Annotated in this window: 113 protein-coding genes, 1 tRNA gene, 2 pseudogenes and 1 riboswitch (2 of these 117 cut by a window edge); of the genes and pseudogenes, 68 read left to right on the forward strand and 48 right to left on the reverse strand. The window is 64.9% G+C overall.

Translation table 11 applies throughout. From position 1 onward, the window contains the following. From K410_RS0102635 to purH, 3 genes are all read left to right on the forward strand, one after another. Positions 1 to 166: the end of an RsmB/NOP family class I SAM-dependent RNA methyltransferase gene (locus K410_RS0102635; RefSeq protein ID WP_028133399.1), read on the forward strand. 1,181 nt of this gene lie to the left of the window's left edge; the window shows 166 of its 1,347 coding nt (coding positions 1,182-1,347); its start codon lies beyond the left edge, outside the window; it ends in the stop codon at positions 164 to 166. A 157-nt stretch (positions 167 to 323) separates the two neighbouring features. Further along, entirely contained in the window at positions 324 to 2,042 is a 1,719-nt protein-coding gene (locus tag K410_RS0102640) for a heparinase II/III family protein (protein ID WP_028133400.1), read from the forward strand. A gap of 57 nt (positions 2,043 to 2,099) precedes the next feature. After that, positions 2,100 to 2,181: riboswitch (ZMP/ZTP riboswitch) on the forward strand. A gap of 25 nt (positions 2,182 to 2,206) precedes the next feature. After that, entirely contained in the window at positions 2,207 to 3,799 is a 1,593-nt protein-coding gene (purH, locus tag K410_RS0102645; protein ID WP_028133401.1) for a bifunctional phosphoribosylaminoimidazolecarboxamide formyltransferase/IMP cyclohydrolase, read from the forward strand. Between the two features lie 142 nt (positions 3,800 to 3,941). Here the strand turns inward: purH and K410_RS0102650 are convergent, their stop codons facing one another. Next, complete coding sequence (locus K410_RS0102650) at positions 3,942 to 5,327, reverse strand: MFS transporter (protein WP_028133402.1); 1,386 nt, start codon at positions 5,325 to 5,327, stop codon at positions 3,942 to 3,944. Positions 5,328 to 5,430: 103 nt separating this feature from the next. Here K410_RS0102650 and ggt point away from each other — a divergent pair, with 103 nt between their 5' ends. Beyond that, positions 5,431 to 7,179: a gamma-glutamyltransferase gene (gene ggt / locus K410_RS0102655; RefSeq protein ID WP_196235982.1), complete on the forward strand. Its 1,749-nt coding sequence runs from the start codon at positions 5,431 to 5,433 to the stop codon at positions 7,177 to 7,179. Positions 7,180 to 7,188: 9 nt separating this feature from the next. Here ggt and K410_RS0102660 read toward each other — a convergent pair whose 3' ends face one another. Further along, complete coding sequence (locus K410_RS0102660; protein ID WP_028133404.1) at positions 7,189 to 7,854, reverse strand: glutathione S-transferase family protein; 666 nt, start codon at positions 7,852 to 7,854, stop codon at positions 7,189 to 7,191. Positions 7,855 to 8,020: 166 nt separating this feature from the next. On the opposite strand from K410_RS0102660, the gene K410_RS0102665 reads away from it, so the two are divergent. The 4 genes from K410_RS0102665 (at position 8,021) to panE (ending at position 11,790) form a co-directional block, all read left to right on the forward strand. Beyond that, positions 8,021 to 8,617, forward strand: a complete 597-nt coding sequence (locus tag K410_RS0102665) for a DUF2239 family protein (protein WP_028133405.1) — start codon at positions 8,021 to 8,023, stop codon at positions 8,615 to 8,617. A gap of 89 nt (positions 8,618 to 8,706) precedes the next feature. After that, positions 8,707 to 10,056: an MATE family efflux transporter gene (locus tag K410_RS0102670; RefSeq protein WP_028133406.1), complete on the forward strand. Its 1,350-nt coding sequence runs from the start codon at positions 8,707 to 8,709 to the stop codon at positions 10,054 to 10,056. Positions 10,057 to 10,146: 90 nt separating this feature from the next. Beyond that, entirely contained in the window at positions 10,147 to 10,761 is a 615-nt protein-coding gene (locus K410_RS0102675) for a 2-hydroxychromene-2-carboxylate isomerase (protein ID WP_028133407.1), read from the forward strand. Positions 10,762 to 10,866: 105 nt separating this feature from the next. Next, on the forward strand, positions 10,867 to 11,790 hold the full coding sequence (gene panE, locus K410_RS0102680; protein WP_028133408.1) for a 2-dehydropantoate 2-reductase: 924 nt from the start codon (positions 10,867 to 10,869) through the stop codon (positions 11,788 to 11,790). A gap of 78 nt (positions 11,791 to 11,868) precedes the next feature. On the opposite strand, the gene K410_RS0102685 is transcribed toward panE, so the two are convergent. The 4 genes from K410_RS0102685 to K410_RS0102700 all read right to left on the reverse strand — a co-directional run bounded on the left by K410_RS0102685 (position 11,869) and on the right by K410_RS0102700 (position 15,442). Continuing rightward, entirely contained in the window at positions 11,869 to 12,462 is a 594-nt protein-coding gene (locus K410_RS0102685; RefSeq protein WP_028133409.1) for a c-type cytochrome, read from the reverse strand. A 184-nt stretch (positions 12,463 to 12,646) separates the two neighbouring features. Further along, positions 12,647 to 13,927 carry a PQQ-dependent sugar dehydrogenase gene (locus tag K410_RS0102690; protein ID WP_028133410.1) on the reverse strand — a complete coding sequence of 427 codons (1,281 nt, stop codon included), beginning with the start codon at positions 13,925 to 13,927 and terminating at the stop codon, positions 12,647 to 12,649. A 377-nt stretch (positions 13,928 to 14,304) separates the two neighbouring features. Then, the gene (locus tag K410_RS0102695) at positions 14,305 to 15,291 is read right to left on the reverse strand and encodes an NAD-dependent epimerase/dehydratase family protein (RefSeq protein WP_028133411.1); all 987 of its coding nucleotides are present in this window, start codon (positions 15,289 to 15,291) and stop codon (positions 14,305 to 14,307) included. Positions 15,292 to 15,367: 76 nt separating this feature from the next. After that, positions 15,368 to 15,442, reverse strand: a tRNA-Gly gene (locus K410_RS0102700). 275 nt (positions 15,443 to 15,717) lie between these two features. Here K410_RS0102700 and trxA point away from each other — a divergent pair. Then, positions 15,718 to 16,641: a thioredoxin gene (trxA, locus tag K410_RS0102705; protein WP_028133412.1), complete on the forward strand. Its 924-nt coding sequence runs from the start codon at positions 15,718 to 15,720 to the stop codon at positions 16,639 to 16,641. A gap of 121 nt (positions 16,642 to 16,762) precedes the next feature. Then, positions 16,763 to 17,440 carry an LON peptidase substrate-binding domain-containing protein gene (locus K410_RS0102710; protein ID WP_028133413.1) on the forward strand — a complete coding sequence of 226 codons (678 nt, stop codon included), beginning with the start codon at positions 16,763 to 16,765 and terminating at the stop codon, positions 17,438 to 17,440. Positions 17,441 to 17,472: 32 nt separating this feature from the next. Here K410_RS0102710 and K410_RS0102715 read toward each other — a convergent pair whose 3' ends face one another. The 3 genes from K410_RS0102715 to K410_RS0102725 form a co-directional block, all read right to left on the reverse strand. After that, positions 17,473 to 19,974 (reverse strand): bifunctional diguanylate cyclase/phosphodiesterase, encoded by a 2,502-nt coding sequence (locus K410_RS0102715; protein WP_028133414.1) that lies wholly within the window; start codon positions 19,972 to 19,974, stop codon positions 17,473 to 17,475. Between the two features lie 182 nt (positions 19,975 to 20,156). Next, positions 20,157 to 20,750, reverse strand: a complete 594-nt coding sequence (locus tag K410_RS0102720) for a cytochrome b/b6 domain-containing protein (protein ID WP_028133415.1) — start codon at positions 20,748 to 20,750, stop codon at positions 20,157 to 20,159. A gap of 96 nt (positions 20,751 to 20,846) precedes the next feature. Continuing rightward, the gene (locus tag K410_RS0102725) at positions 20,847 to 21,125 is read right to left on the reverse strand and encodes a PepSY domain-containing protein (protein ID WP_028133416.1); all 279 of its coding nucleotides are present in this window, start codon (positions 21,123 to 21,125) and stop codon (positions 20,847 to 20,849) included. Positions 21,126 to 21,524: 399 nt separating this feature from the next. Here K410_RS0102725 and K410_RS0102735 point away from each other — a divergent pair, with 399 nt between their 5' ends. Next, the gene (locus K410_RS0102735) at positions 21,525 to 21,722 is read left to right on the forward strand and encodes a Trm112 family protein (protein WP_028133418.1); all 198 of its coding nucleotides are present in this window, start codon (positions 21,525 to 21,527) and stop codon (positions 21,720 to 21,722) included. 68 nt (positions 21,723 to 21,790) lie between these two features. On the opposite strand, the gene K410_RS0102740 is transcribed toward K410_RS0102735, so the two are convergent. Next, entirely contained in the window at positions 21,791 to 23,011 is a 1,221-nt protein-coding gene (locus tag K410_RS0102740) for a ubiquinone biosynthesis hydroxylase (protein ID WP_028133419.1), read from the reverse strand. A gap of 145 nt (positions 23,012 to 23,156) precedes the next feature. On the opposite strand from K410_RS0102740, the gene tesB reads away from it, so the two are divergent. Then, the gene (gene tesB, locus K410_RS0102745; protein ID WP_028133420.1) at positions 23,157 to 24,020 is read left to right on the forward strand and encodes an acyl-CoA thioesterase II; all 864 of its coding nucleotides are present in this window, start codon (positions 23,157 to 23,159) and stop codon (positions 24,018 to 24,020) included. A 39-nt stretch (positions 24,021 to 24,059) separates the two neighbouring features. On the opposite strand, the gene K410_RS0102750 is transcribed toward tesB, so the two are convergent. Further along, a complete protein-coding gene (locus tag K410_RS0102750) occupies positions 24,060 to 24,950 on the reverse strand; it encodes a DUF4339 domain-containing protein (protein ID WP_028133421.1) in 891 nt (296 codons plus the stop codon). Between the two features lie 250 nt (positions 24,951 to 25,200). Here K410_RS0102750 and K410_RS0102755 point away from each other — a divergent pair, with 250 nt between their 5' ends. The 8 genes from K410_RS0102755 to xth all read left to right on the forward strand — a co-directional run bounded on the left by K410_RS0102755 (position 25,201) and on the right by xth (position 35,120). After that, positions 25,201 to 25,539 carry a P-II family nitrogen regulator gene (locus tag K410_RS0102755; protein WP_027535359.1) on the forward strand — a complete coding sequence of 113 codons (339 nt, stop codon included), beginning with the start codon at positions 25,201 to 25,203 and terminating at the stop codon, positions 25,537 to 25,539. A 134-nt stretch (positions 25,540 to 25,673) separates the two neighbouring features. Continuing rightward, complete coding sequence (locus K410_RS0102760; protein WP_028133422.1) at positions 25,674 to 26,975, forward strand: ammonium transporter; 1,302 nt, start codon at positions 25,674 to 25,676, stop codon at positions 26,973 to 26,975. 309 nt (positions 26,976 to 27,284) lie between these two features. Beyond that, positions 27,285 to 27,623, forward strand: coding sequence for a P-II family nitrogen regulator (locus tag K410_RS0102765; protein ID WP_008142813.1), 339 nt, complete (start codon positions 27,285 to 27,287; stop codon positions 27,621 to 27,623). A 37-nt stretch (positions 27,624 to 27,660) separates the two neighbouring features. Then, positions 27,661 to 29,109 carry an ammonium transporter gene (locus K410_RS0102770; protein WP_028133423.1) on the forward strand — a complete coding sequence of 483 codons (1,449 nt, stop codon included), beginning with the start codon at positions 27,661 to 27,663 and terminating at the stop codon, positions 29,107 to 29,109. Positions 29,110 to 29,570: 461 nt separating this feature from the next. Continuing rightward, positions 29,571 to 30,782: an aminotransferase class I/II-fold pyridoxal phosphate-dependent enzyme gene (locus tag K410_RS0102775; protein WP_028133424.1), complete on the forward strand. Its 1,212-nt coding sequence runs from the start codon at positions 29,571 to 29,573 to the stop codon at positions 30,780 to 30,782. An 8-nt stretch (positions 30,783 to 30,790) separates the two neighbouring features. After that, complete coding sequence (locus tag K410_RS0102780; RefSeq protein ID WP_028133425.1) at positions 30,791 to 33,262, forward strand: DNA translocase FtsK; 2,472 nt, start codon at positions 30,791 to 30,793, stop codon at positions 33,260 to 33,262. Between the two features lie 150 nt (positions 33,263 to 33,412). Further along, on the forward strand, positions 33,413 to 34,174 hold the full coding sequence (locus K410_RS0102785) for an outer membrane lipoprotein carrier protein LolA (protein WP_028133426.1): 762 nt from the start codon (positions 33,413 to 33,415) through the stop codon (positions 34,172 to 34,174). Between the two features lie 130 nt (positions 34,175 to 34,304). Further along, positions 34,305 to 35,120, forward strand: a complete 816-nt coding sequence (xth, locus tag K410_RS0102790; RefSeq protein ID WP_028133427.1) for an exodeoxyribonuclease III — start codon at positions 34,305 to 34,307, stop codon at positions 35,118 to 35,120. 13 nt (positions 35,121 to 35,133) lie between these two features. Here xth and K410_RS0102795 read toward each other — a convergent pair whose 3' ends face one another. Both K410_RS0102795 and K410_RS0102800 read right to left on the reverse strand, forming a co-directional pair. After that, complete coding sequence (locus tag K410_RS0102795; protein WP_028133428.1) at positions 35,134 to 35,577, reverse strand: cyclic nucleotide-binding domain-containing protein; 444 nt, start codon at positions 35,575 to 35,577, stop codon at positions 35,134 to 35,136. A gap of 58 nt (positions 35,578 to 35,635) precedes the next feature. Further along, the gene (locus K410_RS0102800; protein WP_007598630.1) at positions 35,636 to 36,322 is read right to left on the reverse strand and encodes a response regulator transcription factor; all 687 of its coding nucleotides are present in this window, start codon (positions 36,320 to 36,322) and stop codon (positions 35,636 to 35,638) included. Between the two features lie 203 nt (positions 36,323 to 36,525). Between K410_RS0102800 and K410_RS0102805 the strand changes: the two genes are divergently transcribed. Further along, entirely contained in the window at positions 36,526 to 37,095 is a 570-nt protein-coding gene (locus K410_RS0102805; RefSeq protein WP_028133429.1) for a L,D-transpeptidase family protein, read from the forward strand. A gap of 5 nt (positions 37,096 to 37,100) precedes the next feature. Then, a complete protein-coding gene (locus K410_RS0102810) occupies positions 37,101 to 37,886 on the forward strand; it encodes a 2-keto-4-pentenoate hydratase (RefSeq protein ID WP_028133430.1) in 786 nt (261 codons plus the stop codon). Between the two features lie 139 nt (positions 37,887 to 38,025). On the opposite strand, the gene K410_RS0102815 is transcribed toward K410_RS0102810, so the two are convergent. Continuing rightward, positions 38,026 to 38,715 (reverse strand): YggS family pyridoxal phosphate-dependent enzyme, encoded by a 690-nt coding sequence (locus tag K410_RS0102815; protein WP_028133431.1) that lies wholly within the window; start codon positions 38,713 to 38,715, stop codon positions 38,026 to 38,028. Positions 38,716 to 38,823: 108 nt separating this feature from the next. Between K410_RS0102815 and K410_RS0102820 the strand changes: the two genes are divergently transcribed. Next, on the forward strand, positions 38,824 to 40,527 hold the full coding sequence (locus K410_RS0102820) for a diguanylate cyclase domain-containing protein (protein WP_028133432.1): 1,704 nt from the start codon (positions 38,824 to 38,826) through the stop codon (positions 40,525 to 40,527). Positions 40,528 to 40,537: 10 nt separating this feature from the next. On the opposite strand, the gene K410_RS0102825 is transcribed toward K410_RS0102820, so the two are convergent. Then, positions 40,538 to 41,584, reverse strand: a complete 1,047-nt coding sequence (locus K410_RS0102825; RefSeq protein WP_028133433.1) for a GGDEF domain-containing protein — start codon at positions 41,582 to 41,584, stop codon at positions 40,538 to 40,540. A 191-nt stretch (positions 41,585 to 41,775) separates the two neighbouring features. Here K410_RS0102825 and leuS point away from each other — a divergent pair, with 191 nt between their 5' ends. From leuS to holA, 3 genes are all read left to right on the forward strand, one after another. Beyond that, on the forward strand, positions 41,776 to 44,412 hold the full coding sequence (leuS, locus tag K410_RS0102830) for a leucine--tRNA ligase (protein ID WP_028133434.1): 2,637 nt from the start codon (positions 41,776 to 41,778) through the stop codon (positions 44,410 to 44,412). Continuing rightward, positions 44,399 to 44,950, forward strand: a complete 552-nt coding sequence (lptE, locus tag K410_RS0102835) for an LPS assembly lipoprotein LptE (RefSeq protein WP_028133435.1) — start codon at positions 44,399 to 44,401, stop codon at positions 44,948 to 44,950. Before leuS ends, lptE begins: the two co-directional genes overlap by 14 nt. Before the next feature lie 106 nt (positions 44,951 to 45,056). After that, complete coding sequence (gene holA / locus K410_RS0102840; protein ID WP_028133436.1) at positions 45,057 to 46,085, forward strand: DNA polymerase III subunit delta; 1,029 nt, start codon at positions 45,057 to 45,059, stop codon at positions 46,083 to 46,085. Positions 46,086 to 46,219: 134 nt separating this feature from the next. On the opposite strand, the gene K410_RS0102845 is transcribed toward holA, so the two are convergent. The 7 genes from K410_RS0102845 to hemJ all read right to left on the reverse strand — a co-directional run bounded on the left by K410_RS0102845 (position 46,220) and on the right by hemJ (position 55,164). Beyond that, entirely contained in the window at positions 46,220 to 47,107 is an 888-nt protein-coding gene (locus K410_RS0102845; RefSeq protein WP_028133437.1) for a ParB/RepB/Spo0J family partition protein, read from the reverse strand. A 148-nt stretch (positions 47,108 to 47,255) separates the two neighbouring features. Then, the gene (locus K410_RS0102850; protein ID WP_028133438.1) at positions 47,256 to 48,122 is read right to left on the reverse strand and encodes a ParA family protein; all 867 of its coding nucleotides are present in this window, start codon (positions 48,120 to 48,122) and stop codon (positions 47,256 to 47,258) included. Positions 48,123 to 48,152: 30 nt separating this feature from the next. Continuing rightward, entirely contained in the window at positions 48,153 to 48,926 is a 774-nt protein-coding gene (rsmG, locus tag K410_RS0102855; protein WP_028133439.1) for a 16S rRNA (guanine(527)-N(7))-methyltransferase RsmG, read from the reverse strand. A gap of 22 nt (positions 48,927 to 48,948) precedes the next feature. Next, positions 48,949 to 50,829, reverse strand: a complete 1,881-nt coding sequence (mnmG, locus tag K410_RS0102860) for a tRNA uridine-5-carboxymethylaminomethyl(34) synthesis enzyme MnmG (protein WP_028133440.1) — start codon at positions 50,827 to 50,829, stop codon at positions 48,949 to 48,951. 706 nt (positions 50,830 to 51,535) lie between these two features. Continuing rightward, positions 51,536 to 52,894, reverse strand: a complete 1,359-nt coding sequence (mnmE, locus tag K410_RS0102865) for a tRNA uridine-5-carboxymethylaminomethyl(34) synthesis GTPase MnmE (RefSeq protein ID WP_028133441.1) — start codon at positions 52,892 to 52,894, stop codon at positions 51,536 to 51,538. A 320-nt stretch (positions 52,895 to 53,214) separates the two neighbouring features. Next, complete coding sequence (gene rho / locus K410_RS0102870; RefSeq protein WP_028133442.1) at positions 53,215 to 54,480, reverse strand: transcription termination factor Rho; 1,266 nt, start codon at positions 54,478 to 54,480, stop codon at positions 53,215 to 53,217. Positions 54,481 to 54,729: 249 nt separating this feature from the next. Next, positions 54,730 to 55,164, reverse strand: coding sequence for a protoporphyrinogen oxidase HemJ (gene hemJ, locus K410_RS0102875; protein ID WP_028133443.1), 435 nt, complete (start codon positions 55,162 to 55,164; stop codon positions 54,730 to 54,732). A 458-nt stretch (positions 55,165 to 55,622) separates the two neighbouring features. Here hemJ and K410_RS0102880 point away from each other — a divergent pair, with 458 nt between their 5' ends. From K410_RS0102880 to dnaQ, 4 genes are read left to right on the forward strand one after another with little or no spacing between them, the layout of a single operon-like run. Next, entirely contained in the window at positions 55,623 to 56,462 is an 840-nt protein-coding gene (locus K410_RS0102880; protein ID WP_028133444.1) for a pyruvate, water dikinase regulatory protein, read from the forward strand. Positions 56,463 to 56,470: 8 nt separating this feature from the next. Further along, a complete protein-coding gene (locus tag K410_RS0102885) occupies positions 56,471 to 57,079 on the forward strand; it encodes a Maf family nucleotide pyrophosphatase (protein ID WP_028133445.1) in 609 nt (202 codons plus the stop codon). A 23-nt stretch (positions 57,080 to 57,102) separates the two neighbouring features. Then, on the forward strand, positions 57,103 to 57,702 hold the full coding sequence (coaE, locus tag K410_RS0102890; protein WP_028133446.1) for a dephospho-CoA kinase: 600 nt from the start codon (positions 57,103 to 57,105) through the stop codon (positions 57,700 to 57,702). Between the two features lie 55 nt (positions 57,703 to 57,757). Continuing rightward, positions 57,758 to 58,471 (forward strand): DNA polymerase III subunit epsilon, encoded by a 714-nt coding sequence (gene dnaQ, locus K410_RS0102895; RefSeq protein WP_028133447.1) that lies wholly within the window; start codon positions 57,758 to 57,760, stop codon positions 58,469 to 58,471. Between the two features lie 9 nt (positions 58,472 to 58,480). Here the strand turns inward: dnaQ and secB are convergent, their stop codons facing one another. Then, positions 58,481 to 58,972 carry a protein-export chaperone SecB gene (gene secB, locus K410_RS0102900; protein WP_028133448.1) on the reverse strand — a complete coding sequence of 164 codons (492 nt, stop codon included), beginning with the start codon at positions 58,970 to 58,972 and terminating at the stop codon, positions 58,481 to 58,483. Between the two features lie 414 nt (positions 58,973 to 59,386). On the opposite strand from secB, the gene K410_RS0102905 reads away from it, so the two are divergent. From K410_RS0102905 to K410_RS0102915, 3 genes are read left to right on the forward strand one after another with little or no spacing between them, the layout of a single operon-like run. Continuing rightward, positions 59,387 to 60,094: a Tim44/TimA family putative adaptor protein gene (locus K410_RS0102905; RefSeq protein ID WP_028133449.1), complete on the forward strand. Its 708-nt coding sequence runs from the start codon at positions 59,387 to 59,389 to the stop codon at positions 60,092 to 60,094. Further along, entirely contained in the window at positions 60,072 to 61,643 is a 1,572-nt protein-coding gene (gene mltA, locus K410_RS0102910) for a murein transglycosylase A (protein WP_028133450.1), read from the forward strand. Before K410_RS0102905 ends, mltA begins: the two co-directional genes overlap by 23 nt. Beyond that, positions 61,640 to 62,230, forward strand: a complete 591-nt coding sequence (locus K410_RS0102915; protein WP_028133451.1) for a Smr/MutS family protein — start codon at positions 61,640 to 61,642, stop codon at positions 62,228 to 62,230. The genes mltA and K410_RS0102915 overlap by 4 nt, the downstream gene beginning before the upstream one ends. A 202-nt stretch (positions 62,231 to 62,432) precedes the next feature. Here the strand turns inward: K410_RS0102915 and K410_RS0102920 are convergent, their stop codons facing one another. From K410_RS0102920 to hslV, 5 genes are all read right to left on the reverse strand, one after another. After that, positions 62,433 to 63,557, reverse strand: a complete 1,125-nt coding sequence (locus K410_RS0102920) for a hypothetical protein (protein ID WP_028133452.1) — start codon at positions 63,555 to 63,557, stop codon at positions 62,433 to 62,435. Positions 63,558 to 63,585: 28 nt separating this feature from the next. Next, a complete protein-coding gene (hslU, locus tag K410_RS0102925) occupies positions 63,586 to 64,890 on the reverse strand; it encodes an ATP-dependent protease ATPase subunit HslU (RefSeq protein WP_028133453.1) in 1,305 nt (434 codons plus the stop codon). 52 nt (positions 64,891 to 64,942) lie between these two features. Next, positions 64,943 to 65,560 (reverse strand): DUF2585 domain-containing protein, encoded by a 618-nt coding sequence (locus K410_RS0102930; RefSeq protein WP_028133454.1) that lies wholly within the window; start codon positions 65,558 to 65,560, stop codon positions 64,943 to 64,945. Beyond that, on the reverse strand, positions 65,557 to 66,039 hold the full coding sequence (locus K410_RS0102935; protein ID WP_028133455.1) for a GNAT family N-acetyltransferase: 483 nt from the start codon (positions 66,037 to 66,039) through the stop codon (positions 65,557 to 65,559). Before K410_RS0102935 ends, K410_RS0102930 begins: the two co-directional genes overlap by 4 nt. Before the next feature lie 93 nt (positions 66,040 to 66,132). Continuing rightward, a complete protein-coding gene (gene hslV, locus K410_RS0102940) occupies positions 66,133 to 66,693 on the reverse strand; it encodes an ATP-dependent protease subunit HslV (protein WP_028133456.1) in 561 nt (186 codons plus the stop codon). Between the two features lie 250 nt (positions 66,694 to 66,943). Between hslV and hisB the strand changes: the two genes are divergently transcribed. From hisB to K410_RS0102980, 8 genes are all read left to right on the forward strand, one after another. After that, positions 66,944 to 67,537 carry an imidazoleglycerol-phosphate dehydratase HisB gene (hisB, locus tag K410_RS0102945; RefSeq protein ID WP_028133457.1) on the forward strand — a complete coding sequence of 198 codons (594 nt, stop codon included), beginning with the start codon at positions 66,944 to 66,946 and terminating at the stop codon, positions 67,535 to 67,537. 63 nt (positions 67,538 to 67,600) lie between these two features. Beyond that, entirely contained in the window at positions 67,601 to 68,131 is a 531-nt protein-coding gene (locus K410_RS0102950) for a DUF2628 domain-containing protein (protein ID WP_028133458.1), read from the forward strand. Continuing rightward, entirely contained in the window at positions 68,128 to 68,778 is a 651-nt protein-coding gene (hisH, locus tag K410_RS0102955) for an imidazole glycerol phosphate synthase subunit HisH (protein ID WP_028133459.1), read from the forward strand. The genes K410_RS0102950 and hisH overlap by 4 nt, the downstream gene beginning before the upstream one ends. Further along, positions 68,766 to 69,512, forward strand: a complete 747-nt coding sequence (gene hisA, locus K410_RS0102960; protein ID WP_196235983.1) for a 1-(5-phosphoribosyl)-5-[(5-phosphoribosylamino)methylideneamino]imidazole-4-carboxamide isomerase — start codon at positions 68,766 to 68,768, stop codon at positions 69,510 to 69,512. Before hisH ends, hisA begins: the two co-directional genes overlap by 13 nt. 3 nt (positions 69,513 to 69,515) lie before the next feature. Then, a complete protein-coding gene (hisF, locus tag K410_RS0102965) occupies positions 69,516 to 70,289 on the forward strand; it encodes an imidazole glycerol phosphate synthase subunit HisF (protein WP_028133461.1) in 774 nt (257 codons plus the stop codon). Positions 70,290 to 70,366: 77 nt separating this feature from the next. Next, the gene (locus K410_RS0102970) at positions 70,367 to 70,690 is read left to right on the forward strand and encodes a phosphoribosyl-ATP diphosphatase (RefSeq protein ID WP_028133462.1); all 324 of its coding nucleotides are present in this window, start codon (positions 70,367 to 70,369) and stop codon (positions 70,688 to 70,690) included. Positions 70,691 to 70,714: 24 nt separating this feature from the next. Then, entirely contained in the window at positions 70,715 to 71,671 is a 957-nt protein-coding gene (gene coaA / locus K410_RS0102975; RefSeq protein WP_028133463.1) for a type I pantothenate kinase, read from the forward strand. Between the two features lie 101 nt (positions 71,672 to 71,772). After that, positions 71,773 to 72,012 (forward strand): hypothetical protein, encoded by a 240-nt coding sequence (locus tag K410_RS0102980; RefSeq protein WP_028133464.1) that lies wholly within the window; start codon positions 71,773 to 71,775, stop codon positions 72,010 to 72,012. A gap of 4 nt (positions 72,013 to 72,016) precedes the next feature. Here the strand turns inward: K410_RS0102980 and K410_RS0102985 are convergent, their stop codons facing one another. The 5 genes and pseudogenes from K410_RS0102985 to K410_RS0103005 all read right to left on the reverse strand — a co-directional run. Further along, positions 72,017 to 73,075, reverse strand: a complete 1,059-nt coding sequence (locus tag K410_RS0102985) for an AI-2E family transporter (protein ID WP_028133465.1) — start codon at positions 73,073 to 73,075, stop codon at positions 72,017 to 72,019. 112 nt (positions 73,076 to 73,187) lie between these two features. Then, positions 73,188 to 73,817, reverse strand: coding sequence for a histidine phosphatase family protein (locus K410_RS0102990; RefSeq protein ID WP_028133466.1), 630 nt, complete (start codon positions 73,815 to 73,817; stop codon positions 73,188 to 73,190). Between the two features lie 108 nt (positions 73,818 to 73,925). Next, positions 73,926 to 76,151: a PAS domain-containing hybrid sensor histidine kinase/response regulator gene (locus K410_RS0102995; RefSeq protein ID WP_028133467.1), complete on the reverse strand. Its 2,226-nt coding sequence runs from the start codon at positions 76,149 to 76,151 to the stop codon at positions 73,926 to 73,928. 115 nt (positions 76,152 to 76,266) lie between these two features. After that, the gene (locus tag K410_RS0103000) at positions 76,267 to 76,734 is read right to left on the reverse strand and encodes a hypothetical protein (RefSeq protein ID WP_028133468.1); all 468 of its coding nucleotides are present in this window, start codon (positions 76,732 to 76,734) and stop codon (positions 76,267 to 76,269) included. A gap of 109 nt (positions 76,735 to 76,843) precedes the next feature. Continuing rightward, positions 76,844 to 77,743: pseudogene (locus K410_RS0103005) on the reverse strand (YifB family Mg chelatase-like AAA ATPase); the annotation flags it as partial. 61 nt (positions 77,744 to 77,804) lie between these two features. Here K410_RS0103005 and K410_RS0103010 point away from each other — a divergent pair. The 3 genes from K410_RS0103010 to K410_RS0103020 are packed head-to-tail and all read left to right on the forward strand — an operon-like array spanning position 77,805 to position 81,410. Then, a complete protein-coding gene (locus K410_RS0103010; protein ID WP_049819907.1) occupies positions 77,805 to 79,499 on the forward strand; it encodes a recombinase family protein in 1,695 nt (564 codons plus the stop codon). A gap of 50 nt (positions 79,500 to 79,549) precedes the next feature. Next, the gene (locus K410_RS0103015; RefSeq protein ID WP_210164230.1) at positions 79,550 to 80,584 is read left to right on the forward strand and encodes an abortive infection family protein; all 1,035 of its coding nucleotides are present in this window, start codon (positions 79,550 to 79,552) and stop codon (positions 80,582 to 80,584) included. Between the two features lie 13 nt (positions 80,585 to 80,597). Continuing rightward, a complete protein-coding gene (locus K410_RS0103020; protein WP_028133471.1) occupies positions 80,598 to 81,410 on the forward strand; it encodes a hypothetical protein in 813 nt (270 codons plus the stop codon). Positions 81,411 to 81,579: 169 nt separating this feature from the next. Here K410_RS0103020 and K410_RS38280 read toward each other — a convergent pair whose 3' ends face one another. The 4 genes from K410_RS38280 to K410_RS0103035 all read right to left on the reverse strand — a co-directional run bounded on the left by K410_RS38280 (position 81,580) and on the right by K410_RS0103035 (position 83,657). Further along, complete coding sequence (locus K410_RS38280) at positions 81,580 to 82,386, reverse strand: agmatine deiminase family protein (protein ID WP_080672114.1); 807 nt, start codon at positions 82,384 to 82,386, stop codon at positions 81,580 to 81,582. Positions 82,387 to 82,490: 104 nt separating this feature from the next. Beyond that, positions 82,491 to 82,733 carry a hypothetical protein gene (locus K410_RS0103025; RefSeq protein WP_028133472.1) on the reverse strand — a complete coding sequence of 81 codons (243 nt, stop codon included), beginning with the start codon at positions 82,731 to 82,733 and terminating at the stop codon, positions 82,491 to 82,493. Continuing rightward, on the reverse strand, positions 82,730 to 83,299 hold the full coding sequence (locus tag K410_RS37945; protein WP_063831405.1) for a colicin E3/pyocin S6 family cytotoxin: 570 nt from the start codon (positions 83,297 to 83,299) through the stop codon (positions 82,730 to 82,732). Before K410_RS37945 ends, K410_RS0103025 begins: the two co-directional genes overlap by 4 nt. Before the next feature lie 67 nt (positions 83,300 to 83,366). After that, on the reverse strand, positions 83,367 to 83,657 hold the full coding sequence (locus K410_RS0103035) for a hypothetical protein (protein WP_155253208.1): 291 nt from the start codon (positions 83,655 to 83,657) through the stop codon (positions 83,367 to 83,369). A gap of 139 nt (positions 83,658 to 83,796) precedes the next feature. Between K410_RS0103035 and K410_RS0103040 the strand changes: the two genes are divergently transcribed. Both K410_RS0103040 and K410_RS0103045 read left to right on the forward strand, forming a co-directional pair. Continuing rightward, positions 83,797 to 83,997, forward strand: coding sequence for a hypothetical protein (locus K410_RS0103040; protein WP_028133475.1), 201 nt, complete (start codon positions 83,797 to 83,799; stop codon positions 83,995 to 83,997). Positions 83,998 to 84,013: 16 nt separating this feature from the next. Next, positions 84,014 to 84,418, forward strand: coding sequence for a hypothetical protein (locus K410_RS0103045; protein ID WP_028133476.1), 405 nt, complete (start codon positions 84,014 to 84,016; stop codon positions 84,416 to 84,418). A 344-nt stretch (positions 84,419 to 84,762) separates the two neighbouring features. Here the strand turns inward: K410_RS0103045 and K410_RS0103050 are convergent. Then, positions 84,763 to 85,419: pseudogene (locus K410_RS0103050) on the reverse strand (GGDEF domain-containing protein); the annotation flags it as partial. Positions 85,420 to 85,422: 3 nt separating this feature from the next. Beyond that, positions 85,423 to 85,569 (reverse strand): hypothetical protein, encoded by a 147-nt coding sequence (locus K410_RS40225; protein ID WP_167527485.1) that lies wholly within the window; start codon positions 85,567 to 85,569, stop codon positions 85,423 to 85,425. A gap of 243 nt (positions 85,570 to 85,812) precedes the next feature. Between K410_RS40225 and K410_RS0103060 the strand changes: the two genes are divergently transcribed. Then, positions 85,813 to 86,241, forward strand: coding sequence for a hypothetical protein (locus K410_RS0103060; protein ID WP_028133478.1), 429 nt, complete (start codon positions 85,813 to 85,815; stop codon positions 86,239 to 86,241). 18 nt (positions 86,242 to 86,259) lie between these two features. Here K410_RS0103060 and K410_RS0103065 read toward each other — a convergent pair whose 3' ends face one another. After that, a complete protein-coding gene (locus tag K410_RS0103065) occupies positions 86,260 to 87,132 on the reverse strand; it encodes a ferritin-like domain-containing protein (protein WP_028133479.1) in 873 nt (290 codons plus the stop codon). A 215-nt stretch (positions 87,133 to 87,347) separates the two neighbouring features. On the opposite strand from K410_RS0103065, the gene K410_RS0103070 reads away from it, so the two are divergent. From K410_RS0103070 to K410_RS0103115, 10 genes are all read left to right on the forward strand, one after another. Continuing rightward, on the forward strand, positions 87,348 to 89,627 hold the full coding sequence (locus tag K410_RS0103070) for a NosR/NirI family protein (RefSeq protein WP_028133480.1): 2,280 nt from the start codon (positions 87,348 to 87,350) through the stop codon (positions 89,625 to 89,627). A gap of 22 nt (positions 89,628 to 89,649) precedes the next feature. Further along, complete coding sequence (nosZ, locus tag K410_RS0103075; protein ID WP_028133481.1) at positions 89,650 to 91,596, forward strand: TAT-dependent nitrous-oxide reductase; 1,947 nt, start codon at positions 89,650 to 89,652, stop codon at positions 91,594 to 91,596. Positions 91,597 to 91,638: 42 nt separating this feature from the next. Continuing rightward, positions 91,639 to 92,979, forward strand: a complete 1,341-nt coding sequence (locus K410_RS0103080; protein WP_049819908.1) for a nitrous oxide reductase family maturation protein NosD — start codon at positions 91,639 to 91,641, stop codon at positions 92,977 to 92,979. After that, positions 92,976 to 93,896, forward strand: coding sequence for an ABC transporter ATP-binding protein (locus K410_RS0103085; protein ID WP_028133483.1), 921 nt, complete (start codon positions 92,976 to 92,978; stop codon positions 93,894 to 93,896). Before K410_RS0103080 ends, K410_RS0103085 begins: the two co-directional genes overlap by 4 nt. Continuing rightward, on the forward strand, positions 93,893 to 94,720 hold the full coding sequence (locus K410_RS0103090; RefSeq protein ID WP_028133484.1) for an ABC transporter permease: 828 nt from the start codon (positions 93,893 to 93,895) through the stop codon (positions 94,718 to 94,720). The genes K410_RS0103085 and K410_RS0103090 overlap by 4 nt, the downstream gene beginning before the upstream one ends. Then, positions 94,717 to 95,274, forward strand: coding sequence for a nitrous oxide reductase accessory protein NosL (locus K410_RS0103095; RefSeq protein WP_028133485.1), 558 nt, complete (start codon positions 94,717 to 94,719; stop codon positions 95,272 to 95,274). The genes K410_RS0103090 and K410_RS0103095 overlap by 4 nt, the downstream gene beginning before the upstream one ends. A gap of 9 nt (positions 95,275 to 95,283) precedes the next feature. Beyond that, the gene (locus K410_RS0103100; RefSeq protein ID WP_028133486.1) at positions 95,284 to 96,279 is read left to right on the forward strand and encodes an FAD:protein FMN transferase; all 996 of its coding nucleotides are present in this window, start codon (positions 95,284 to 95,286) and stop codon (positions 96,277 to 96,279) included. Positions 96,280 to 96,310: 31 nt separating this feature from the next. Beyond that, the gene (locus K410_RS0103105) at positions 96,311 to 96,700 is read left to right on the forward strand and encodes a c-type cytochrome (RefSeq protein WP_028133487.1); all 390 of its coding nucleotides are present in this window, start codon (positions 96,311 to 96,313) and stop codon (positions 96,698 to 96,700) included. Between the two features lie 38 nt (positions 96,701 to 96,738). Then, a complete protein-coding gene (locus K410_RS0103110) occupies positions 96,739 to 96,966 on the forward strand; it encodes a hexameric tyrosine-coordinated heme protein (protein WP_028133488.1) in 228 nt (75 codons plus the stop codon). Positions 96,967 to 97,069: 103 nt separating this feature from the next. Beyond that, positions 97,070 to 97,402, forward strand: a complete 333-nt coding sequence (locus K410_RS0103115) for a cupin domain-containing protein (RefSeq protein WP_028133489.1) — start codon at positions 97,070 to 97,072, stop codon at positions 97,400 to 97,402. A gap of 33 nt (positions 97,403 to 97,435) precedes the next feature. On the opposite strand, the gene ccoG is transcribed toward K410_RS0103115, so the two are convergent. Genes ccoG through K410_RS0103135 form a run of 4 tightly spaced genes read right to left on the reverse strand, consistent with a single transcriptional unit; the run spans position 97,436 to position 101,037 of the window. Next, complete coding sequence (ccoG, locus tag K410_RS0103120; RefSeq protein WP_028133490.1) at positions 97,436 to 98,860, reverse strand: cytochrome c oxidase accessory protein CcoG; 1,425 nt, start codon at positions 98,858 to 98,860, stop codon at positions 97,436 to 97,438. Positions 98,861 to 98,868: 8 nt separating this feature from the next. After that, positions 98,869 to 99,183 (reverse strand): metal-sulfur cluster assembly factor, encoded by a 315-nt coding sequence (locus K410_RS0103125; protein WP_028133491.1) that lies wholly within the window; start codon positions 99,181 to 99,183, stop codon positions 98,869 to 98,871. Continuing rightward, complete coding sequence (locus K410_RS0103130; protein ID WP_028133492.1) at positions 99,180 to 99,689, reverse strand: DUF2249 domain-containing protein; 510 nt, start codon at positions 99,687 to 99,689, stop codon at positions 99,180 to 99,182. The genes K410_RS0103125 and K410_RS0103130 overlap by 4 nt, the downstream gene beginning before the upstream one ends. A gap of 10 nt (positions 99,690 to 99,699) precedes the next feature. Continuing rightward, positions 99,700 to 101,037: a hypothetical protein gene (locus K410_RS0103135; RefSeq protein WP_028133493.1), complete on the reverse strand. Its 1,338-nt coding sequence runs from the start codon at positions 101,035 to 101,037 to the stop codon at positions 99,700 to 99,702. Positions 101,038 to 101,397: 360 nt separating this feature from the next. Between K410_RS0103135 and K410_RS0103140 the strand changes: the two genes are divergently transcribed. The 8 genes from K410_RS0103140 to K410_RS0103180 all read left to right on the forward strand — a co-directional run bounded on the left by K410_RS0103140 (position 101,398) and on the right by K410_RS0103180 (position 107,365). Then, positions 101,398 to 101,661: a hypothetical protein gene (locus tag K410_RS0103140; protein WP_028133494.1), complete on the forward strand. Its 264-nt coding sequence runs from the start codon at positions 101,398 to 101,400 to the stop codon at positions 101,659 to 101,661. A 260-nt stretch (positions 101,662 to 101,921) separates the two neighbouring features. Next, positions 101,922 to 102,077, forward strand: coding sequence for a hypothetical protein (locus K410_RS40940; protein WP_244625943.1), 156 nt, complete (start codon positions 101,922 to 101,924; stop codon positions 102,075 to 102,077). A 145-nt stretch (positions 102,078 to 102,222) separates the two neighbouring features. Then, on the forward strand, positions 102,223 to 102,918 hold the full coding sequence (locus K410_RS0103155; protein ID WP_049819910.1) for a c-type cytochrome: 696 nt from the start codon (positions 102,223 to 102,225) through the stop codon (positions 102,916 to 102,918). Between the two features lie 10 nt (positions 102,919 to 102,928). Then, on the forward strand, positions 102,929 to 104,191 hold the full coding sequence (locus K410_RS0103160; RefSeq protein ID WP_028133497.1) for a c-type cytochrome: 1,263 nt from the start codon (positions 102,929 to 102,931) through the stop codon (positions 104,189 to 104,191). 10 nt (positions 104,192 to 104,201) lie between these two features. Then, positions 104,202 to 104,381 (forward strand): hypothetical protein, encoded by a 180-nt coding sequence (locus K410_RS0103165; protein ID WP_028133498.1) that lies wholly within the window; start codon positions 104,202 to 104,204, stop codon positions 104,379 to 104,381. After that, on the forward strand, positions 104,378 to 104,941 hold the full coding sequence (locus K410_RS0103170) for a cupredoxin domain-containing protein (protein ID WP_028137480.1): 564 nt from the start codon (positions 104,378 to 104,380) through the stop codon (positions 104,939 to 104,941). Before K410_RS0103165 ends, K410_RS0103170 begins: the two co-directional genes overlap by 4 nt. Continuing rightward, positions 104,928 to 106,550 (forward strand): b(o/a)3-type cytochrome-c oxidase subunit 1, encoded by a 1,623-nt coding sequence (locus K410_RS0103175; protein WP_028133499.1) that lies wholly within the window; start codon positions 104,928 to 104,930, stop codon positions 106,548 to 106,550. The genes K410_RS0103170 and K410_RS0103175 overlap by 14 nt, the downstream gene beginning before the upstream one ends. Then, positions 106,550 to 107,365 carry a c-type cytochrome gene (locus tag K410_RS0103180; RefSeq protein WP_028133500.1) on the forward strand — a complete coding sequence of 272 codons (816 nt, stop codon included), beginning with the start codon at positions 106,550 to 106,552 and terminating at the stop codon, positions 107,363 to 107,365. The genes K410_RS0103175 and K410_RS0103180 overlap by 1 nt, the downstream gene beginning before the upstream one ends. On the opposite strand, the gene K410_RS37950 is transcribed toward K410_RS0103180, so the two are convergent. Both K410_RS37950 and ligD read right to left on the reverse strand, forming a co-directional pair. Further along, complete coding sequence (locus tag K410_RS37950) at positions 107,256 to 108,023, reverse strand: hypothetical protein (protein ID WP_245269317.1); 768 nt, start codon at positions 108,021 to 108,023, stop codon at positions 107,256 to 107,258. The genes K410_RS0103180 and K410_RS37950 overlap by 110 nt on opposite strands. 105 nt (positions 108,024 to 108,128) lie before the next feature. After that, positions 108,129 to 109,049 (reverse strand): non-homologous end-joining DNA ligase, encoded by a 921-nt coding sequence (gene ligD / locus K410_RS0103190; protein ID WP_028133502.1) that lies wholly within the window; start codon positions 109,047 to 109,049, stop codon positions 108,129 to 108,131. Between the two features lie 116 nt (positions 109,050 to 109,165). On the opposite strand from ligD, the gene K410_RS0103195 reads away from it, so the two are divergent. Continuing rightward, a complete protein-coding gene (locus K410_RS0103195) occupies positions 109,166 to 109,351 on the forward strand; it encodes a DUF3606 domain-containing protein (RefSeq protein ID WP_028133503.1) in 186 nt (61 codons plus the stop codon). On the opposite strand, the gene K410_RS40945 is transcribed toward K410_RS0103195, so the two are convergent. Further along, a complete protein-coding gene (locus K410_RS40945) occupies positions 109,348 to 109,560 on the reverse strand; it encodes a hypothetical protein (protein WP_028133504.1) in 213 nt (70 codons plus the stop codon). The two genes, K410_RS0103195 and K410_RS40945, sit on opposite strands and share 4 nt — an antisense overlap. 203 nt (positions 109,561 to 109,763) lie before the next feature. Between K410_RS40945 and K410_RS41250 the strand changes: the two genes are divergently transcribed. Beyond that, the gene (locus tag K410_RS41250; protein WP_259172569.1) at positions 109,764 to 109,895 is read left to right on the forward strand and encodes a hypothetical protein; all 132 of its coding nucleotides are present in this window, start codon (positions 109,764 to 109,766) and stop codon (positions 109,893 to 109,895) included. Between the two features lie 24 nt (positions 109,896 to 109,919). Here the strand turns inward: K410_RS41250 and K410_RS0103210 are convergent, their stop codons facing one another. Further along, complete coding sequence (locus K410_RS0103210) at positions 109,920 to 110,849, reverse strand: 3'-5' exonuclease (protein ID WP_049819911.1); 930 nt, start codon at positions 110,847 to 110,849, stop codon at positions 109,920 to 109,922. Between the two features lie 188 nt (positions 110,850 to 111,037). Here K410_RS0103210 and ku point away from each other — a divergent pair, with 188 nt between their 5' ends. Further along, positions 111,038 to 111,407, forward strand: the 5' end (the start) of a protein-coding gene (gene ku / locus K410_RS0103215) for a non-homologous end joining protein Ku (RefSeq protein WP_028133507.1). Its footprint extends 557 nt past the window's final position; 370 of the gene's 927 nt are visible here — the first part of the coding sequence; its start codon is at positions 111,038 to 111,040; its stop codon lies off the right edge, out of view.

Consider the following 111,407-nt stretch of genomic DNA (forward strand, 5'->3'; position numbering starts at 1 on the left):
GCCGGCGCTTCGCCGCGTTCCGATCGCGGCCGCGGAGGTCGCGGGCCTCGACGAAATCCTCAACCCGGAAGGCGATCTGCGCACCCTGCCCTGCCATCTGCCGCATGCCGATCCCAAGCTCGGCGGGCTCGACGGATTTTTCGCGGCCCGGCTGGTTAAATCCTGATTTTGCACTGGATTTTGCGACCACGGCGCTGATTCGCGCCGTTCAAGGTGGTGTCAGACGGCCGATTTTGGGATTAATAGGGATTCGTCGCTAATTCTCTCCCCCTTCAAGGCACGGCGTGTCGGTCGCTCAACGCAGACATATCTCGACGCTGGTCATGAACCGCTTCGCGCGGAACATGCTTGCGCGCGCGAGCGGCGGTTCGGTTGCGCTGTCGCGGGTCTGGCCCAGCCGCACCGACCGGCTGATCATCGCGCCGCACGATCTGCGCACCGCGGATGCGACCCGCGCCGCCGAGATCTATGCCGGCCGCTTCGTCTTCGCCGGCAAGATCGTCAATTGCCACGGCCGCTCGATCTTCGATCTCGAGCCACCGTCGGAGGACTGGGAGGTTGCGCTGCTCGGCTTCGGCTGGCTGCGCCATTTGCGCGCCGCCGACACCGCGCTGACACGGGCGAATGCGCGCGCTCTGATCGAGGACTGGATCGCCAACCCCGCCAACAAGCGCCGCCCGGTCGCGCGCCGCGCCGACGTGCTGGCGAGGCGCGTGATCTCGCTGCTGTCGCAGGCGCCGCTGGTGCTGAGCGAGACCGATAACAAATTCTACCGCCGTTACTTGCGCGCCCTCGCCCGCGAGATCCGGTTCCTGCGCTACACTATGGTCGACATTCCGGACGGAGTGCCGAAGCTCCAGGTGCTGATCGCGCTGTGTTATGCGGCGCTGTGCCTTGCCAACCAGACGCGTCACATCCGCAACGCATCGAAGAAGCTGTCGGACGAGTTGCAGCGGCAGATCCTGCCCGATGGCGGACACATCTCCCGCAACCCGGGCGCGCTGATCGAGCTCCTGATCGACCTCTTGCCCTTGCGGCAGACCTTTGCCGCGCGCAACATCGCGCCGCCGCCGGCGCTGCTCAACGCGATCGACCGCATGATGCCAATGCTGCGCTTCTTCCGGCACGGCGACGGCAATTTCGCGCTGTTCAACGGCATGAGCGCGACATCTTCGGACCTGCTGGCCACGCTGCTCGCCTATGACGACACCCACGGGGCGCCGATGGCCAACATGCCGCATACCGGCTTTCAGCGCCTCGATGCCGGCCAGACCACTGTGATCATCGACACCGGCCCGCCGCCGCCGGCCAGCGTCAGTCACGACGCCCATGCCGGCTGCCTGTCGTTCGAGCTGTCCTCCGGCATCAGCCGCATCGTCACCAATTGCGGCATGCCGACCACGGGGCGCGACAATTGGCGACCGTTCGCACGCGGCACCGCGGCCCATTCCACCCTGACCTACCACGACACCTCGTCCTGTCAGTTCGTCGAGATGTCGGCGATGAAGCGGCTGCTGCACGGCTCACCCGTCACCAGCGGACCCGTCGAGGTCGAGAGCTATCGCGAGATCGTGCAGAACGGCACGCTGCTGACGACGTCGCATGACGGTTACCTCGCCAAATTCGGCGCGATCCACCGCCGTGTGCTGATGATCGCCAATGACGGCGCGCGCATTGATGGCGAGGACACGCTGTCGCCGCCGCAGGGCGGACGCTTCAAGGGCGCGGATGCCGATTTCGCGCTGCGCTTCCATCTGCATCCGGCGGTGAAGGCCAGCCGGCTGTCGGACGCCCGCGGCGTCATGCTGGTGCTGCCGAACCGCGACGTCTGGACCTTCGAGGCGCTCGACGACAAGGTCGATCTCGAGGATAGCGTGTTCCTGGCCGGCAACGACGGCCCCCGCCGCACCGCCCAGATCGTGATCCGGCAGGATGCCCGGCAGGCGCCCTCGATCCGCTGGAGCTTTGTGCGTTCCACCGCCTCGCCGGCGGTGACCAACGCCCGGAGAAATGCGCGGCGAGAGCCGGAACTACCGCTGTAAACGTGCGATTCCGTCAGATCCGGTCGTTGTGAAAACGGCCGAAAACTGCTATCGAGCCCTCGCTCGCGCGACTGGCGACCTTGGATGGAGCACCATCGGGAAGCGCGGGCCGTAGCCGCCGCGCGCCTGGGCATAGACACTCCTTAAGACAGAGGATCTTGCTCATGACTGACCATCCCCGCCGCGTCACCCGCGCCCTTCTCTCCGTCTCCGATAAGACCGGCCTGATCGAGTTCGCCAAGGCGCTGGCCGCGCATGATGTCGAGCTGGTCTCGACCGGCGGCACCGCGAAAGCGATCGCCGCGGCCGGTCTCAAGGTGAAGGACGTCTCCGACCTGACTGGCTTCCCCGAGATGATGGACGGCCGCGTCAAGACGCTGCATCCGAAGGTGCATGGCGGCCTGCTCGCGATCCGCGACAACAAGGAGCATGCGGAGGCGATGAAGGCCCACGGCATCGCGCCGATCGACCTGCTCGTCGTCAACCTCTATCCGTTCGAAGCGACTGTCGACAAAGGTGCGGGCTTCGAGGATTGCATCGAGAACATCGACATCGGCGGCCCCGCCATGATCCGCGCCGCCGCTAAGAACCATGACGACGTCACCGTCGTGGTCGAGGCTCAGGACTATCAGGCCGTACTCGACGAGCTCGCCGCCAACAACGGCGCGACCACGCTGAAGCTGCGCCGGCGGCTTGCGGCAAAGGCCTATGCACGCACCGCGGCCTATGACGCCGCGATCTCGAACTGGTTCAACCGGCAGCTCGAGATCGACGCACCCGACTTCCGCGCCTTCGGCGGCAGGTTGATCCAGTCGTTGCGCTATGGCGAGAACCCGCACCAGACCGCGGCGTTCTATGCGACGCCGGACAAGCGCCCGGGCGTCTCGACCGCGCGGCAGCTCCAGGGCAAGGAGCTCTCCTACAACAACATCAACGACACCGATGCGGCCTATGAATGCATCGGCGAGTTCGACGCCAAGCGCACCGCGGCCTGCGTCATCGTCAAGCACGCCAACCCCTGCGGCGTCGCCGAAGGATCGAACCTCGTCGAGGCTTATCGCAGGGCGCTGGCCTGCGATTCCACGTCCGCGTTCGGCGGCATCATCGCGATGAACCGTCCGCTCGACGCCGACACCGCGCGCGAGATCACCAAGATCTTCACCGAGGTCATCATCGCGCCGGATGCGACCGAGGAAGCGATCGCCATCATCGGCGGCAAGAAGAACCTGCGCCTGCTGCTCGCCGGCAGCCTGCCCGACCCCCGTGCGCAGGGCCTCACCGCCAAGACGGTGGCCGGCGGCCTCCTCGTGCAGAGCCGCGACAATGCCGTGGTCGATGACATGACCTTCAAGGTCGTGACCAAGCGGGCACCTACCGAGGCCGAGATGCGCGACCTCAAGTTCGCGTTCCGCGTCGCCAAGCACGTCAAGTCCAACACCATCATCTACGCGAGGGACCTCGCCACCGTCGGCATCGGCGCGGGGCAGATGAGCCGGGTGGATTCAGCCCGTATCGCCGCGCGCAAAGCGCAGGATGCCGCAGCTGAGCTGAAGCTCGCCGAGCCGCTCACCAAGGGCTCGGTGGTGGCGTCGGATGCGTTCTTCCCGTTCGCCGACGGCATGCTCGCCTGCATCGAGGCTGGCGCCACCGCCGTGGTGCAGCCCGGCGGCTCGATGCGCGACGACGAGGTGATCAAGGCCGCGGACGAGCACGGCATTGCCATGGTGTTCACAGGCACGCGGCACTTCAGGCATTGAGCCGCTAGCAAGAACGTCGACGATCCCATCAGGGCCGTCATTGCGAACGTAGCGAAGCAATCCAGAATCTTTCCGCAGATGCAGTCTGGATTGCTTCGTCGCTTCGCTCCTCGCAATGACGAAAGTAGAGCGCGTCGTGCGACTAATCCCGCACCCGCATCAACAATCCCAGACCTGCGACGAAGAACACCACCAGCACGGCCATGCCGGCCTTCTGGCTCGCGGTCACCGCCGTGATCATGCCGATCAGGAGCGGTCCGATGAAGGACGTCACCTTCCCGGTCAGTGCGAACAGGCCAAAATACTGCGCGATGCGGTCTTTCGGTGCGAGGTGGATCAGCAGCGTGCGGGAGGCGGCCTGGAGCGGACCGCCGGCCGCGCCGATCAGGCAGCCCAGCACGAGATAGGCGCGCTCGGCCGCGCTCGAGAACAAACCCGCGCCCGCTTGCGGCGGCGCGACCTTGACGAACAACACGCTGTCCTTGTCGACCAGCAGGATCGCCGCCACGGACAGCAAGAGAAGCAGCAGGCTGCCGGCAATGACGCGCTTCGGCCCCAGACGATCATCCAGCTTGCCGCCGAACCATGCGCCGAATGCCCCGGCGATCGCGAGCATGATGCCGAACGTGCCGATCTGGATCGTGTGCCAGCCGAAAGTGCCCGCGGCATAGATGCCGCCGAAGGCGAACAGCGACACCAGACCGTCGGTGTAGATCATATTAGCGAGCAGGAACGCCGCGAGCGATTTCTGCCTCGGCAGATGCTTGATCGATTGCCTGAGCTCCGACAGGCCCTCGCGCAGTGCCTCGTGCAGCGGACGCTTGGCCGGATAGTCCGGCGTGAACAGGAACATCGGCGTCACGAAGATGATGAACCACAGCCCGGTCAGCGGCCCGGCGGCGCGATCGCCCTGATGCGTCACGGGATCGAGCCCGAACAATGGCGTGAGGCCGAGCAACGTGCGGCCGGTCTCGGGATTGGCGACGAGCAGGCCGAGTACGATGATCAGGCTGACGATGCCGCCGACATAGCCGGTCGCCCAGCCGGTGCCGGAGAGCCGGCCGATCCGCTCCGGCGGCACCAGGGTCGGCATCATCGCATTGTTGAAGACGGTGGCGAACTCGGCACCGACGCTGGCGAGCGCAACCGCGGTGAGCAGCAACGGAATGACGGCGACATCGCCGGGCCTGCCGATCCACAGCGTGCACGATGCCAGCACCAGCACCGTGCCGAATCCGGCGATCCATGGTTTCCTGCGGCCCGCAGCGTCGGCGATGGCTCCCAGCACCGGCGACAATAGCGCGATTACAAGGCCCGCCGAAGCCATCGCAAACGCCCATAGCGATTGGCCGGTGGCGGGATTCGGCGCAACGCTGGTGGCGAAATACGGTGCGAACACGAAGGTCGTGATCAACGTGAAATAGGGCTGCGCGGCCCAATCGAAGAAGATCCAGCTGACGACGGCGGCGCGTGGCGGATAAGTCCGCGGCGCATCGGCCATGCGCGCATCCGGGGCGATCGTCGTCATCACGCAGGCCTCATCACGAACAGTTTTGCCTCTCTTGAGCCAAACCGTATAGCATTGCGGCGAGGCGTGTGAACTGGTCCGAAGTCCCGGCGGAAGTTTGATAATGTCGTCACATTCGACACGGCGAACGTTTTTCGCCGTCATAGCCGCTCTGGCGTTCGGTCTCGCCGCCGCGACTGCCCAGGATGCGCGACAGACCTATGTTCCAGCCGCGCCCGGCACGGTGCGCGCCATTGCCGCCGAACACGGCATGGTGGTCGCGCAGGAGAAGATATCCGCGCAAGTCGGCGCCGAGATCCTGCGGCGCGGCGGCAATGCGGTCGATGCAGCCGTCGCGACCGGCTTTGCGATGGCCGTGACCTATCCGCGCGCCGGCAATATCGGCGGCGGCGGCTTCATGGTGATCCATTCCGCCGACCGCAACGAAGACATCACGATCGACTACCGCGAGACGGCACCGGCTGCGACCAATCCGCAGATCTTCCTCGGCGCCGACGGCAAGCCCGATCCGGCGAAGTCACGGGATTCCGCCCTTGGCGTCGGCGTGCCCGGCACGGTCGCGGGACTCAATCTGGCACTCGAGAAATACGGCTCGGGCCGGTTCACGCTAGCGCAATTGCTCGAGCCTGCGATCGCGCTCGCCCGCGATGGTTTCGTCGTCAGCGACGACATCGCCGATACGCTGCCGGGCTGGCACCGGCGGCTGGCACGCTGGCCTTCGACCGCAAAAATCTTCTCGCGGGCCGACGGCACGCCGCTTCGCGAGGGCGACAGGTTGATGCAGGGCGACCTTGCCGAAACGCTGTCGGCCGTCGCGGCACAGGGACCGCGCGGCTTCTATGAGGGACCGGTCGCGGAAAAGCTCGCCAAAGCCGTGGCTGATGCCGGCGGCATCATGACGCCGGCCGATTTGAAAGCCTATCAGGCCGTGATCCGCGCGCCGGTGCGCGGCACCTATCGCGGCTACGACATCGTGTCGATGCCGCTGCCTTCGTCCGGAGGCATCGTCTTGGTGGAGACGCTCAACATCCTCGAGGGCTTTCAGCTTGGCGATTTGAAGCAGGGATCGCCGGCATCCCTGCATCTCCTGGTCGAGGCCATGAAGCGGGCCTATGCGGACCGCGCGCGCTATCTCGGCGATCCCGCCTTCGTCAACGCACCGATCGAGACGCTCACCGCGAAGGACTACGCCGCCAAGCTGCGTTCCGGCATCACGGCCGATCGCGCCACGCCGTCGAAAGAGCTCGCCTCTGCGGCCCCCTCGCCGCGTGAGGGCAGCAACACCACGCATTTCTCCGTGGTGGATTCCCGCGGCAACGCGGTCAGCAACACCTACACGCTGAACTTCAGCTACGGCGTCGGCCTCGTTGCCGACGGCACCGGCGTGCTGCTCAACAACGAGCTCGACGATTTCACCGCCGCGGTCGGCGCTTCCAATGCCTACGGCCTCGTCGGCTTCGAGGCCAATCTGCCCGGACCTGGCAAACGTCCGCTCTCGTCGATGTCGCCGACCATCGTGCTCAGGAACGGCAAGCCGGTGCTGGTGACGGGCTCGCCCGGCGGCAGCCGCATCATTTCCAGCGTGCTGCAGGTGATCGTGAACGTCCTGGACTACAAGATGGATGTCGCGGCCGCCGTCGCAGCGCCTCGGCTGCATCATCAATGGTTGCCCGACGAAGTGCGGATCGAGCGCGGGTTTGCCGAGGATGTGCTGCTCGAACTGAAGGCGAGAGGCCACGCGATCGTCGAGCCGATGGGACAGACGTCGGCCAATTCGATTCTGGTGTCGCCGAACGGACCGCTCGGCGCACCGGATCCCCGCACACGGGGCGCAGAAGCGGCCGGCCAGTAACCGCTTCGCTTACCGCCCCACCTCGTACGGCCCGCCCTTCTCCAGCGCACGCGCATAGGCCGGGCGCGCGTGGATGCGCTCGAGGAATGCCATTGCCTTGGGATGGCCCTGCTCGAGCCCGCCGCGCGCTTGCGCCGCTTCGAGCGGAAAGCTCATCTGGATGTCGGCTGCGGTGAATTCGTTGCCGGCAAACCATTCGCTCTTCGCAAGCTCACCTTCCCAATAGTCCATGTGCTGCTTGAGCTGCGGATTGACCAGCGTGGTCAGCGCCTGGTTCGAGACCTTGCGCACCAGCGGACGAAGCAGCGCCGGCGCGCGCTTCGGCATCAGCGTGAACAGCAGCTTCAGCAGCAGCGGCTGCATCGCCGATCCCTCGGCATAATGCAGCCAATAGGTGAAGCGCAGCCGCTCCGGTGTATCAGGCGGCGGAATCAGCCGGCCATTGCCGTAGGTCGCGAGGATATATTCGATGATCGCACCCGACTCGGCGATGGTGTTGCCGTTGTCGGTGACGACGGGCGACTTGCCGAGCGGGTGGATGGCGCGCAGCTCCTTCGGCGCACGCATGTCGGGCTGGCGCTGGTAGCGCACGATCTCGTAAGGGACGCTTAGCTCCTCGAGCAACCACAGCACGCGCTGCGAGCGGGAATTGTTGAGGTGGTGAACAATCAGCATCGTGAGGTCCCCAGGGCTAGGCGTGGTAGCTAGGCGCAGTCGTGCGGCGGCGCCGTTGGTGCCAGCCCAGGGGCGCAATGTCGAGCCGAGGGTGCGAATATTTTCACCCGGGTATATTGACGTTGATAATTTACCCGGGTATTAAATGAGACCCGACGTCATCAATATGGCAATAATTTCAATGCATCGGACTTTCACCGCGTTCCAGGGGCCGCGTCGCCTGGTGTCCGGACCCGCAGGCGAAGTCGCGCTTGTGGTCAAGCGGGTGGCGCCGCGGCCGGACGAGGCCATCATCATCTTCGAGGATGCCACGGGCCGATCGATCGACTTCGATCTGCGCGGCGGCGATCGCGAGGTGCTGGCACGGCTGGCCAAGCTCGTCCCGCCGCCGGTCGAGGAGAGCGCGCCGCCGAGCGAGCCACGCGGGCGCGGCCGGCCCAAGCTCGGCGTCGTCGCACGCGAGGTGACGCTGTTGCCGCGGCACTGGGAGTGGCTCGGCGCGCAGCCGGGCGGCGCCTCGGTCGCGCTGCGCAAGCTCGTCGACGAGGCGAGGCGCGCGAGCGGCGACAAGGACCGCGAGCGGCAGGCGCGCGATGCGGCCTATCACTTCATGTCGACCATGGCCGGCAATCTGCCGCGGTTCGAGGAAGCTTCGCGCGCGCTGTTCGCAGACGACCGGCGGCGCTTCACCGCAACTATCGCCGACTGGCCGCCCGACATCCGCGACCACATCGTCAAGCTCGCCTACAGCGACCGCGCGTAAACCGCGCGGCGCTCTTCACAACCTCCATCGACGGCCGAGCCGCGCATTGCGCGGCAACGGTTTCGCACGCCCTGACGAAAGGCCGATCCATGTCCGCCCCAAAACCGCTCTGGACGACATTCCTCCGCTTCCTCGCGCCCTTGATGCTGAGCAACGCGCTGCAATCGCTGTTCGGCACCGTCAGCAACGTCTATCTCGGCCAGATGATCGGCGTCGACGCGCTGGCGGCAGTCTCGGTGTTCTTCCCCGTGATGTTCTTCCTGTTCGCCTTCGTCATGGGACTGAGCACCGGCGCCACGGTGTTGATCGGCCAAGCCTTTGGCGCAGGCGCGCACGGACGGATCAAGGTCATCGCGGGCTCGACACTCGCAGTCGGCCTGCTGCTGTCGATCTCGATCGCACTGATTGGCGGGCTCTTCAGCCGTGAACTGATGATGGCGCTCGCCACGCCGCCGGACATTCTCGATCAGGCCAGCGCCTATGCGAGGATCATGCTGCTGACCATGCCGCTCGGCTTCGTCTTCCTGCTGATGACGGCGATGATGCGCGGCGTCGGCGATGCGCTGACGCCGCTGCTGGCGCTGGCGTTGTCGACTGCGGTCGGCCTGATTCTAACGCCATTGCTGATCCGCGGCACGTCGGGATTGCCAGCGGCTGGAATCACCAGTCCGGCGTGGGCATCGGCGATCGCCAACGCGGTGACGCTGATCGCGCTCTCCGTCCATCTGCTGCGGAGGAAGCACGCGCTCGCACCGGACGCCGTCATGATGTGTCATCTTCGGTTCAACGGCGCCGTGCTGCGAAACGTTCTCGGCATCGGTCTGCCAAGCGCCATCGGCATGGTGGCCATGGCCATCGCCGAGCTGGTGCTGCTTGGTCTCGTCAACAGCTTCGGCTCGAACGCCACGGCCGCGTACGGCGCCGTCAACCAGGTGATGGGCTACACGCAGTTCACGGCGATGTCGATTTCGATCGCGGTTTCGATCCTCGGCGCGCAGGCGATTGGCGGCGGTGACAGGGCGGGCCTCGACGGCATCGTGCGCACCGGCGTTGCGTTCAACCTCGTGCTGACCGGCGGGCTGGTGGCCCTGATCTATCTCGCACCGCGCGCCGTGCTTGGCATCTTCATCACCGACGGCGTCGTGCTCGATCTGGCGAAAGAACTGCTTTACATCGCCTTGTGGAGCTCGGTGCCGTTCGGCCTGGCGACCGTGTTTTCGGGCGCAATGCGTGCCGGCGGCGTGGCGTTCACGCCGATGTTGCTGTCGATCTTCGCGATCGTCGTGATCGAGCTGCCGGCCGCGATCATCCTGAGCCGCACGATCGGCATCGACGGCGTATGGGCCGCCTATCCGATCGTGTTCTGCGCCATGTTCGTTTTGCAGATGGGCTATTACCTCCTGGTGTGGCGCAAGCGGGCGATCCGCCGCCTGATCTGATCGTCAGAGTATTATGACCATCATTAAACGGTGGACCTGTGGCGTGCGCTGCGCCACAATGTGCGAAAGCCGCCCTGAGGGAGAAGAAAGTTGACCCGTATTGCCCCGCAGTTCCTGTTCGATTTCGGCAGCCCGAACGCCTATCTCAGCCATCTCGCGATCCCCGCGATCGAGCAGCGCATCGGCGTCAGGTTCGAATACGTCCCGATCCTGCTCGGCGGCATCTTCAAGTCGACCAACAACAGGTCGCCGGCCGAGACGCTCGCCGGCATCAAGAACAAGCGTGAATTCCAGCAGGTCGAGACCGAGCGCTTCATCAGGCGCTTCAAGGTCCAGCCCTATGTCTGGAATCCGCACTTTCCCGTCAACACGCTGAACCTCATGCGCATGGCGATCGCGGCGCAAGCGGAAGGCGTGTTCGAGGCCTATGTCGAGGCCGCCTTCCATCACATGTGGCGCGAGCCGAAGAAGATGGACGATCCTGAAGTCGCGGCGAAGGCGCTGGCCTCCTCCGGCCTCGATGCCCAGAAGCTGTTCACCCGCGCGCAGGAACCCGAGGTGAAGGCCAAGCTGATCAAGAACACCGAGGAGGCGGTCGTGCGCGGCGCGTTCGGCTCGCCGACCTTCTTCGTCGGGAACGAGATGTTCTTTGGCAAGGAGCAGCTCCGCGAGGTCGAGGAGATGGTGCTGGAACGGGGCGAATAGGGAATGGCGAATAGCGAGTCGTGAAATTGTGACTCGTGATTTGCGGCCTCTCACCCTATTCGCTATTCCCTACTCGCCATTCGCCTCGTTCAACGGAGCTCTCGCATGCGTATCCTGGTGGTCGGCGCCGGCGCCATCGGCGGCTATTTTGGTGGCAGGCTGTTGCAGGCCGGCCGCGACGTCACCTTCCTGGTCCGGCCGCGCCGGGCCGGCGAGCTCGCCAGCGCCGGACTCGTCATCAAGAGCCCGAATGGCGACGTGACCGTGAAGAATCCGCCGACCGTGCAGGCCGACGCGCTCAAGGACAAGTTCGACGTCGTGCTGCTCAGCTGCAAGGCGTTCGATCTCGACGATGCCATCAAGTCGTTCGCAGCCGCCGTCGGGCCGAACACCTCGATCATCCCGATGCTGAACGGCATGAAGCATCTCGACATCCTCGATGCCAAGTTCGGCAAGGAGCGCGTGCTCGGCGGCCTCTGCGCCATCGCCGCGACCTTGAACGAGCAGCGTGAGGTGGTGCAGCTCCAGCCGATGCAGGCGCTCAGCTACGGCGAGCGCGACGGCAAGCTGTCCGATCGCGTCAAGGCGATCGACGAAGCCTTCAAGAGCGGCATCACCGGCGCCGCCGCCAGCCAGAACATCATGCAGGACATGTGGGAGAAGTGGGTATTCCTCGCTTCGCTGGCGGCATCCACCAGCCTGATGCGGACCTCCGTCGGCAACATCCTCGCAGCGCCCGGCGGCCGGGATTTCCTGCTCGGCATGCTGGATGAGACCAGCGCGATCGCCACCGCGTCGGGCTATCCGCCGGGCGGGCCGTTCTTCGAGCGGGTGAAGGGCAACCTCACCACCGAGGGCTCGCCGATGACGGCCTCGATGTTCCGCGACATCAAGGCCGGCCTGCCGGTCGAGGCCGATCACGTCATCGGCGACCTCATCGCGCGCGCCGACGCCGCCAAGGTGCCGGTGCCCAAGCTCCGCATCGCCTACACGCATTTGAAGGCGTATGAGAAGCAGCGGCTGGGATAACTGCAGCTACACACTCGGTGTCGTCCCGGGTTCGCGCTTTGCGCGCCCCGGCATGACGAGCCGCGTTTGCATCCCGCGCTACTTCAAATGCGCGAGATAGTGCGAGACGGCGGTGATCTCCTCGTCGCTCATGCGATAGGCGACATCGACCATCGCAGCGACGCCGTTGCCGATGCGCTGGCCGGCCTTGTAGTCGTGCAGCGCCTTGATCAGATATTCCTCGCGCTGGCCCGCGAGCCGCGCCACGGCCTTGGTGCCGGCATAGCTGTCCGTGTGGCACGAGGCGCAGCGGCGGCCCGCGGCAACCTGCGCGCCCTTTTGCGACAGCTCCGGATCCTTGTCCTCCGGGCCCTTCGGCGGCGCCAATTGCGAGAAATAGGCGCCGAAACTCCGGATGTCTTCGTTGGTGATCTCCTCCGCGATCGGTTTCATCTGCTCGTTCTTGCGCGCGCCGGCGCGGAAGAACACCAGCTGCCACTGGATGAACTGATCGGGCTGCGCGGCGAGCGAGGGGACGTTCTCGGTCTGCGAAATGCCGTTCTCGCCGTGACAGCCGGCGCAGGCGGAGGCCTTTTCCTTGATCGCGGAATTATCGGCAGCACCCGCCGGCACGGCTCCGAGCGCCAGGAGCGCGATCGCGCTGATTGCGTGCGAGATGAATGGCCGGCGCATGAGGGAATTCCGATCTGATCAAGTGCGTCGCTTCCGGGGCGTGCGGAGCGCCCTGGGTCCATAACCACGGCTCGGGGCCATGGGTTCCGGACTTGCGCTGGCGCGTAGTCCGGAACGACGGCATGAGCTTGAAGCAAACGAGGCTGCGGCCCTTCCGGCACCGCAGCCTCGTGTCGTATGCGCGCTACTTCTTGCTGTAGCTGATGCGATAGATCGCGCCGGCCCAGTCGTCGGCGACGAGGATCGAGCCGTCCTTGGCGAGGATGATGTCGTTGGGTCGGCCGAGATAGCCCTGGTCGCCCTCGAGCCAACCGGAGGCGAAGATCTCCCGCTTCGGGTTCTTGCCATCGGGCCCGACGATCACGCGCACGATTCGCGCGCCCTGGTACTTGTGCCGATTCCAGGAGCCGTGCTCGGCGATCAGGATGTTGTTCTTGTACTCGGCGGGGAATTGGTCGCCGGTATAGAACTTCATGCCGAGCGGGGCGACATGGGCGCCGAGATTCAGCACGGGCGGCGTGAACTCGGAGCACTTGTGGCCCATCGCGAACTTGTCGTCCGGCAGATTGCCCTGGTGGCAATAGGGATAGCCGAAATGCTCGCCGATCCGGTTGATCATGTTCAGCTTGTCCGAGGGCAGGTCATCGCTGATCCAGTCGCGGGCATTCTCGGTGAACCAGAGCTTGCCGGTGCGCGGATCGACGTCGCCGCCGACCGAGTTGCGCACGCCGAGCGCCCAGATTTCGGCGTTACCGGTCTTGGGATCGACGCGCCGGATCTGCGAGACGCTGGTCGGCGGGATGCCGATGTTGAAGGGCGGCCCGAACGGCAGGAAGAACCAGCCTTCCTTGTCGACCGCGATGTACTTCCAGCCGTGCGCGGCATAGGACGGCATGTCGTCATAGACGACCTTGCCGTCGCCGGGATTGTCGAGCTTGTTCTCGATGTCGTCGTAGCGGATCAGCTTGTCGACAGCGATGACGTAGAGCGCGCCGTCCTTGACGGCGAGCCCGGTCGGCATGTTCAGCCCCTTGAGGATGGTCTTGACCTCCTTCTTCCCGCCATTGTCCTTGATGGCATAGACGTTGCCGAGGCCGAACGAGCCGACGAACAGGGTGCCCTTGTTACCCCAGGCCATCTGCCGCGCCGCCAGCACGCCCGAGGCGTAGACCTCGATCTTGAAGCCCTGCGGCAGCTTGATCTTCTTGACGATGTTGGCGAGCTCGGCGTCGGAGGCGCCGGTCGGCGGCCCCGAGGGCGGCGCGAGGCCCTTCTGCGCCTCGGTCTCATCGCCCAGGAACCAGTCATCCGGCGGACGGGTCCAGAACTCCTTGGTGCCGGATTCGTATTTCTTCAGCGCCCGGTTCTTGTCCTGCTGCTGCGCATAGCCGGCGCTGGTCCCCGCAAGAAGAGCAGCCGCTGCAAGCGCCAAAACGAATTGAAAGACGGATCGGTGGAAACTCATCGCGTCACTCCCCTAAGGCAGCCGTCAGGGCTGCGCATTTATTTTCTTTTGCTAGTCGAGAGGCGAAGTTTTGGGTCGGTCGGAACGACAGACGCAAAAAGGTTAGCACATCTGCGAGCGCTGAGAAGCGCGGCGCATTCACCGCGGTTGCGCCGCGCAAAAATTGAGACGGAATGTCAACGAGGCCAAGCGCGAGGTGGGGGCGCTGTCGCTGCGATGCGGAATCAAGACGGCGCGCGCCTCGTTCGCGGCCCAGGCGAGGGGCGCTACAAAAAATGCGAAAACAACCCCATGCACAGTAGAACGGCGCAAGTCGCGCCGCTCAGGGGAGACCCGGCAGGCACTTGACTCATCGAGCAAAACATCGATCGCGGCGCTCAACCGGCGACGGGATACGGTCCATCGTCGAACGCCGTGTCGTGATAGCCCTTGGCCCCGATCTCGCGCGCCAGCGCACTGCGAAAATCGCGGCCCGCGCGCAGGCTGCGCAGCACATGCGCGAAGTCGAATTCGGGCCGCCAGCCCAGCTCGCGCCGCGCGCGTTCGTTGACATAGACGCGGTCGATCTCGGGAAACAGGCTCCAGCCGCGCGCCGCATAGAGCTCGGCGCAATCCGGATAGAGCTCGCGCACGACACCCGCGGCATCGCGCGCCAGCGCCGCGAGATGAGGCTGCTCGAACGGGCTGGTCGCCGAAATGATGTAGCGGGTGAAACCGACGTTGGGCGCACGCTCGACGGCGAGCAGATGGGCGCTGACCGCGTCGACGATGTCCAGCCGGCGATAGAGCAGCTCGTTGGCCTGCGCGTTGTCCAGTGCGTAAGCCGACCGCATTGCGGGATCGTCGTCGTCCTCCGGAAAGAAGCGCGAGGTCCGCAACACCACGACCGGCAGGGCGCGCTCGCGGAAGAACAGCTCGCAGAGCGTCTCCGCCATCAGCTTGGTGGTGCCGTAGATATTTTTCGGAACGGACGGCAGGTCCTCGTTGACCCACACCGCCGCCTGTCCCGCCGCCGGCCGAAGCTGCGAGCCGAACGCGCTGGTGGTGCTGGTGAAGACGAAACTCTTCACGCCGGCCGCCGCGGCCGCCTCGAGCAGATTGAGCGTGCCCGATACGTTGGTGTCGACAAAGTCCTGCTTGCTGTGGGTCGCCACATGCGGCTTGTGCAGCGTCGCCGTATGGATCACCGCCGCGACGCCGTCCATCTGGCGCCGCACGAATCCGGGATCGACGATCGATCCGACCGCGTCAGTGAAGGGCGAAGGCTTCAGATCGATCCCGCGCACGGGCGACCCGCGCCCACGCAGGGTGCGGATAACGGCTTCACCGAGATGGCCGGCACTGCCGGTAACCAGGATCGTCATTGCAAACCCAAGGCAGTCGCCGGCGGCGTGGCGAACCACGTTTCCGTCCGGATCAGCTGGATGCTTTGGAGAAAATTGGAGCGGGCGAAGGGGCTCGAACCCTCGACCCCGACCTTGGCAAGGTCGTGCTCTACCACTGAGCTACACCCGCATCCTGTGTCGGTCGCGTGACGCGCCGGCAACGGCTGTCGTATGCCAAAAGCGGGAGGGGAATGCAACAGCTACCGGCGGCCTAGATGCGCAATCCGGGGGCCAATATCGACCCCTGATGCGGCCAAACAGCCCGAAAACGCTCCGGAACCGCCGAATCGGCCGCGATGGATTGAAATTCGGCCCATTCGGCCCAATCTAGGAGCCGACAGCGCAGCAGAGGAAGCGGCGGCGTGCTAAAGAGCCGCCATTCCGGACATCAGACAAGGGGATCCCGTGACGATCATCGACCAGGGTAACGGAGCCGCAAACCCGGCCGCCGCCGATCTGATCAAGGACACCACCACCCAGACCTTCGTGAAGGACGTCATCGAGGAATCGAAGCGCCAGCCGGTGCTGATCGATTTCTGGGCGGAATGGTGCGGCCCCTGCAAGCAGCTCACCCCCGTGCTGGAAAAGGCGGTCAGGGCGGCCAAGGGCAAGGTCAAGCTGGTCAAGATGAACATCGACCAGCACCCGGCGATCCCCGGCCAGATGGGCATCCAGTCGATCCCGGCCGTGATCGCCTTCGTCAACGGCCAGCCGGCCGACGGCTTCATGGGCGCGGTGCCCGAGAGCCAGCTCAATGCCTTCATCGAAAAGCTGACCAAGGGCGTCGTCGCGCCGGGCGAGGTCAACGTCGCCGAGATCGTGCAGGAGGCCGAGGCGGTGCTCGCCGAGGGCGACGCCGCCGCGGCAGCGCAGATCTATGCCGAAGCGCTCCAGCATGATTCGACCAATATCGCGGCGCTGGCCGGCCTTGCGAAGTGCTACGCCGTCTCCGGCGCGATGGAGCAGGCCAAGCAGACGCTGGCCATGGTGCCGGAATCCAAGCGCAACGACCCCGCGGTGAAGGCCGTGCAGACCACAATCGATCTCGCCGAGCAGGCGCAGTCGCTCGGACCGGTCGCGGAGCTGGAACAGAAAGTCGCCGCAAACCCGCTGGATCATCAGGCCCGATTCGACCTGGCGACCGCGCTCAACGCGAAAGGCGACCGCGCTGCTGCCACCGCGCAGCTGCTCGAGATCGTCAAGCGTGACCGCAAATGGAACGATGACGGCGCCCGCAAGCAGCTGGTGCAGTTCTTCGAGGCGTGGGGCGGCACGGATGATGCAACCGTCGAGGGGCGCAAGCGCTTGTCGACGATCCTGTTTTCGTGATCCTGTTTTCGTAAGGCCCTGTTTTGAGCATGTTCTGTTCGGAGAACCGCTGCACACTTCGCGCCGACGGGGTCCTCCGGATCCGGATGATGCGCTAGCAAGGGCGAGGGGGACCGGGCAGATGCCGATCAATATCGAATATCGCGGCCCCGCCGACCTCCCGGAGATCATTCCGGTGTTTCCGCTGCCGGGCGCGCTGCTGCTGCCGCGCGGCCAGATGCCGCTCAACATCTTCGAGCCGCGCTACCTTGCGATGGTCGACGATTCCTTCCGCGACGGCCATCGCCTGATCGGCATGATCCAGCCCGACGTCGCGCACTCGCCGAAGGATTCCGACAAGCCGACGCTGTTCCGGGTCGGCTGCGTCGGCCGCATCACCCAGCTCGCCGAATCCGGCGACGGCCGCTACATCCTCGAGCTCACCGGCGTCTCGCGCTTCAAGGTGATCGAGGAACTCGACGTGCTCACCGCCTACCGGCAGTGCAAGGTGGACTTCTTCGCCTTCGCCAACGACTTCACCGCGCGCATGGGCGAGGACGAGGTCGACCGCGAGGCGCTGCTGGCCGTGCTGGCGGATTTCCTGAAAGCCAACAATCTCAAGGTCGACTGGGAGGGCGTGGAAAGCGCGCCCAACGAGGCGCTCGTCAACGCGCTGGCGATGATGTCGCCCTATGGCCCCGCCGAGAAGCAGGCCATGCTGGAGGCGCCCGACCTGAAGACCCGCGCCGAGATCCTGATCGCCGTCACCGAGATGGATCTCGCCAAGAAGCGTACCAGCGGCGATCCGCCGCTGCAGTGAGGGGACGGCGTTCAGCCTGACCGCATCGCGCTTCAGGCTGCGTGGATGGCCGCTTCCGCCTTGCGCTGCGCCGGTGGCGCGATCCTGGAGGCCTGCAGCGGCCGGCTGAAATAATAGCCCTGCGCCTCGATGCAGCCCTCCTCGCGCAGGATGGCCAGCTGCTCGGCGGTTTCGACGCCCTCGGCTGTGGATGTCTTGCCGAGGCTGGTGGCGAACCGGACCACTGCGCGCGCGATCCGATGAGACTCTTCCGTCGCACTGGCGATCTCGCTGACGAAGCTGCGATCGATCTTGACCTTGTCGAACGGGAACTTCTGCAGGAAGCTCAGCGACGAATAGCCGGTGCCGAAATCGTCGAGGGCAATCCGCACGCCGAGCTTGCGCAATTGGCCGAGCGCGGCGAATACAGCCCCGCTGTCGTGCATGATGACGGTCTCGGTGACCTCGAGCTCGAGCCTGTTCGAGGCGATTCCCGAATTTGCCAATGCACCGACAATCGAGGCGACGAGATCCTTGCCTCTGAATTGCGCGGGAGACAAGTTTATCGCGATCTTCAGATCGGAGGGCCACCTGGCTGCTTCGGCGCAGGCGGTCCTCAGGACCCATTCACCGATGGGCAGGATCAGGCCGGTTTCCTCCGCGAGCGGAATGAACTCGCCCGGCAAGACCAGACCACGCTCGGGGTGATGCCACCGCAACAACGCCTCATAGCCGCAGATTCGTCCGCTCTCCACACTCACGAACGGCTGGTACTGAAGCTCGAATTCGCCCCGCGCCAGCGCCTTGCGCAGATCCTTTTCCAGGTTGCGGCGGACGTGCATGCGCTGATCGAGCTCCGGCTCGAAGAAACGGAATGCGCCGCGTCCGCCGCCCTTCGCCGCGTAGAGGGCGAGATCGGCGCTCTTGAGGATCGTGTCTGAATCGGTCCCGTCGCGAGGCGCGACGGCGATTCCGATGCTGGTGCCCACGATGACCTGGTGATCGCCGAGATCAAACGGTTCGCAGAGCGCGCCTTTGATCGCCTCGGCCAAGGCCGCCGCGTCCATCGCCGGGCTTGTCACGTAGTCGACGACGGCGAATTCGTCGCCGCCCAGTCGAGCGATGAACGTCGTCTCCCTGCCGCAATCCTGCAAGCGGGCCGCCACTGAACGCAGCAACGAGTCGCCTGCCGGATGTCCGAGCGTGTCGTTGATCTCCTTGAATCGATCGAGGTCGAGCATCAGGACCGCCAAATGGAGGTTTCCGTCACGCGTGTCGGCCAGAGCACGTTCCAAGCGCGCTCTGAGCAGGACGCGGTTCGGCAGCTCCGTCAGCGCGTCGTGTTGTGCCATATAGGTGATCTTGGCTTCTGACCGGCGCTGCTCCGTGACGTCGAGATGCGTGGCCACCCAGCCGCCGCCGGCCATCGGCTGCCGCGTCACGCAGATCAGCCGGCCGTCGGCGAACGCGTCGATCCGGCTCGAAACCGCATGGACCGGCAATGCATCGAGCTTGGCGATCTGCCGTTCGGCGGCCAAATCGCTGACATCGCCGTCGAGTATGCCGTTCATGATGCGATGCCGGATGATGTCGCGGTGCGCGGTTCCCGCGCGCAACAGCTCCGGCGGCAGCCGGTACAGTCTGGCGTAGCGCTCGTTGCATATGACGAGCCGCTTCTCGGCATCGAACATGCAAAGGCCCTCGACCATGTGGTTGATGGCCGTGTCGAGCCTCAGCGTCTGCTCCTGCAATTCCCGCTGGGAATCTTCGAGCTGCTGACGGGCGACCGAAAGCTGGCTGATGATCTCCTCGAACCTGGCGGTTCTGCTTGCCAGGCGACGATCGGCCAGCACGCCGATCAAGCTCGTGCCCAGCACGGACAGTGCGACACCGGCGATCGCAAGCGCGAGAACGGCCGGAGACAGCGACAGGGTGCTCGTCGCGCGCGTGGGATCCGGCGTGATATGCACCGCACCCATCGCCGTGAAGTGATGCGACATGATGGCAAGCGTCAGCAGGACTGCCGCCGCGAGCGTGCCCTGGTAGTTCCGATACTTGATCGCGACAGCCAGGGCGGCATAGCCGAAGCACATGCCGAGAACGATCGAGACGAGCACGAGATCAAGCGACCACGCGACGCGGCCGGGCACTTCAAGCGCCCACATTCCGAGATAGTGCATGCTGGCAATGCCGCCGCCGATGATGATGCCGCCTGTCCCCGGGCGCCACCGGCCGGAATCGCCGGCCGCGACGCCGAAGCCGACCGACGTCAGAAACATTGCGGTGGCCAGCGAAAGCGACGTCAGCACGATGCCGTAGCCGGTCGCAACGCCCGGCTCGTAAGCGAGCATGGCGACGAAATGCGTTGCCCAGATGCCGTAGCCGATGGCGGCGCCGGCAATCGCGATCCAGATCAGGCGCGTTCTTGCGCGCGCCGCGATCGCACGATGGAAGATACTGACCGCGACGATGCTGGCGACGAAGCAGACCAAACCGGCGAGCACGACGAGCCGAACATCATGTTCGACGGTAAGGCAAGACAAGACACGAAACATCCAAGCCGCTCCATCGGCAACATTGCCGAGATAGAAACGGGCCAATCGCGTTGATTTTGTGCCGTGACTGATTGGATGCTTATCGACGCATTAAGCTCATCGGCGCAATTTGAACTTTGCCGACCACCGGCGCGCGACGGCGCCGCGCCGGAAAGCGCAACGGAACGAGCGGAGGCGAATCTCTAGGGACGATTGCGAATATGCTTGCGGCCGGTGAGCATCGCGCGGGTCAGATTCTCGCGCTGGAGAATCCCCATCAGCAGCACGCCCACCACATGCAGCACGACCAGGACGATGACCGCGTCCGACGAATAATGGTGGGTGTCCTCGACCCACCAGACACCGAAGAACGTGACGGTGACCGACATCGCGCCGGTGATCGCCGAAACAGCCAGCGAGACCAGCAGCGCCACGAGCATCACCGTGCCGGCCGGATTGAGCCCGATATAGCGGCCGGTGATGCCGCGGCGCAGATTCCAGAGATAGCTTGGCGCGGCCCGGAGCCTGGCCCTGATCATGCGGAAACGCGAATAGCGGCTTCCCCAGAAGCCCCAGACGAGCCGGAAGGCGAGGAGCCCAAGCACCGCATAGCCGACGAAGCGGTGAAGCCGATCATAGACGGTCGGCGTGAACCACGCGGCCAGAACGCAGGCCGCGAGGCTCCAGTGCCAAAGGCGCAGCGGCAGGTCCCAGACCAAAACCGTCCGCGAAGCGGTTCGATCCGCAGGGGCCCTCTCGGACGCCCCGCGCGCTTGCGGGATCGCTTCCTCAATCAAGCGAAGACCATCCTCGAGCCCTGCCTTGCGCAGATCAATCCGCGCGGCCTCCTTCACCGCCAGCTTGACGATTCGCCCGGCCGTTTACTTGGCGGTTTACTTGGCGATCGTGTGCTTCAGGCTGAGGTCTTCGGGGCTGTAGAACAGCTCGTAGAGCTTGCCTTCCTTGACGCCGTAGACCTCGTAGCACGAGCCTTCGATCTTGGATCGCCGCACCTCGTAACCCAGAGCCTTGGCCTTGGCTTCGGCTTCGCTGGCCGGCTTCCACGACGCCTTGTCGAGCTTTGTGCAGTTCTTGAAACCGTCGGCCATGGCCGCCGAGCCCATGCCCATCCCGATCGTCAGTGCGATGGCAACAACACGAATGACCTTCACGAACATCTTCTCCTCTGCCGTACGCGCTATGCGAGCCGCGTCGAAGGAAGCAAAGGGGAAGATGAAGTCAATCGGGATGCGCACCGATCGTCTTAGATAAGTTCTAATCGGTCGCCTTAGATCGATTCTAATCTGAGCGCGAACGCGCACGCTGGTCAGGCGCAGCGCGGATTCGATGCGCCGCTCGTCGCCGGCGACAGCGAGCGCGACGACGAAGCTTATGCCGACCCGCTGGTAAGGGCCACGGGGTGTCGCGCGGCAGCTTCTATTAGCATTTCGCAGACCTCGGTGCGTTCCAGGCCCTGCTCGACGAGGTTCTTCACGATGGTCACGGCTTGAGCCGCGCGATGGGCGGGCGCGAAATTCTGTGCTAGAGGCAGCCGATCGCCGGAGACCCCAATGAACGCGCCCACCGAACGTCCCGAAGCCAGCGTCGACCCCAAATTGCTGGAGATTCTCGTCTGCCCGCTGACCAAAGGCCCGCTGGAGTTCGATGCTGCGAGGCAGGAGCTGATCTCGCGAAGCGCCAAGCTCGCCTATCCGATCCGCGACGGCATCCCGATCATGCTGCCGGAAGAGGCGCGCAAGATCGATTGAATGTGAGCGAATAGGGAGTAGCGAATAGCGAAGGGACCTACTCGCCAATCGCTACACGCGATTCGCCGCTACAACGCCTCGCCCTTCAACAATCTTGGCACCTCGCCCGTGAGTCCGGCGGCCTGGCGGATGAACAGGTTCTTCAGCGGCGGGGCGCGGTCGACGAGGCCGAGGCCGATGTCGCGGACCGTGCGCAGCAGCGTCGACTGGTTCGAGAACAGGAAGTTCAGCGAGTTGGTGGCAACGCCCATCGCCATGGTGTCGAAGCGGCGCCAGCGCTGGTAGCGCTCGAGCACGTCGGCCGCGCCGATATCCATGCCGAGCCGCGCGGCATCGACGACGACCTCGGCCAGCGCCGCGACGTCCTTCAGCCCCATGTTGAGACCCTGGCCCGCAATGGGGTGGATGACATGGGCGGCGTCGCCGACCAGCGCGAGGCGGGTGGCGATGAAGGAGCGCGCGACGAAATAGGACAGCGGGAACGCGCGCGGCTTGTCGAGCACCTTCACCTCGCCGAGATGCAGGCCGAAGCGCTGCTCGAGCTCGGCGTGAAATTCCTCCTCGCCGAGCGCCACGATGCGCGCGGCCTCGGCCCGGCGCTCGGTCCACACCAGCGAGGAGCGTTTTCCAGACAGCGGCAGGATCGCGAAGGGACCGGCAGGCAGAAAATGTTCTTCGGCGCGGCCCTCGTGGTCGCGCTCGTGGCCGACGGTGACGACGATGCCGGACTGATCGTACTCCCAGCCATGGGTTGGAATGCCGGCGCGCTCGCGCAACCTCGACCGCGCGCCGTCGGCGGCGACCAGCAGGCTGGCCGCAATCACGCTGCCGTCGCCGAGCGTCACGTCGATGCCTTCGGGACGCGCGTCGTAGGAGGCGACGGTCGTGGCACGAAGATCGATGCCCTCGGCTTCCGCACGCGCCGTCAGCGCGTCGATCAGGCGGCGGTTCTCGACCATATGCGCAAAAGGCTCGCCCGGCGCGACGTCGCCGGCGAAGTTGAGGAACACCGGACGGGTGGCGTCCTCCAGCTTGGAATCGGTGACGACCATGTCGAGGATCGGCTGCGCCTCGCTTTTGACCGCGTCCCAGGCGCCGATCGCCTCGAACAGGCGGCGGCAGGCGGCCACGATCGCGGTGGCGCGGGGGTCGCGGCTCGGCCGGGTGCCGAGCGCGGGATCGGCGACGATGACGGGAATCTCGGGCCCGAGCCCCTGGCGCAACGCCAGGGCCAGCGCGAGCCCGGCAAACGCGCCGCCACCAATGACAATGCTACCCTGTACCGACATACCAAGCTTCCCGGCCAAATCTCGGCCTTGCTAGCAGACTTGAGCTGGGCGAAACAGTGCGGTGAAACGAGGGCGGAACGGCCCCCATCGTATCATTCCGGGGCGCGACGAAGTCGCGGAATGACGACTTCAGAGAGCTGTGTCCATGTCCAAAAGCCTGATCGACCTGATTTCGATCCTCGACCTCGAGCAGCTCGAGGTGAACCTGTTCCGCGGCAACAGCCCGAAGACCAGCTGGCAGCGCGTGTTCGGCGGTCAGGTGATCGGGCAGGCGATGGTCGCGGCCTGCCGCACCGTCGAGGGCCGCCTGCCGCATTCGCTGCATTGCTATTTCATTCTGCCGGGCGATCCGCAGATTCCGATCATCTACCAGGTCGAACGCCTGCGCGACGGCAAGAGCTACTCGACCCGCCGCGTCACCGCGATCCAGCACGGCAACGCGATCTTCTCGATCATGGTGTCGTTCCATGCCGAGGAGGAAAGCGCCTTCGATCACCAGGACAAGATGCCTGACGTGCCGCCGCCGGAGAAACTCACGGCGGAGGAGGTGGCGAAGCAGCCGATGTTCAAGGAAATGCCGGAGTTCATCCGCCGCTACTACGAATCCGATCGTCCGATCGAGCTGCGCCCGGTCGAGCTTGGCCGCTATTTCGGCCAGAAGATCGACGACGGCCGCATCCATGTCTGGATCAAGACTGCGGCGACGCTGCCGGACGATCCGGCGCTGCACATGTGTGCGCTCGCCTACGCCTCGGACTTCTCGCTGCTGGATGCGATCATGGCGCGCTATGGCCGCACGCTGTTCGACAAGCGCATGATGCCGGCGAGCCTCGACCACGCCATGTGGTTTCACCGCCCGTTCCGCGCCGACGAATGGCTGCTCTACGCGCAGGATTCGCCGAGCGCGCGCGGCGGCCGTGGCTTGACGCGCGGATCCATCTTCAAGCCCGACGGCACGCTGGTCGCTTCCGTCGCGCAGGAAGGCTCGGTACGCGAGCGCAAGGGATGACACCTCGAACGCGAGGTCTCGCGTTCGAGGCTTTCCGGATCAGGCTGCGACGGAGCCGCGCGGCGCGAGCACGGTCTGCGAGGCAAACCAGTTCATGATCCAGCGATAGACCCACGGGATCGGGATGATCAGGCTGCACAGGATCGCAGCGACGATGCCGCGCCAGAGGATGTCGAGACCAGAGCCAGTGAACACGATCTCGCGCCGCGTGCCTTCGATGCTGCGGCAGAACCAGCGCATCTGCGCTGCGGCGACCCAGGCCCAGCCGATAATGGTGATGATCGAAATCGCGAACAGCAGATTCCAGCCGATATAGGCCCAGACCGAGCCGGTGAAGCTCAAGCCCAGCGGCTGCCCGTTGGAGGCGAGGTTCGCGATCATCCATTTGATCAGCAGCCAGTAGAGCACGATCTGCACGACGAACAGCAGGTTGCTCAGGATCTCGCTGCCGACGAAGCCGAGCGCGATCGCCAGACCGATGAAGCCGAAGAACCAGGGCACCAGCGTCATCGCGCTGCCGGTGAAGCTGAGATTGGGTCGTCCCGGGACCTTGAAGCAGGGCACGATCCAGTTCGTGTACCAGACGAACAGCCACGGCACCGGGATGATGAAGCACGAGCCGATCACCAGCACGAGCGTGCGCCAGGTGAACTCGAGGATGCCGAAATCGACGGCCAGCGATCCACCGCTTCCGCCGCCGGCATAGCCACCGGCACCCATCATCGGCGGGCCGCCCGCCGGCATCATCGGCGGCGCGCCGCCGCCTCCGACCAGACCGGGAATTTCGGCGGCCTTCTGCCAGCCGGCCATGCCCTCGGTCCACACCAGCGTGTCCGGGCGCACCACCCCCTGGGCGACGAGATCGCGGAATTGCCCTTCCGGAAAGGGCCCCTGCTGCTTGCCCTCGGATGCGTAGAACCAACTCGCCATGAAGCGTCCCCTCAAAGTACTTACTTATGTGCCGCCTGGCAGGCCCGGGTTCACCGCATCCATGCCAAAAATGCATTGTGAAGGATGAACACTTGCCCTGTACAGAGGCGGCCATTCACATGACCGCCCCTGGCCAAACGTTTTTCCGCTTCAATCTGCAAGTTTTTTGTGCCATTTGCCCGGAAAGATGCCAGATTGACGCAGCGCCGGGGACATACGGCGCGCCGCACCCCGGGGAATAGGCCTGACCATGAAACTCGTCGTCGCGATCATCAAACCCTTCAAGCTCGACGAGGTCCGCCAGGCCCTGACGGCGATCGGCGTCCACGGCATGACCGTGACCGAGGTCAAGGGCTATGGCCGCCAGAAGGGCCACACCGAGATTTATCGCGGCGCCGAATATGTCGTGAACTTCCTGCCCAAGCTGCGCATCGAGATCGCGGTCGCCTCCGACATCGCCGACAAGGCCGTGGGTGTGATCACCGCCTCCGCGCGCACCGGGCAGATCGGCGACGGCAAGATCTTCGTCACGCCGATCGATCACGCGCTGCGCATCCGCACCGGCGAAACCGACAGCGACGCGCTCTAGGATCTTTTGTCTTGAGGCGTCTTCTTCGCGCGAACCGGGAGCCACGTCGCGCGAAGCCGCTCTGATATTCTTCTTCGATCGCACCGGGCAACGACGCCAGATGTGCGACGCCAATTGATGCCGGGGGGAACGATATGGCGGGATTGTTGCGCCGCGCAGCCGCAATGGCTGCGCCGATCGGAATTGTGCTGCTCATGGCCGCGCCGGCACAGGCCGCGGCAAGCGAGATCAGCGCCGCCGACACCGCCTGGATGACCGTCGCTACCGCGCTGGTGCTGATGATGACGATCCCGGGCCTCGCGCTGTTCTATGCCGGCATGGTGCGCAAGAAGAACGTGCTCGCCACCATGGCGCAGAGCCTCGCCGCGGTCGCGCTGATCTCCATTCTCTGGGTCGCGTTCGGCTATTCGCTGTGCTTCGTCGGCGATGGCCCGTGGATCGGCACGCTCGACCGCTGGTTTCTCGCCGGCATGACCATGGACAGCGTCAATCCGGCGGCGAAGACCATCCCGGAAGCGCTGTTCATGCTGTACCAGATGACCTTTGCCATCATCACGGTGGCGCTGGTCGCGGGCTCGGTCGCCGACCGGATGCGGTTCTCCGCCTATCTGCTGTTCTCCGTCGCCTGGTTCATCTTCGTCTACATTCCGCTGGCGCATTGGGTGTGGGGCGGCGGCTTCCTCAGCAGCATGGGCGTGCTCGACTTTGCCGGCGGTCTCGTGGTGCACTTGTCGGCCGGCACCGGCGGCCTCGTTGCGGCGAAGGTGATGGGACGCCGCCACGGCTATGGCAGCGAAAATCTCTCGCCGTTCGATCTTTCGCTTGCGGTGATGGGCACCGGCCTGTTGTGGGTCGGCTGGTTCGGCTTCAACGGCGGCTCGGCGGGCGCGGCCAATTCACGCGCGGTGATGGCGATCATCGCAACGCACCTCGCCGCCTGCGCCGGCGCGTTGACCTGGGGCGCGATCGAATGGTCGACGCGGCGCAAGCCCTCCGTGCTCGGCATGATCTCCGGCGCGGTGGCCGGGCTCGGCACCATCACACCGGCCTCCGGATTCGTGGCGCCCTGGCACGGCATCGTCATCGGCGTCATTGCCGGCGCGATCTGCTATTGGGCCTGCACCTGGCTGAAGCACCGCTTCAACTATGACGATTCCCTCGACGTATTCGGCGTCCACGGCATCGGCGGCCTGACCGGAACCCTGCTCGCCGGCGTGTTCGCAACCAGCGCCATCGGCGGCACCGCCGGCCTGTTCGAGGGCCATCCGCAGCAGCTTCTGATCCAGTTCTATGGGATCGCCGTCACCTTCGTCTGGTCGGCAGGCGTGAGTTTCATCCTGCTCAAGCTGGTCAGCCTGTTCGTGCCTCTACGCGTATCCCGTGAGCAGGAACTCGAGGGGCTGGATATTTCGCAGCACGGCGAAGCCCTGCAATAGGCGCCGACGCTACAAAATTACCTTTCTGCTGCCCGACACATGAGCAACATTGTGTCGGCAGCCTGTCGTGCTCGCGTTTTAAGCAGGCGTGACCACGTTTTGGGCGCGACGGAATAGCGCACCGCACTGCAATACCCGTCAAACGCGAAAAGCCCCGTTTTCATAGTCCGTTAGGCAACATGCCCGATCTGGCACGGCATTTGATTCTAAGGGTCCCGGCTGTGCCCGCGTAGTGAACTTCTCCCTCGTGGCGAACCAGTCGAGAACGCCCGGCCATGTCCGGACCGGGCCCAAGCGGGGATAGGACCCATGAAAATTGTTATGGCGATCATTAAGCCATTCAAGCTGGAAGAAGTCCGTGACGCCCTGACCGCCATCGGCGTTCATGGTCTCACGGTGACGGAAGTCAAGGGATATGGCCGCCAGAAGGGCCATACGGAAATCTATCGCGGCGCCGAATATGCCGTGAGCTTCCTGCCCAAGATCAAGATCGAGGTCGCGGTCGCCTCCGACCAGGTCGACAAGACCATCGACGCTATCACGTCCGCGGCGAAAACCGGACAGATCGGCGACGGCAAGATCTTCGTCATCAACCTCGACCACGCGGTGCGCATCCGCACCGGCGAGGCCGATGCCGCGGCCCTCTGATTTCGCGCTCAACCTTATCCAAGCAGGAGTGAATATTATGACGTTCAAGCGTCCCTATGGCGCGGGATTGGCGGCTCTCGCAGTCGGCCTGTTCGCTGCGACCGCAGCCTACGCCGAGCCAACAATCAACAAGGGAGACAACGCCTGGATGATGACATCGACAGTGCTGGTGCTGTTGATGACGATCCCCGGCCTCGCCCTGTTCTACGGCGGTCTCGTCCGTTCCAAGAACATGCTCTCCGTCCTGATGCAGGTGTTCTACACCGTCTGCGTCGTCACCGTGATCTGGGCCGTGTACGGCTACAGCCTGACCTTCACCGGCGGCTCGGACTTCATCGGCGGCTTCTCCAAGGCGTTCATGATGGGCGTCACCACCGATACCAAGGCCGCGACCTTCTCGGTCGACGCCAACATCTCGGAGCTCATCTATGTGTGCTTCCAGATGACCTTCGCGGCGATCACGCCCGCCCTCATCGTCGGCGCGTTTGCCGAGCGCATGAAGTTCGCGGCGATCGCGCTGTTCGTCCCGCTCTGGGTCACGCTGGTGTATTTCCCGATCGCGCACATGGTCTGGTATTGGCAGGGTCCGGATCTGATCCAGGACGCGGCCAAGGCGCTCGCTGCGGCCACTGACGCGGCGGCCAAGACCGCGGCGCAGGCCAAGCTCGACGAGCTCAACGCCGACGCCGGCTGGATCTTCAAGATGGGCGCGATCGACTTCGCGGGCGGCACCGTGGTGCACATCAACGCCGGCATCGCAGGCCTCGTCGGCGCTCTCCTGATCGGCAAGCGCGTCGGTTACGGCAAGGAGCTGATGGCCCCGCACTCGCTGACCATGTCGATGATCGGTGCCTCGCTGCTCTGGGTCGGCTGGTTCGGCTTCAACGCCGGCTCCAACCTGGAAGCCAGCGGCGGCGCTGCCCTCGCCATGACCAACTCCTTCGTCGCCACCGCGGCCGCCGCGCTGTCGTGGATGTTCGCGGAGTGGATCATCAAGGGTCACCCCTCGGTGCTCGGCGTCATCTCCGGTGCCGTCGCGGGCCTCGTCGCCGTCACCCCTGCCGCCGGCTTCTCCGGTGTCATGGGCGCGATCGTCCTCGGCCTCGTCGTCGGCGTGGTCTGCCTGTTCTTCTGCACCGTCGTGAAGAACACGCTCGGCTATGACGACAGCCTCGACGTGTTCGGCGTGCACTGCATCGGCGGCATCGTCGGCGCCATCGGCACCGGCATTCTCGTCAACCCCGCCCTCGGCGGCGCCGGCATTGTCGACTACACCGCGATCCCGCCCAAGGTCGCCGATTACGACTTCGCCGTGCAGATGCTGGCCCAGATCAAGGCCGTCGTCACCACGCTGGTGTGGTCGGGCGTCGGCTCGGCGATCCTCTACAAGGTCGTCGACGTGATCGTCGGTCTGCGCACCAATGTCGAAAGCGAGCGTGAAGGTCTCGACATCACCGAGCACACCGAGCGCGCCTACAACATGTAACTCCTCCCGGGCGCGGCTCCTTCGGGGATCGCGCCCAGACCTACGGTTCGGGCACATACCCGGCAATGCCCTGACCGTTGAGGGGCTCCAGCGCAAGCTGGAGCCCCTTTCTTTTGGAAAGAAGCGTTGCCATCCCGGCGGGGATGAAGACGTTCGAGAAGCTGCCGGGGCGCAGAGGCCGCGAAGCTTGCTAGGCTCGTCATGCCCGGGCTTGTCCCGGGCATCCACGTTCTTGAGTGCCGCCCGGAAGGCGTGGATGGCCGGGACAAGCCCGGCCATGACGCGGCCCCCGAACAGCCCTGCCATCCCGTTGTTATCCGGCCTCAATATTCCTGCTCTGGACGGAGGCGGCGGCCGATGGTTAATCGCGTCTTAACCTCGCCCTATCTATGGTGAACTGAACCGCTTCCCGCCGGCGCCGTGGTGCGCGACCGGCCGTTCCAAGAGTACTGGCGCCCAGAATGGTCATGACCGCTTCATCCCGCGCGCCGCAGGCCGGTGGAAGCCCCAACGAACGCTCGCCCTTCGTCCGGCTGAACGAGCTGCTGGCGCCGCATCAGCCCGGCAAGCCCTTGATTTCCCTCGCGGTCGGCGAACCGCAGCACCCCGTGCCGGATTTCGTCGGTCCGGTGCTGGCCAAGCATATCGCCGATTTCGGCCGCTACCCGATGAACCAGGGCACCGAGCCGTTCCGCCAGGCCGCAAGCACCTGGCTGTCGGCGCGCTTCAAGCTGCCGCGGCCGCTCGACCCCAAAGCCGAGATTCTCGTCCTCAATGGCAGCCGCGAGGGACTATTCCTCGCCGCGATCGCAGCGGCGCGCTATGTCGGCCCGCGCCCCGGCAAGCCCGCCATCCTGATGCCGAACCCGTTCTACCCGGTCTATGGCGCCGGCGCCCTGGCTGCAGCCTGCGAGCCGGTCTATCTGCCGACCACGATCGACAACGGCTTCCTGCCCGATCTCGACGCCATCGACGAGGCGACCCTGGCACGCACCGTGGCATTCTATCTGGCCTCGCCGGCCAATCCGCAGGGCTCGGTCGCCTCGCGCGAGTACTTCACGCGGTTGAAGCGCCTTGCCGACCGCTACGGCTTCATGATCCTCAGCGACGAGTGCTACTCGGAGATCTATACCCGCGAAGCACCGGGCAGCGCGCTCGAATCTGCCGGCCCCGATTTCACCCGCGTGGCCGCGTTCCAGTCGTTGTCGAAGCGCTCGAACCTGCCGGGCCTGCGCGTCGGCTTCGCCGCCGGCGACAAGACTTTCATCGGCATGTTCCTGGAGCTGCGCAACATCGCCGCGCCGCAGGTGCCGGTGCCGCTCCAGCATGTCGCGACGTTCGCCTACGGCGACGAAGCACATGTCGAGGAGAACCGCAGGCTCTACCGGATCAAGTTCGACCTCGCCGACCAGATCATCGGCAACCGTTACGGCTATCGCCGCCCCGATGCCGGCTTCTGCGTCTGGCTCAATACGTCCGCGATCGGCGACGACGTGGCCGTGACGCTCAAGCTTTTCCGGGAAGCCGGCGTGCGCGTGGTGCCCGGCAGCTTCCTGGCGCGGCAGCAGCCTGACGGATTCAATCCCGGCGCAGGCTACATTCGCCTCGCACTGGTGCAGGACAGCGAGACCACGGCGCAGGCGCTGCATCGCCTGGTCGAGACTCTGGGTTAGGCGGGCCCATGAGCATGTCGGCAATCGAACGCGTCATTCCACTGGTCGGCCATCTGCCGCCATCGATCCGCGAGGGTCTGGCGCGGCGCATGCGCGAGCTCACCGGCCTCGGTCTGATCGGGCTGGCTGGCCTCGCCTCGGCCGCGCTGATGACCTGGTCGGTGCAGGATCCCAGCCTCAGCCACGCCACCTCGCGGCCGATCCGCAACATCCTCGGCTATGCCGGCGCGATCGGCGCCGATCTTGCGATGCAGATTCTCGGGCTCGGCGCCATCATGCTGGTGCTGACCGTCGCGGTCTGGGGCTGGCGCATGATGACGCATCGCCCGTTCGACCGCGAAGCGCTGCGGCTCGGCTCCTGGGTTCTCTGCGCGGTGCTCGCGGCGGGCTTCGTCAGCTGCTGGCCGCATGGCGGCGCATGGCCGCTGCCGACCGGCCTCGGCGGCGTGGTCGGCGACGCCCTGGTGCGCGCGCCCGCCGTCATCTTCGGGCCTGCCGGCATGATCTACCGCATCGTGCTCGGCACGATCCTGTTCGCCGCGATGGCCGCGACCTTCCTGATCGCCTGCGGTCTTGGCGCCCGTGAGCACGACGCGGAGCACAGCGAGATCGAGGACGACGACAAGCCGCTCGACGAACACGAGGAGGGCGATCGCGGCTCGGTATCGCTGGGCTGGCTGTTCCATGCGCTGATGAGCACCAAGGCGCGGCTGATCTGGCTGTGTGGTGCCGCCTACCGCTCGCTGGTCTCGAGCGCACCGAAGACCAAGGCCGTGGCGTTCAGCCGCCAGGAGCCGAATCTCGGCGGCGGCCGTGCCGCGCCCCCGATCTCGCCGCAATCCGAGGACGAGGACGACGAGGATCAGCACGAGGACGAGGAAGAAGAGGAGGAGGAGCCGGTCGCGCGCGCGCCGCGCAAGAAGGCTGCGCCGAAGGCTCCTGCCAGGAAATCCTCCGACAAGTTCGACCTTCCCTCCGTCTCCATGCTGGCCGCGCCGAAGGCAGGCGATCGCCAGCCGCTCAGCAAGGCCGAGCTGGAGACCAATTCGCGCTCGCTCGAAGGCGTGCTGCAGGATTTCGGTGTGCGCGGTGAGATCGTCAAAGCCAATCCGGGCCCCGTCGTCACGCTGTACGAGCTGGAGCCCGCGCCCGGCATCAAATCGTCGCGCGTGATCGGGCTTGCCGACGACATCGCGCGCTCGATGAGCGCGCTGTCGGCGCGCGTCGCCGTCGTGCCGGGCCGCAACGCCATCGGCATCGAATTGCCGAACGCGCATCGCGAGAAGGTCTATTTGCGCGAACTGCTGGTCGCGAAGGAGGCCGCCGATACGGTTGCCAAGCTGCCGCTCTGCCTCGGCAAGACCATCGGCGGCGATCCCGTCATCATCGACCTCGCGCGCACGCCGCACATGCTGATCGCCGGCACCACCGGCTCGGGCAAGTCGGTCGCCATCAACACCATGATCCTCAGCCTGGTCTACCGGCTGCGCCCGGACCAGTGCCGGCTGATCATGGTCGATCCGAAGATGCTCGAGCTCTCCGTCTATGACGGCATTCCCCATCTGCTCACGCCCGTCGTGACCGACCCGAAGAAGGCGGTGGTCGCGCTGAAATGGGCCGTGCGCGAGATGGAAGAGCGCTACAAGAACATGGCCAAGCTCGGTGTGCGCAACATCGACGGCTACAACACGCGCCTGCTCGAGCTGAAGGCCAAGGGCGAGGAGCCGACGCGCACGGTGCATACCGGCTTCGACAAGGAGACCGGCAAGGCGATCTACGAGGAAGAGAAGCTCTCGCTCGACCCGCTGCCCTACATCGTGATCATCGTCGACGAAATGGCGGACCTGATGATGGTCGCCGGCAAGGACATCGAAGGCGCGGTGCAGCGCCTGGCGCAGATGGCGCGCGCGGCCGGCCTGCACGTGATCCTGGCGACGCAGCGTCCGTCGGTCGACGTTATCACCGGCACCATCAAGGCGAACTTCCCGACCCGCATCGCCTTCCAGGTGACGTCCAAGATCGACAGCCGCACGATCCTGGGCGAGATGGGCGCCGAGCAGCTGCTCGGCCAGGGCGACATGCTCTACATGGCCGGCGGCGGCCGCATCAGCCGCGTGCACGGCCCCTTTGCCTCCGACGAGGAAGTCGAGAAGGTGGTGCGCCACCTCAAGACGCAGGGGCAACCGGAATATCTCGAGGCCGTCACCGCCGAAGAGCCGAGCGAGGACGAAGACGGCGGTGCCGTGTTCGACGCCAGCGGCATGGGCGCGGACGGCGGCGGCGATCTGTTCCAGCAGGCCGTTGCGATCGTCAAGCGCGACCGCAAGGCCTCGACCAGCTATATCCAGCGCCGCCTGCAGATCGGCTACAACCGCGCCGCATCGCTGATGGAGCGCATGGAACTCGAAGGCATCGTCGGACCCGCCAACCACGCCGGCAAGCGCGAGATTCTGGTCGAGGAAGAAGACAGCCATATGTGAGGCAGCGGCCTCGAAACATCATTTCACGCAAAATCGATATCTGTTTTTGCCTGAAATCACGCTAAAAGGCGCCTAGCCATACAGGACGACGCGTTGATCAGACATCCGGACATTCGATTCGCTGCCAATATCGCCGCGCGAAGTGCGCGCGTGGCCGGCGTCCTGCTCGTCGCTGCCGCGATGATGACCGCGACCTCGCTTGCGCAGTCCGTACCGGTGCCGAAGCCCGCGCCGAAGGGCCGTGACGGTGCGGGGTCCGGAGGCGGTGGTCCCGCTGTCACCGGCGCGACGCAGACGCCACCCGTTCCGGTGATTCCGGATCCGCGCCGCAACGTGCCGAGCAGCATCTTCCAGACCTTCGATGCCAACCAGAAGGCGCAGGCGGCCAAGGTCAGCGCTTATCTGTCGTCGCTGCAGACGCTGGTCGGAAACTTCGTCCAGGTCGGCCCCGACGGCAGCAAGACGCAGGGCGATTTCTACATTCAGAAGCCGGGCAAGGTGCGCTTCGAATATGACGCGCCGAGCCCGATCGACATCGTCGCCGACGGATCGTCCCTGGTGGTGCGCGATCGCAAGCTCGCGACGCAGGATGTCTATCCGCTGTCGCAGACGCCGCTGCGCTTCCTGTTGTCCGACCGCATCGACCTGATGAAGGACACCAACGTCGTCAACGTCTCCGCCGACGACGTCTTCGTCAGCGTCACCATCGAGGAAAAGCAGGCGCTGGTCGGCACCAGTCGCTTGCTGCTGATGTTCGGCGCCAAGGACGGCCAGCTCAAGCAGTGGACCGTCACCGACCCGCAGGGCTACGACACCACGATCGCGGTCTACAACCTGGATTCGAGCAAGAAGCTCGATCCCAGCATGTTCAAGATCGATTTCACCAATTACAGCACGCCGTCGCCGGGCTGAGACATTGATGGCCGCTCGGATGACCGTCATGCCCGGGCTTGTCCCGGGCATCCACGTTTGGGCAGACAAAAAGGCGTGGATGGCCGGGTCAAGCCCGGCCATGACGAATGGAGTTTGTTAGACCGTTCCCATGCGTCTTTCCCTGACAACCTGGAACATCAATTCGGTGCGGCTGCGCATCGATCTGGTCGCGAAGTTTCTCAAGAGCGCGCGGCCGGACGTGCTGTGCCTGCAGGAGACCAAGTGCATCGACGATGCCTTTCCGCTGAAGCGCTTCAAGCGGCTCGGCTACGAGCACGTCGCACTGAACGGGCAGAAGGGCTATCACGGCGTCGCCATCGTCTCGAAGATCCCGTTCGACTCGAAGGACATCCGCACCTTCTGCGACAAGGTGGATTCGCGCCATATCTCGGTGTCGTTCGGCGAGAAGGCCAATATCGCCAAGCCGCTGGTGCTGCATAATTTCTACGTGCCCGCTGGCGGCGACATCCCCGATCCCGCGCTGAACGAGAAGTTCGACCACAAGCTCCGCTTCCTCGACGAGATGAAGGCGTGCGAGCCGCTGCATCCGCGCGGGGAGGATCGCCACATCCTGGTCGGCGATCTCAACGTCGCCCCACACGAGAACGACGTGTGGTCGCACAAGCAGCTCTTGAAGGTGGTCTCGCATACGCCGGTCGAAACCGAGAAGCTCAAGGCCGCGCTCGAAGCCGGCGAATGGGTCGACGTCGCGCGCGACCGCATTCCGATGTCGGAGAAAGTCTATACCTGGTGGAGCTACCGCTCGCCCGACTGGACCGTCGGCGACCGCGGCCGCAGGCTCGACCACATCTGGGTCTCGCGCGCGTTGAAGGACGCGGTCAGCGATTTCAAGATCCTGCGCGATGCGCGGAGCTGGGAGCGGCCATCGGACCACGTGCCCGTGACGGTGACACTGGAGGTGTGAGCCGCGGCCGGGCTCAGCTCGTCAGCTTCGCGCCCGCCATGAGGATATCGCTCGCAATCTGGCTGGAGCGCACCGCGAACTCGTCGCGCAGGCGCACGGCGGCGGCGGGGTCGCTTTCGAGCACGCGCTGGAACAGGCTGCGGGCGACACGGATGACGGAGGAATGCTCCAGCGCGATCGCGCTCGACGGCCGCTTCATCGGCACCACCAGCGCGAGCTCGCCGATCAGCGCGCCGGGACCGGCGATCATCTCGGCGCCGGCGCCGTCCTCGACCCGGAAGGCGCCGCGCTGGACCACGAAGCCGGCATCGGCGTCATCGCCGAGATTGAACAGGGTGTCGCCGCGGACGAAGTCGCGCTGCTCGGAGCCGATCGCCAGCATGCGCAACGAGGCGTCTCCCAACAGGCGCAGTGTCGGGACCCGCTCGAGAAGCGCTACGTCGTCGTCGATCGACATTCAGATCCGAGGCTCAAGGGCATGCGATCTCAAACGATTCGCACGCCCTTCGAGCGTATCACGGCACCAGCTTGTAGCCACCGGCTTCCGTTACCAGGATTTCCGGGTTGGCGGCATCCTTCTCGATCTTCTGGCGCAGGCGGTAGATGTGGGTCTCCAGCGTGTGAGTGGTGACGCCGGAATTATAGCCCCAGACCTCCTGGAGCAGGGTCTCGCGCGAGACCGGCATCTGGCCGGCCCGGTAGAGGAAGCGGAGGATGGCGGTTTCCTTCTCCGTCAGCCGCACCTTGCGCGCATTGGCCGCGGTGAGCATTTTCGAGCCGGGACGGAAGGAATAGGGGCCGACCGAGAACACCGCGTCCTCGCTGGCCTCGTGCTGGCGCAGCTGGGCGCGGATGCGGGCCAGCAGGACAGCGAAGCGGAAGGGCTTGGCCACATAATCGTTGGCGCCGGATTCCAGCCCCAAAATCGTATCGGAATCGGTGTCGTGCCCGGTCAGCATGATGATCGGGGCCTTGAAGCCGCCCTTGCGCAGGGAGCGGACCACCTCACGGCCGTCGGTGTCGGGCAGGCCGACATCCATCAGAACGAGATCGGGGGCATTGGCCTTCGCGGCGCTCGCGCCCTTGGCGCCGGTATCGACGGCGGAGGCTTCGAATTCTTCGTGTAGCGATAATTGCTCCACCAACGTATCGCGCAGATCGGTATCGTCATCCACGATCAGGATCTTGCGGGCATTGGCCATAGGGGGTCATCCTTTTGGGGTCCGGCTCGGCGCGCATCCATGCCGCACCCAGCCGTGAGGGGAAGTTTAGGGGTCGCTGTTGTTATTGTTGTTCGTGTTGAAGTAGTGGGCTGTCACCGATTCACAAGCCAGAACCACTCTAACCCAGAATAGCAGGGCGTTTTGATGAATGTCCTGTAATGAATTCGACATTGCACGTTCACATGAAAAACAGAGCTGCTTCAGTCGGTTACACCATGAATCGAAGTGCCGGACCGCTTCGAACGATCCGCGTTAAGCCTGCTGCCGGCAATCCCAGGCGAGGCTGGCTGACGGCGGGATCGCTGACCATCCCGGTTGCGCTGGGGCGGGGCGGCATCCTCGCCAACAAGCGCGAGGGCGACGGCGGCACCCCCAGAGGCAGCTTCCGCCCCCGGCGATTGTGGTGGCGGGGCGACCGCCACAGCCGCCCGCAGAGCTTCCTGCCGGCCCGGATCATCACCGGCGAGGACGCCTGGTGCGAGGATCCCCGAGACCGCCATTACAACCAGGGGATCCGGCTGAGCGAGGGGCAGGGCGGCGACCGGCTCAAGCGCGCCGACCATCTCTATGACTTCATCGTCGAGATCGACCACAACACGCGGCCACGGATCGCCGGCCGTGGCAGCGCGGTATTCCTGCACTTGGCCCGCGACAATTTCGGTCCGACCGCGGGCTGCGTCTCGATGACGAAATCGGCGATGCTGCAATTGCTGCGGCGCCTGGGCCCGCGAACGAGAATCATCATCGGGTGAGACAGATGCTCGACAAGGATCAGATCGCGGCGGCTTCGCGCATGCTCGTTCAGCATTGGCGCGACGGCACCAAGCTTGACGCGCTGGAAGCGGATCTGCGGCCGCAGAGCCGCACTGAGGGCTACGCCATCCAGGCTGCGCTCGAAACCCTGTCGCCTGGAAAGCTGTTCGGCTGGAAGATCGCAGCCACCAGCATATCAGGACAGAAGCACATCAATGTCACGGGACCGCTGGCCGGCCGCATCATGAGCGACACGGTCATCGCCGACGGCGGGACCGCGTCGATGAAGGGCAACGAGATGCGCGTCGGCGAGCCTGAATTCGCCTTCCGGATGGGACGCGATCTGCCCCCGCGCGCAGCGTCGTATACGATCGACGAGGTGCTGGCGGCCGTCGACAGCTTCCATCCCGCGATCGAGATTCCGGACTCGCGCTTTGCCGATTTCGTCCGGGCCGGCGAGGCGCAGCTGATCGCCGACAATGCCTGCGCGCATTTGTTCGTGCTCGGAGCGGCGACCGCTGCGAATTGGCGTGCGATGGATCTCGTCGAGGAGCGGCCAACGATCACGCTGCGCGGCGAGCGCTATGTCGGCCACGGCAGGAACGTGCTCGGCGACCCCCGCGCCGCACTCGCCTGGCTTGCCAATGAGCTCTCCGGGCTCGGCATCACCTTGCGGGCAGGGCAGGTGGTGACAACAGGCACCTGCCATCCGCCGCTGCCGATCGCGGCCGGTGATCATCTTGCCGTGGACTTCGGGGTGCTGGGCAAGGTGTCGGTGGGATTCGTGTAGTCAGCTCCGCCGTCATTGCGAGGAGCCCTTGCGACGAAGCAATCCAGACTACCTCCGCGGAAAGATCCTGGATTGTTTCGCAACGCTCGCAATGACAAACTCAAGGACTCGGCTGGGGCACGGCCCCCGCCAACGACTCTCACCGATGCCCGAAGATCGCGCTCCCGACACGCACATGGGTGGCACCGAGCATGATCGCGGTCGCGAAATCGGCGCTCATGCCCATCGAGAGATTCGTCAATCCGTTGCGGGCGGCGATCTTGGCGGTCAGCGCGAAATGCGCCGCCGGCGGTTCGTCGACCGGCGGGATGCACATCAACCCGGAGATCGTCAGCCCATAGGTGTCGCGGCAGCTGGCGAGGAAGGCGTCGGCCTCGCCCGGCGCGACGCCGGCCTTCTGCGGCTCTTCGCCGGTATTGATCTGGACGAAGAGCTGCGGGTGCTTGTTCTGGGATTCGATTTCCTTGGCTAACGCTTGGCAAATGCTCGGACGGTCCACCGAGTGGATGGCATCGAACAACGCGACCGCCTCTTTCGCCTTGTTGGATTGCAGCGGTCCGATCAGATGCAACGCGATGCCGGGGTAAACAGACGTTAATGCGGGCCACTTGCCTTTGGCCTCCTGCACCCGATTCTCGCCGAATACGCGCTGTCCGGCCTCGATGACCGGGACAATGGCCTCCGCGGCGAAAGTCTTGGACACCGCAATCAGCGTCACGGAGGCGCGATCGCGCCGCGCATCCTTGCAGGCGCGGACGATTTCGGCTTCGACCGCGGCGAGCGCGTTTGGTGAAGGGCCGGTTACCGGCGCGGCGTTGGCTTCTGTCATGACGTCGATTGGCTATGGTTCTAACCGAGGTAAGTCCAATTTTACCGAGTTCAAGAAAGAGTTTTTGAACCCTTCGCTTTACCTTGCCCTGCGGGGTGGGTAACGAAGATGACAAGCATTAGTCTCAACCGCAAGCGAGCGAAACTCAAGCAGGTTCTCGGAATCCGGGCGCGGCTCGCGCTGCTCGCGGTGATCCTGGTGGCGCCCTTGATGTTCGAGCGGATTCGCTCGCTCGAAGACACCCGCGCGCGGCAGATCGCACAGGCCACGGTTGAATTCACCACCATCGCAAGACACAGCGCCGACGCGCAACGCGAGGTGATCTCTTCGGTCGAGACCATCCTGAAAGCTGAAGCTTTCATCCGCGCCTCCGCCGGCGGCGTCAGCAAGAGCTGCGACGTGCTGCGCGCGAGCCTGCCGTCGAACCTGCCCTGGATCCGCACGCTCTTGATCGCGGGCCAGGACGGACGCATCCAATGCGCCACCAACAACACCTATGTCGGCCTCGACCTCAGCGACCGGCCCTATTTTCAGCAGGCCCAGCAGAGCGGCCGCTTCGTGCTGAGCGATTTCATCCTGTCGCGGCCGGTCCAGACGCCGACCGTCATGGCAGTCTACCCGGTGTCCGTGTTCAGCGGTGTCGCCGACGCCGTCGTGCTCGCCACGGTCAACCTCGACTGGATGTCGAAGGTGATGAACAACCTCGGCAGCCGCGCCGGCATCACCGCCGTGCTGGTCGACAGCGCAGGCACCGTGCTGGCCGCGCCGGCGGATCAGCACAGCGTGATCGGCCGTCCCCTCGACAGCATGCCGCTGATGGCGGCCATCGCCGACCGCGCGCTGCGGTCGGACCAGGACGAGGGCTCACTGTCCTTCCTCGCCGCCGACGGCTCGCGCCGCGCGGTCAGTTACATCCGCATCGCCGGCACCAACGCCCGCCTGATCGCCAGCATCGACGAAGACAAGGTTTCCGCCGCGGTCAGCCGCGACATCCGCACCGCCTATCTCCAGCTCGCTTTCGTCGTCGTCTTCGTCCTGCTCGGCGCGCTGATCGCTGCCGAAAAGCTCGTCATCAAGCCCATCGAGATGCTGGTCGACATGGCCAAGCGCCTCGGCGAGGGCGATCTGTCGGCCCGCGCGGCGCGCAATCGCCTGCCGGCCGAGTTCGTGCCGCTGGCCCGCGCCTTCAACGCGATGGCCGCGCAACTGAGCCAGCGCGAACGCGAGCTGATCGCGAGCAACGACCGGCTGACGGTGATGGCCTCGATCGACATGCTGTCCGGCCTCGCCAACCGCCGCGGCTTCCAGAGCCGGCTCGACTTCGAATGGATGCGCGCGCAGCAATATGGCAGCGACCTCGCGCTGCTGATGATCGACGTCGATCATTTCAAGCTGTTCAACGACACCTATGGTCATCTCGAAGGCGATTCCTGCCTGACCAGGCTCGGCGAATCGCTGTCCGGCATCGCCGCCGACACGATGGGCTTCGCGGCACGCTATGGCGGCGAGGAATTCTGCCTGTTGCTGCCGAACACCGATGTAACTCGCGCCGTGGCGATCGGCGAGCAGGTGCGCGCGACGGTGCTGAAGCTGTGCCTGCCGCACATCACCTCGGCCCATATGATCGTCACCGTCTCGATCGGCGTTGCCGCGACAAAGCCGAACGAAAGCTTGCGTCCCGGCGACCTGATCGAAGCCGCCGACGCCGCGCTCTATGCCGCCAAGCACCGCGGCCGCAACAATGTCGTCGAGCACGGCATCCAGGCCATCGAGAGCGGCACGCCTGACATGATGATGGCGGCCAGCGCCTAGCGGGCTGTTCCTACTGGCCCGCGCCCGTGCGATCGAGCTCGGCTTCCGTCACCACGCGGTTGCGGCCGCTGCCCTTGGCGAGATAGAGCGCGCGGTCGCAGCGCTCGATGAGATCGGTGATTGCTTCGCCGGGCCGGTACTGCGCCACGCCGATCGACACGCTGATATTGGGCAGGGTCTCGCCGGTCGAGCGGCGCGTGATCGTGCATTCGGCGAGCGCGCGCCTGATGCGCTCGGCGATCTCGGCGCAATCGGCGAGATCGGCGGCCGGCAGCACCGCGATCAGCTCCTCGCCGCCGTAGCGGGCCGGCAGATCCTGCGGGCGAACCTTCTCGCGCAACACCTTCGCCATCAGGCGCAGCACCTGGTCGCCGACGCCGTGGCCGAAATTGTCGTTGAAAGACTTGAAATGGTCGATGTCGAGCATCAGCACGCTGAGCGGCTCGCCCCAATCCGCAGTCGCCTGCGCCTTGCGCAGGAATTCGTCGAGCGCCCGCCGATTCGCGAGGCCCGTCAGCGTGTCAGTCCGCGCGCGCTGCTCGGACCTCGTGAGCGAATCCCTGATTTGGTCGAGCTCGCGGGTCTTCTCGGCAAAGCCGGCCTCAAGCTGGGTCGCCTTCGTGGCGGCCCGGGCCAGCTCGTTCATGAGCTGGGCGACCAGCGCCTTCGGATCGACGCCGGCCTTGCCCTGGTCCGCCACCTCGCTGATGACCCGCATCTGCGAATGGTTGTCAGCAATTGCGGTCGACAGGAATTCCCTCGCCGTACCCATGAGCCCATGCAGCCGCTCGGAGGTGTCGACGGCGATGGCGCTCACCTGGGGTGCGACATAGGTCTCGAACAGGTCCTGATTGGTTCGGGCGTCGAACGGACGATTGTGGTCGATCAAAAGATCGATCGCGTTGCGCAGATCGTCGTGGCTGCCCGCGAAATATTGGTACCAGACCGCAAAATTAGCCGGCGTCGGCGCGATCCGCTGTTCGGCCATGCTGCGCATCGCCCGTCCGGCGATGGAGGCGGCATAGTCGTAATCGGGATCGTCGAAGCTTGAATCCATCGCTGTCATGCGGTCCTGTCAGGCCGCAAATTGGCATCGAGCCCTTAATCGCGCCCCAACATCGGCCCTCGTACTTATGCGGAGGAGCGGACAAAGTTCCAGATCGCGGCAACCCATTGACCCCCCGAGGTCTTCTATGGCCTAGTCCGCCGTCTTGAGACGGCCGGACCCACAAAAACCCCAACGATTCCATGACCTCCGAACGCTACAACGCCCGCGACGCCGAACCGCGCTGGCAACGCCTCTGGGACGAGCAGGCGATCTTCGTCTCCAAGAACGATGATTCGCGGCCGAAATATTATGTGCTCGAGATGTTCCCCTATCCGTCCGGGCGCATCCATATCGGCCATGTCCGGAATTACACGCTCGGCGACGTGCTGGCCCGCTTCATGCGCGCCAAGGGGTTCAACGTGCTGCACCCGATGGGTTGGGACGCGTTCGGGCTGCCGGCCGAGAATGCCGCGATCGAACGCAAGGTCGCGCCCAAGGCCTGGACCTACGACAACATCGCCGCGATGAAGAAGCAGCTCCGCTCGATCGGGCTGTCGCTGGACTGGAGCCGCGAATTCGCGACCTGTGACCCCAGCTATTACAAGCACCAGCAGAAGATGTTTCTGGACATGCTCGCCGCCGGCCTCGCCGAGCGCGAGAAGCGCAAGCTGAACTGGGATCCGGTCGACATGACCGTGCTCGCCAACGAGCAGGTCATCGATGGCCGCGGCTGGCGCTCAGGTGCGATCGTCGAGCAGCGCGAGATGAGCCAGTGGGTCTTCAAGATCACGAAGTACTCGCAGGAATTGCTGTCGGCACTGGATGGGCTGGACCGCTGGCCCGACAAGGTGCGCCTGATGCAGCGCAACTGGATCGGCCGCTCCGAGGGTCTCTTGATCCGTTTCGCGCTGGACGCAGCGACGACGCCCGCCGGCGAGACCGAGCTGAAGATCTTCACCACGCGCCCCGACACGCTGTTCGGCGCAAAATTCATGGCGATCTCGGCGGATCATCCGCTGGCGCAGGCGGCGGCTGCGAAAAACCCTGAACTCGCGGAGTTCATCTCCGACATCAAGAAAATCGGCACTGCACAGTCGATCATCGACACTGCGGAGAAGCAGGGTTTCGACACCGGCATCCGCGCGGTGCATCCGTTCGACCCGAGCTGGAAGCTGCCGGTCTATGTCGCCAATTTCGTGCTGATGGAATACGGCACCGGCGCCATCTTCGGCTGCCCGGCGCACGACCAGCGCGACCTCGATTTCGTCAACAAGTACAGTCTCGGCAACACGCCCGTGGTGTGTCCGGAGGGCCAGGACCCGAAATCGTTCGTCATCACCGACACCGCCTATGACGGCGACGGTCGCATGATCAATTCGCGCTTCCTCGACGGCATGACGATCGATGCAGCGAAGGAGGAGGTCGCAAAGCGGTTGGAGGGCGAGCTGCGCGGCAACGCGCCGGTCGGTGAGCGGCAGGTCAATTTCCGCCTGCGCGACTGGGGCATTTCGCGCCAGCGTTATTGGGGCTGCCCGATCCCCGTCATCCACTGTCCCAAGTGCGACGTGGTGCCGGTTCCGGATGCCGATCTGCCGGTGGTGCTGCCGGAGGATGTGAGCTTCGACAAGCCGGGCAACGCGCTCGATCACCATCCGACCTGGAAGCACGTCACCTGCCCCAAATGCGGCGGCAAAGCCCAGCGCGAAACCGACACCATGGACACCTTCGTGGATTCGTCCTGGTATTTTGCGCGCTTCACCGATCCCTGGAACGAGAACGCGCCGACCACGCCTGCGGTCGCCAACCGGATGCTGCCGGTCGACCAGTATATCGGCGGCGTCGAGCACGCCATCCTGCATCTGCTCTACAGCCGCTTCTTCACCCGTGCCATGAAGGCGACCGGGCACATCGCGCTGGAGGAGCCGTTCGCCGGCATGTTCACGCAAGGCATGGTGGTGCACGAGACCTACCAGAAGGCCGACGGCACCTATGTGCAGCCGGCCGAGGTGAAGGTCGAGGTTGGCGGCAATGGGCGCCGCGCGACCCTGCTCAGCACGGGCGAGGACATCACGATCGGCCCGATCGAGAAGATGTCGAAGTCGAAGAAGAACACGGTCGACCCCGACGATATCATCGAGACCTACGGCGCCGACGTCGCCCGCTGGTTCATGTTGTCGGACTCCCCGCCCGACCGTGACGTGATCTGGAGCGACGAGCGCGTCCAGGGCGCCTCGCGCTTCGTGCAGCGGCTGTGGCGGCTGGTGAACGATTCCGTCGCGCCCGGCAAAGGCGCGCCGGCGGCCCGGCCGGCGAGCTTCGGCCCGGATGCCACCCTCTTGCGCAAGGCCGCCCATGGCGCGCTGGACAAGGTCACCACCGGGATCGAGCGGCTGCACTTCAACGTCTGCCTCGCCCATATCCGCGAATTCGCCAATACCTTCTCGGAGATCCTGCAGCGCCCCGGGCAGCCGTCCGCTGACCTCGCTCCCGACCTGGCTTGGGCGATCCGGGAAGCCGGCCAGATCCTGGTCCAGCTGTTCTCCCCGATGATGCCGCACCTCGCCGAGGAGTGCTGGCAGGTTCTGGGCCAGAAGGGGCTGGTTTCCGAGGCCGATTGGCCCCAAATCGAACGCGATTTGCTGGTTGAGGACAGCGTGACCCTGGTGGTCCAGGTCAATGGCAAGAAGCGGGGTGAGGTCACAGTTGCAACAGCGGCCCAGAATCCGGAAATCGAGGCTGCCGTTTTGGCCCTCGATGCGGTAAAGCTGGCCCTGGACGGCAAGCCCGTCCGCAAGGTGATCATCGTCCCCAAGAGGATCGTAAATGTTGTCGGCTAGGATCCGCATCGCAGCCCGCTTGCTGGCGGTCGCCGCCCTGGCCGCGTTGACGGCCGGCTGCTTCCAGCCGATGTATGCCGAACGAAACGACGGCACCCCCGGCCTGCGCGAAAAGCTGATGGGCATCGAGCTGCCGCCGATCATCAAGCCCAATGCCTCCCGCGAGGCCCGCGTCGGCGTCGAGATCCGCAACGCGCTCGCCTTCAAGCTCTACGGCTCGGCGACGGGCATGCCGCCGACCCACCGGCTGGACATCCGCTTCACCACCAGCCGCTCCTCGCTGATCGTCAGCACTATGACGGGATTGCCGACCAGCGAAAATCTCGGCATCGACGCCCAGTACAATCTGGTCGACGTCGTAACCGGCAAGTCCGTCGTGTCCGGCTCGACCTTCTCGCGCGTGTCCTATGATATGCCGGGGTCCTATCAGCGCTTCTCCCGCACCCGCGCCGTGCGCGATGCGGAGGACCGTGCCGCCAACGAGATTGCCGAGAACATCACGACCCGGCTCGCCTCGTTCTTTACCGCGGGCACGTAATACCCTTGCGTCATTCCGGGGCACGCGAAGCGTGAACCCGGAATCTCGATCCCAAACCTTGGATTCCGGATTCGCGCTGTGCGCGCCCGGAATGACGATCTGGACCATGGTCGCGCTGCGCGGAAAAGAGATCGACAGCTTCCTGGCCCGCCCCGATGCGGGCCGTCCGATCATTCTGCTCTACGGTCCCGACGCCGGCCTCGTGCGCGAGCGCGCCGATGCGTTGATCGCATCGGCGGTCGATGATCCCAACGATCCGTTCTCGCTGGTCAGGCTCGACGGCGACGAGCTTTCCGCCGAACCCTCGCGCCTCGTCGACGAGGCGATGACGGTGCCGCTATTCGGGGGCCGCCGCGCCATTCGCGTTCGCGCCGGTTCGCGCAGCTTTGCCGGCGGCATCGACACCCTGGCCGAGATGAACGTGAAGGATTGCCGCATCGTGATCGAGGCCGGCGAGCTCCGCCCGGAATCGCCGCTGCGCAAGGCCTGCGAGCGCGCCAAGACGGCTGTGGCGATCGGCTGCTATCCCGACACCGAGCGCGACCTCGCCAAGTTGATGGACGACGAGCTGCGCATCGCGAATCTGCGTATCGCGCAGGACGCCCGCGCGGCGCTGATGTCGTTCCTGGGCGGAGACCGCCAGGCCTCGCGCAACGAGCTGCGCAAGCTCACCCTCTATGCCCACGGCAAGGGCGAGGTCACGCTGGACGACGTGATGGCCGTGGTGGCCGACGCCTCCGAGCTGAAGCTCGACCCGATCGTCGACGGCGCTTTTGCCGGGCGGCCCGACATCGTCGAGACCGAGTTCGCAAAAGCCATGATCGCGGGCACCTATCCCGGCATGATCATCTCCGCCGCGCAGCGCCAAGCCGCGTGGCTGCACAAATCCGCGCTTGCCATCGCCGACGGACAGCCTGCCTCCGCCGTGCTCGATGGCGGCTTTCCGCGCCTGCATTTCTCACGAAAGCCCGCGGTCGAGACGGCGCTGCGCAATTTCAGCGTGACGAAGCTCGCCGCCGTGATCGAGCAGCTCGCGACCGCGGCGCTCGACATCCGCAAGCAATCGACGCTCGCCGCCGCCATCGCCCAGCGCACGCTGATGGCGATCGCCGCGAACGCGAAGCGGCGGGGCTGAGCCGAACTCTCTCCACGCCCTTGCGAGCGCAGCGAAGCAAGTGGACAATCCGTCATCCTTCGAGGGCCGCTGAAGAAGCGGCCACCTCAGGGTGACGGGAGAGAAATCAGTGCCCGCGCCACGACACAGCGGAGTTACAGCGCACCCTTGGCCAGTCGCTTCATCACCTCGTCGAGCTGATCGAGGTTGCGATAGTTGATCTGGACCGAGCCGCCGGGGTCGCGGTGGTTGACGGTGACCTTGAGGCCGAGCGCATCGCTGACGCGTTTCTCCAGGTCGATCGTGTCGGGGTCCTTCTCCTTCCCCCCGGTCGCGCGCGCCTTTTGCGGCTTGCGCTCCGGCACGCCCTCTTCATGCGCCAGCGCCTCGGCCTGGCGGACGTTGAGGCCCTCCTCGACGATGCGCTTGGCGGCGGCGAGCGGATCGGGAACGCCGATCAACGCACGGGCATGACCGGCGGTCAGCTCACCGGTCGCGATGAAAGCCTGCACCTCGGCCGGCAGCTTGGTCAGCCGCATCATGTTGGCGACGTGGCTGCGGCTCTTGCCGACGACCTTCGCGATCTCCTCCTGGCTGCGTTTGAACTCGTTGGCGAGCGCGTGATAGCCCTGCGCCTCCTCCATCGGGTTGAGGTCCTCGCGCTGCACGTTCTCGACGATCGCGAACTCCAGCGCATCGCTGTCGCTGATGTCGACCGGGACGATCGGCACCTCGTGCAGGCCGGCCATCTGCGAAGCGCGCCAGCGCCGTTCGCCGGCGATGATCTCGTAGCGGTCCTGTGCGCCCTTCACCGGGCGCACCACGATCGGCTGGATCACGCCATGCTGCTTGATGGACTCGCTGAGCTCCTTCAGCTCGGCGTCCGCAAAGGTGCGGCGCGGATTGCGCGGATTGGCCTTGATGAATTCGATCGGCACCTTGCGTTGCGCGCGCGGACGGTCGACATGCTGAGCCTCGCCGCCGACGTCACCGATCAGACTTGCAAGTCCCCGGCCCAGTCGCGAACGCGCTTCATCGGCCATCGCCAGCTCCCTTGGATTCACGGTGCAGCACTCCAGAACTGAATTTCGAATCGTAGGGTGGGTCAGCGAAGCGTAACCCACCTCCTCTGTTTCCACGGAGATAGACCGTGGTGGGTTACGCCTTCGGCTAACCCACCCTACGGCATCCTCAATGCGTCGTGCGCAGCTCGCGCTCGCGCTGGATCACCTCGGTGGCGAGCCGCAAATAGGCTTCGCTGCCGACGCATTTGAGATCGTAGACCAGCACCGGCTTGCCGTAGGACGGCGCTTCCGAGATGCGCACGTTGCGCGGGATCATCGTCTTGTAGACCTTCTCGCCCATGAACTGACGGACGTCGGCGACGACCTGGTTCGAGAGGTTGTTGCGCGAGTCGAACATGGTCAGGACGATACCGTGGATCGACAGGTTCGGATTCAGCGTAGATCGCACCTGCTCGACCGTCTGCAGCAATTGCGACAGACCTTCGAGCGCGAAGAACTCGCATTGCAGCGGCACCAGGATCGCGTCGGAGGCAGCCATCGCGTTCACCGTGAGCAGGTTCAGCGAAGGCGGGCAGTCGATCAGCACATAGGTGTAGTCGGCATCCGGCGAGACGTTGTTGTTGAGCGCGCCGATGGCGTCGCGCAGCTTGAAGGCACGGCCGGGCGTGGTCCCAAGCTCGAGCTCGAGACCGGAGAGATCCATGGTCGAGGGCGCGATGTGCAGCCGCGGCACCGCGGTCGAGACCACGGCTTCGCGCAGGGCGGCTTCGCCGACCAGGACATCATAGGTCGAGCAGGAGCGGTTGCGGCGGTCGATGCCGAGGCCGGTCGAGGCGTTGCCCTGGGGATCGAGATCGACGATCAGGACGCGCTCGCCGATCGCCGCGAGCGCCGTGCCCAGGTTAATCGCTGTGGTTGTTTTTCCCACGCCGCCCTTCTGATTCGCCAGCGCCAGGATGCGCGGATGGCCATGTGGCACCTCCGCGGTGGGCTCTTGCGTCTTGTCCTGTTGCGGCTCGTCAATCACGGTCATCGAAATTTCCCCACTCAACCCCTGAGCGCCTCAGCTGCGCCGTTCGGCGGCATTGAGCTCCACGATCCAGCCGTCGCCCGTGCGGCTCTGGTGCAGCTGAGGCTCAATATTCCAATATTTAGCGGCTTCGGTCAATTCAGCCTCTACATCTTGGCCCTTGAGAAACAGCGCCTTCGCGCCTTGGCGCATCAGCGGCTCCGCAAAGCCGATGAGTTGGTGTAGCGGAGCCAGCGCACGCGCGGTCACGCAATCGACGGGGCCGGTGATTCTATCCACATTATCCCCGATCTCAGCGAGATGTACGACTCCCGGCGATGTGGTGATGCGAATCGCTTCGCGCAGGAATGCCGCCTTCTTGGCGATCCGCTCCACGAGATGGACGCGGGCGCCCGGGATCCCGGCCATGGCGCAGGCCAGCACGACACCGGGAAAGCCGCCGCCGCTGCCGAGGTCAGCCCAGCGTTTTGCCGTGGGCGCGAGGTCGATGAGCTGGAGCGAGTCGGCGATGTGCCGGGTCCAAAGATGCGGCAAGGTCGAAGGCGCGACCAGATTGGTCTTGGCCTGCCACTCCCGCAGCAGCGCGATGTAGCGATCGAGCCGCGCTTCCGTTTCATGTGAAACGGGCGCGAGCTTTAATGCCGCGCGCTTGTCAGCGGCGATGATGGAATCCAGCGCCTCGTCGTTGGCGCCGGCCTTGTCGATTTTCGGTTTGGCTGGCGCGGGGTCCGATCGGCGGCCCGCGCCCTCACCCGTAGCGGGTCGTCGTGATAGCGGTCTGTCCCCGCCCGGTCCGCGCTGTTTCACGTGAAACGCCTATGCGATTGGCTTATGCAATGGCTCTGGAGCTCTTCCGTGCCTCACGGCGGAGATAGGCCGCGAGGATGCCGAGCGCCGCCGGTGTCATGCCGTCGATCCGGCCCGCCTGGCCGACGGTGAACGGCCGCGCCTTCTCCAACTTGGCCCGCACCTCGTTGGAAAGACCTGGGACGAGACTGTAATCGACTTCTGACAGCACCATCCCCTCGTCGCGCCGGAAGGCCTCGACGTCGGCGCTCTGGCGCTCGAGATAGACATCGTATTTGGCATCGATCTCGAGGTGGGTCGCGATCACTGGATCGATCTCCCCAAGCTCCGGCCAGATCGCCCGAACCTGGCTCCAGCCGATCTCCGGATAGGCCATCAACTCGAAGGCCGACCGGCGCTGGCCGTCCCGGTTCAGCGGCAATCCCTGCTTGATCGCCTCGTTTGGGGTGATCGTCAGCGACTTCGAGAGCGCCCGGGCCGCATTCAGGGCGTCCATCTTGGCGCGGTGGTGCAGGGTCCGGGCGCTTCCGACACATCCGAGCGCAATGCCCTTCTCGGTCAGGCGCTGATCCGCATTGTCAGCCCGCAGCGTGAGCCGGTACTCGGCCCGCGAGGTGAACATGCGATACGGCTCGCTGATCCCGCGGGTGACGAGGTCGTCGATCATCACACCGAGGTAGCCGTCGGCCCGGTCGAACACCGTCAGGGCCGCCCCGCTCGCAGCAAGTGCCGCGTTCAGGCCGGCGACGATGCCCTGCCCGGCGGCCTCTTCATATCCGGTGGTGCCGTTGATCTGCCCGGCCAGGAACAGACCACGCAGACGCTTGGTCTGCAGGGTCGGATCGAGCTCGCGGGGGTCGATGTGGTCGTACTCGATGGCATAGCCCGGACGCACCATCTTGACCCGCTCCAGGCCAGGGATGCTGGCGAGGATCGCGAGCTGGACTTCCTCGGGAAGCGAGGTCGAGATGCCGTTGGGATAGACCGTGCTGTCGTCGAGCCCTTCCGGCTCCAGGAAGATCTGGTGGCCGTCGCGGTCGCCGAAGCGGACGATCTTGTCCTCGATCGACGGGCAATAGCGCGGTCCGGAGCTCTTGATCTGGCCGGAGTACATCGGCGAGCGATGGACATTGGCCCTGATTACCTCATGGGTCGCAGCCGTGGTCCGGGTGATCCCGCACTGGATCTGCGGGGTCGTGATCCGCTCGGTCATGACCGAGAATGGCTCCGGTGGCTCGTCTCCGGGCTGCATCTCGACCGCGGCCCAGTCGATCGTAGTGCCGTCCAGACGCGGCGGCGTGCCGGTCTTGAGCCGCCCCAGGGTGAAGCCGGCACGCTCGAACGAGACGGAAAGACCCATGGCCGGGGCCTCGCCGACGCGGCCGGCCGGCCAATTCTGCTCGCCGAGGTGGATGAGACCGCGCAGGAACGTGCCGGTGGTGACCACCACGGCCCCTGCCCGAAGCTCGCGGCCATCGGCCAAACGCAGACCGGTGACCCGACCCTCGGCCACGATCAGCTCATCGGCCTCGCCTTCGATGACGGACAGTCCCTCTGTCCCACGGATCGCGGCCTGCATCGCCGCGGCATAGAGCTTCCGGTCGGCCTGGGCCCGGGGGCCACGGACAGCCGGACCTTTGCGGCGATTGAGCACGCGAAACTGGATGCCGCCGGCGTCGCCGACGCGGCCCATCAAACCGTCGAGCGCATCGATTTCGCGCACCAGATGGCCCTTGCCGAGGCCTCCGATGGCGGGATTGCAGGACATGGCGCCGACGGTCGAGAAGCGATGCGTGACCAAGGCGGTTGTTGCTCCCATCCGGGCGGACGCTGCCGCGGCTTCACAGCCGGCATGGCCGCCGCCAATCACGATGACGTCGAAGCTCTCTCGCTCTGTTCGCATGGGCGGACTTCTAGCTCAGAGGCGGGAAAGCCGGAAGCGGAAACTGAGAGGGCGTGTTTCACGTGAAACGAACGCGCAAAGCGAATTTCGCGAAAACAACCCCATGCACAGTAGAATGACATTGTTCTGGCTCAATTTTTTGGCTGCGAGAACGGCGGATCTGACCACGTTTCACGTGAAACATGCTGGGCGGCGGTCGCGAGTTGGAACAGCCGCCCCTTGGCGGGGGTCAGCCCGTCGTGACTTCACCCCTACTGCCGTGATGCGGCGCCGGCTCGTCCCCGTCGGCAGAGGTCGAGCAAGCCGGTCATTCGATGGGAAACCGATCACCTCTTCATGAAACGCCTCAGGATTCTCCGCCGTTGTCCCGGACAAGCAGCAACGCGCGCACTGCTGCGCAGGGCCGGGATCCTGAAGCTGCGCGCTCCCGTTGCGACATCCTGGGCCCGGCTCGGCAGCGACCGTCGAACGGACGCTGCGCTGCGGCCGGGGCACGTGGGAGCATACCGTTCATTTCTGTGACCTGAGCCAATGTGCGGAGGAATCCGGGGCAACTTTAGGCGCGTCGGTCGGCGCCGCAGCCGACGCCATTCGTCTGCAGAGGGTTCTTGGAACTGGCTGTTTCACGTGAAACACGCGGTTCCACCGTTTCACGTGAAACACCAAGAAATGGAAGAAGGGCTAGTTCTACAATGAAGAACTAGATCTACTTTCCGATACAAAACTTCTGGAAGATCGCCCCGAGGACATCCTCAACGTCGACCCGGCCCAGCAGCCGGCCGAGAGCAAAAGCGGCGGCTCGCAATTCTTCGGCGGCCAGCTCCTCGCCTTCTTCGACAAGCTCAAGGCTCCGGCGCAAACTGTCCGAGGCGCGGCTCAACAGCTCGCGCTGGCGTGCCCGGGTCACAATGCCGCTCTCGCTGGCTCCGAAGAACTCGGCCGCGAATTTGACGAGCGCTTGAATCAGTTCCGGGATGCCGACTCCATCACGCGCCGAGATCGCAAACTCGCCTCGCGCCGCGGCGCTCCCGGTCCCGCCCAGATCGATCTTGTTGCGCACGATCCAGACCGGGCCGCCGGACGGATCGGCATCCTTCCCGGAATTCCGAAGCGGCCGCATCGTCTCGGAATCGACCGCTTGCCCGGACTCGACCAGCCACAACACCAGGTCGGCACCCTCGGCCCGCGCCCGCGCCCGGCGCACACCCTCCTGCTCGACCGGATCGTCGGTCTCGCGGATGCCGGCGGTGTCGATGATCGTGACCGGATAACCGTCGATGTCGAGCTGGACCTCGATCACGTCGCGCGTCGTGCCGGCATGCGGCGAGACGATCGCGACCTCGCGGCGTGCCAGCTGGTTCATCAGCGTCGACTTGCCGACATTCGGCTCGCCCGCGATCGCCACCACCAGCCCGTCACGCAAGCGCTCAGAATGTCCCCGTGCCGCAAGGACATTTGCAATTTCACCATGCAGCGCCTTGATCGCCGCGACGGCCGGCGCCATCAATTCGGCGGGCACATCGCCTTCGTCAGAGAAATCGATGCCGGCTTCGATCAGCGCCGACGCCTCGATGATCCGCTCGCGCCAGTCGCGCGCGCGGTCGCCGAGCAGCCCCTGCAACTGCCGCAGCGCCTGGCGCCGCTGTCGGTCGGTGTCGGCGTGAATGAGATCGTCGAGACCCTCGGCTTCCGTGAGGTCGAGCTTGCCATTCTCGAAGGCCCGCCGCGTGAACTCACCTGGCTCGGCCGCGCGCGTATTCTGAATAACAGAAATAGAGGACAGGAGCGTCGCCAGCACCGCGCGGCCGCCGTGGACGTGGAATTCTGCGACGTCCTCGCCGGTCGCGCTGGCCGGCCCTGGAAACCAGAGCACGACCGCCTGGTCGATTGGCTGGCCCGCCCCGTCGCGGAGCAACCGGCGGCTGGCGAGCCGCGGCGCCGGCAGCTTGCCGGCAAGCAGCGTCAGAACCTGGCCGGCCTGAGATCCCGACACGCGCACCACGGCGATCGCGCTTGGTGCCCGACCGGACGACAATGCAAAGATGGTCTGGTCCCGCGGATGCATGGCCTATTTGTCCGGCTGCCGATCAAAACGCAAATGCCCGCTCCGGCGACAAGTCAGCACGATTGCTGCGCTATTTGCTGCAGCAATCCGCATATTGCATCGCAACATAGTAACCGACTTTTGCTGCAATATTCGCGTCGGCTGATCCAGAGGGGCAGCGAGTTTCTACCAATTCAGCATAGAAATCAGCTCGTTACGCGAAATGGCAGCCCCGGCCCAGCATCGCCTTCCATGCTGCACCTTTCCCGCAACAAGGCTGCACAATAAAAAGGGCGCTTGGAGGCGCCCTTTGAACTCAAGCAGCCTATATTGCACTGCACTCAGGTATTCATGGAGTCGAAGAACTCCGAATTGCTCTTGGTCGAGCGCAGCTTGTCGAGCAGGAAGTCGATCGCGTCCATCGTGCCCATCGGGTTGAGGATGCGGCGGAGCACGTACATCTTCTTGAGCACCTGCGGATCGGTGATGAGCTCCTCCTTGCGGGTGCCGGAGCGCGAGATGTCGATCGCCGGGAAGGTGCGCTTGTCCGACACCTTGCGGTCCAGGATCAGTTCCGAGTTGCCGGTGCCCTTGAACTCTTCGAAGATGACCTCGTCCATGCGGCTGCCCGTATCGACCAGGGCGGTCGCGATGATGGTCAGCGAGCCGCCCTCCTCGATGTTGCGGGCGGCACCGAAGAACCGCTTCGGGCGCTGCAGCGCATTGGCGTCGACACCGCCGGTCAGCACCTTGCCGGAGGACGGCACCACGGTGTTATAGGCGCGGCCGAGGCGCGTGATCGAATCGAGCAGGATCACGACGTCGCGGCCGTGCTCGACCAGGCGCTTGGCTTTCTCGATCACCATCTCGGCGACCTGGACGTGGCGCACCGCCGGCTCATCGAAGGTCGACGACACCACCTCGCCCTTCACCGAGCGCTGCATGTCCGTGACTTCTTCCGGACGCTCGTCGATCAACAGCACGATCAGGTAGCATTCGGGATGATTGTGCGTGATCGAATGCGCGATGTTCTGCATCAGCACGGTCTTACCCGTGCGCGGCGGCGCCACGATCAGAGCGCGCTGGCCCTTGCCGATGGGAGCGACGATGTCGATCACCCGTGCAGAAAGGTCTTTCCGCGTCGGATCGTCGATTTCCATGCGGAAGCGCTGATTCGGAAACAGCGGTGTGAGGTTGTCGAAATTGACCTTGTGCTTGGCCTTTTCCGGATCCTCGAAATTGAGCGTGTTGACCTTCAGCAGCGCGAAATAGCGCTCGCCCTCTTTCGGGCTGCGGATATGGCCTTCGATGGTGTCGCCGGTGCGCAGGCCGAAGCGGCGGATCTGCGACGGCGAAACGTAGATGTCGTCCGGGCCCGGCAGGTAATTCGCATCGGGCGAGCGAAGAAAACCGAAGCCGTCGGAGAGAACCTCGACGACGCCCTCGCCGACGATGTCGGTTTCGGCGAGCGCAAGCTGCTTGAGGATGGCGAACAGCAGCTCCTGCTTGCGCATCGTGCTGGCGTTCTCGACCCCATGCTCTTCCGCGAACGAGACGAGCTCGGCCGGCGTCTTCGACTTGAGGTCCTGAAGTTTAATTTCCCGCATTGGGGTGGTCCTGTGGGGTAACCTTGGAAGGGGGGTGCGAGGAGGCTCTGAAATGCGGACGTGAGAAGGTAAGGTCCGCAGGTCTGGCAAGGTTAAGTGCCGGTGAGGCTTCAAACCTGATGCGGTGTCCGGCCTCTGGAAAGCTCAGACACAACCACATCCGCCTGCGTTGGGTGGGATGTCGCCAATATAGAAAATCGCTTCCTGCTCCGCAAGCCGAAGCGCTGGGCTTATCGTCGCGCGCCTTGCCTAGAACGGCTTCACGATCACCATGATGACGATGAAAATCATCAGGACGGTCGGCACCTCATTGATAATGCGATAGAATTTCTGGGTGCGCGGGCGCCGGTCGGCGGCGAAATCCTTCAGCCAGCGGGAAAAAAAGCCGTGGACCGCAGACATCGCCAGCACCAGTGCAAGTTTTACGTGCAGCCAGCCGAACGAGAACCAATGGCCGGACCAGGCGAGATAGAGCCCGGCGAGCCAGGTGACCATCATGGCAGGGTTGATGATGGCCTTGAGCAGCCGGCGTTCCATCACCTTGAACGTTTCCGACTGCTTCGAGCCGACCTCGGCTTCGGAATGATAGACGAACAGCCGCGGCAGATAGAGCATGCCGGCCATCCAGGCGATGACGGCGATCACGTGCAGCGCCTTGATCCAGAGATAGACGTCTTCGAACATTTTCGCGGGTCCGGCTTTCTGCCCAGTGCAGGGAACTGGGGATAGTAAGAACTCGTTAAGGTCTCACCGTGCACACATATCTGTCCGTAGCGCCTTCCTCAAATCTAGAATCTTAGATTCTTAAGGTTTGAGTCTATGTGACCGTGGATTGGACTCATGCAATTCCATCCGCGGGTTCACGCGCGCTTGTTCACATCCATCCACATATCCCGGCCGGGTCTGCCGACTTCCGATAAGTCAGCCGGCTGCAAAGACTTGCGCGATTCTGTCGGCAGCTTATCAAGGCATTTGTCCGCGCAATCCCGAATCCGATCCGACCGGGCGGCAGACTTGTTCTCAGGGGCAGCGGTGTGAACAAAATTGGCACTTGTCCCGCCCCCGGTGTCGCGCAACCCTTTCCGAGGGGTTAAGCTCCACAGAAATCCACAATCCGCCCCGCCCTCATACAAAGAGTTTTTGTGCCGACCTCGAACAATTATTTCCATCTGCACCTCGTCTCCGACTCCACCGGTGAGACGCTGATCACGGTGGCGCGCGCGGTTGCGGCCCAATACGCCAACGTCACGCCGGTCGAGCATGTCTATCCGCTGGTACGCAGCCAGAAGCAGCTCGATCGCGTGCTCGACGAGATCGAGGAAGCCCCGGGAATCGTGCTGTTCACGCTGCTCGAGAAGGATCTGGTCGCCAGACTTGAGGACAAGTGCAAGCAGATCAACGTTCCGAGCCTGTCGATCATCGGCCCGGTGATGCAGCTGTTCGAAGCCTATCTCGGGGCTGCGACCACGGGCCGCGTCGGCGCCCAGCACGTCCTCAACGCGGAATATTTCAAGCGCATCGACGCGCTGAACTACACCATGATCCACGACGACGGCCAGCATGTCGATGGTCTCAACGACGCCGACGTCGTCCTGGTCGGCGTCTCCCGCACCTCGAAGACGCCGACGTCGATCTATCTCGCCAATCGCGGCATCCGCACCGCCAACGTGCCGCTGGTTCCGGGCATTCCGGTGCCCTCGCAATTGGAGACGCTGACGCGGCCGCTGGTCGTCAGCCTGCACGCGACGCCGGAACGCCTCATCCAGATCCGTCAGAATCGCCTGCTCTCGATGGGCGCGGAGTCCGGCAGCGATACCTACACCGACAAGCAATCGGTCACCGAAGAGGTCGCATTTGCGCGCAAGCTCAGCGCCAAGCACGATTGGCCGCTGCTGGACGTCACGCGCCGCTCAATTGAGGAAACCGCGGCGGCGATCATGAAGCTTTACAGCGATCGCCAACGCAACCGGCCGACCGAATAGTTGTCGCGATGGGTCTGTGGCTCGGCACATCTCCGTTGATCCTGGCCTCGCAGAGCAGCGCGCGAAAAATGCTGCTGGCCAATGCCGGGCTGGAGTTCACGGCTGTTACCGCCGATATCGACGAACGCGGCATTCAGGCCGCCTCAGCGCTTTCAAGTCCGCGCGAGGTCGCCCTGCTGCTCGCGCGCGAAAAGGCCATGGCGGTCTCTGCCCGTCATCCCGGGAGCTACGTGATCGGCGCCGATCAGACCCTGGCGCTTGGCAGCCGCCTCTTCAACAAGCCGTCCGGCCGCGACCAGGCCTTGGCGCAATTGCGCGATCTCGCCGGCAACAGCCATGAGCTGAATTCGGCGGTGGCCGTGGCACATGACGGCAAGATTGTCTTCGAAGATGTCTCGATCGCCCGCATGACCATGCGCGGGATGACCGATGCGGAGCTGTCGGCCTATCTGGATGCGGCGGGCGAGGCCGTCACGACCAGCGTCGGGGCCTATCAACTCGAGGGGCTGGGCGTCCATCTGTTCGAGCGCATCGAGGGCGATCATTTCACCATTCTCGGTCTGCCGCTGCTGCCGCTGCTTGCGTTCCTGCGGCGTGAGCGGCTAGTTGCGGTGTGACTGACGGAGATGGCTGCGCGCTGATGCGGATCCTGGGACTGACCGGCTCGATCGGGATGGGAAAATCCACCACCGCGAAACTGTTCGCGGAGGCCGGTGTGCCCGTCTACGACGCCGATGCCGCGGTGCATCAGCTCTATGAGGGCGAAGCAGCTCCGGCGATCGAGGCTGCCTTTCCAGGTACCACCGTGAACGGCAAGGTGGACCGGCCGAAGCTGTCGGCGCGCGTCGTGCATGATCCCGCCGCGATCAAGCAGCTCGAGCAGATCGTGCATCCGATGCTCGGCGCCTCCCGGCAAAAATTCTTTGCCGAGGCCGAGGCGGCCAAGGCGCCCGTCGTGGTGCTCGACATCCCGCTGCTGTTTGAGACCGGCGGCGAGAAGCGGGTCGACGCCGTGGTCGTGGTGTCGACCTCGCCGGAACTCCAGCGCGAGCGGGTGCTGGCGCGGGGCACGATGGACGAAGCCAAGCTGGATGCCATCATCGCCAAGCAGATGCCCGATGCCGAGAAGCGCAAGCGCGCGGATTTCGTGGTGGATACCTCACACGGACTCGAGCCGGTGCGGGCGCAAATCGCGCACATCCTGGCCGAGGTCGTTAAGATGCCGCAGCGGCGAATCTGATTCGCCGCCTGACACGGCTCTCACGACCCCGATCTCAAGACCCTGATCTCAAGACATGCGCGAAATCGTCCTCGACACCGAAACCACCGGCCTCGATCCGCTTCGCGGCGATCGTCTGGTCGAAATCGGCTGCGTCGAGATCCTGAACCGCATGCCGACGGGACAGACCTATCACGTTTATATCAATCCTGAGCGGGACATGCCGGCGGAAGCCTTCGCGGTGCACGGGCTGTCGGCCGAATTCCTGTCGACCAAGCCGCTGTTCCACGAGGTCGTCGATGCGTTTCTGGAGTTCATCGGCGACGACCCGCTGGTGATCCACAACGCCTCGTTCGATATCAGCTTCATCAATGCCGAGCTCGACCGGATCAAGCGCGCGGCGATCCCGCGGGAGCGGCTGGTCGATACGCTGCTGCTGGCGCGGCGCAAGCATCCGGGCGTGTCGAACCGGCTCGATGATCTCTGCTCACGCTATGCAATCGACAATTCACACCGCACCAAGCACGGCGCGCTGCTGGACGCCGAGCTGCTGGCCGAGGTCTATGTCGACCTGGTCGGAGCCCGGCAGTCGCAGCTCCTTCTGGCCTCGGAGAGGGAAGAGATTCGCATCAATGCCGCAGGCGATACGCCACGGCGGCAGCGCCTGGTGCCGCTCGCGCCGCGGGTTTCGGATGCCGAAAGAGAGGCCCATCGGGCCTTCATCGCAACGATGGGCGAAAAGGCGATCTGGAACGAGTATCTCGCCGCTCCAGTCGCCCCGGCCGGTTAGGGCTGCCGGTCAGGCTTGGCCGGTCTGGCCACCGCCCTGGGCGGCCATTTGCCGCTCCATGTTCTGGCGATAGAGACCGACGAAGTCGACCGGATCCAGCATCAGGGGCGGGAACCCGCCGTCGCGCACCGCGGTCGCGATGATCTCGCGGGCGAACGGGAACAGCAGGCGCGGGCACTCGATCATGACCAGCGGATGCAGATTCTCCTTCGGCACGTTGGCGATGCGGAACACGCCGGCATAGGCGAGCTCGAACGAGAACATGATCTTGCCCGCGGTGTCGGCCTTGCCCTCGACCGACAGCGTCACCTCGAACTCCTGCTCGCTGAGATTGTTGGCGCTGACATTGATCTGGATGTTGATCTGGGGCGGCTGGCTCTGCTGCTGGAGCGAGCCCGGCGCGTTCGGATTTTCGAACGACAGGTCCTTAGTATATTGCGCCAGCACGTTGAGCTGGGGAGCCTGGGCCGCCTCGGGAGGGGTGCCGTTACCGTTGGTCATGAGAGTCTCTCCTTACCCGATTTGGGCTGAATTTCGCGGCGGTTGGCTAACATAGGGCCGCCTCGTTCCACAAGGACGAACGGCCCCGGGGGCGGGGAATAGGTCCGCGCGGCCAAGTGCGGCGGTCGCTCTGCCTTTTCGGTAAAATTGCGCCTTAAACGATTGAAGATACGCGATTTCCGGGCAGGATCGGGTTTCCCCTTAAGCATAAAACGCGCTACACTTGGTGCTGTGCCAAAAGGCGCCATTGGCCGGGCAAGATTTCGTGCCTACATCCCACAGACCTGATGTGGACCTAAATTGGCGATGTAGACTTGCCGTTCCCGTAGGGAACGGTCTACTGGCCGGATTGATTTTCCCGGCGACGACACCAAAAGCGAAGACCCAGAGCAAAGACCAGAAAGCGAATCCGACGTGGACATCTACACCATCATCTTCCTGGCGCTGGCGGTCTTCATCTTTCTGCGGCTGCGCAGCGTGCTCGGACAGCGAACCGGCAACGAACGGCCGCCGTTCGACCGGACCGCCGCCCGCAATGCGCTGGGAGGCGCCCAGGACAACAATGTCGTGACCATGCCGGGCAAGGTGATCGACCAGGCCCCGTTGGCGCCCTCGGCCGACCCGACCCCGCCCGCCGACCGCTGGAAGGGCCTGGCCGAACCCGGCACCGCGCTGGCGCAGGGCCTCGACGCCATCGTCGAGAAGGATTCCACGTTCGACCCGCGTCATTTCATCTCGGGCGCCCGCGGCGCCTATGAGATGATCGTGCTGGCCTTTGCCAATGGCGACCGCCGCGCGCTGCGCGACCTGCTGTCGTCGGAGGTCTACGAAAGCTTCGACGCCGCGATCAAGGAGCGCGAGAAGAACGAGCAGAAGACCGAGACCCGCTTCGTCTCGATCGACAAGGCCGAGCTCGTTGGCGCCGAGCAGCGCGACCGTACCTCCCAGCTCACGATCCGTTTCGTGTCGCAGATGATCTCGGCCACCCGCGACAAGGCCGGCAACATCGTCGACGGCAGCGCCGACACGGTCGCCGACATCACCGACATCTGGACTTTCGCCCGCGACGTCACCTCTCGCGATCCGAACTGGAAGCTGGTTGGCACCGGAAGCGCGAATTAAGACCTTCCTGAAGACCAGCGCGACCGCGCTTTGCGCAGGCGCGGTCGCGCTGTCATCGTTTTCGCTCGGCGCCGAGGCGGCGCGACGCCATTATCGCAACCATCACCATCATCATCGTCACCATCATCATCCGCCGCAATTGCCTGCTGCCCCATTGCGGGCCTTGCCCTACCCGCAGCTCCCCCTGCCATTCGAAATTTCCGGCGCGCAATATCTGCCGCTCGCCTGGGCGGACGTGAAGGGCTGGGACGACGACAATCACCTCGCCGCGTACAAGACATTCCGTGCCAGCTGCCGCTCGATCAACGCGCAGAACGGCGCAGCCGAGGTCAAGAACGGCGAGGCCAAGGCCTTGGCCGGGTCTCTGAACGAGCCGTGCCGGGTGGCCAAAACGCTCGACCTTACTGACGAGGCCAAAGCGAAGTCCTTCTTCGAGGAGAATTTCACTCCGCTGCGCATCTCGCGCCTCGGCGAGCCTGCCGGGTTCGTCACCGGCTATTACGAGCCCGTGCTCGAGGGGTCGCGCACCCAGACCGAAATCTACAACGTTCCGGTCTACCGTCGCCCATCGAATCTGTTCGTGCGCGGCTACAAGCAGGATTCGCTCAGCCTGCCCAACAAGGGCCCGGTCTATCGCAAGATCGGCCGCCGCAAGCTGGTGCCCTATTACGACCGCGGCGAGATCGAGGACGGCAAGATCGCCGGCCGCGGGCTGGAGATTGCCTGGCTGAAGGACCCGACCGATCTGTTGTTCGCCCAGATCCAGGGCTCGGCGCGGATCAAGTTCGACGACGGCAGCTCGGTCCGGCTGAACTACGACGCCTATAACGGCTATCCCTACACCGCCGTCGGACGCATCCTGATCGAGCGCGGCATCATTCCGAAGGAAGAGATGTCGATGCAGAAGATCAGGGAATGGATGGCGCAGAATCCTGACGGCGCCAAGGAGCTGCGTCGCGCCAACCGCGCCTACATCTTCTTCCGCGAGGTCAACCTGTCCGACAAGGACGAGGCGGTGGGCGCGCAGGGCATTCCGTTGACCGCCGGCCGCTCGATTGCGGTCGACAAGTCGCTGCACGTCTACGGCACCCCGTTCTTCATCGAGGGTGAGCTGCCGATTGACTCCGAACGCGCCAAGACGCCGTTCCGTCGGCTGATGATCGCGCAGGATACCGGCTCGGCCATCATCGGCCCCGCGCGCGCCGATCTGTTCTTCGGCGCGGGCCAGGAGGCCGGCCGGGTCTCCGGCCGGCTGCGCCATCCCATGCAATTCGTGATGCTGGTACCCAAGAGCCTCGATCCTGCCCCGCGCGCCGCGAAGCTGCCGGTGCCGGATCCGCGGCCCTCGGAGAAGATCGCAAAGCAGTTTCCGCAAACCGATCCGGGCAAGGCCGCAGCCAAGCCGGCCGCTGTCGCCGGCGCAATCGACAGCAAGAACGAAACAATTGCCATCGCAGGTCCGGTTCCGCTGCCGGTGCCGCGCCCCGCGATCGAGCCTGCCTCGGAGCCGCAGCGGCCGGTGAAGAAACGTCCCCCTCGGCAGCAATGAAGCGATCGTCCCGTCCGCCCGTGCTGGAGCCTCGCCCCTCGCCGCGCCGCCGCGCGCTGAGCGAGGAGGAGCGCGCGCTGTGGGACACCGTCGCCAAACAGGTCAAGCCGCTGCGGAAGCTTCGCGCGGCGAAAGCGCAGGCCGCGCCGCGCACCGAGCCGTTGCCCGCAGCATCCGTCTCGCGGACTGCGTCATCGCCACGGCCGGTGGCCGCTGCACCCGCGCCGCGTGCCGCCAAACCGGCCGTCCCGCCCCTGGCGCCGCTCGGCAAGCGCGAGCGGACAAAACTGTCGCGCGGCCGCAGCGAGATCGAGGCGCGGCTCGATCTGCACGGCATGACGCAGACGCGCGCCCATCGCGCACTGACCGGATTTCTGCACCGCGCCCATCACGACGGCCTGACCTTCGTGCTCGTCATCACCGGCAAGGGCCGCTCCGGCGGCGAAAGCGGCGTGTTGCGCCGCCAGGTGCCGGAATGGTTGAGCCTGCCGGAATTCCGCGCCTTCGTCGTCGGCTTCGAGACCGCGCATATCGGCCACGGCGGCGAGGGCGCGCTGTATGTGCGGATCAGGCGGGCGAGGGGGTAGTAGCCCCGATGCGTGCGGCTTCTCTTGCCTCTCCCGCTTGCGGGAGAGGCCGACGCGTCTGGGCGATGCGAAGCATCGTCCCGCGCGGCGGGTGAGGGCTCTCTCCTCTTGGGGAATCCCTGTGCGGGAGACAGCCCTCTCCCCAACCCTCTCCCGCAAGCGGAAGAGGGGGCGCACCGCCGCTGCGGCTGCAAGCGAAGCTTCAAAACGGCCGGATGATGCCGACGCGCGGGATCAGTGTGATGATCAGGCCGAAGATGTTGGTGTTGCGATCCTCCGCCGGGATCAGCGGAGTCTCCCGCGCCGCCGGCAGCATCTTCACGGCATGCAGGATCAGGAACATGCAGACCGCCCAGTTCGAGATCCAGCGCGAATAGTCGAACACCATGGCGAACATCACGAGGTAGGCGAAGCTGATGCCGATCAGCGCCGCGATGATGAGGCGGCGGTGCATCTCGCTGGCGAGTGCGCCGATCAGGTTTGCGAAGAAACGCCACAACGGCGCGTGCAGCCAGATCAGAGCTGCGAACACCGGCACGCCGAGGATGTTGTGCGGCAGGCGGCCCCAGGTGTCCAAGACCTCCTTCGCCAGCGGCTGGTACCAGATATAGGCGAACTGCAGGAGGTCGGTTCGCGACGGATCGGCCATGCGCGTCTTCAAATAGGCGACGAAATCCGCTTCGGGGATCGGCATCGTTCCCCAAAACTGCGCCGCGAAGAACAGCGCGGAGACGACGGCGAGGGCGACGCTGCCGAAAGCAATGTTGGTGCGATTGCAGCCATGGGTCAGGTAGTGCCTGACCACGACGATGGTGATGATCGTCGGCACATACATCAGGAGATGAATGTGATGGATCAGCACGAGGACGATCGATAACAGCGCGGCCGTGGCGACGAACAGCAGCGAGCGCGCCGGCATCAGCATCAGCACGAGCGCCAGCGCACAGCCGTAGATGTCGAAATGGCCGAGCGTCTGCATGAAGTTCTTCAGGAAGAACGGCGAGCCCGCCATGAAGACGAACAGCGGCAACGTCTTCGCGGTGAAGCCGAAGGTTTTCTGAAAGATCCTCGAGAACAGCCCGAGCGTCACGAGCCATGTCACGCCGCCGAGCGCGAACACCAGCCAGACCGGCACCTTGGCCGTCACCAGCGCGACGATCGCCCCGATCAGTGCGCGCTTGATGAAGCCGAAATGATAGTCGACGAGGAGGTGAATATAGGGGACGTAAGGCGGCAGCTGGATCTTGTGGATGAAGACGCCGACGATGACCGCGGCGTTGATCGCGAGCAGCAGCCGCCAGGGATTTTGCAAGATGCGTACGGTCACGCCGCATCCATAGCGTGACCGCCCCGATTTACAAAATGAACCGGCTCAGATCCGCATTCTTGGCGAGATCCCCGACGTGCTTCTGCACGAAATCGGCGTCCACCCTGACGGTCTCGCCGCTGCGGTCGGGGGCGGTGAAGGAGATCTCGTCCAGCACCCGCTCCATCACGGTCTGCAGCCGCCGCGCGCCGATGTTCTCGACGGTGGAATTGACGGCGACCGCGACGTCGGCGAGCGCGTCGATCGCGCCGTCGGTGATGTCGAGCGTCACGCCCTCGGTCTGCATCAGGGCGACATATTGCTTGATCAGCGAGGCCTCGGGCTCGGTCAGGATGCGGCGCATGTCGTCGCGGGTCAGCGCCTGCAATTCGACGCGGATCGGCAGGCGGCCCTGCAATTCCGGCAGCAGATCGGACGGCTTGGCGACGTGGAAGGCGCCGGAGGCGATGAACAGGATGTGGTCGGTCTTCACGGCGCCGTGCTTGGTCGAGACCGTGGTGCCCTCGATCAGCGGCAGGAGATCGCGCTGCACACCCTCGCGCGAGACGTCGCCGCCGACGCGGCCGTCGCGCGCGCAGATCTTGTCGATCTCGTCCAGGAACACGATGCCGTTGTTCTCGACCGCGCTGATCGCCTCCAGCGTCAGCTGCTCGGTGTCCAGCAGCTTGTCGGATTCCTCGTTGACGAGGATCTCGTGCGAGCTCTCCACCGTGAGCCGCCGCGTCTTGCTGCGGCCGCCGAGCTTGCCAAAGATGTCGCCGAGCGAGATCGCGCCCATCTGCGCGCCCGGCATGCCCGGGATCTCGAACATCGGCATGCCGCCGCTAGAAGACTGCGTCTCGATCTCGATTTCCTTGTCGTTGAGCTCGCCGGCGCGCAGCTTCTTGCGAAAGGATTCGCGCGTCGTGGACGAGGCATTGGCGCCGACCAGCGCGTCGAGCACGCGCTCCTCGGCGGCGAGCTGCGCGCGGGCATGCACGTCCTTGCGCTTCTTCTCGCGGACTTGGGCGATCGCGACCTCGACGAGGTCGCGCACGATCTGCTCGACGTCGCGGCCGACATAGCCGACCTCGGTGAATTTGGTCGCCTCCACCTTCAGGAACGGTGCGTTGGCGAGCCTGGCGAGCCGCCGCGCGATCTCGGTCTTGCCGACGCCGGTCGGGCCGATCATCAGGATGTTCTTCGGCAGCACCTCTTCGCGCAAGGAGCCGGACAGCTGTTGCCGCCGCCAGCGGTTGCGCAGCGCGATCGAGACGGCGCGCTTGGCATCGGCCTGGCCGACGATGAAACGGTCGAGTTCGGAAACGATTTCACGCGGAGAGAAGTCTGTCATGGGACCTTAGCTAGGGTCGTTTGCGAGGTTGGACAAGCCGCTTTTTCGGCCGTCAGATGATCGGCGGGCCGGATTGCCAATGCTTCACGGCCTCGATCGGATGGATCAGCATCAGGATGTTCAGCGTCAGATTGTCGCGAATGTGAAGCGCAAGCATGATCTCGAAGCCGAGACCGAGCAGGACGGTCGCCGTGACGGGCAGCGCACGCGCGGCCAGGAACCCGAGCACCATGGCCAGATTGTCGGAGACCGAGTTGACGATGCTGTCGCCGAAATAATCCAGCGAGATGGTGCCGGCGCGGTAGCGCTCGATGATGAAGGGCGAGTTCTCGACGATCTCCCAGGCGCCTTCGATCAGCATGGCGACGATCAGGCGGGCCGGCCAGGACAAAGTGAGGAACGGCAGGCGCGCGAACAGCAGCCAGGTCAGGCCGTAGAACAGGAAGCCGTGCAGGACGTGCGAGAAGCTGTACCAGTCGGCGATCTGCTGGGAGTTCTCCGAGCTGTTGACCACGCCGTGCCACAGCTTGACAGTGCCGCAGGTGCAGATCGGCACCCGGCCCATGGCGAGCAGGATCGCGGCCTGCAGTGCCAACAGCAATAGCGCGATGCCGACCCAGCCGAGCGGCGGAAAGGCGGTCTTTGCGGCGGGGGTCGCGGTGAGCGTCATGAGTCTCGGATCATCAGGAGTGCGGGACCGTCGGGCGTGACGATAACATGCTGCGGCACAAATCCGGCTTTCTCATAGGCACGAATGGCGCGGGCATTGGCCGGAGCAGGATCGATCACGATGCGCGGCACGCCGCGCGCGAACAGCTCGTCGATGAAGGCGCGGATGAAAGCAGAGCCGTGGCCGCATCCGAGCATGTCGGCCTCGCCGATGAACTGATCGAGGCCGCGTGTGCCCACCGGCTGCGGACCGAAGCTGAGGTGCCAATCGCCGATCTGGTAGCACTGCAGATAGGCGAAGGGCATCTCGTCATGGCTGACGATGAACTGCGCCAGATCCGGATGATCGAGATCGCCGCCGACGAATTCGAGCGTCTCCGGATCGTGCCACCATTCGGCGACATGGGGGGCATCGAGCCAGCGCCGGATCAGCGGCATGTCGCCCGGTGTCATCGGGCGGAAGGTGTAGGTGGGGGTCATCTAGCAGCCACGGCGGTGCTGCGCCCCTCTCCCGCTTGCGGGTGAGGTTGCACCGAGCGTGCGGGTAGGTATTCGGACAAATGATGCTCCGCCCTACCCGGTCGCCAGGCTCTCGATGGTCAGACTGCGGTTGGTGTAGACGCAGATGTCGGCGGCGATGTCCATGGCGCGGCGGACGATGGTCTCGGCGTCCTTGTCGGTGTCGAGCAGGGCCCGTGCCGCCGCCAGCGCGTAATTGCCGCCGGAGCCGATCGCCATCACGCCGGCCTCGGGCTCCAGCACGTCGCCGGTGCCGGTCAGGACCAGGGAGACGTCCTTGTCGGCCACGATCATCATGGCCTCCAGCCGCCGCAAATAGCGGTCGGTGCGCCAGTCCTTGGCCAGCTCCACCGCGGCCCGGGTCAGCTGCCCCGGATATTGCTCGAGCTTGGCCTCCAGCCGCTCGAACAGGGTGAAGGCGTCGGCGGTGGCGCCGGCAAAGCCGCCGATCACGTCGCCCTTGCCGAGCTTGCGGACCTTCTTGGCGTTGGACTTGATCACGGTCTGGCCGATCGAAACCTGGCCGTCGCCGCCGACCACCACCCTGCCGCCCTTGCGGACCGTCAAGATCGTGGTGCCGTGCCAGCCCGGCGAGCTGTTCTGGGAGTCCTGCATGAATGATCCTCGTTGTCCGGCCTGATTTAGGCGGTTGGGGGCAAGGGGACAACCTGGGCCCAACCGGCCGTTCCGGGCCGAATTTCGCTCACCATAGGCAGAAGTGGAGGCCCGGCCGGCCGTTCCCGCAGTAGCGAAGGCGTCATTTGGCTGTTAAGAGACTGGCGTTTTCGGCCCCGAGCATGATCCCGGAAGAGCGGGTACCGGTTTTCCGGGAAGGATCAGGCTCAAAGAGAAGCGAAAGCCTTCAATGCGCACCGCGACGATCAAGCGCAAGACCAAGGAAACCGAGATCGAGGTCTCCGTGAACCTCGACGGCACCGGCGTGGCCAATATCGCGACCGGCATCGGCTTTTTCGACCATATGCTCGATCTCCTCGCCCGCCATTCCCGCATCGACCTCACGGTCAAGGCGGTGGGCGATCTGCACATTGATTATCACCATACCACCGAAGACACCGGCATCGCGCTTGGCCAGGCGGTCAGGCAGGCGCTCGGCAACATGGCGGGCATCACCCGCTATGCCGGCGTGCACATGCCCATGGACGAGACGCTGTCGCGCGTGGTCATCGACATCTCGGGCCGCCCGTTCCTGGTGTTCAAGGCCGACTTCCCCCGCGACAAGATCGGCGAGTTCGACACCGAGCTGGTGCGCGAATGGTTCCAGGCCTTTGCCATCAACGCCGGCGTGACTCTGCACGTCGAGACCCTATATGGCGATAACAGCCACCATATCGCCGAGTCCTGCTTCAAGGGTCTGGCGCGGGCGCTGCGCACCGCGGTCGCGATTGATCCGAAGGCGGCGGGCGAAATCCCGTCCACCAAGGGCTCGCTCGGCGGCTGACGTCTCTCCCGGCGGCATGTGCCGCTCGCGGTATCTCTGATTTCCTAGGAACGAGGCATCACCATGCCTGTCTACACAGTTCATGCGCCCTCTCCTGCCGGAGCCGATCTGCGCGCGACCGACAAGTTCGTGTTCGTGCGCGACGGTTTCCATTTCTGGGCGATGATCTTCGGCCCGTTCTGGCTGCTGTGGAATCGGCTGTGGCTGGCGCTAATCGGCTATCTGATCTTCATCGCTGCGTTCAATGCGGGGCTGTCGAGCCTCGGTATCGGACGCTCGTCGATCTTCTTCGCCGATCTCATCGTCGCGCTGCTGATGGGCCTGGAGGCCTCGAGCCTGCGGCGCTGGACGCTGTCGCGCGGAAAATGGCGCCAGCTCGACGTGGTGGTCGCCGACGACGAGGACACCGCCGAGCGCCGCTTCTTCGAGCGCTGGAGCCAGAAGCAGCACGGCATCGTCAACGATCAATGGGCCGTCGATCGCGGCGGCCCGCCGCCGACCCGCAGCGTGCCGGGCCAGCAATTCTCGAACCCGCCACCGATTCCGGCCGGCGGCATCATCGGGTTGTTTCCAGAACCGGGAGGGTCAAGATGAGCGTCGCCATCATCGATTACGGTTCCGGCAATCTGCATTCCGCCGCAAAGGCTTTCGAGCGCGCCGCGCGCAGCCTGGACAACCCGCAAAAAGTCTTTGTTACCAGCGATCCGGACCAGGCTTACGAGGCCGACCGCCTGGTGCTGCCGGGCGTCGGCGCGTTCGCCGATTGCCGGCGCGGGCTCGATGCCGTCAACGGCATGGTCGAGGCGATCACGGAAGCGGTGCGCGTCAAGGCGCGGCCGTTCTTCGGCATCTGCGTCGGCATGCAGCTGATGGCGAGCCGCGGCAAGGAGCATGTCATCACCGAGGGCCTGAACTGGATCGGCGGCGACGTCGAGAAGATCACGCCGCGCGACGAGAGCCTGAAGATCCCGCACATGGGCTGGAACACGCTCGACCTGCTGCAGGAGCATCCGGTGCTGAACAAGCTGCCGCTCGGCCCGAAGGGCCAGCACGCTTATTTCGTGCACTCCTATCATCTCAATGCGGCCAGCGAGGCGGACGTGCTCGCGCGCGCCGATTACGGCGGCCCCGTCACCGCGATCGTGGGCAGGGACACCGCCATCGGTACGCAATTTCACCCCGAGAAGAGCCAGCGCTTCGGCCTCGCCCTGATTTCGAACTTCTTGCGATGGAAACCGTGATTCTCTTTCCCGCGATCGACCTCAAGAACGGCCAGTGCGTGCGCCTCGAGCAAGGCGACATGGCGCGCGCGACCGTGTTCAACCTCAATCCGGCGGCGCAGGCGCAGAGCTTCGTCGAGCAGGGATTTGAGTATCTCCACGTCGTCGACCTCGACGGCGCCTTTGCCGGCAAGCCGGTGAATGCAGAGGCCGTCGAGGCGATGCTGAAGACGATCAAGATCCCGGTGCAGCTCGGCGGCGGCATTCGCGATCTCAAGACCGTCGAAGCCTGGCTCGACAAGGGCATCACCCGCGTCATCATCGGCACGGCGGCGGTGCGTGATCCCGAGCTGGTGAAATCCGCCGCGAAGACATTCCCCGGCCGCGTCGCGGTCGGGCTCGACGCCCGCGACGGCAAGGTCGCGGTCGAAGGCTGGGCCGAGACCTCGCAGGTGACGGTGCTTGAGATCGCACAGCGGTTCGAAGATGCCGGCGTCGCCGCCATTATCTTTACCGACATCGCGCGTGACGGCCTGCTCAAGGGCCTGAACCTGGACGCGACCATCGCGCTCGCGGACGCCATCTCGATTCCCGTCATCGCCTCGGGTGGCCTCGCCTCGATCGAGGACGTCAAGGCGATGCTGACGCCACGCGCGAAAAAGCTCGCCGGCGCGATCGCCGGCCGCGCGCTCTATGACGGCCGGCTCGATCCCGCCGCCGCCCTCACCTTGATCCGCGACGCGCGCAGGAGCTGACACATGTTCAAGGTGCGCGTGATCCCCTGCCTCGACGTCAAGGACGGCCGCGTCGTCAAGGGCGTCAACTTCGTCGATCTCAGGGATGCCGGCGACCCCGTCGAGGCCGCGATCGCCTATGACGCGGCCGGCGCCGACGAGCTCACCTTCCTCGACATCACCGCGACCCACGAGAACCGCGGCATCATGCTGGACGTGGTCCGGCGCACCGCGGAAGCCTGCTTCATGCCCGTCACCGTCGGCGGCGGCGTGCGCGAGGTCAACGACATCAAGACGCTGCTGCGCGCCGGTGCCGACAAGGTCTCGATCAACAGCGCCGCGGTCTCCCGGCGCGAGTTCGTCAAGGAAGCGGCCGAGAAATTCGGCGAACAATGCGTCGTGGTTGCGATCGACGCCAAGCGGGTGAAGCGTCCGGGCGGCGACCGCTGGGAGATCTTTACCCATGGCGGCCGCAACTCGACCGGCATCGATGCGATCGAATATGCCCAGGAGGTGGTCGCGCTCGGCGCCGGTGAAATCCTGCTCACCTCGATGGACCGCGATGGCACCAGGCAGGGATTCGACATCCCCCTGACCCGGGCGATCGCCGACAGCGTGCCCGTTCCGGTGATCGCCTCGGGCGGCGTCGGCAATCTCGACCATCTCGTCGATGGTATCCGCGACGGACACGCCACGGCTGTGCTGGCGGCCTCGATCTTCCATTTCGGGGAATTCACCATCCGCGAAGCCAAGGAGCACATGGCCCGCCGCGGGCTGCCGATGCGCCTCGATGCCTGACGACTCCCGCCTGCAAAAATGCTACACAAGTCAGAGGGCGACGGTCTCCTTGGCTCCATGTGTTTTTGAGTAATCCGATGCCGCGTTTCACGATCCACGATCTGGCCGAGACCATCGACATCCGCGCGGCGAACGGCGGCGAGGCGTCCTATACCCGCAAGCTGCTCGACAAGGGCGCCGAGCATTGCGCCAAGAAGTTCGGCGAAGAGGCAGTCGAAACCGTAATCGCAGCAGTCGAAAACGACCGCGCGCATCTGGTCGCTGAAAGTGCCGACCTGCTCTATCATTTCCTTGTGCTGCTGAAGGCGCGCGGCATAAAGCTGGAAGAGGTCGAGGCGGTGCTGGCTAAGCGCACTTCGATGTCAGGGTTGGAAGAAAAGGCTTCGCGCAAGAGCGATTGATCGAAGCAACGGAAAGGCGGCGTCATGGATATCCGCGCACCCGAGCAGCAGTATAATCCCTACCGGGTCTATACGCGCGAAGAATGGGCACGCCTGCGCGACGACACGCCGATGACGCTGGAGCCCGGCGAGTTCGACCGGCTGCGCTCGCTGCACGATCGCCTGGACTTGCAGGAGGTCGAGGACATTTACCTGCCGCTGTCGCGCCTGCTCTCGATCTATGTCGATGCGATGCAGCGCCTGTATTATGCCGAGCGCCAGTTCCTCAACATCCGCGACCGCAAGGTTCCCTACATCATCGGCGTCGCCGGATCGGTCGCGGTCGGGAAGTCCACCACGGCCCGCGTGCTCCAGGCCCTGCTGGCGCGCTGGTCGCCGCGCCCGAAGGTCGAGCTGATCACCACCGACGGGTTTCTCTATCCCAATGCCGTGCTCGATCGGCAGGGCATCATGCAGAAGAAGGGTTTCCCTGAGAGCTACGACCTGCCGCTGCTGCTGAGCTTCCTCTCCGATATCAAGTCCGGCCGCCGCCATGTGCGTGCGCCGGTCTATTCGCATTTGACCTACGACATCGTGCCGAACCAGTGGGCCGAGGTCGATCAGCCCGACATCCTGATCGTCGAGGGCGTCAACGTGCTGCAGACCGGCAAGCTGCCGCGCGACGGCAAGGCGGTGCCTGTGGTCTCCGACTTCTTCGACTTCTCGGTCTATATCGACGCCGACGAGGCGGCGCTGCGGCAATGGTACATCAAGCGCTTCCTGGCGCTGCGCGACACCGCGTTCACCAACCCGAAATCCTACTTCAACCGCTACGCGCTGCTGTCGGACGAGGAAGCCACCGCCACCGCCATCGCGATCTGGGAGCGCACCAACCTCGCCAATCTCGAGGACAACATCCTGCCGACCCGCCCCCGCGCGACGCTGATCCTGAAGAAGGGCGCCGACCACACGGTGGAGAGCGTGGCGTTGCGGCGGCTGTAATTGCGCCGGTTGACGAGATCCTGGATCGTTCGGGCAGAGTGTCTTTTGTTGCAGACCGGCAAAAGGTATTCAACTATGAGCGTACCAAACGCGAGGGCGCCATGGTTGATCGTCTCAGAAGTGCTGCCGAGCTGCTCGAAGCGCCGAGCTGCCCGGACTGCCACATCGAGATGAAATGGTTCCGTTCAGAACTGCTCGCGGACGAGCCGGTTCCGATCATCGCGCATCTCTTCGTCTGCCCGCATTGCAAGCGCTCCGCCCAGGCGGATACGGTCTTCAAGGCAAGCCCGGTGAAGCCGGACAAGCTCTCCGCGCCGCGGTTCGTTGCTTACGCCGCGTGACAGTTCATTCCCGGACCTTCAGGCGTTCTTTCGAGCCGACGTAGATGTTCCACGCCGTCAGGAACATGGCGGCGACGAGCGGGCCGATGACGAAACCGTTGGCTCCGAAGGTCGCAAGGCCGCCCAGCGTCGCCAGCAGCACGACATAGCTCGGCATCCGGATCGACTGGCCGACCAGGACCGGGCGCAGGAAGTTGTCGGCGAGGCCGATGACGAAGGTCCCGAAAGCGAGCAAGATGATTCCCTTGGTCACGGCGCCCGTCAGCAGCAAATAGAGGCCGGCCGGAACCCAGACCAGCGCGGAACCGAGCACGGGCAGAAGCGACAGCAGCGCCATGATGGCGCCGGCCAGCAGCGGTGCAGTCAGGCCGAGCAGCCAGAAGATCAGCCCGCCAAGCGCGCCCTGGATCAGCGCAACCAAGATGATCCCCTTGATCGTCCCGCGAACCGCCAGGATGAACGCGTCCAGGATCTCGGCGGTTTGGCCCGCCCGCAGCGGCAGCGCGCCGCGGATGCGCTGGCTCAGCTCGTCGCCGTCGCGCAGGAAGAAGAACAGCAGATACAGCATCACCAGCAGGCTCGCGACGAACTCCAGCGTCAGCTGGCCGATGTTGATCGCATGCCCGGCCAGCTGCTGGCCGGCCGGGACCACCAGGCCGGACAGGCGTTCTTTCAGCGCCGAGAGATCAATGCCGGCCAGGCGATCCGAGATGGACGCGGCCCAGTCCGGCAGCGCGGCTTTCAGTTGCTGCAGGGGATGAGCCAGATCGATCTCGCCGGCCTGAATGCGCTGATATAGCTCGCCGCCCTGGTCGACGAGCGAAGCGATCACGATCCCGACCGGGATCAGGACCAGGACGACCACCACGATGACGGTGGAAAGCGCGGCAAGGTTGCGCCATTCCGGAAGCCCTTCCAGGAAGCGGCGATAGACCGGTGCGAAGATGATCGCCAGCAGCGTGGCCCACAGCAAGGCGCCGGAGAACGGCCAAAGCAGCCATCCGAACGCGAGGGTGATGACGCCGAGCCAGACGAGGAATGAGCGGTCTTCCGATGTTCTCACGTGTCGCCGGCCTCCAGTCGCACCTTGCGGCACGTTGGTAGCACAGGATCGTGACGGAGCGGCAAGTCCCGCCCCGCCGCCGTCGCGCCGGCGGCGGATTGGGTACTGTCCGTCACTTACCGGGCTTCGCAGTCCAATCCGCGATCTTGATGCGTCCCGCGAACGTGGCGGGCCCGGAGCCGTTGGTCTTGTAGACGAAGGCCTCGCCTTCCTCGACGTTGCCGGCCTCCTTGCCAAAGGCATCGGCGATGTTGGTCTTGTGAGTGACCAGAAACGTGTTGGTGCCCGCCTTCGGCGGCGCATCGACCAGCTGACGCACGGCCTGGCCGGCCTTTGCATTGGCGCCGGTCGGGTTTGCCATTCCCGACGCGCTGGCATTGCTGCTGTCCGTCAACGCATCGACCGGCTTGACCTCGCGGCCGGAGATCAGCTTGCCGGCCTCGACCGCGCGGTTCAGCCGGCTGGTGTAGACCTCGCCGATCGGGATCGCGAGTTCCTTGACCGACGCCCCGATCTGGCGCGCCATGTCCCTGCCCTTGTCGCTGAGCTGACGCTGGGCGCTCATATCGTCGAACTTGAACGGGTAGATATCCTTTTGGCTGTCGTCGGTGGCGGTGTGCCGAAAGATCAGCACGAAGCCGCCTTGCTTGAGCGAGGCGATGAGTTCCGGCGTATCGGCCGCGGCGTGTCGGGAAAAACCGGCGAGAACAACAATCAATGCGAGGCGGCAAAGCACGTTCATGCGCAAAATCCTCTATTGCAAAAATAGCCCCCGAGGATGGTGACGCGCAACGCGGTCGATTTCAATTGCCTATTGCCGGCTAGGCCCGGGTTCCCGCCAGGTTCCCGATCAGACCGGCAACCTTTGTGATGCCGTGAGCCCTCTCAGCGCTTCGTCGAGCTTGTCGCGATCGAGCGGCTTGATCAGAAATCCGGTCATGCCCGCCTCGAAGCAGGCATAGCGGTCCTCCACCAGCGTATTGGCGGTAAGCGCTAGGATCGGTGTGTGATGGCTGCCCGCGGTTGCCTCATGCGCGCGGATACGCTTCGTCACCTCGATGCCGTCGAGCTGCGGCATCTGGATATCCATCAGCACGAGATCATAGGGCGTGCCGGCCGACGAAGCGGCGAGCCACGATTCCAGCGCGGCTTCGCCGTGGACGGCGATGACGACGCGATGGCCGAGTTTCGTCAGCAGCGAGCGCATCAGCAGCGCGTTGATCTCGTTGTCCTCGGCGACGAGAATCGAGAGGCCCTTCGCTTGTGTGGCGCCGGCAGCTTCAGCCGCCGGTTCCGGCGCAAGCTCGGGCGATGCGATCTCCGGCGTCAGCGCGAGACGCGCGGCGAGCGAGGCCGCCCGCAGCGGCTTCACCAGGAACCCGGTGAAATCAGGCGACAGCTCTTCGTGGCGCGAGCTCGACGTCAGCAGCACGAGGCGCTGCAGCGCATGTGCGCGGGCCATTTCACCCAAATGGTCGGCCATGGCAGGACCGATCGCGCGATCGATCAGCACCGCGTGCCAAGAGCGTTCCGGCAGCAGCGCTTCGGCAACCGCCGCGTCCGCAACCAGGCAGGTCTGGCCGCCCCAGCGCTCCAGCCGCCGCGCGATCAGCGCGGCTTCGATGCCGTCGGCGACGAGGAGGATCGATTTGCCGGCAAGGTCCGGGTTTGGAAAGGCCGTCTGTCCCGCGCTGGCTTGTGGAGCCGGAAGCGGCACTGCGATCTCGAAGGTCGAGCCTTTGCCCGGCTCGCTTTCGAGCGCGATGCGGCCGCCCATGCGCTTGACGATGCGCTCGCTGATGGCGAGGCCGAGCCCGGTGCCGCCATAGGTGCGGGCGACGCGCTCGTCGGCCTGCTCGAATTCGCGGAAGATCCGCTGCCGTGCCTCCGGCGCGATGCCGATGCCGGTGTCGCGGACCAGGAAGCTGATCTCGTTCGGCCAGATGCCGGGCTCGACGATCAGCGCGACGCCGCCTTGAGCGGTGAACTTGATGGCGTTGCCGGCGAGGTTGAGCAGCACCTGGCGCAGCCGCGCGGCATCGCCGACCACCTCCAGCGGCAGGCGCTCGTCGACATAGGCGGCGATCTCGAGTGACTTCGCCTGCGCGCGCGGGGCCAGCAGCTCGGTGATCTCCTCGATCAGGGTCGAGAGCGCGAAGGGACGCTGCTCGAGATCGAGCTTGCCGGCCTCGATCTTGGAATAGTCGAGCAATTCCTCGATCAGCGCCATCAAGGCTTCGCCCGAGGTCTTGACCGCCTTGGCATAGGTCGCCTGCTCCGGCGTCAGATGGGTGTCGAGCAGGAGGCCGCCCATGCCGATGATGCCGTTGAGCGGCGTGCGGATCTCGTGCGAGGCCATCGCCAGGAAACGCGATTTGGCGCGGTTGGCGGCGTCGGCCTGGTCGCGCGCCTCGGACAAGGCGCGTTCGGTCTCGGTGCGATCGGTGACGTCGCGCCCCACGCTCTGCAATTCGGCGGGCTGGCCGGCATCGAGGCGGACATAGCCCTCGCGCCAGGCGATCCAGCGCGCGCCGATCGGGGTTGCGATCTTCTGGTCGTGGATCCGCGTGCCGTTGCTCTCGCGTGCGCTGTCGCCCTGCTCCAGCACGTCGAAATCGAAACGCGTGCCGACCAGCGTGGCGCGCTTCTGTCCTGCGAGCGCGCAATAGGCCTCGTTGGCGAAAGTGATGCGGCCATCGGTGTCGCGCAGCACGATGAGGTCGCCCTGCTGCTCGAACAGGCTGCGGGCGCGTTCTTCCGCTTCCTTCAGCTCCCAATTGCGGTCGATCAGGGCCTCGTTGTGGGCGGCGAGCGTACGCAGCCGCTTGCCCACGAAACGCAGGCGCATGCTCAGCGTCGCAAGCCCGAGGCAGGCGAGCGCGAACAGGAAGCTCGCACCGATCGCAAAGGTGTGGGGATCGTAGCCGGAGGTGTCGGACCGGCTGCCGGACACGAACCCATAGGCGCCGCCGAAGGTCGCCGAGAAAATCATGAAGGAGCGGATCGCGAACGCGATGCGGGGATGCTGCCGCCTGAAACGGCGCATGCGCACCTTGATCCGGAACGTCCGACCCATCGCCACCGACCCTTGTCTGAAACCCGCCGCCGCATGCGACGATGTCGCGTCCACCTTGCGAACAGTTTGAGGCTTCGGCTCCGCCTCCGAACAGGGTTGACGAAGTGTTAACGCTTCAGAGCGAGGCGGCCTGGAGCTGGCGATGGCTGCCGCGGGCGCCGACGATCAGCGCCGCCGCCTCGCGCAGCGACACCGACTTCGAGCGCACATAGATGCGGTAATCCGCCGGCCCTTCGCTGGAAAGATAGATCACCTCGCCGCCATCGACGGGCTGAGCGGCGATCGAGACGAGGCGCGTCGCGGGATTGGCCTGACAGGTCTCCGGCTCGGACCCAAGGCCGTCGTCGACCAGTGCGAAGTCCGCGGCATCAGAGTCGTCGGTGACCTGAACCCGGACTGTGGCGCGCGCGGGATCGTCGGTGAAGGCGACATGCACGCCGGCGGTCCAGAACAGCGAGGTGAGCTCGACTGAGGTCTCGCCCACGCCGATACAGGGATGCGAGACCGATCCGATCTCGGCCCGGGCAAACACCGCCGCCGCCAGCAAGGGAATAACCGAGGCCAGGATCTTGAAACGCAACATGACACTCTACTCGCCGGACCCTCGGGGAACTCGCAGCCGAAATCAGCGGGCCCTATGGTTTGCAGAGCGTAAAGGAAACTCGTTACCGCCGGGTTGACACGCGGTATCATCAAGCCATCTGCCGCACATCCTCCGCGAGTGCGCGATAGGACAGCGCTTCGGCGAGGTGCAGCCGGCCGATCTTGTCGGCATGGTCGAGGTCGGCCAGCGTGCGCGCCACCCGCAGCACGCGGTGATAGCCGCGCGCCGACAGCCGCATGGTCTCGGCCGCCTCGCGCAGCAATTTGGCGCCTTGCGCGTCCGGCTTGGCGATCTCCTCCAGCACCGATGCGGGCGCCTCGGCATTGGTCCGAACATGGGGCAGGCCGGCATCGGCATAGCGTGCGAGCTGAATGTCGCGCGCCGCCGCCACGCGCGCGGCGACCTCGACCGATCCCTCCGCCGGCGGCGGCAGGATCAGATCGGCCGCGGTCACGGCCGGCACCTCGATGCGCAGATCGATGCGGTCCATCAACGGGCCCGAGATGCGCGCCTGGTAATCGCCGGTGCAGCGGTCGATGCGGCCGCGCTTGCAGGCATAGCCGGGCTCGAACGCATTGCCGCAGCGACACGGATTCATCGCCGCGACCAGCATGAAGCGGGCAGGGTAGGTGACGCGATGATTGGCGCGCGACACCGCGACCTCGCCGTTCTCCAGCGGCTGCCGCAGCGAGTCCAGCACGCGCGGATCGAATTCAGGCAGCTCGTCGAGGAACAGCACGCCCTGATGCGCCAGCGAGATCTCGCCGGGCTTGGCGCGGATGCCGCCGCCGGTGAGCGCGGCCATGCTGGCGGAATGATGCGGCGCGCGGAACGGCCGCCGCGCCGTCAGCGCGCCGCCTTCGATCTCGCCGGCAACGGAGGCGATCATCGAGACCTCGAGCAGCTCGCCCGGGGACAGCGGTGGCAGGATCGAGGGCAGGCGCGCGGCAAGCATCGACTTGCCGGCGCCGGGCGCGCCGATCATGAGCCTGAAGGGCTACATTACTGGATCAATGCTTCCCTAATTACTGACCAGCTAAGTATAGGATATGAAACCGGCATTTTCCTATATTCGCTTTTCGACCCCCGAACAGGCCAAAGGCGACTCGTTCCGACGCCAGAGCGAGAAGGCGGATGAGTGGGCCGCAGATAACGGTTATCAGATCATTAAGCGATGGAGCGACCTGGGCGTCTCCGGCTACCGGGGCAAGAACGCCCGGACGGGAGGTTTCGGGGAGTTCCTGAGAGCGGCCGAGGAGAACAAGCTTCCGCCTGGTTCAGTCCTGTTGGTGGAGAACCTGGACAGGGTATCGCGCGAGAAGCCCAGAATGGCGCTCGAGCGCTTTCTGCGCGTCATCGGACTCGGCATCGGCATCGTCACGCTCATGGACCGGCAAATCTATACGGCGGAATCCATCGACGCCGATCCGTCGGGCATGAACCTGTTCGGCAGCCTGATGGTCATGATCCGGGCGCACGGTGAATCCAAAGCGAAGTCAGTGCGCATTTCCGCCATCTGGTCGCAAAAGCGCGAAAAGGCCCGCGTGAAGGGACTGCCGGTCAGCGATCGCATTCCCGGGTGGCTCAAGTCCACGCGCGATCCGACCGGCCGGCGGATATTCACCGAGGACACGGATCGCGCCGACGTCGTGCGGCGCATCTTCAACGAGACGGTGCAGGGATTCGGTCGCCGCGCGATCGCCAAGGGGCTCAACAGGGACCGCAAGCGGTCGTTTCTCTCCAAGTCCGGCTGGCAGCCCTCGAGCGTGAACAAGATCCTCCGCGCGCGCACCACCGTCGGCGAACTCCAATTGCATCGGCGCGACGAGGCGGGCCGCCGCGTACCGGACGGTGATCCCATCAAAGGATACTATCCGGCGGTGGTCAGCGAGGAGCTCTGGGTGCAGGCGAACGCGGCAGTGAAGATCCGCAGGAAGGATTCGGCTGGCCGTCCTCACGCGGAAGCCGCGAACCTGATCCGCGGCCTGGCGCGGTGCGCTTGCGGGCAGCGGATGATGTTCGTCAACAAGGGAGCGCCCCCCAAGGGTGGTCGCTACTACCGCTGCTCCGCGGCGGCCCGGGACGCCGGCTGCGAAAACAAGAGGCTCTGGAACGCCAGGGACGTCGAGCGCTATCTCCTCGGGCAGATCGACCCGGCACGGATCGCCGCCGCGTTCGAGCCGTCAGCGAAGCGCGTCGGGCCCTCCCCCAGGGAGTACGACCTCCGGATCGCCGAACTCAACGCGATGAAGAACGCGGCTATGGATACGGCTCTGCGCAATGCCGGAAGTAAGATGGCGGCCGAGTGGGAGAGCCGCGCCGAAAGCCTCGTCGACGAAATCGCGGAGGTGCGCAAGCGTCGCGACGACGCGGTCGCGGCGGAAAGGTCGAAGCCGCATCTGCCGACGGTGCAGTCGGCTCTTGGCACCGTCGGGGCGCTCGTGGCGAAGCTTGAAGGTGCGACGGACCAGGAGAAGATGCCTCTCCGGACCGCGATCATGCAGCAGCTCCGGACGGTGTTTTCCGAGATCGTATTCCGGCCTCACGCAATCGTCGGTCTGATCGAGTTGCCCGAAAAACCCTCGAGCCTGAAGGGGGCATTCGGCCTGCCAAAACCGATCGAGGTCAGGAAAGGCGAGAAGGGCGAGAGCTACTTCTACAGGCACGTCTTCTTCCGGGACGACCCGGAGGAAATGGCGGCCCTAGGCGGCGGGAAGGGGATCATCCTCCCGCGTTTCACATGACGCCGGCCGTCCGCGTAAACGTGGCCCGGTAAGTCAACGGTTTCGGGGTCGTGCCCGAGATCGATTTCCAGCGAGAGCCCTTCCCAAGCCCTGCCCGTGCTGACGACAGAGTCCGCGAGGGCATAGCCAGCGCCCGGCGCGGCCTTGAATCCGCCTGGGTCTGGGCTGAAGTCTCGGCGATTGCGTCCAAACCGATTGCTGATCCCGTGCATATCCACCTGGCCCCTCAATCCCTCGAAGCTCTGGCGACGGTCATCTCCGGCGGCAGCGGCAACGACACGACGCCCCCGATCGGCATCTACCGGTCGGCCTCCAAGCTCGAATCCTTCATGCGCGGCTGCAACGTCGCGATGAGCGTCGGCAACGGATCCCGGCTGCCTGCATTGAACGAGGCGCTGGAGCGTGCGAACCGCATCGGCGACCAGACGATTCTGAGGAACATCATCGAACGGGCTGCAGACCCGCGCGATTTCCTTACCGATCCCGACCGGCTGCAGGCCGTCGTTGACTATCTCAACGCGCGGCTGGCCTACGACGGGCTCGAACTGCAGCGCGTCGGACCGCGCATCCGCCTGGGCACGCTCGGAAGGTCGCCGAGCGTGGTCGACGAACTGGTCAATGCGGTCGCCGTCATCGACTTCGACACGGTCAACCGGGACCTCGAGAGGGCACTGGCGAGCGCGGAGAGCGACCCCGAAGATGCGGTGACTTCGGCCTGTTCGGTCGTCGAGAGCGTCTGCCGATCGGTCCTGATCGAACTTGGCCTGCCCTTGCCTGTCAAGAAGGACGTGCAAGGCCTGTATCAGGCTGTTCGCGAGCCCCTCGGCCTGACCCCAGACAAGACGGGCGTCTCCGCCGACATCGTCAACGACGTGCGCACTATCCTGGGCGGGTTGAACTCGGTGGTGAACGGGGTCGGCGCGCTCCGGACGCACGGCGGCGATGCTCACGGCCGCGAACGCGGGTATCGCCGGATCGATCCGCGCATCGCGCGCCTCGCCATCCACTCAGCCAGCACCGTCTCGCTGTTCCTGGTGGAGACCTGGCAGAAGAATCATCCGGCTAGGCAACTCACATCGCGCTGAGGATAGGAAGCCGGTGATCACGGATGCAGAGAGGAAGTCCATCGCTACAGCCGACACGGCCGCCCCCGCGGCGCCTGATCCGCTGTGCTGGATCTGCAAGACGAACAAGGCGGATTCGGGAGAGCACAAGACGAAGCGGAGCGACCTGCTGGCCGTTCTGGGAGAGCCGACGCAGGAGAAGCCCTTCTTTTTTCACGACGTCGACAAACCTAATCGCCCGGTCGGAAGCCTGGACGCGAAGATCCTCAAGTCGGCGGTACGTATCTGCGCCCACTGTAACAACGCGCGCACACAGCCTCACGATCGCGCTTGGGAGACGATGTCGGACCGGCTGCGTTCGCGGCGATTGGCGGTCGGGCAGTGGGTCCGGTGCAATAGCGTCTTCGGGCAATACACGAAACGCGAGATGCTGAACATGCACCTGTTTTTTCTGAAGCTGTTCGGTTGCATGCTCGTGGAGACGAAGGCCAATGGCTACGACATTCCGATCGACATCGATGCATTTTCGACGGCGATCATGTCGGGGCGGCCCCATGATGAGGTTCACCTCCAGTTTGGGAAACATGACGGCGTCATCGGGCGTTCGAATCTCCATGTCTCGAAGACGGATCCCGGGGGAGGGATTTTAGGTGCTTGGCTCTACGAATTGGACACGATCGCCGTGAGCGTCCTGTACATACAGGCGGGCAAGTTCGAGTATCGCCGCGATATCTGGCATCCCCACTCCCGAACCAGTTCGAAGCGTTTCCAGGTCGCGGATTTCATGTATTCAAAACGCAACGAGGCAGAGCTGACCGGAGCGGGCGAGGCTGCCGGCGGACAGTGAATTCTTCGCGGAAGCGGTCTTGCCTCTGCTACATTCGGGTCAACCCGGAAAGCGTTCGTATTCGTCGAGATCGCGCGATGAAGTTCCTCGCTCCGCCCGACGAGATCGCTGTTTTGCCTGACGTGCCGATATATAGTCGGTTTTGTGAAAGAAGATGTTGCCCGCATCTTCACTTCGGCATCGCTTCGATACGTGACGCGCACTCCAGGACTTGCGGGCGGCAGAGAGAGTGGGACTCCCTTCCCTTATGCCCCGATTGCGCGAAAACCGCTGAAAAACAAGGATTCCCGGAAAGCCCCGCCGCAGTTTGTGACCACCGCTGTGTACCACCTCGTCGGCCGATTCGGCCGTCAAACTCGGCCGAATTCGAGGCATCTCGGAAGGATTCGGGCCGGCGAACTGCGCCGATGCGAATTCGAAACAGCTTTCGCGCGGGCGCTCGAATGGCCTCACGGCCGGGAGGCGGCCGTCCTCGACGGCCTGGCGCAGGCTGCGAGGTCGCAGGCGCGCGTCCGTCGTCCGACCCGTGGTCGACGGCTTCGACGAGGAGGCTGCGGTCCGGCAAGAAAGCCACGTAGCCGTACGGATGCCAGGTCGTGATCGGCTCGCGGCGGTCGCCGTCGAGCCAGATGACCGTGTGCATTCCGATGCGGCCGAAAGCCCGCGTGATGGCGGCCTCGTCGAGATTCGGATTGCGCGAGAACAGGCAGCTCCGGGTCGTCACCGCGACACCTTGGCCGTCTGTGACGTAGGTGCCGCCCTCGTCGTCGAACGGCACGCCGACGACGGGAACGCCGAAGTCGTGGGTGCGCGCCAGACGATATCCGTGCCGTGCAGCGCGCGAGCCTCCTCCTCCGCTTGGTCTCAGTTCAGCGGTGGCGGATGTGTTCAGATCGGCAGCGGTGTTCCCTGGCGTCCGAAGCCCTGCCGAATCCGAATTGGGCCGAAAAGGATGTTGGTCCGCCTGGCAGATCAAGGAAAGAGCGTGGGCCGAAGCGGGCGCGTGTCAAGCGACGTTGAACTCACCTGCACGGCGCCGCCGTCGGCCTTTCCCGGATGGAACGCCGTCGAACGCGAGGATTAGGATCGCTCTCTGGAGACACGGAATGTCCCTGGGCCCGAGTAATCCAAGTCCATGAGGTGCAGCAGTTCGGCACCTTGCTCTGGCGTAGCTTCGTACTCCGCGCCCCAGATTTCTGGATCGTCGGCGGGCAGGCCGAGGATGGCAATGACCTGCTCCTGCGGAATCCTTTCGCTTGCGCCCTCGAACAGCAGCTTTTTGTTGGGGACGTCCCATACGCGGACGACGAATTCGAGCGTCATATTTCTGCTTTCCTTCCGGGCACCGCCGGCTTCTTCTGCTCGCCGGTATTGGGATCGTAGGCTCCCTTGTGACGGCCGCGCTTGTCGTAGACCTCAACTTCGCCGTGTTGCCAATCCCATTCGCCGAAGGTCCCGTCCGGGAAGTCCCAGCGTGGCCGGATCTTTCCGCCTGCTCCTCTCGATTTGCCGGGCACTTTGATGGACCCGGGAAAGCCAGGAAGACTCCCTCGGGGTGGCGGCTCGTAGCCCATTGAAGCCGAGGTATCTTCCATATAGTCGGTAAATGTTCCGATTCGATACCCGGGATTTGCGTCTATGGCCTTGGCCAGGCCGTTGACGATGCGGTCGCGAAGCCGCTGCTCGCCCGGGCATTTTGCCGAATCCTGGGAGCATTGAACCGCTCGGGACGCGAGGTAACCACCGATGGCTACCGCTCCGGCAGCCACCCAAGTCCGTTCGAGCGTACGGGCAAGCGCGCCGGCTTTTGCGGACGGCGCGACGAGCGCAACCATCGAGACGGCGACGAAAGCAATCCGAGCGAGTCGGGAGAGGTAGGCCATTAACATGCGGAGTTCTCCGCGCTCTTACTGGCACGCCGGTCGAATATTTCCGGTGAACGAAACGGCGACATCTTTACTCAAAACGCCGCCGTAGAGCGAAGATTGGCTCGTCCATGCCGAGGACATCATTGGTGGGGCTGGATGTCCTCGCGTCTCCATAGACCCGGGCGCGCGCCTTGCCGCGAAACGCGAAGGACGAGTTGCGCGCAACAACGAACAGGTCGGGATGGACCGATAACTCTGTGATGATGTCTTCCGCGACGGAAGGCTGCGAATACGGTCGCGACCGCGCGTCCGGCGAGACCGAGTTGCCTCTGGAGAGCTTCCCGAGAGATCGCCCTGTACGATGCACGATGTCATGCATCGGGAGTTCAACTTGGACGAGGCCGACCTGTCCCGCGGCAGCGGCCCGGGCAAGCGCGGCTGGCGGCACCTTAACATATCTGACTCCCAAGACCCGAAAAGACCGCTATGCTTCGGGTTTTCCCGTCTGGGGGCAACTCATGTTCGATACCGCCACCACCGCGCTTTTGCGCGCGGTCCTCGATGAAGTCTGCGAGAGCGTTCCGCACCGCGAGATCGGGGCGCGCACGCACGTCGCCTCGAAGATCCTGGAGGCCGCCACCAAGGGCAAAATCTCGCCCGAAACTCTCCGACAGGTCGGTCGCGAAGCACTCTCCCGCGCGCCCACGATGTGGCGCTGACCAGCGAGGGGCCGCGGTGAACTTCCAGGTCACGGTGCTGAAGATTCTGGTCAGTTATCCGGGCGGCTTCGCCGTGATGGCCGACCTCAAACGCGACATGGCGATCCTGGCGACCAGCGGCCGCGACTGGGCCGAGCGCACGAAGCGGCTCGCCTCGCGCATGCCGGACCTCGACATCTTCTCCCAAGGCTTGGTCGAGCGCGAAAGCGGCGGTTGGAAGATCACCGAGAAGGGGCGCGCGGTGCTGGAATTCCTCGAGGCTCGTCCTGGGACCCACCAGTTGCCCGATGCGCCTTCGGTCGAGACCGTCGCTGCGCCAGTGCCTGCCCTCCCGCAACCGGCGGATCGGGCGAAGCGGCGGCGCGAACGCCGCGAGCGTCGGCGGGAGGCGCGCGAACGAGCTCGGGCAAACGCTTCCTGACGTCGCCACGCGTTTGCGGAGCGGCCTCTCCTGCAATACGGCCGCCCTCGTGGATTCTACGGAGAACAGTTGCAGAAACCTGGGAAATTTCCCGGCGCTCAAAGCACGAACGCCGCGACTGGGTGAGGCACGGAACCGGTACGCAAGTCAAATGACGCACGAGCCGATCTAGGGATTGAGATCGTCGCTTTCGCCGGGCGCCCGTAGCGGGCGGGACGCGCCGCCGAACATGCTGTCCTACGGCAGGCGGAACGGCGCGCCCGCGCGAGAGTGCCCGCGCGCTCCTTTAGTCGCGCGTGTCGTTTAGCCGGGAGGACATCTGAGTGCGCGTTGAGTTGGCAGCCTCAGGCGCTTCTCGCGCCGGGCCAAGCGACCACCTGTCCCGACATGACGAGCCGGTCGCGGCCGTTATCCTTGGCGGCGTAGAGGGCGCGATCGGCCGCCGCCACCAGGGAGCCGCAGTCCATCGCGCCCTCGGAGGGCAAGTTGGTCGCGCCGCCGAGGCTCACCGTGACGATCTTGGACGGCAGGTTCAGCGCGTGCAGCATGCCGAGGTCGCGCAGCGCCCGGCGGACGTTCTCCCCGACGAGCTCGCAGCCCTCCGCGTCGGTGTTCGGCAGCAGCAGCGCGAATTCCTCGCCGCCGTAGCGCGCGGCGACATCGGCTGGCCTACGCACCTGCGCGGAGAGGATTCGCGCCAGCGCGCGCAAGCAGGCATCGCCGGCTTGATGGCCGTATTGGTCGTTGAACTTCTTGAAGTGATCGACGTCCGCCAGCAGCAGCGAGAGCGGAGTGCCGTCGCGCTTGGCCCGCGCCCATTCCTCGGCAAGGCGTTCGTCGAAGTGGCGGCGGTTGGCAATGCCGGTCAGGCCGTCGGACGTGGCGAGCGCGGCGAGCTTTTCCTGCAGGTCCTTTTGCTCGGTCATGTCGCGCGAGATCGCCACGACGCCGTCGATCTCATGGGTTTCCAAAGACCGAGTGACGCGCAGCGCCCTCGCTGCCGCTCAGTTGAGCAGCCTCCGCTGGAGCCGGCGAACGATCTCTCGCAGGTCGTTCGCATAGTCCTCGACGACCCGTCGCATCTCCTCGGCGCGCGCCACTTCCGCTGCCTCGGCCTCCCGTCCGCGGTGCTGCTTCTGGATCCGCTCCATGTTTGGATATTAGATCTGGGAGGCCGGCGTTCGTTGACATGGCTCAAAGGCAAGCTTCGTCGACGAAAATGCCCATTCGGACAGCGACGCGGGAGCTACTGCTACCCAGATCACGAATTCCGCTCCTTGCCCTGCTTCCGCCGACGACAGGCCCGTGCAGAGGCCAGTCCGCGATTTCCTTGGCGGGCAGTCTCGCCTTCAACTTACGATGGATGCCGTCGAGCGTCTTCGCCGAGATCCCGAATGCTGGTAGAAGGAGACCGCGAGATCGCCGATGAACTTCCGTCCGCTCTGATCGCCGTAGCGCTTGCCTCCTTTCCCGCGATGGCCCAACAGGGCTCGTGCCGTGGAGCGACGGATCAGGCGACCACCGGCACGAGCAAACCGGACGAAAGAGACCCGATCGGATTGACTTCGACCCAGAGGCAGATGATAGCCTGGAGCATCGCCGCGATTGCCGAGAAACAGGCTTCGCCGCAAGGATTCCTACCAAAACCCGGTGCGAAGCTGCCGGACCAGCTCAAGTCGGCACAGATCCCGTCGACGCTGGATCAGGTCGCCGACCCGATCCGCAACTACGAATACGTGTTCCTCGAAGACCAGAACCTGCTCCTGGTCAGCCCGCAGGATCGGACCATCGCCGACGTGCCCCATCCCGATCGCCGCCTCTAACCCGAATACGGAGTCACCTCACTCGGCGGCGAGCGAGCGCAGCCAGGCCAGTCTTGAGATCGCTTTTTCCGCCAACTTCTGCAGGATCTCCACGCGCTCGGCTTCGTCCGAGCGCTCGGCGCCTTCCAGGTAGCCGTCGACCAAAGCCTCCGCGATCATCTGCGCGTCCCGCAGCTCGAGCGCGCCGGGAAAGCTCCCGAAATCGCGGGCGTCTTCCGCCATCCGCATCGTGTCTTCGCGGAGTTCGCGCGTGCGCACCGCCGCCGGCCCTTCCAGGCGACGCTCCAGAGCCGCAAGATGGGTCCCCAGGCAGAGTTCCAGCCGTCGCGCAGCGACCCGATCCAACTGCGCAGGCACCTGGTCCGGCTTGCGGCCGTGCTCCCGGTGATAGGCACGGCGCCTCTCCTTCCTGAGCGTGGCAACGTGGCCCAGCTCCTCCTTAGCCATCGCTTCGGAGGCCTTCTTGATCTCCGGATCAGCGGAATAGGCGGCCAAATATGACCAGAAGGCGAAGGCGCGCTCCTCGTTGCGCGCCGCCATCGCGAGCGCGCGGTAAGGCGTCATCAGTCGAGACGTCTTCACCTCGGCCGCGGCCTCCTCATCCAGGGTCTCCGGTGCCTCCCAGCGCACCATGGCCGGATCGGGCATTTTGCCGCTGCGCGATTGCGACCACTGCGTGACACTGTCCACATGATCGCGCTCGGCGGCCGCGAGTCGCGTGAACACCTCCGCCAGATCATCTTTGCCCTGCCAGCGCATCCCGTCAGCGAGAGAGTCGTATTTATTTGCCGCTTCCTGCTCCATTGCATGCGCCAGCGCAAAGAGCTCCTCGAGGGATTCCAATACACCCGCGGGCTCGGCGCTCAGCAACGACGTGCGTAGGAATGGCATACGAGAACTCCAAATGCAGATTTTCTTAGCCGGTTCCGCACGAACACAAATCTTGCCAGCGGGGTTGACAGATTCAGTCGCACAAGATGAGCTTTGCACGTCAGCGACGACAAATCATCGACGAAGATCTCAAGGACGCGCGCCTCCAGGGTGGTCGCGCAGATTATAGTTGAATCGATATGTTGAAGCGACCGGATGACGTTACCGCATTCGCAATGCGTGCGGCGCTCGCGCTGGCAGGCTTACTGCTGGTGTGTCTGACTTATATTTCGTCCGCATGTGTTTCGCCTGCATGGGCCGCCGGCGATTTGCCGATTTATCTGCCGAAGATCGCGCCGGCGGAGTTTTTTCCGGGCGCGGACGGCTTCGGGCGGCCCCAAGGCGATCCGCCCATCGTGCCCGTTTACCGCGGCGACCAGCTCCAGGGTTTCGTGTTCCTGAACTCCGACTTCGCTAACTCGGTCGGCTATTCGGGCAAGCCGATCCACCTGCTCGCCGGCATCGACCTGAAAGGCGTCATCACCGGCGTCAAGCTCGTCGACCACAAGGAGCCGATCGTTCTGGTCGGCATTCCTGAAGCGCGCATCGTCGCCGCCATGAACTCCCTGATCGGCAAGGACATGAAGCCGGTCGCAAGCGGTGCCGAGAAGCCACCCCAGGTCGACATCGTGAGCGGCGCCACCGTCACCGTGCTGGTGATGAGCGACAGCATCGTTCGCTCGGCCTCAAAGCTGATCCGTTCGGGCCGAGTGGGAGGCGGAGATGGGGCGGCCGCATCGGCCGCGCTCCCACCGGTCACCAAGACTCTCGATCTCGAACAGAGCGAAATCAAGGATTGGGAAAGCCTCGTCGGCGACGGCTCGGTGCGCCGGCTGAATCTGACGGTCGGCGACGTCAACGAATCCTTCGCCAAATCCGGTAACGCGGCCGCGAGCCAGTACCCTGAACCCGGCGAGCCGAGCGACACCTTCATCGATCTGTACACCGCGCTCGTCAGCGCCCCCACCATCGGCCGCAGCCTGCTCGGTGAGGACGGCTACAAGCGTCTCAAGGACGGCCTCAAGCCGGGACAGCAAGCCATCGTGATCGCCGGAAACGGCACCTACTCGTTCAAAGGGTCCGCCTACGTCCGCGGCGGCATCTTCGATCGCGTGGAGATTCTGCAGGAAGGCAGCAGCACACGTTTCCGGGACAAGAACCACACGCGTTTGGGGTCCTTCTCCGCCGAAGGGGCGCCCGAGTTCAAGGAGATCGGCCTCTTCGTCACGCCGCCGGAGTTCACGCTCGATCCTACGCAACCATGGCAGCTTCAGCTGCTGGTGCAGCGGAGTCTCGGTGGCCGCGACAAGGCCTTCCTCACGTTCGATCTCAACTATGTCCTGCCGGACAGCTACATGCGGCGCGAGCAGCAGGCCGTCACGGTGGCGGAGACCGCTCCCGTCCCAATCTCGCAGCCTTCCGCCGCGACCACGCAGCCGTCGCTCGCCGCCGACGGCGAAGAGCCGCTCTGGATGCGCATCTGGCGGTCAAGTACGGTCTCGATCGCGATCACCGCCGCGATGCTCGGGGCGCTTACCCTGATCTTCTTCTTCCAGAACGTGCTGGTGCGCCGACCGGTGTTCTACAATTGGGTGCGAAGGGCTTTTCTCGCCTTCGTCCTGGTCTGGCTCGGTTGGTATGCGAACGCCCAGCTCTCCGTGGTCAACGTCCTCACCTTCACCAATTCGCTTGTGACCGGCTTCAAGTGGGAGTTCTTCCTCGCCGCGCCCCTGATCTTCATCCTTTGGGCGGCGACCGCCTCGGCGCTGCTGTTCTGGGGCCGCGGCCCCTTCTGCGGATGGCTCTGCCCGTTCGGCGCGCTGCAGGAGCTCACGAACACCGGCGCGAAGTGGCTCAAGGTCCCGCAGATCACCGTGCCGTGGGGCCTGCACGAACGGCTATGGCCGGTCAAGTACATCATCTTCCTCGGCCTGTTCGGCCTGTCGCTCTACTCCGTCGACATGGCCGAGCGGTTTGCCGAGGTCGAACCGTTCAAGACCGCGATCATCCTGAAGTTTTCGCGGAGCTGGCCGTTCGTGGCCTATGCAGTCGCCCTGCTCGTCATAGGCCTCTTCATCGAACGCTTCTTCTGCCGCTATCTGTGTCCGCTCGGCGCGGCGCTCGCCATTCCCGGCCGCATGAGGACGTTCGAATGGCTGCGCCGTTGGCAGGAATGCGGCTCGCCCTGTCAGCGCTGCGCCAAGGAATGCCCGGTGCAGTCGATCCATCCCGAGGGGCACATCAACGTCAATGAGTGCATCTACTGCATGCACTGCCAGGAACTCTATTACGACGATCACCGCTGCCCGCACATGATTCAAGTGCGGCTCAAGCGCGAGAAGTTCGCGGCCATGTCCTCGCCCTCGATGCGCTCGGGCGGCAAGGGTCCTGCGACCGTCATCACCGCCGGCGGCAAACCTGTCGGCGCTTCACCCACCATCTCACCACCAAACTGAACCGGAAGCCGAGGAGGCAATCATGAGCGACAACGAACAGGCAAAGGGCGTCAGCCGACGAACCGTGCTTGGAACGACGGCGGCGGCCGCAGGCGTGGGCCTTGCAGGCGGCGTGGCGCTGACCGACAGCGGCTTCGTCTCCTCTGCCGACGCGCAGACCAAGAATGCTGCGCCGAAGGCACCGGCGGCCCGGCCGGCCGTGCAGAAGACCGAAGTCGCGCCCGGTGAGCTCGACGAATATTACGTGTTCTTCTCCAGCGGCCAGTCCGGCGAGATGCGGATCATCGGCCTGCCCTCGATGCGCGAGCTGATGCGCGTCCCCGTGTTCAACCGCTGCAGTGCGACTGGTTGGGGCCAGACCAATGAAAGCATCAAGATCCTGACCGAAGGGCTGCAGCCCGCGACCCGCGAATTCCTCAAGAGCCGCGGCGCCACGTACATGAATGGCGACCTTCACCACCCGCACATTTCGTTCACGGACGGCACCTATGACGGCCGTTACGCCTTCATGAACGACAAGGCCAACAGCCGCGTGGCGCGGGTGCGGCTCGACATCATGAAGTGCGACAAGATCATCGAACTGCCGAACCAGCACACGGTTCACGGTCTGCGCGTGCAGAAATATCCGCGCACGGGCTACGTGTTCGCCAACGGCGAGGACGGAGTTCCCCTGCCCAACGACGGCAAGGTGCTCGACGATCCCAAACAGTATCGTTCGATGCTCAGCGCAATCGACGGCGACACGATGAAGGTGGCTTGGCAGATCATCGTCAGCGGCAACCTCGACAACGTCGATGCCGACTACCAGGGCAAATATGCTTTCTCGACCTGCTACAACGGCGAGGAAGGCGTCACGCTCGCGGAGATGACGTCCGCAGAGCAGGACTGGGTCGTCATCTTCAACATCAAGCGGATCGAAGAGGCCGTGAAGAAGGGCGACTTCAAGGAAATGAACGGCGTGCCCGTGATCGACGGCCGCAAGGGCTCGGCCTACACCCGCTACGTTCCGGTCTCGAACAATCCGCACGGCATGAACACCGCGCCCGACGGCATCCACATCGTGGCGGCCGGAAAGCTCTCGCCAACCGTGACCGTGATGGACGTGCGCAAATTCGACGACCTGTTCGACGACAAGATCAAGCCGCGCGACGTCGTCGTCGCGGAACCCGAGCTCGGACTTGGACCGTTGCATACGGCCTATGACGGCAAGGGCAACGCCTACACCACGCTGTTCCTCGACAGCCAGGTCTGCAAGTGGAACATCGACCTCGCCAAGCGGGCCTTCAAGGGTGAGAAGGTCAATCCCATCCTTCAGAAGCTCGACGTGCACTATCAGCCGGGGCACAACCATTCCTCGATGGGCCAGACCAAGGAGGCCGATGGAAAGTGGCTCATCTCGCTGAACAAGTTCTCGAAGGACCGCTTCCTGAACGTCGGGCCGCTGAAGCCCGAGAACGACCAGCTGATCGACATTTCGGGCGATCAGATGAAGCTGGTGCATGACGGCCCAAGCTTCGCCGAGCCGCATGACGCGACCATCGTCCACCGCTCCAAGATCAACCCGATCTCGATCTACGATCGCGCGGATCCGATGTTCGCCGATGCGGTCAAGCAGGCCAAGGCGGACGGCATCAATCTGGAGGCGGATTCGAAGGTCATTCGCGACGGCAACAAGGTGCGCGTCTACATGACGTCCACGGCTCCGGCCTATGGGCTCGAGCAATTCCAGGTCAAGCAGGGCGACGAGGTCACCGTGTTTGTCACCAACATCGACGCCGTGGAGGATCTGACGCACGGCTTCTGCATCGTGAACTACGGCATCAACATGGAAATCGGCCCGATGGCCACCTCGTCCGTGACCTTTACGGCCGACAAGGCGGGTGTCTATTGGTACTACTGCTCCTGGTTCTGCCACGCCATGCACATGGAGATGAAAGGGCGGATGTTCGTCGAGCCCAAGTCGGTCTAGCGTCGGTCTGATCGGAGCGACCTCGTGGGTCTTCCCTTACGCATGTTTCCGGCGGCGCTGGTCGCCGCCGGATTGTCCGGCTTCGCCGAAGCGGAGACGTTGACGGCCGTGCCCGGGCAGCCGCTGCAAGCAGTGCTGGATGGCGCGCGCGCCGGCGACGTCGTTACGATTGCGCCCGGCGCATATCACGGTTCGATCCGGATCGACCGCTCCCTGCAGCTGGTCGGGAGCCGCGAGGCCGTGCTCGACGGCGACGGCTCCGGTAACGTCATCACCGTCAGCGCACCCAACGTCACCATTCGCGGCGTGACCATCCGGGCATCGGGCCGCGATCTGCAGGCGATGAATTCAGGCATCTTCCTGCAGAAGACGGCCGAGCGCGCGACGATCGAGGACAACCGGCTGGTCGGAAACCTGTTCGGCGTCTATGTGCATGGCGCCAGGGGCTCCCGGGTCGTCCGCAACGAGATCGAGGGACTGCGCGGCGGAAGGCTCAGCGAGGCCGGCAACGGCGTCTCGCTGTGGAACGCGCCCGACGTCACCATCGCCAACAACATTTTCCGCTATGGCCGCGACGGCATCTTCTCGATCTCCAGCAGCAAGGATCGCTTCGTCGACAATCGCTTCGAGCAGGTTCGATTTGCCGTCCATTATATGTACACCAACGACAGTGAAGTCAGCGGCAACGTTTCGATCGGCAACCATGTCGGTTACGCCATCATGTATTCGAACCGCCTCGTGATCCGCGGCAACTCCTCCGATCGCGATCGCGACTACGGGATGCTGTTCAACTACGCGAACTACGCCCAGATCGAGGACAACCGGGTGACCGGCGGCCCGCTGAACGCGGCGATGCAGAGCACGCAAGACGGTCCCGACGACGAGCGCGGCATGCTTCCGCAGGCGAAACGCGAGAGCTCGCTGAAGAGCGGCCCGGAGAAATGCGTTTTCATCTACAACACCAATCACAACAAGTTCCGCAGCAACTGGTTCGAGCGCTGCGCCATCGGCGTGCACTTCACGGCCGGCTCCGAAGGCAACGAAATCACCGGCAACGCCTTCGTCGGCAACGCCAACCAGGTGAAATATGTCGGCACCCGGCACCTCGACTGGTCGACCGGCGGGCGCGGCAATTACTGGAGCGATAATCCGGCATTCGACCTGAATGGGGACGGCATCGCCGATACGGCATACCGGCCGAACGACCTCATCGACCGTGTGCTGTGGACGGCACCCGCCGCGAAGGTCCTGATCAACAGCCCGGCCGTCCAGGTGATCCGCTGGGCGCAGGCGCAGTTTCCGGCGCTGCTGCCGGGCGGCGTGGTCGACAGCCATCCGCTGGTGTCGCCGCCGCGGGGCGTTGCGCCGAAGGAGACGCGATGACCAGCATAGTACGCGTCAGCGACGTCACCAAATCGTACGGCCAAGTCAAGGCTGTGCGCGGCGCCTCGTTCACGCTCGGCCAGGGCGAGCTGGTGGCCTTGATCGGCCACAACGGTGCCGGCAAGACCACGCTGATGAAGCTCATGCTGGGTCTGATCCGGCCGACCAGCGGCGCCATCGAGGTTCTCGGCGACAATCCCGCCGCGGGCGAATTCGCGGGCCGGCGCCAGCTCGGCTACCTCCCCGAAAATGTCTCCTTCGACCCTGCCCTCACCGGCCGCGAGACGCAGGCCTTCTACGCCAGGCTAAAGCGGGAGCCGGTTGCCAAGGCGCTCGAGCTGCTCGATGCCGTGGGGCTCGGCGCAGCGAGCCGCCGCCGGGTCAGCACCTACTCGAAAGGCATGCGCCAGCGGCTCGGGCTCGCACAGGCGCTGCTTGGCCAGCCCCGCGTGCTGCTGCTGGACGAGCCGACCACGGGTCTCGATCCCGAACTGCGGCAGACCTTCTACGACATCATCGCGCGGCTCGCAGCCAGTGGCGCGACCGTGCTGCTATCGTCGCACGCGCTGACCGAGCTCGAGGAGCGCGCCGGCCGGGTCATCATCATGAACCGCGGCATCAAGGTCGCGGATGGCTCGATCGACGAGCTGCGTCGTCTCGCGCGGCTGCCGACCAGGATCCGTCTCAGGGTGGCGGGCCTCGCTCCCAGCGAGATGCCGGGCTGGGCGCCGCAAGACGCGGCTTGCCGCCGCCTCAACGGCCACATCGTCGAGATCGACGCCGCGCCGGAGCGGAAGATCGAGCTGCTGCATCGCGCCACGGCCGCCGGCAATTCGGTCGAGGATGTCGACGTGGTTCCGCCGACCCTCGACGAGCTCTATGCTCATTTCCTCCGGCAATCGGAGCAGGCGCCATGAACGTCATGATCATCGCAGCCAAGGAGATCCACCAGGCCATCCGCAATCGCTGGGTGCTTGCCGCAACGCTCCTGCTCGCCGGGCTTGCCCTGTCGCTGACCTTCCTCGGCAGCGCGCCAACCGGGAATGTCGGCGTTCGCACGCTGGACGTGGTCGTCGTCAGCCTGTCGAGCCTGACGATCTTTCTCGTTCCGCTGATCGCGCTTCTGATCTCACATGACGCCATCGTCGGCGAGATGGAACGCGGGACGATGCTGTTGCTGCTGAGCTATCCGGTGGCGCGATGGCAGGTGCTGCTCGGCAAGTTCCTGGGTCACCTCGCCGTCCTCGCCTTTGCGACCTGCCTCGGCTACGGCGCGGCGGTCGGCGCGCTGGCGGCGACGGGCAGCCAGATCGACGGCGATAGTCTGCTGGCCTTCGGCGCCATGGTGGCCTCCTCGGTGCTGCTTGGCGCCGTCTTCGTCGCGGTCGGATATCTGGTCAGCGCGCTCGTGCGCGACCGCGGAACGGCAGCCGGCATCTGTATCGGACTATGGCTGCTGCTGGTGCTGATCTACGACATGGCGCTGCTCGGCGTGCTCGCGCTCGACCAGGGACGCAGCATCTCGGCCGCCGTGCTCAACACCATGCTGCTGGCGAACCCGACCGACGCCTACCGCCTGATCAACCTCACCGGATTTGCCAATGTCAGCACCTTCGCCGGCATGGCCGGCCTTGCCCAGACGACGTCCCTGACGATACCGGTGCTGCTGACCGCCCTGCTCGGCTGGACCTCGGTGCCGCTGGCGCTGGCGGCGCTCGCCTTCTCGCGGAGGGAGCTATGAGGCGCCGAACGATCCTGCTCGCCTTGCTCGTGCCGCTGGCGCTCGCAGGCTGCAACGACAAGCAGGCCGCGAAGGCCCCTCTGCCGCATCGGATGACCGCGGAGGACGTCGGCCATTACTGCGGCATGAACGTGCTCGAGCACCCGGGACCGAAGGGGCATATCTTTGCCGCGAGCCTGATCGAGCCGGTGTGGTTCTCGTCGGTGCGGGACACCATCGCCTTCACCATGCTGCCCGACGAGCCCAAGGACATCCTGGCGATCTACGTGTCCGACATGGGCAAGACCCCCGACTGGGACAAGCCCGGCGCCGACAATTGGATCGAGGCGCGCAAGGCGCTGTTCGTGATCGAGAGCCGGGTCAAGAGCGGCATGGGCGGCGACGAGGCCGTTCCGTTCTCGGACCGGGCGGCGGCGGAGAAGTTCGTCGGAGATAACGGGGGCCGGATCGTCGAATTCGGCCAGGTGCCCCGGGACTACGTCCTGGCCTCGGTTGACCGCCAAGGGGCCGCTTCCGCCGACGAGGAGGCTGGCTCGCGCCGGCCGAACGACTAAGGAGACATGGTGATGCGCCGCATCTCGCGCCGACGCTTCGTCCGGATCAGTGCCGCAGCGGCCGGTCTCGGCCTATTGCCCTCAGAGCTTGCCGCGCGCGCCGACGCGGCGCCCGTCACATGGCGGGGCACCGTGCTCGGCGCGGTAGCCACGATGGAGATTCACCACGGAGACCGACGGGAGGCGGAGCGGCTGATCTCGCTGGCAAGCGCGGAGGCGCACCGGCTCGAGCGGCTGTTCAGCCTCTACCTCAAGGATTCCGCCCTCGTCGAGCTGAACCGGACCGGCATCCTGGTCGATCCGGCAGCCGAGATGGTCGATCTGCTCACGACCGCGCAGCATTACTCGAAGCTGACGGACAGATCGTTCGATGTCACCGTGCAGCCGCTATGGGACCTCTACGCCAGCCACTTCGCCCGGGAGGGTGCGGACCCCGCCGGCCCCCCGTCCGCGGCGATCCAGGCCGCGCTTGCGTGCGTGGGTTGTGGCCGGCTGTCGGTCGGCCGCGACCGGATCGCGATGCCGCGCGGCATGGCCGTCACGCTGAACGGGATCGCGCAGGGTTACGTGACTGACAAGATCGTGGAGCTGCTGCAGGCTCACGGCATAGCCCACAGCCTTGTCGACATGGGCGAGGCCCGCGCCATCGGACCACGTCCGGACGGGCGCCCCTGGGACGTCGGGGTCGCCGATCCGGAAGTCGCAGGCCGCACGGAAACGGTGCTTTCGGTGGTCGACCGCGCGTTGTCGACGTCGGGGGCGTACGGCTTCCGGTTCGACCCGGAAGGCCGCTTCAACCACCTCTTCGATCCTCGGACGGGTGGCTGCGCCGCCAGGTATCGTAGCGTGACCACCGTGTCCCGCGGCGCGACCGCGGCGGACGCGCTGTCGACCGCGTTCAGCCTGATGCCGGAGGAACGGATCCGTTCGCTGCTGCCGCACGTGGATGTCGAGCGCGTGCACCTCGTCGATGCCTCCGGCAAGCCCTCGGAGATCACCGCGTGACCAAGCAACTCAACCACCGAAGGAGAACTAGATGAACCGGACAGCACTCGTCGCCCTGTTTCTCGTCGCGGGCCTCGGCCAGGCCAGCGCCCAGGACGCCGCCGCGGGCGAAAAGGTCTTCGCCGTCTGCAAGGCCTGCCACCAGGTCGGCGACAGCGCCAAAAACGTCGTCGGCCCCGTGCTGAACGGGCTGATCGGACGCAAGGCCGGATCGGTCGAGGGCTACAACTACACCGACGCCAACAAGAAATCCGGCATCACCTGGGACGAGGCCACCTTCAGCGAGTACATCAAGGATCCGAAGGCCAAGATTCCGGGCACAAAGATGGCCTTCGCCGGTATCAAGGACGAGCAGAAGATCAAGGACCTGATCGCCTATCTGCACACGTTCGACAAGGCGCCGGTGAAGCTCACCCAGTAACGTCGCGCCCCTTTCCCGCAGAGCTAGTGAGGATGCACATGAGCGAGAATTGGTTACCCTCCTTGAAGACAGACACCCCTCAGGCCGGCTTCGAACTTGCGGTCAAGCTATCGCGGATGGCGGTGAAGATGACGCAACCGTCGGACGAAGTCCGGACCCGCCTCCGGACGGCGTACGAGCAGGACGCGGAGCAATTGATCGCCACATCCCATGTCGTCGCCGTCCATTTCCAGACGGTCGCCGCCGCGAACAATTGGTGGCGCTAACGGGGCGCGGAGCACACGAGCTTCGCGCGTCTCCAGCGAGCTCCGTGGCCAAACGGAGCTCCCTGACAAGTCGTGCGTTCACGAAGGCAGGAAAGGAAGCGGAATGGCCGTGCATCATGCGGGTTCGGGAGAAGTCGTCGACCTTCGGCCGCTTGGAGCCAAGCTTCACGACGCACGCACGACCGCGATCGTGAAGACCGACACGTTCGAGGCAGTACGCCTGATCGTCCCGGCGGGGCGCGAAATCGCGTCCCACCGGGTGGACGGGGAGATCACCCTGTTCTGCATCGAAGGTTGCGTGCGCCTCGGTCTTTCCGACACGGAAATGGAGCTCTCCGCGGGCGAATGGCTCTACCTCGATGGAGGGGCAGCGCACTCGGTCACGGGAATCAAAGACGCCTCCCTGCTGCTCACCATCCACTTCCAGTCGAAATAGCAGCAAGCGGCAGCTCGGGTGCCTTCCTGAACGTTACCGCTCGACGAACCGGTCCTTGGCGGAGAGCGTATTCCCGGCCTCGTCCCGGGCCGTGAACACGACGTCCTTTTGCTCGGCATCCGCCGCCGTCAAGGTGACGCGCAACGACTCCGAGGCGTCCGGGGCGACCTCGATGGGAGCGAGACCATCGCTGCCCACGATGGAGAGTCTTGCGTCGATGCCGCTGACGGACAGCGTGTAACGATGCGGGCTCGACGACTTGTTCAGGAGCTTCACCGTGTAGGCATTGCGCAACGACCCGTCCGATAGCCGGACGGCGACGGGATCGCGGTCGTGCTGGACCGACAACGACGCGGTGGTCCTCGTCGCGAATGCCACCCCGATCGTTCCGGCCAGCGCAAGGCATGCCGCCGTCAAGCCGACGGTCTTCGGCCGCAGCAAACGGTTGCGAGGAGCCTCCTTGCTGCGCCCCCGTTCGATGTTCGCCCAGCTTTCGTAATCGATCAGGCCTCGCGGGCGTCCGAGCTTCGCCATCACGCCATCGCATGCATCGACGCACAGGCCGCAATTGATGCACGCGAAGTTCGGGCCCTCGCGGATGTCGATTCCGATCGGACAGACCGCGACGCACTGGCCGCAGTCCACGCAATCGCCTGCCGTCTCGCCCCGCAGCCGCAACTCGGTGGCCTTCTTCGCGGAGGTCCGCCGCTCGCCCCGGTAGTCGCGATAATTGACGGTGTAGGCCTCCGGATCCCAGATCGCACCCTGCAGGCGCGGCCAGGGACACATGAAGGTACAGACCTGCTCGCGCGCGAAACCCGCAAGGCCGTAGGTCGTACCCGTGAACACCGCGATCCACGTCAGGGCGTCGACGGAAAAGTTGCCAGCAGCGAAGCCGCGCAGCAGATCCGGCGCGTCGGTGAAGTAGAAAATCAGCGTGCCGCCCGTCGCCAACGAGATCAGAAGCCAGGCCGCGTGCTTCGCCGCGGTCCGGACGACTCGCTTCGGCGTGAGGGGCGTTCCGATGTTCTTGAGGCGCTGGCGCCTGTCGCCTTCGATCAGACGCTCGACGAGCAGGAACAGATCGGTCCACACCGTCTGTGGACACGCGAACCCGCACCACAGACGCCCCGCGAGCGCGTTCGTGAGGATCAGGATGGTCGAGGCCAGCACCAGGAGGCCCGTCACCAGATAGAGATCCTGAGGCCATATCTCGACGAAGAAGGCGTAGAGGCGCCCGTTTGCGAAGTCGAGCAGCACCGCCTGGTCGGGCGCGTTAGGTCCGCGATCCCAGCGAAGGAACGGAGTGACGTAGTAGATCGACAGTGTCAGCAGCAGAATGGCCCATTTGAGCCTGCGGATCGGACCTTTGACGGCTTGGGGCACGACGGGCAGGCCGGCTGCCGCCGCGGCCTTGGCCCGCGTCTTCGCATGATCGATCTCGATGGTGATGGCCATGGCGAGCGTCAGTTCACCGCGGCGAAGCCGAGCGAGGCCCGGACCGCCGGTGCCATCATGTCGGGAGTCCAAGGCGGCTCGAAGGTCATCGCCACGTCGACGGAAACCACCCCTGGGACGGTCGACGCCGCCGCCTGCGCTCCTTCCCTCAGGAAGGACGTCGCGGGACAGCCCGGCGTCGTCGCCGTCATCGTGATGCGGACCGCCCCATCGGTGACCGCGATCTCATAGACGAAACCGAGATCGACGATGTTCTCGCCCAGTTCGGGATCGATCACGACGCGCAGCGCGTCGCGGACGGCTTCGTCCAATCGGTCCCTCATGACGGCGCTCTCACAGTCAGTTCGTAGGTGGCACCGTCGGGGCGAAATCCACCGAGCCAGCGAAAGCCCCGCTTCTCGAGCTGAGGAAACAGAAACACCGGCTCCCGGCTCAAAAGCGAGGTCAGAGTTTCGCCGGGATCGAGCTTTTCCGCCGCGGCGAGGATCCGGACCATGGGCTCGGGCGGCTCGAGGTCGCGATTATCGAGCTCCACGACAGGCTCGGGCCAGGCCGCGAAGGGCGAGCCGCCGGCGGCAGTCGATGTGATGTCCGGCTTGGCTCCGACAGGCGTGAACAGCACCTCCCATTCGCCCCCTTCGAGTTCGCTCGCCGAATGAGCGAAGCCCTTGTCCGCCATGACGCCGAACAAAGGCACCGGCTTGAACGGCGCGTAGAGGCGGAGACCCTGCCCCTGCTGCAGCCGACCGACCGCGGCCATGATGACGGAGAACGGCTCGCCTCCGGCACGCAGGATCGGACGGGCATCGACATCCAGATACTCGGTCATTGCGGTCTCCTCAGGTTTTGGCGAACAGCAGGTGCGGCGCGACGGCGCCGGCCGGCAGGCGCAGCGTCGAGGCGACGTCGTCCAGACGCCGGATTCGAATGATTTCGTGGACGATCCCGACCACTCCGACCGTCATCGCGGCCGCGGCCATCCGGAACGCGCCCGGCTCCGCCGCGAGCAGAGCGAGCGTCCCCGTCCAGACGGAGACGTAGTAGATCGCGAACCACTTGGTCGCCCTGCTTTCCGCGACCAGGTCCTGGACGCGAGGGGTCGGCGCGCGTCCCATCACGGGCCCATAGGTCTCGAGCCACGTGAGAAACGCGACGATCTTGTAGAGCTTGGCCAGGACCAGCCCCGACAGCCAGCCGAAGGCCGCCAGGAAGGCGAAGGCGCCGAGATGCAGCGGCAGCGTTCGCGTCGCAACGAGCGCTATTCCCAGTATTCCGGTTCCTGCCAGACTTGCGAATGATAGCATCGCCATCCGCATGTTGAGTTCGAGATGTCGCCGCTTGCGGCTGCGGAAGATGCCCGCAAGATCCCGTCCGTAGAGGCCGACGCAAACCAGGCCGAAAAGCGCGGCGATCGAGAGCAGGGTATTCAGCCCCAGTTGGAAGCCGATCGCCGCGGCTCCGCCGCCGACGGTCGTGGCGACCGCGAGCGCGCCGGCGGCGAGCGTGAGGCGGCTCTTGCGGTCCTCGACATCGGGCGCCAACATGAACATGGAAAGCAATCGGTAGCTGACGCCCATGGCCGTCAACGTCAGCCAGCCGCCGAGCCCCGCGATGGCGTGCAACGGGATGCCCCGCGCCAGGACAGCCTCGCCGAACCGGCCGGCCCATCCTGCCAGCGCGAACGCGAAAACCGCGCCGAACGCAACGGTCGTGCAAAGCGAGATCAGGCCGACCAGGACGAACCGCGCCGGCCCTGTCGGTCGCCGCCAAGCCGTCAAAGCGAGATCGACCGCGACGAGGCCGAAGCCGACGAGCAGCAGCACCGCCCCGAGCGGCAGCAGCCACGGCGCGGACGGCAGTCGGCCGCCCAGGACCATGAAACCGGCGAGCAGGCAGAGCAGCCCCGCCGTCAAAAAGCCCAGCGCGGGCAATGCCCATTCTTCACGGAACAGCGGCGTCGCGACGAGGACCGGCACGAACTGGAACAGCGCTCCGCACATCGCGAGGCTCAGCCAGCCGATGCAGACCACATGCACCAGAACGAGCGTATCGGGAGCAGCCAGATCTGCTGCGGGGTGTCCGATGCCCGTGACCATCAGCGCGAGCGCGGCCAACAACCAGATCAGCGCCGCTGCGAAGTAGGTCATCGTCCATCGGGAAATGCTGCCGCCGATCATGATCGTTTCGTTTCCTCATTCCCTTCCGGCGCAGAATAGAAAAGGTCGCGATCACGCAAATCTGGATGGGCGTGGTGCCGGACTGGTCTGGATCGATGATCGGAAGGGTACCGGAGCCGCCGTCGAGAACTTTGCGGTGTCGCAAAGAAACCGAGATTCCGCGGCGCGATAAAGGTTCAAGAATCTATCGGGACACGACATATGCGGGTTTTCCAAAGACTGCGACAGCACACCCGGGTTCCGGCCCAAATGTTCGACCCTACGGTTCCCTACGCCTACGGCTTTTCACGGCACCGCGGCGGGACCCCCTTCCCCGTTCGGCGGTTGAACCTGGCCCAGGGGACGATAAAGGACGCAACCATGCGAAGCCTCAGTGCAGGCCAAATCATTCTGCTGGTGGTTTTGGGCTCCGTGTTGATTCTAACGGGCGTCTGGGGAGTCTCCGTTTGGAGCGCCAGCAGCGGCGTCGAGATGGGCAAGCACGGGTGGATCGCTCTCGGGCTTGGCACCTTCTTCTCGCTCCTCATCGGATGCGGACTCATGGCACTGATGTTCTTTAGTAGCCGCTCCGGCCACGACGATGTTGCGGATCCCTTCCGGCAGCGTGAGCGTCGCGATCGGTAACCCGGCATTGCGGCGCGGTGCTTATCGACGGGGCGACAGGGCCGAGCCGTTTCTACTCGCTCCCGCTCCTCAGGCGCGCGAGATCACCCGCCAGGGGCTCCGATGCCTATCTGGTTGACCGCCGGTCTTTGGGGGCTGCTTGGTGCCTCATCGCTGCTCCTCGGCGCAGCCGTCGCATTCGTCCTCAGATTGCCTCGGTACGTCACCGCGGGGATCATGTCGCGGGGGCAGCTTTCGTGGGCGGCGCTTCTACTCAAGTCGTGGCTGCCGCAAGCGCCGTCGCTGCGGGCGCTCTCCTGACGATGGCGGTGAACACCATGGTGCCCGAAGCCGTCGAAGGCCAACAGAAGCTGACCGGTCTGCTCGTCGTCGGCCTCCTCGTCGCCTTCGCGCTCTCCAACTTAGGGCAGACCTAGAGCGGCGGAATCCTCTCTTTGACGAAGTTCATCACTCCCTCACCGTCGTATCTCGACATGTTAGTTCCAGAATTAGGAACAAATCCAAGCTAGTCTGGTTAAGCCTCCTCATTGCGCAGCATTGGGGTGCGGCGTGCGAACGCGAATGATCGTCGTCGGGTTGGCGTGGGGGTTCTTCATCCAGGCTTTTCCCGCTTCAGCCCAAAATCCCGGTCAACCACCGGACACCATGGCCGCACGTGTGGAAGCGTGCACGCCGTGTCACGGCAAACAGGGCGAGGGCACCAGCGACGTCTATTTCCCGCGCTTGGCTGGCAAACCAGCCGGCTATCTCTACAACCAGCTTCTCGCCTTCAAGAACGGCCGGCGGAAGTACCCGCCGATGAATTATCTGCTCGAGTATCTAGGGGATCCGTACCTGCAGGACATGGCCGACTACTTCGCCGACCAGCATCCGCCGCTGCCCGCGCCCGCTGCGAGCGACGTCAGCCAGCAGGTCCTGCAGCAGGGCCAGTCTCTCGTCACTCGCGGCGATCCGGCCCGGCAGATCCCGGCCTGCGGTAGCTGCCACGGTCCGGGTCTCACCGGCATGGAGCCAGGCATTCCCGGACTTCTCGGGCTTCGTCCGAACTACATCAGCGCGCAGCTCGGCGCTTGGCGGTACGGCACGAGGACCGCCAGGTCCCCGGACTGCATGCAGCAGGTCGCGGCGCGCCTCACCGAAGCCGACGTCACTGCCGTCGCGGCCTACCTCGCAAGTCGCCCGGCCCCGATCGCCATCGCGCCTGCGCCCAAGGGCGCCTACGTGCTGCCGTTCGCCTGCGGCAGCCAACCGGATTGAGGAGGCGGCGATGCGCTCACGCACACGATTCCTTGGTCTGGTCTTGCTTTCGGTCGCGGTGGGCGGTGTGGTGCAGGCCCAGGAACAGAAATCGGCGCTCCCCCGGAGCGATATCGTCAAGCGCGGCGAGTATCTCGCCCGCGCCGGCGACTGCATCGCCTGCCATACCGCGCCGGAGGGCCGCACGTTCTCAGGCGGGCGTGCCATGCCGACCCCGTTCGGCACTCTCTTTTCGTCCAACATCACGCCGGACCGCGAGACGGGAATCGGCAAGTGGACCGCCGAGGATTTCTACAAGGCCATGCATACCGGCCGCTTTCCCGACGGTGGGCTGATGTATCCGGCGATGCCATTCGCCTCCTACACCAAGGTGACCCAAGCCGACAGCGCGGCGATCTTCGCCTATCTGAAGTCCATTGCGCCGGTCAGCCAACGCAATCGGGATCACGAACTCCGCTTCCCCTACAGCAATCGGCAGCTGATCCTCGGCTGGCGCACGCTCTACTTCTCCGAAGGCGAGTACAAGCCGGACCCGAACAAGTCGGCCGAATGGAATCGCGGCGCCTATCTGGTCGAAGGATTGGGTCATTGCGGCATGTGCCATTCGCCGATCAACGCACTCGGCGGCACGTCCCAGGCCGACGCCTTCAAGGGCGGGCTGATCCCGATGCAGAACTGGTACGCGCCCTCGCTGACCTCCAACCGCGAGGCCGGCCTCGGCGACTGGAGCCTCAAGGACATCACCGATCTTCTCAAGACCGGGGTCTCGGCGCGGGGTGTGGTCTACGGACCGATGGCCGAGGTCGTCCACAACAGCCTGCAATACCTGACCGACGAGGACACGCAGGCGATGGCGGTCTATCTGAAAAGCATCGCGGAGCCGACCTCTCGCCCGCAGGCGAATTCCGCCGTTCTGCCGACCAGCGAGAGCAGCCTCCTGATCAGCCTCGGCAAGACGGTCTACGATGCCCGCTGCGCGAGCTGCCACGGCGCGCAAGGCGAAGGCAAGCCGCCGCACTGGCCGCCCCTCGCCAACAACCAGTCGATCGAGATGGAATCGGCCGTCAACGCGATCCGGATGGTGTTGAACGGCGGCTACCCACCGAGCACCGAGGGAAATCCCCGCCCCTACGGCATGCCTCCGTTCGCCGGCCTTCTCTCCGACAACGAGGTGGCCGCCGTCGTCACCTACATCCGCACGGCCTGGGGCAATCGCGGAGCGCCCGTGAGCGCGCGCGAGGCGAACGAACTGCGCTCGGCCCCCCTGAACTGAGGCATACCTGATGATCAACTCGGAGCTTCCGGAGCAGGTCGAGAACACGGCGGACGACCGCGTCAACCGAATCGTGGCGGCCGGTCCCGGCGGCGCTCTCATGGTCGCCGGGTTAGCCACCGCTCTGGTCGTTGCGATGTGGTTCGCCTTCTACCTGTTCGTCTTCCTGCCGCGCGGAGCCCTGCAATGACGGCGCAGGACGGTCATCACGGCGCCGAAGTCGCCGAGCGGGTCGAGAAACGTTGGGCGACGATGTCCGTGACCGTCATCGTCATCCTGGCCGCGCTGGCGGCGTTCGCCGGAATCCATCGGGCGACCATGCCGCAGGCGCGCGTGGAGACGATCGATCCGACCCGGCTGCACCTCTCCGGCGAGTTCGTCGAATCCAACCTGGGCAGCATATTGGAGTCGAACGGGGCGGTGACCGTGCGGGCCATCGGCCAGCAATATTCCTTCACGCCGGCGTGCCTCCTGGTGCCGGCGCAGACCCCGATCACGCTCCGGGCGACCAGCGCCGACGTGGTCCACGGGATTCTGATTCAGGGTACGAACGTCAACACCATGCTGGTGCCGGGCTATGTCTCCGAGCAGCTCATGCGCTTCGAGAAGACCGGCGACCACCTGATGCCCTGCCAGGAGTTCTGCAGCTTCGGCCACGAAGGGATGTGGGGCAAGGTCAAGGTGATCGACAAGGCGGAGTTCGCATCGCGCGCGAAGAACGGCGGGAGATTGAGCTGTGTTGGTGAATAGGAAGCTCATCCTCGCCCATTTCTGGCTGGCCTTCGTCGTGTTCGGGCTGGCTCTCTTTCTCGGCGCCTGGCAGATGTTCGTCCGCAGCCCGCTTCTGGCCTGGATCAGCAATCCGGAGTGGTACTACCGTTCGCTGACCGCGCACGGCACGGTGATGGGCTACGTCTTCCCCACGCTTGTGGCGATGGGCTTCGGCTATGCCATCTCGGAGTCCGCGCTGAAGCAGCCCCTGGTCGGCGTGCGCTGGGCCTGGGCGGGATTCTGGCTCATCGTCGCGGGCGCGATCATGGCCATGGTGCCGGTCGCGCTCGGCCGCGCCTCGGTGCTCTACACCTTCTATCCGCCCCTGATCGGCAATGTCTTCTACTACATCGGCGTCGTTCTCGTCGTGGTCGGCTCCTGGATCTGGGTCGCGCTGATGTCGGTCAACCTCCGCGTCTGGCGGCGGACCCATCCGGACGAACCCGTGCCGCTCGCGATGTTCGCCAACGTCGCCGGATCCTACCTCTGGGCCTGGACCGCGGTCGGCGCCGCGCTCGAACTGCTGCTGCAGATCATTCCGGTGGCGCTCGGCTGGCGGACCACCATCGACGCGGGACTCGCCCGCGTGTTCTTCTCCTGGACGCTCCACGCCATCGTCTATTTCTGGCTGATGCCGACCTACATCGCCTACTACACCATCGTGCCGCGCGCGATCGGCGGCCGCCTCTACAGCGACACGATGGGGCGCATCGCCTTCATTCTGTTCCTGGTCGTGGCGATGCCGATCGGCATCCACCACACCTTCGCGGATCCGCAGGTCGGCGCCGGATTCAAGTTCATCCACTCCGCCTTCACCGCCCTCGTCGCGCTGCCGACGCTGCTGACCGTGTTCACGATCTGCGCGTCGGTCGAGATCGCCGCTCGCCTCCGCGGCGGCAGGGGGCCGTTCGGCTGGGTCGGGGCGTTGCCGTGGGACAATCCCGTCATGCTGGCGGTGGCGTTCTCCTTCGTGCTGCTCGGTTTCGGCGGCGCCGGCGGGCTCATCAACATGAGCTACCAGCTCGATACCACCATCCACAACACGCAGTGGATCACCGGCCACTTCCACCTGATCTTCGGCGGGGCCATCGTGATCATGTACTTCGCCATCGCCTTCGACCTGTGGCCGCACCTGACCGGCCGCGCGCTGCCCAGCCTGAGCCTGGTTCGAACCCAGCTATGGCTTTGGTTCGTCGGCATGATCGTGACAACCTTCCCGTGGCATTGGGTCGGGATCCTCGGCATGCCGCGGCGGATGGCCTACTACGACTACGCCGACCCCGCGATCGCTCCGCAGGCATTCTCGGTCGTTCTGTCGGCGATCGGCGCGATCATCCTGCTGATCTCGGGGTTGCTGTTCCTCTACATCCTGGCGGCGGCCCAGCGTCGACCCGCGACCGATGCCGGCGCGTATCGCTTCAGCGTGCCCATCCATCAGGTCCGTTCGGTGCCTATGGCCCTCAACAGCTTCGCGATCTGGGTGGCGCTGATGATCGGGCTCACGGTCACGAACTACGGCTATCCGATCCTGTCGCTGGCCGCGCGTTCCGACACGTCCGTTCCCGCCGTCTACGTCGGAGCGCAGTGATGGGCGCACGCGAGCTCTTCACCTTCAGGAATCCCTACTTCTCCGCGGGGGTGGGCATCGCCGCCGGATTGTTCCTGCTGACGGCGCTCGGCGGTTTCATCATCCTGCCCTATGCCCAGAAGGATTTGCAGTTCGCAAGTCTCTGGGACGCGATCTGCAGCGCCGCCGGTCTGCCGCAACGATCGGCCTCGGTGCCGACGGCCAAGGTCGGGCCCCGCCTCTCGGAGGCGATTTTGACTCCGACGATTCTGGCGCGACCGAGCCAGGAGTCGATCGGCCGCGGAGCGACGCTCGCGCAGCGCTGCGCGATCTGCCACGGGCCCACCGGCATCAGCAGGGCGGACTCGCCCAATCTCGCAGGCCAGTACGCCGCGGTCATCTACAAGGAGCTCGTCGACTTCCGTTCGGGCGCCCGCACGAACGCGGTGATGTCGCCCTTCGCGGTCAACCTGACGGATCAGGAGATCGCCGATCTTGCCGCGTACTATGCCTACTTGCCGCGGCTGCCGGCGTACCACCCGACGCCGCAGCTCCCGAAGCCGCGCATCGTGATCTATGGCGCGCCGATGCGGGGTATCGCACCCTGCGGATCCTGCCACGGCAGCCTCGACAACAAGACCGGAAGTCCGTGGCTCGAGGGCCAGTCCGAGGCCTACATGAAGGCGCAGCTTCAGGCGTTCGCCGCGAGCCAGCGGACCAACGACATCAGCCAGCAGATGCGCAATGTCGCCCGCGCCATGACGCCGCAGGAGATCGACGAGGCGGCGGCGTACTACGCGTCGCAGCCGCCCGAGGTGGTGAAGGCGACCGATTGAGGATACGACGAAGTCGGAAACGGCCTGCACGTCCAGGGTGGACAATTCGGCGCTTGCCCGGCCCGGCCCGAGGGTCAGAGGCGCGCCGCGACGTTGTCATTCGGCCTGCGGAGCCATCGATCGAGGTCCAACCACAGTCGGCTCCGGAGAGGAAACGCTGTTCGAGCTTTGCGCGTTCCTCTTCTTTCAGCTTGCGATATCGCTCCTCCTGCTCCCGCCGGAGCCTCTCGTCCTCCCGTTCGAGATGCTCCTGCAGCATGCCGATGATGGCCCGCATCTCAGTACCCTGCGCCTTCTCGGCGACATACAGCGCGAGGCAGCCCTCCTTGAGGTCTTCGTTGGGATAGCTCGTGTAGGGCTCCTCCCAGATCGCGCGTAGCCGCTGCTCCACGTCTGTCTTGGTCAGCAACGGACCAGGCAAGTTGTTAAGCGTGGCGAGCAAGTCTTTCGTCGGAATCCAACACGGAGCCGCGGCCCTTGCGACCTCCTCCCGTTCTGCCTCCCACTTGCTCCAGATCGAGCCCGCTCGATCGACCGCGTTCACGATGTCCCGCGCAATCTTGTGCACGCTGTGAGGATCGCGCAGATGCCGCAAAGATGGGCTTTTCACGTAGTCGAAGAGCAGTGATGCCACGGCATACTGGCGGTCGGAGCTCATGCGCGGTCTCTCCGGTCGTTGCGCTCGACATCCTAGCAACCGACGAACGTGGTCCGCCAGAGGCCGCAAATCGAAGGATTCGACCGGCGCACTCCGCCATGTTCGTCACAGGTCTTCGCGCAGCCCCTTGAAAAACGGGTGCCTCACCTTTCCTTCCGCCGACTTGGCCCGGTATTCGACCTCGGCGAGCAGCTTCGGCTCGACCCAGATGCCCTTGTGGGCGATCCGCTTCGCGTACGGCTGCGTCTTCCGGATCAAGGGCTTCAACCGCTTCTGGAGGTTGGCGGCGGAGGCCTTGTCGAAGCCATGGTCGACCTTGCCAGCATAGACCAGGTCGTTCCCCTTGCGTCGACCGAGATAGACGCCGTCCCACTTTCCTTCATCGAGCGCGAAGCCGGCGATCGCCAGGGTCTCCCGCTGCGCGCAGGTCTTCTTCACCCAGTTATTGCCGCGACCGCTGGCGTAGATGCTATCGCGGACCTTCGAGACCACTCCCTCCAGGCCCACCTTGCAGGCGTGCGCGAACATGTCGGCGCCTTCGAGCTCGAAGCTTTCGCTGAACTGTATCTCGGTGCCATCGATGATCTTCTTGAGTTGGGTCTTGCGCTGGAAGAGCGGCACCTTCCGGAGGTCGCGGCCGTTCAGGTACAGGAGATCGAACGCGACCAGTACGATGCTGGTCGATCTGCCCTTCAATTCGTTCTGAAGGACGGAGAAGTCCGTCGTGCCGTCCGCGGCGGGGACCACGATTTCGCCGTCCACGATCGCCGACGCGGCCTTGATGTGCCAGGCGTCGTCGGCGACCTTCTTGAAGCGGTTGGTCCAGTCGTGACCGCGGCGGGTGAAGACCTTCACGGCTTCGTTCGCCAGATGGACCTGGACACGGTAACCGTCGAACTTGATTTCGTGAATCCATCGCGCTCCGGACGGCACCTTCTCGATCGATGATGCCAGGGCCGGCTCTACGAAGCCGGGAAACGGCGCCTTCACGCCGATCGCAGCCGGTTTACGTCGCTGAAACGCCACGCAACGAACTCCAACGCAACAACTCGCGGACTCAAGCCGGGACGGCAGAATTCGTTTCCGGAACTCGCGAATCCTTGCGGCGTTGCGTCGTCATCAGTTCGCAATAGGAGGAGCCGATGGCGGCAGCGAAGAAGAAGACCGCGCGTGGACGCAAGCAGGACCGGGCACGCGTCGCCAAGGGACAGGACTACGAAGTCCGCTACGAAGCGAAGAAGACCGGCCGCTCGGCTTCGGCCGTGAAGAAGGCAGTCAAGAAGGTCGGCAACAGCCGCAAGCGGGTCGAAAAGCGTCTCGGCCGCTAAGTCGCCTCGGATCCGGCCTCTCCGGGCCCGGAGGGCGTCGTGCGCGGCAGGGGAAGCGGGCGCTCGGGCGAGGTGAATCGCGACGCCTGCCCGCCCTTCGCATCATACCGTTTCGCCAGGTCGAGGAGGCGTCGGCGGGTAAATGGGTCGGCCCTTTCGGAAATGGTCCGGACCCGGCTTGCAAGCCCCAAATAGAATTCCTGCTCCATGGCGTACCCCACCCACGACATCACTCCTCAAATTTGGATGGCCTGCACTCGGGGAGTCAAGCGGCGCTGCCGCGGGAGTTTGAAAACTTTCCAACGTGCCTTGTACCGACGCCTCAGGCGGGCCTAAGCTGCCGGCGGCAGGAAAATTCGACATGACGGTGCTGCACCCTATCCGGAAGGCGTGTCCGGCCTGCGGAAGGCCCATGAAACTCGTCAAGAGCGACGCGGGCCCCGGCAAGGTGCGCTATGTCTGTCCCGTTTGCGACGACGATCCTTTGCACGACCCTGCCGCTCGCAAGTGGGTGGATAGCCCGTTGAAGCCGCCTGCGGACTGAGCTCTCCGTCAGCCGTAACGGTAGTTAGATGCGGCTGGAGAACCGGGTGAACGCGGTCAGCCTCTGCACGGTTGGCTCGACGTCCTGCATGTAGATCTCGGTCCGGAGGAACGCGATCTCATCGTTGAGCGCGGTCTCGTCGACGTCTCTGAACCAGGACTTGGGGCGCCCGTCGCTACCGTCGTTCCAACGATAGCCGCGCCGCTTCAACGAGTCCTTGAGTTCGAATGCGGTCTGCTCCGCCCAGACACGCATCGTCGGCTTGCGGGCGGTTTCCAGCAACAGCGCCAGCGCCGTCGAACCGGCGGTCGGAAGCTCGGATGCCAGCACCTCCAGAAGAGCGTGACAGTCGTCGACGGCCCGATGCGCCTGGTGGAAGAAACCGGCACCGTTCAGCAGATAGCCGAGTTGCGCTCCCACGAAGCCGTGTTTGCGCCAGTCGATCTCGCTCATGCTGCAGGCCCAAGCCTTCTGCTCGAACACGGGCCAGTAGCGCTCGACGAACCTTCTGTCGAAAGAGCTGTTATGCGCGATCGTAATGACCCCGCTTTCGGCGAACGCCGTGACGGCGGCATCGTCGAATTTTTGACCGGCAACCGCTTCGTTGGTGATCCCGGTTAGTGCCGTCACTTCCGCGGTGATCGGCGCACTCGGTTCGTTGAAAGCGGAGAACGTGTCTCTGACGCCGACGATCCGCCCCTCCGGCGTGTAGTCGAACTTGACCATCCCGAGCTCGATGATCTCGTCTTTCGCGTGGTCGAGGCCGGTCGTCTCCGTGTCGAGCAGGATGCCGGTCCTGACCTCTTGTCCCACAGTCGGCATGTAGGTCGGTCGGGCAACCAGGCGGCGTAGGACCCGGTAGTCGGGTGACCGGCTCAATGCCTCGGCCATTGCGGGCAGGTCCGCCGGGTCCAGAGTATGCTCGTCTCTGAGGGGCTGGGTCAGCGCGTCCATGGGTCCACAATACCTGCCCAAATCTCCACGAGATACTTGGAAAACACGCGATTCACGACGATTTCGGACGTGCCCGGGAGCGCTGCGGGCAGATGGCCAATTTTCCTGTTGGCGCTCCCGGAGCATGTCGGAACCGGCAGGCTCCGTTCGTCTTGAATCCAGCACCGTCCCTCCGGAGTACCGCGTTCATGGCCCCCCGCGCCAACTGGAAAGGCTTCCTGCGTCTGTCACTGGTGACCTGTCCGGTGGCCCTCTATCCGGCGACGTCGGAGTCCGAGAAGATCTCGTTCAACCAATTGAACCGGACCACGGGCCATCGCATCAAGTACCTGAAAGTCGATTCCGACACCGGCGACGAGGTGCCGAATGAAGACATCGTCAAGGGCTATGAACTCGAGAAGGGTCAGTACATCGAGGTTTCGAAGGAGGAGCTCGAGGAGATAGCGCTGGAGTCCACGCGGACCATCGAGATCGACGAGTTCGTCGACAGGTCCGATATCGACCCGCGCTACCTGATCCGCCCCTACTACCTACGGCCGGACGGCAAGGTCGGGCACG

Origin of the sequence: Bradyrhizobium sp. 22, from assembly GCF_000482425.1 — a bacterium.
In the GTDB taxonomy this organism is placed as follows: Bacteria; Pseudomonadota; Alphaproteobacteria; order Rhizobiales; family Xanthobacteraceae; genus Bradyrhizobium; species Bradyrhizobium japonicum_B.

What these genes read in the sequence shown, in the direction of transcription:
- K410_RS0102640 (WP_028133400.1), top strand. Translation starts at nt 324, where the DNA reads ATGAACCGCTTCGCGCGGAACATGCTTGCGCGCGCGAGCGGCGGTTCG.
- purH (WP_028133401.1), top strand. Translation starts at nt 2,207, where the DNA reads ATGACTGACCATCCCCGCCGCGTCACCCGCGCCCTTCTCTCCGTCTCC.
- K410_RS0102650 (WP_028133402.1), bottom strand. Translation starts at nt 5,327, where the DNA reads ATGACGACGATCGCCCCGGATGCGCGCATGGCCGATGCGCCGCGGACT.
- ggt (WP_196235982.1), top strand. Translation starts at nt 5,431, where the DNA reads ATGTCGTCACATTCGACACGGCGAACGTTTTTCGCCGTCATAGCCGCT.
- K410_RS0102660 (WP_028133404.1), bottom strand. Translation starts at nt 7,854, where the DNA reads ATGCTGATTGTTCACCACCTCAACAATTCCCGCTCGCAGCGCGTGCTG.
- K410_RS0102665 (WP_028133405.1), top strand. Translation starts at nt 8,021, where the DNA reads ATGGCAATAATTTCAATGCATCGGACTTTCACCGCGTTCCAGGGGCCG.
- K410_RS0102670 (WP_028133406.1), top strand. Translation starts at nt 8,707, where the DNA reads ATGTCCGCCCCAAAACCGCTCTGGACGACATTCCTCCGCTTCCTCGCG.
- panE (WP_028133408.1), top strand. Translation starts at nt 10,867, where the DNA reads ATGCGTATCCTGGTGGTCGGCGCCGGCGCCATCGGCGGCTATTTTGGT.
- K410_RS0102685 (WP_028133409.1), bottom strand. Translation starts at nt 12,462, where the DNA reads ATGCGCCGGCCATTCATCTCGCACGCAATCAGCGCGATCGCGCTCCTG.
- K410_RS0102690 (WP_028133410.1), bottom strand. Translation starts at nt 13,927, where the DNA reads ATGAGTTTCCACCGATCCGTCTTTCAATTCGTTTTGGCGCTTGCAGCG.
- K410_RS0102695 (WP_028133411.1), bottom strand. Translation starts at nt 15,291, where the DNA reads ATGACGATCCTGGTTACCGGCAGTGCCGGCCATCTCGGTGAAGCCGTT.
- K410_RS0102710 (WP_028133413.1), top strand. Translation starts at nt 16,763, where the DNA reads ATGCCGATCAATATCGAATATCGCGGCCCCGCCGACCTCCCGGAGATC.
- K410_RS0102715 (WP_028133414.1), bottom strand. Translation starts at nt 19,974, where the DNA reads ATGTTTCGTGTCTTGTCTTGCCTTACCGTCGAACATGATGTTCGGCTC.
- K410_RS0102735 (WP_028133418.1), top strand. Translation starts at nt 21,525, where the DNA reads ATGAACGCGCCCACCGAACGTCCCGAAGCCAGCGTCGACCCCAAATTG.
- K410_RS0102740 (WP_028133419.1), bottom strand. Translation starts at nt 23,011, where the DNA reads ATGTCGGTACAGGGTAGCATTGTCATTGGTGGCGGCGCGTTTGCCGGG.
- tesB (WP_028133420.1), top strand. Translation starts at nt 23,157, where the DNA reads ATGTCCAAAAGCCTGATCGACCTGATTTCGATCCTCGACCTCGAGCAG.
- K410_RS0102750 (WP_028133421.1), bottom strand. Translation starts at nt 24,950, where the DNA reads ATGGCGAGTTGGTTCTACGCATCCGAGGGCAAGCAGCAGGGGCCCTTT.
- K410_RS0102755 (WP_027535359.1), top strand. Translation starts at nt 25,201, where the DNA reads ATGAAACTCGTCGTCGCGATCATCAAACCCTTCAAGCTCGACGAGGTC.
- K410_RS0102760 (WP_028133422.1), top strand. Translation starts at nt 25,674, where the DNA reads ATGGCGGGATTGTTGCGCCGCGCAGCCGCAATGGCTGCGCCGATCGGA.
- K410_RS0102765 (WP_008142813.1), top strand. Translation starts at nt 27,285, where the DNA reads ATGAAAATTGTTATGGCGATCATTAAGCCATTCAAGCTGGAAGAAGTC.
- K410_RS0102770 (WP_028133423.1), top strand. Translation starts at nt 27,661, where the DNA reads ATGACGTTCAAGCGTCCCTATGGCGCGGGATTGGCGGCTCTCGCAGTC.
- K410_RS0102775 (WP_028133424.1), top strand. Translation starts at nt 29,571, where the DNA reads ATGGTCATGACCGCTTCATCCCGCGCGCCGCAGGCCGGTGGAAGCCCC.
- K410_RS0102780 (WP_028133425.1), top strand. Translation starts at nt 30,791, where the DNA reads ATGAGCATGTCGGCAATCGAACGCGTCATTCCACTGGTCGGCCATCTG.
- xth (WP_028133427.1), top strand. Translation starts at nt 34,305, where the DNA reads ATGCGTCTTTCCCTGACAACCTGGAACATCAATTCGGTGCGGCTGCGC.
- K410_RS0102795 (WP_028133428.1), bottom strand. Translation starts at nt 35,577, where the DNA reads ATGTCGATCGACGACGACGTAGCGCTTCTCGAGCGGGTCCCGACACTG.
- K410_RS0102800 (WP_007598630.1), bottom strand. Translation starts at nt 36,322, where the DNA reads ATGGCCAATGCCCGCAAGATCCTGATCGTGGATGACGATACCGATCTG.
- K410_RS0102805 (WP_028133429.1), top strand. Translation starts at nt 36,526, where the DNA reads ATGAAAAACAGAGCTGCTTCAGTCGGTTACACCATGAATCGAAGTGCC.
- K410_RS0102810 (WP_028133430.1), top strand. Translation starts at nt 37,101, where the DNA reads ATGCTCGACAAGGATCAGATCGCGGCGGCTTCGCGCATGCTCGTTCAG.
- K410_RS0102815 (WP_028133431.1), bottom strand. Translation starts at nt 38,715, where the DNA reads ATGACAGAAGCCAACGCCGCGCCGGTAACCGGCCCTTCACCAAACGCG.
- K410_RS0102820 (WP_028133432.1), top strand. Translation starts at nt 38,824, where the DNA reads ATGACAAGCATTAGTCTCAACCGCAAGCGAGCGAAACTCAAGCAGGTT.
- K410_RS0102825 (WP_028133433.1), bottom strand. Translation starts at nt 41,584, where the DNA reads ATGGATTCAAGCTTCGACGATCCCGATTACGACTATGCCGCCTCCATC.
- leuS (WP_028133434.1), top strand. Translation starts at nt 41,776, where the DNA reads ATGACCTCCGAACGCTACAACGCCCGCGACGCCGAACCGCGCTGGCAA.
- lptE (WP_028133435.1), top strand. Translation starts at nt 44,399, where the DNA reads ATGTTGTCGGCTAGGATCCGCATCGCAGCCCGCTTGCTGGCGGTCGCC.
- holA (WP_028133436.1), top strand. Translation starts at nt 45,057, where the DNA reads ATGGTCGCGCTGCGCGGAAAAGAGATCGACAGCTTCCTGGCCCGCCCC.
- K410_RS0102845 (WP_028133437.1), bottom strand. Translation starts at nt 47,107, where the DNA reads ATGGCCGATGAAGCGCGTTCGCGACTGGGCCGGGGACTTGCAAGTCTG.
- K410_RS0102850 (WP_028133438.1), bottom strand. Translation starts at nt 48,122, where the DNA reads ATGACCGTGATTGACGAGCCGCAACAGGACAAGACGCAAGAGCCCACC.
- mnmG (WP_028133440.1), bottom strand. Translation starts at nt 50,829, where the DNA reads ATGCGAACAGAGCGAGAGAGCTTCGACGTCATCGTGATTGGCGGCGGC.
- mnmE (WP_028133441.1), bottom strand. Translation starts at nt 52,894, where the DNA reads ATGCATCCGCGGGACCAGACCATCTTTGCATTGTCGTCCGGTCGGGCA.
- rho (WP_028133442.1), bottom strand. Translation starts at nt 54,480, where the DNA reads ATGCGGGAAATTAAACTTCAGGACCTCAAGTCGAAGACGCCGGCCGAG.
- hemJ (WP_028133443.1), bottom strand. Translation starts at nt 55,164, where the DNA reads ATGTTCGAAGACGTCTATCTCTGGATCAAGGCGCTGCACGTGATCGCC.
- K410_RS0102885 (WP_028133445.1), top strand. Translation starts at nt 56,471, where the DNA reads ATGGGTCTGTGGCTCGGCACATCTCCGTTGATCCTGGCCTCGCAGAGC.
- coaE (WP_028133446.1), top strand. Translation starts at nt 57,103, where the DNA reads ATGCGGATCCTGGGACTGACCGGCTCGATCGGGATGGGAAAATCCACC.
- dnaQ (WP_028133447.1), top strand. Translation starts at nt 57,758, where the DNA reads ATGCGCGAAATCGTCCTCGACACCGAAACCACCGGCCTCGATCCGCTT.
- secB (WP_028133448.1), bottom strand. Translation starts at nt 58,972, where the DNA reads ATGACCAACGGTAACGGCACCCCTCCCGAGGCGGCCCAGGCTCCCCAG.
- K410_RS0102915 (WP_028133451.1), top strand. Translation starts at nt 61,640, where the DNA reads ATGAAGCGATCGTCCCGTCCGCCCGTGCTGGAGCCTCGCCCCTCGCCG.
- hslU (WP_028133453.1), bottom strand. Translation starts at nt 64,890, where the DNA reads ATGACAGACTTCTCTCCGCGTGAAATCGTTTCCGAACTCGACCGTTTC.
- K410_RS0102930 (WP_028133454.1), bottom strand. Translation starts at nt 65,560, where the DNA reads ATGACGCTCACCGCGACCCCCGCCGCAAAGACCGCCTTTCCGCCGCTC.
- K410_RS0102935 (WP_028133455.1), bottom strand. Translation starts at nt 66,039, where the DNA reads ATGACCCCCACCTACACCTTCCGCCCGATGACACCGGGCGACATGCCG.
- hslV (WP_028133456.1), bottom strand. Translation starts at nt 66,693, where the DNA reads ATGCAGGACTCCCAGAACAGCTCGCCGGGCTGGCACGGCACCACGATC.
- hisB (WP_028133457.1), top strand. Translation starts at nt 66,944, where the DNA reads ATGCGCACCGCGACGATCAAGCGCAAGACCAAGGAAACCGAGATCGAG.
- K410_RS0102950 (WP_028133458.1), top strand. Translation starts at nt 67,601, where the DNA reads ATGCCTGTCTACACAGTTCATGCGCCCTCTCCTGCCGGAGCCGATCTG.
- hisH (WP_028133459.1), top strand. Translation starts at nt 68,128, where the DNA reads ATGAGCGTCGCCATCATCGATTACGGTTCCGGCAATCTGCATTCCGCC.
- hisA (WP_196235983.1), top strand. Translation starts at nt 68,766, where the DNA reads ATGGAAACCGTGATTCTCTTTCCCGCGATCGACCTCAAGAACGGCCAG.
- hisF (WP_028133461.1), top strand. Translation starts at nt 69,516, where the DNA reads ATGTTCAAGGTGCGCGTGATCCCCTGCCTCGACGTCAAGGACGGCCGC.
- K410_RS0102970 (WP_028133462.1), top strand. Translation starts at nt 70,367, where the DNA reads ATGCCGCGTTTCACGATCCACGATCTGGCCGAGACCATCGACATCCGC.
- coaA (WP_028133463.1), top strand. Translation starts at nt 70,715, where the DNA reads ATGGATATCCGCGCACCCGAGCAGCAGTATAATCCCTACCGGGTCTAT.
- K410_RS0102980 (WP_028133464.1), top strand. Translation starts at nt 71,773, where the DNA reads ATGGTTGATCGTCTCAGAAGTGCTGCCGAGCTGCTCGAAGCGCCGAGC.
- K410_RS0102990 (WP_028133466.1), bottom strand. Translation starts at nt 73,817, where the DNA reads ATGAACGTGCTTTGCCGCCTCGCATTGATTGTTGTTCTCGCCGGTTTT.
- K410_RS0102995 (WP_028133467.1), bottom strand. Translation starts at nt 76,151, where the DNA reads ATGGGTCGGACGTTCCGGATCAAGGTGCGCATGCGCCGTTTCAGGCGG.
- K410_RS0103000 (WP_028133468.1), bottom strand. Translation starts at nt 76,734, where the DNA reads ATGTTGCGTTTCAAGATCCTGGCCTCGGTTATTCCCTTGCTGGCGGCG.
- K410_RS0103010 (WP_049819907.1), top strand. Translation starts at nt 77,805, where the DNA reads ATGAAACCGGCATTTTCCTATATTCGCTTTTCGACCCCCGAACAGGCC.
- K410_RS0103025 (WP_028133472.1), bottom strand. Translation starts at nt 82,733, where the DNA reads ATGACGCTCGAATTCGTCGTCCGCGTATGGGACGTCCCCAACAAAAAG.
- K410_RS37945 (WP_063831405.1), bottom strand. Translation starts at nt 83,299, where the DNA reads ATGTTAATGGCCTACCTCTCCCGACTCGCTCGGATTGCTTTCGTCGCC.
- K410_RS0103035 (WP_155253208.1), bottom strand. Translation starts at nt 83,657, where the DNA reads ATGCATGACATCGTGCATCGTACAGGGCGATCTCTCGGGAAGCTCTCC.
- K410_RS0103040 (WP_028133475.1), top strand. Translation starts at nt 83,797, where the DNA reads ATGTTCGATACCGCCACCACCGCGCTTTTGCGCGCGGTCCTCGATGAA.
- K410_RS40225 (WP_167527485.1), bottom strand. Translation starts at nt 85,569, where the DNA reads ATGGAGCGGATCCAGAAGCAGCACCGCGGACGGGAGGCCGAGGCAGCG.
- K410_RS0103060 (WP_028133478.1), top strand. Translation starts at nt 85,813, where the DNA reads ATGCTGGTAGAAGGAGACCGCGAGATCGCCGATGAACTTCCGTCCGCT.
- K410_RS0103065 (WP_028133479.1), bottom strand. Translation starts at nt 87,132, where the DNA reads ATGCCATTCCTACGCACGTCGTTGCTGAGCGCCGAGCCCGCGGGTGTA.
- K410_RS0103070 (WP_028133480.1), top strand. Translation starts at nt 87,348, where the DNA reads ATGCGTGCGGCGCTCGCGCTGGCAGGCTTACTGCTGGTGTGTCTGACT.
- nosZ (WP_028133481.1), top strand. Translation starts at nt 89,650, where the DNA reads ATGAGCGACAACGAACAGGCAAAGGGCGTCAGCCGACGAACCGTGCTT.
- K410_RS0103080 (WP_049819908.1), top strand. Translation starts at nt 91,639, where the DNA reads ATGTTTCCGGCGGCGCTGGTCGCCGCCGGATTGTCCGGCTTCGCCGAA.
- K410_RS0103085 (WP_028133483.1), top strand. Translation starts at nt 92,976, where the DNA reads ATGACCAGCATAGTACGCGTCAGCGACGTCACCAAATCGTACGGCCAA.
- K410_RS0103090 (WP_028133484.1), top strand. Translation starts at nt 93,893, where the DNA reads ATGAACGTCATGATCATCGCAGCCAAGGAGATCCACCAGGCCATCCGC.
- K410_RS0103095 (WP_028133485.1), top strand. Translation starts at nt 94,717, where the DNA reads ATGAGGCGCCGAACGATCCTGCTCGCCTTGCTCGTGCCGCTGGCGCTC.
- K410_RS0103105 (WP_028133487.1), top strand. Translation starts at nt 96,311, where the DNA reads ATGAACCGGACAGCACTCGTCGCCCTGTTTCTCGTCGCGGGCCTCGGC.
- K410_RS0103110 (WP_028133488.1), top strand. Translation starts at nt 96,739, where the DNA reads ATGAGCGAGAATTGGTTACCCTCCTTGAAGACAGACACCCCTCAGGCC.
- K410_RS0103115 (WP_028133489.1), top strand. Translation starts at nt 97,070, where the DNA reads ATGGCCGTGCATCATGCGGGTTCGGGAGAAGTCGTCGACCTTCGGCCG.
- ccoG (WP_028133490.1), bottom strand. Translation starts at nt 98,860, where the DNA reads ATGGCCATCACCATCGAGATCGATCATGCGAAGACGCGGGCCAAGGCC.
- K410_RS0103125 (WP_028133491.1), bottom strand. Translation starts at nt 99,183, where the DNA reads ATGAGGGACCGATTGGACGAAGCCGTCCGCGACGCGCTGCGCGTCGTG.
- K410_RS0103130 (WP_028133492.1), bottom strand. Translation starts at nt 99,689, where the DNA reads ATGACCGAGTATCTGGATGTCGATGCCCGTCCGATCCTGCGTGCCGGA.
- K410_RS0103135 (WP_028133493.1), bottom strand. Translation starts at nt 101,037, where the DNA reads ATGATCGGCGGCAGCATTTCCCGATGGACGATGACCTACTTCGCAGCG.
- K410_RS0103140 (WP_028133494.1), top strand. Translation starts at nt 101,398, where the DNA reads ATGCGAAGCCTCAGTGCAGGCCAAATCATTCTGCTGGTGGTTTTGGGC.
- K410_RS0103155 (WP_049819910.1), top strand. Translation starts at nt 102,223, where the DNA reads ATGATCGTCGTCGGGTTGGCGTGGGGGTTCTTCATCCAGGCTTTTCCC.
- K410_RS0103160 (WP_028133497.1), top strand. Translation starts at nt 102,929, where the DNA reads ATGCGCTCACGCACACGATTCCTTGGTCTGGTCTTGCTTTCGGTCGCG.
- K410_RS0103165 (WP_028133498.1), top strand. Translation starts at nt 104,202, where the DNA reads ATGATCAACTCGGAGCTTCCGGAGCAGGTCGAGAACACGGCGGACGAC.
- K410_RS0103170 (WP_028137480.1), top strand. Translation starts at nt 104,378, where the DNA reads ATGACGGCGCAGGACGGTCATCACGGCGCCGAAGTCGCCGAGCGGGTC.
- K410_RS0103180 (WP_028133500.1), top strand. Translation starts at nt 106,550, where the DNA reads ATGGGCGCACGCGAGCTCTTCACCTTCAGGAATCCCTACTTCTCCGCG.
- K410_RS37950 (WP_245269317.1), bottom strand. Translation starts at nt 108,023, where the DNA reads ATGAGCTCCGACCGCCAGTATGCCGTGGCATCACTGCTCTTCGACTAC.
- K410_RS0103195 (WP_028133503.1), top strand. Translation starts at nt 109,166, where the DNA reads ATGGCGGCAGCGAAGAAGAAGACCGCGCGTGGACGCAAGCAGGACCGG.
- K410_RS40945 (WP_028133504.1), bottom strand. Translation starts at nt 109,560, where the DNA reads ATGGAGCAGGAATTCTATTTGGGGCTTGCAAGCCGGGTCCGGACCATT.
- K410_RS41250 (WP_259172569.1), top strand. Translation starts at nt 109,764, where the DNA reads ATGAAACTCGTCAAGAGCGACGCGGGCCCCGGCAAGGTGCGCTATGTC.
- K410_RS0103210 (WP_049819911.1), bottom strand. Translation starts at nt 110,849, where the DNA reads ATGGACGCGCTGACCCAGCCCCTCAGAGACGAGCATACTCTGGACCCG.